The sequence below is a fragment of the Herbidospora galbida genome (assembly GCF_005233835.1).
In the GTDB taxonomy this organism is placed as follows: domain Bacteria; phylum Actinomycetota; class Actinomycetes; order Streptosporangiales; family Streptosporangiaceae; genus Herbidospora; species Herbidospora galbida.
Genome location: NZ_SZQA01000002.1, coordinates 109,604 through 219,378, shown reverse-complemented (window position 1 = coordinate 219,378; position 109,775 = coordinate 109,604). Strand labels below are relative to the sequence as shown.

Annotated in this window: 121 protein-coding genes, 2 tRNA genes and 2 pseudogenes (1 of these 125 cut by a window edge); 48 read left to right on the top strand and 77 right to left on the bottom strand. The window is 69.3% G+C overall.

The window, feature by feature from the left end:
• Positions 1–41 precede the first annotated feature (41 nt).
• The 4 genes from FDA94_RS03990 to FDA94_RS40995 are packed head-to-tail and all read left to right on the top strand — an operon-like array spanning position 42 to position 3,143.
• Entirely contained in the window at positions 42–1,187 is a 1,146-nt protein-coding gene (locus FDA94_RS03990) for an acyl-CoA dehydrogenase family protein (protein WP_137245657.1), read from the top strand.
• 39 nt (positions 1,188–1,226) lie between these two features.
• The gene (locus FDA94_RS38990) at positions 1,227–1,391 is read left to right on the top strand and encodes a hypothetical protein (protein WP_169806356.1); all 165 of its coding nucleotides are present in this window, start codon (positions 1,227–1,229) and stop codon (positions 1,389–1,391) included.
• The gene (locus FDA94_RS03985) at positions 1,388–2,302 is read left to right on the top strand and encodes a hypothetical protein (protein WP_137245656.1); all 915 of its coding nucleotides are present in this window, start codon (positions 1,388–1,390) and stop codon (positions 2,300–2,302) included. Before FDA94_RS38990 ends, FDA94_RS03985 begins: the two co-directional genes overlap by 4 nt.
• Position 2,303: 1 nt before the next feature.
• Complete coding sequence (locus tag FDA94_RS40995) at positions 2,304–3,143, top strand: hypothetical protein (protein ID WP_137245655.1); 840 nt, start codon at positions 2,304–2,306, stop codon at positions 3,141–3,143.
• On the opposite strand, the gene FDA94_RS03975 is transcribed toward FDA94_RS40995, so the two are convergent.
• The 5 genes from FDA94_RS03975 to pdxH all read right to left on the bottom strand — a co-directional run bounded on the left by FDA94_RS03975 (position 3,118) and on the right by pdxH (position 9,114).
• The gene (locus FDA94_RS03975) at positions 3,118–3,852 is read right to left on the bottom strand and encodes an alpha/beta fold hydrolase (RefSeq protein WP_137245654.1); all 735 of its coding nucleotides are present in this window, start codon (positions 3,850–3,852) and stop codon (positions 3,118–3,120) included. The two genes, FDA94_RS40995 and FDA94_RS03975, sit on opposite strands and share 26 nt — an antisense overlap.
• A 38-nt stretch (positions 3,853–3,890) precedes the next feature.
• A complete protein-coding gene (locus tag FDA94_RS03970) occupies positions 3,891–6,164 on the bottom strand; it encodes an ATP-binding SpoIIE family protein phosphatase (RefSeq protein WP_137245653.1) in 2,274 nt (757 codons plus the stop codon).
• Between the two features lie 42 nt (positions 6,165–6,206).
• A complete protein-coding gene (locus tag FDA94_RS03965; protein ID WP_137245652.1) occupies positions 6,207–6,905 on the bottom strand; it encodes an iron-dependent transcriptional repressor DtxR in 699 nt (232 codons plus the stop codon).
• A gap of 147 nt (positions 6,906–7,052) precedes the next feature.
• Positions 7,053–8,291 (bottom strand): MFS transporter, encoded by a 1,239-nt coding sequence (locus FDA94_RS03960; RefSeq protein ID WP_170990771.1) that lies wholly within the window; start codon positions 8,289–8,291, stop codon positions 7,053–7,055.
• A 184-nt stretch (positions 8,292–8,475) separates the two neighbouring features.
• Complete coding sequence (pdxH, locus tag FDA94_RS03955) at positions 8,476–9,114, bottom strand: pyridoxamine 5'-phosphate oxidase (protein ID WP_137245651.1); 639 nt, start codon at positions 9,112–9,114, stop codon at positions 8,476–8,478.
• 171 nt (positions 9,115–9,285) lie between these two features.
• On the opposite strand from pdxH, the gene FDA94_RS03950 reads away from it, so the two are divergent.
• Both FDA94_RS03950 and serC read left to right on the top strand, forming a co-directional pair.
• Complete coding sequence (locus FDA94_RS03950; protein ID WP_030451555.1) at positions 9,286–10,389, top strand: citrate synthase 2; 1,104 nt, start codon at positions 9,286–9,288, stop codon at positions 10,387–10,389.
• 164 nt (positions 10,390–10,553) lie between these two features.
• Positions 10,554–11,666, top strand: coding sequence for a phosphoserine transaminase (serC, locus tag FDA94_RS03945; RefSeq protein WP_137245650.1), 1,113 nt, complete (start codon positions 10,554–10,556; stop codon positions 11,664–11,666).
• Positions 11,667–11,907: 241 nt separating this feature from the next.
• On the opposite strand, the gene FDA94_RS03940 is transcribed toward serC, so the two are convergent.
• From FDA94_RS03940 to FDA94_RS03920, 5 genes are read right to left on the bottom strand one after another with little or no spacing between them, the layout of a single operon-like run.
• Complete coding sequence (locus tag FDA94_RS03940; RefSeq protein WP_212735174.1) at positions 11,908–12,318, bottom strand: BlaI/MecI/CopY family transcriptional regulator; 411 nt, start codon at positions 12,316–12,318, stop codon at positions 11,908–11,910.
• A gap of 60 nt (positions 12,319–12,378) precedes the next feature.
• Positions 12,379–13,011 carry a rhomboid family protein gene (locus tag FDA94_RS03935; RefSeq protein ID WP_137245648.1) on the bottom strand — a complete coding sequence of 211 codons (633 nt, stop codon included), beginning with the start codon at positions 13,009–13,011 and terminating at the stop codon, positions 12,379–12,381.
• 55 nt (positions 13,012–13,066) lie between these two features.
• Positions 13,067–13,831: a crotonase/enoyl-CoA hydratase family protein gene (locus tag FDA94_RS03930; protein ID WP_137245647.1), complete on the bottom strand. Its 765-nt coding sequence runs from the start codon at positions 13,829–13,831 to the stop codon at positions 13,067–13,069.
• A gap of 10 nt (positions 13,832–13,841) precedes the next feature.
• Complete coding sequence (locus FDA94_RS03925; protein WP_137245646.1) at positions 13,842–14,615, bottom strand: SDR family NAD(P)-dependent oxidoreductase; 774 nt, start codon at positions 14,613–14,615, stop codon at positions 13,842–13,844.
• Positions 14,616–14,648: 33 nt separating this feature from the next.
• Positions 14,649–14,993: an STAS domain-containing protein gene (locus tag FDA94_RS03920; RefSeq protein ID WP_030451563.1), complete on the bottom strand. Its 345-nt coding sequence runs from the start codon at positions 14,991–14,993 to the stop codon at positions 14,649–14,651.
• A gap of 76 nt (positions 14,994–15,069) precedes the next feature.
• Here FDA94_RS03920 and FDA94_RS03915 point away from each other — a divergent pair, with 76 nt between their 5' ends.
• On the top strand, positions 15,070–16,068 hold the full coding sequence (locus FDA94_RS03915) for a potassium channel family protein (RefSeq protein ID WP_137245645.1): 999 nt from the start codon (positions 15,070–15,072) through the stop codon (positions 16,066–16,068).
• Here FDA94_RS03915 and FDA94_RS03910 read toward each other — a convergent pair.
• The 6 genes from FDA94_RS03910 to sigJ form a co-directional block, all read right to left on the bottom strand.
• On the bottom strand, positions 16,046–16,789 hold the full coding sequence (locus FDA94_RS03910; protein WP_137245644.1) for an energy-coupling factor ABC transporter ATP-binding protein: 744 nt from the start codon (positions 16,787–16,789) through the stop codon (positions 16,046–16,048). The two genes, FDA94_RS03915 and FDA94_RS03910, sit on opposite strands and share 23 nt — an antisense overlap.
• Positions 16,786–17,523, bottom strand: coding sequence for a cobalt ECF transporter T component CbiQ (gene cbiQ, locus FDA94_RS03905; protein ID WP_170990770.1), 738 nt, complete (start codon positions 17,521–17,523; stop codon positions 16,786–16,788). The genes FDA94_RS03910 and cbiQ overlap by 4 nt, the downstream gene beginning before the upstream one ends.
• Positions 17,520–18,518, bottom strand: coding sequence for an energy-coupling factor ABC transporter permease (locus FDA94_RS03900; protein WP_137245642.1), 999 nt, complete (start codon positions 18,516–18,518; stop codon positions 17,520–17,522). The genes cbiQ and FDA94_RS03900 overlap by 4 nt, the downstream gene beginning before the upstream one ends.
• A 61-nt stretch (positions 18,519–18,579) precedes the next feature.
• Entirely contained in the window at positions 18,580–19,668 is a 1,089-nt protein-coding gene (locus tag FDA94_RS03895; protein ID WP_137245641.1) for a hypothetical protein, read from the bottom strand.
• A gap of 92 nt (positions 19,669–19,760) precedes the next feature.
• Positions 19,761–20,198: a carboxymuconolactone decarboxylase family protein gene (locus tag FDA94_RS03890; protein WP_137245640.1), complete on the bottom strand. Its 438-nt coding sequence runs from the start codon at positions 20,196–20,198 to the stop codon at positions 19,761–19,763.
• Positions 20,195–20,998 carry an RNA polymerase sigma factor SigJ gene (sigJ, locus tag FDA94_RS03885; RefSeq protein WP_281286530.1) on the bottom strand — a complete coding sequence of 268 codons (804 nt, stop codon included), beginning with the start codon at positions 20,996–20,998 and terminating at the stop codon, positions 20,195–20,197. Before sigJ ends, FDA94_RS03890 begins: the two co-directional genes overlap by 4 nt.
• Positions 20,999–21,045: 47 nt before the next feature.
• On the opposite strand from sigJ, the gene FDA94_RS03880 reads away from it, so the two are divergent.
• The gene (locus tag FDA94_RS03880; protein ID WP_137245638.1) at positions 21,046–21,396 is read left to right on the top strand and encodes a nuclear transport factor 2 family protein; all 351 of its coding nucleotides are present in this window, start codon (positions 21,046–21,048) and stop codon (positions 21,394–21,396) included.
• Here FDA94_RS03880 and FDA94_RS03875 read toward each other — a convergent pair.
• The gene (locus tag FDA94_RS03875) at positions 21,393–21,716 is read right to left on the bottom strand and encodes a hypothetical protein (protein WP_137245637.1); all 324 of its coding nucleotides are present in this window, start codon (positions 21,714–21,716) and stop codon (positions 21,393–21,395) included. The genes FDA94_RS03880 and FDA94_RS03875 overlap by 4 nt on opposite strands.
• Before the next feature lie 214 nt (positions 21,717–21,930).
• Here FDA94_RS03875 and FDA94_RS03870 point away from each other — a divergent pair, with 214 nt between their 5' ends.
• Together FDA94_RS03870 and FDA94_RS03865 are read left to right on the top strand one after the other, a co-directional pair.
• Positions 21,931–23,178, top strand: coding sequence for an FxsB family cyclophane-forming radical SAM/SPASM peptide maturase (locus tag FDA94_RS03870; protein WP_425460133.1), 1,248 nt, complete (start codon positions 21,931–21,933; stop codon positions 23,176–23,178).
• Positions 23,175–24,446 carry an aKG-HExxH-type peptide beta-hydroxylase gene (locus tag FDA94_RS03865; protein ID WP_137245636.1) on the top strand — a complete coding sequence of 424 codons (1,272 nt, stop codon included), beginning with the start codon at positions 23,175–23,177 and terminating at the stop codon, positions 24,444–24,446. The genes FDA94_RS03870 and FDA94_RS03865 overlap by 4 nt, the downstream gene beginning before the upstream one ends.
• Here the strand turns inward: FDA94_RS03865 and fxsT are convergent.
• The gene (gene fxsT / locus FDA94_RS03860; RefSeq protein WP_246059500.1) at positions 24,435–26,963 is read right to left on the bottom strand and encodes an FxSxx-COOH system tetratricopeptide repeat protein; all 2,529 of its coding nucleotides are present in this window, start codon (positions 26,961–26,963) and stop codon (positions 24,435–24,437) included. The genes FDA94_RS03865 and fxsT overlap by 12 nt on opposite strands.
• Positions 26,964–27,549: 586 nt before the next feature.
• Between fxsT and FDA94_RS03855 the strand changes: the two genes are divergently transcribed.
• Positions 27,550–28,302 (top strand): SIR2 family NAD-dependent protein deacylase, encoded by a 753-nt coding sequence (locus FDA94_RS03855; protein ID WP_170990769.1) that lies wholly within the window; start codon positions 27,550–27,552, stop codon positions 28,300–28,302.
• Positions 28,299–30,272, top strand: a complete 1,974-nt coding sequence (locus FDA94_RS03850; RefSeq protein WP_137245634.1) for a tetratricopeptide repeat protein — start codon at positions 28,299–28,301, stop codon at positions 30,270–30,272. Before FDA94_RS03855 ends, FDA94_RS03850 begins: the two co-directional genes overlap by 4 nt.
• Positions 30,273–30,671: 399 nt before the next feature.
• On the opposite strand, the pseudogene FDA94_RS41460 reads toward FDA94_RS03850, so the two are convergent.
• The 5 genes and pseudogenes from FDA94_RS41460 to FDA94_RS03825 all read right to left on the bottom strand — a co-directional run.
• Positions 30,672–31,508 (bottom strand): annotated as a pseudogene (locus FDA94_RS41460) (MFS transporter); the annotation flags it as partial.
• A 384-nt stretch (positions 31,509–31,892) separates the two neighbouring features.
• Positions 31,893–31,965: transfer RNA gene (locus FDA94_RS03840), tRNA-Thr, on the bottom strand.
• Positions 31,966–31,992: 27 nt separating this feature from the next.
• Entirely contained in the window at positions 31,993–32,937 is a 945-nt protein-coding gene (gene rlmB / locus FDA94_RS03835) for a 23S rRNA (guanosine(2251)-2'-O)-methyltransferase RlmB (protein ID WP_137245632.1), read from the bottom strand.
• Positions 32,938–32,974: 37 nt separating this feature from the next.
• Complete coding sequence (cysS, locus tag FDA94_RS03830; RefSeq protein ID WP_137245631.1) at positions 32,975–34,369, bottom strand: cysteine--tRNA ligase; 1,395 nt, start codon at positions 34,367–34,369, stop codon at positions 32,975–32,977.
• A 57-nt stretch (positions 34,370–34,426) separates the two neighbouring features.
• Positions 34,427–34,822: a PPOX class F420-dependent oxidoreductase gene (locus FDA94_RS03825; RefSeq protein ID WP_062431355.1), complete on the bottom strand. Its 396-nt coding sequence runs from the start codon at positions 34,820–34,822 to the stop codon at positions 34,427–34,429.
• A 72-nt stretch (positions 34,823–34,894) separates the two neighbouring features.
• Between FDA94_RS03825 and FDA94_RS03820 the strand changes: the two genes are divergently transcribed.
• Entirely contained in the window at positions 34,895–35,848 is a 954-nt protein-coding gene (locus tag FDA94_RS03820; protein ID WP_137245630.1) for a DUF2637 domain-containing protein, read from the top strand.
• A 152-nt stretch (positions 35,849–36,000) separates the two neighbouring features.
• Here the strand turns inward: FDA94_RS03820 and FDA94_RS03815 are convergent, their stop codons facing one another.
• The 4 genes from FDA94_RS03815 to FDA94_RS03800 form a co-directional block, all read right to left on the bottom strand.
• On the bottom strand, positions 36,001–36,270 hold the full coding sequence (locus FDA94_RS03815) for a GlsB/YeaQ/YmgE family stress response membrane protein (RefSeq protein WP_137245629.1): 270 nt from the start codon (positions 36,268–36,270) through the stop codon (positions 36,001–36,003).
• A gap of 87 nt (positions 36,271–36,357) precedes the next feature.
• Complete coding sequence (locus FDA94_RS03810; RefSeq protein WP_212735173.1) at positions 36,358–36,672, bottom strand: GlsB/YeaQ/YmgE family stress response membrane protein; 315 nt, start codon at positions 36,670–36,672, stop codon at positions 36,358–36,360.
• A 417-nt stretch (positions 36,673–37,089) separates the two neighbouring features.
• On the bottom strand, positions 37,090–37,548 hold the full coding sequence (ispF, locus tag FDA94_RS03805; RefSeq protein WP_137245628.1) for a 2-C-methyl-D-erythritol 2,4-cyclodiphosphate synthase: 459 nt from the start codon (positions 37,546–37,548) through the stop codon (positions 37,090–37,092).
• 17 nt (positions 37,549–37,565) lie between these two features.
• Positions 37,566–38,048, bottom strand: a complete 483-nt coding sequence (locus FDA94_RS03800) for a CarD family transcriptional regulator (RefSeq protein WP_030451583.1) — start codon at positions 38,046–38,048, stop codon at positions 37,566–37,568.
• Positions 38,049–38,302: 254 nt separating this feature from the next.
• Here FDA94_RS03800 and FDA94_RS03795 point away from each other — a divergent pair, with 254 nt between their 5' ends.
• The gene (locus tag FDA94_RS03795; protein WP_137245627.1) at positions 38,303–38,899 is read left to right on the top strand and encodes a copper chaperone PCu(A)C domain-containing protein; all 597 of its coding nucleotides are present in this window, start codon (positions 38,303–38,305) and stop codon (positions 38,897–38,899) included.
• A 155-nt stretch (positions 38,900–39,054) separates the two neighbouring features.
• Here the strand turns inward: FDA94_RS03795 and FDA94_RS03790 are convergent, their stop codons facing one another.
• On the bottom strand, positions 39,055–39,747 hold the full coding sequence (locus FDA94_RS03790) for a response regulator transcription factor (RefSeq protein ID WP_030451587.1): 693 nt from the start codon (positions 39,745–39,747) through the stop codon (positions 39,055–39,057).
• Entirely contained in the window at positions 39,744–40,889 is a 1,146-nt protein-coding gene (locus tag FDA94_RS03785; RefSeq protein ID WP_137245804.1) for a sensor histidine kinase, read from the bottom strand. Before FDA94_RS03785 ends, FDA94_RS03790 begins: the two co-directional genes overlap by 4 nt.
• Positions 40,890–41,043: 154 nt before the next feature.
• Between FDA94_RS03785 and phoU the strand changes: the two genes are divergently transcribed.
• The gene (gene phoU / locus FDA94_RS03780) at positions 41,044–41,691 is read left to right on the top strand and encodes a phosphate signaling complex protein PhoU (RefSeq protein ID WP_137245626.1); all 648 of its coding nucleotides are present in this window, start codon (positions 41,044–41,046) and stop codon (positions 41,689–41,691) included.
• An 87-nt stretch (positions 41,692–41,778) separates the two neighbouring features.
• Here the strand turns inward: phoU and FDA94_RS03775 are convergent, their stop codons facing one another.
• From FDA94_RS03775 to mshA, 3 genes are read right to left on the bottom strand one after another with little or no spacing between them, the layout of a single operon-like run.
• Complete coding sequence (locus FDA94_RS03775; protein WP_137245625.1) at positions 41,779–42,516, bottom strand: phosphoglyceromutase; 738 nt, start codon at positions 42,514–42,516, stop codon at positions 41,779–41,781.
• A 24-nt stretch (positions 42,517–42,540) separates the two neighbouring features.
• Positions 42,541–43,026, bottom strand: coding sequence for a YbjN domain-containing protein (locus FDA94_RS03770; protein ID WP_137245624.1), 486 nt, complete (start codon positions 43,024–43,026; stop codon positions 42,541–42,543).
• Entirely contained in the window at positions 43,023–44,255 is a 1,233-nt protein-coding gene (gene mshA / locus FDA94_RS03765; RefSeq protein WP_137245803.1) for a D-inositol-3-phosphate glycosyltransferase, read from the bottom strand. Before mshA ends, FDA94_RS03770 begins: the two co-directional genes overlap by 4 nt.
• 106 nt (positions 44,256–44,361) lie before the next feature.
• Here mshA and FDA94_RS03760 point away from each other — a divergent pair, with 106 nt between their 5' ends.
• The 7 genes from FDA94_RS03760 to FDA94_RS03730 all read left to right on the top strand — a co-directional run bounded on the left by FDA94_RS03760 (position 44,362) and on the right by FDA94_RS03730 (position 48,533).
• A complete protein-coding gene (locus FDA94_RS03760; RefSeq protein ID WP_137245623.1) occupies positions 44,362–45,099 on the top strand; it encodes an SDR family NAD(P)-dependent oxidoreductase in 738 nt (245 codons plus the stop codon).
• Positions 45,096–45,878, top strand: coding sequence for an O-methyltransferase (locus FDA94_RS03755; RefSeq protein ID WP_170990768.1), 783 nt, complete (start codon positions 45,096–45,098; stop codon positions 45,876–45,878). The genes FDA94_RS03760 and FDA94_RS03755 overlap by 4 nt, the downstream gene beginning before the upstream one ends.
• Before the next feature lie 57 nt (positions 45,879–45,935).
• The gene (locus FDA94_RS03750; RefSeq protein WP_137245622.1) at positions 45,936–46,292 is read left to right on the top strand and encodes a BlaI/MecI/CopY family transcriptional regulator; all 357 of its coding nucleotides are present in this window, start codon (positions 45,936–45,938) and stop codon (positions 46,290–46,292) included.
• A complete protein-coding gene (locus FDA94_RS03745; protein WP_137245621.1) occupies positions 46,289–47,188 on the top strand; it encodes a M56 family metallopeptidase in 900 nt (299 codons plus the stop codon). Before FDA94_RS03750 ends, FDA94_RS03745 begins: the two co-directional genes overlap by 4 nt.
• Positions 47,189–47,248: 60 nt before the next feature.
• Positions 47,249–47,689 (top strand): helix-turn-helix domain-containing protein, encoded by a 441-nt coding sequence (locus FDA94_RS03740; protein WP_062337940.1) that lies wholly within the window; start codon positions 47,249–47,251, stop codon positions 47,687–47,689.
• Positions 47,686–48,072, top strand: a complete 387-nt coding sequence (locus FDA94_RS03735; protein WP_137245620.1) for a hypothetical protein — start codon at positions 47,686–47,688, stop codon at positions 48,070–48,072. Before FDA94_RS03740 ends, FDA94_RS03735 begins: the two co-directional genes overlap by 4 nt.
• Before the next feature lie 125 nt (positions 48,073–48,197).
• Positions 48,198–48,533, top strand: a complete 336-nt coding sequence (locus FDA94_RS03730; RefSeq protein WP_137245619.1) for a DUF2516 family protein — start codon at positions 48,198–48,200, stop codon at positions 48,531–48,533.
• Here FDA94_RS03730 and FDA94_RS03725 read toward each other — a convergent pair whose 3' ends face one another.
• The gene (locus FDA94_RS03725; protein WP_137245618.1) at positions 48,534–49,505 is read right to left on the bottom strand and encodes a magnesium transporter CorA family protein; all 972 of its coding nucleotides are present in this window, start codon (positions 49,503–49,505) and stop codon (positions 48,534–48,536) included.
• Between the two features lie 38 nt (positions 49,506–49,543).
• Here FDA94_RS03725 and FDA94_RS03720 point away from each other — a divergent pair, with 38 nt between their 5' ends.
• A complete protein-coding gene (locus FDA94_RS03720; protein WP_246059498.1) occupies positions 49,544–51,118 on the top strand; it encodes a DUF2207 domain-containing protein in 1,575 nt (524 codons plus the stop codon).
• On the opposite strand, the gene FDA94_RS03715 is transcribed toward FDA94_RS03720, so the two are convergent.
• Positions 51,105–52,013, bottom strand: coding sequence for an asparaginase (locus tag FDA94_RS03715; protein WP_137245617.1), 909 nt, complete (start codon positions 52,011–52,013; stop codon positions 51,105–51,107). The two genes, FDA94_RS03720 and FDA94_RS03715, sit on opposite strands and share 14 nt — an antisense overlap.
• 33 nt (positions 52,014–52,046) lie before the next feature.
• On the opposite strand from FDA94_RS03715, the gene dtd reads away from it, so the two are divergent.
• Entirely contained in the window at positions 52,047–52,472 is a 426-nt protein-coding gene (gene dtd / locus FDA94_RS03710; RefSeq protein ID WP_137245616.1) for a D-aminoacyl-tRNA deacylase, read from the top strand.
• A 5-nt stretch (positions 52,473–52,477) separates the two neighbouring features.
• Here dtd and FDA94_RS03705 read toward each other — a convergent pair whose 3' ends face one another.
• The 5 genes from FDA94_RS03705 to FDA94_RS03685 all read right to left on the bottom strand — a co-directional run bounded on the left by FDA94_RS03705 (position 52,478) and on the right by FDA94_RS03685 (position 56,480).
• Positions 52,478–53,935 (bottom strand): M48 family metallopeptidase, encoded by a 1,458-nt coding sequence (locus tag FDA94_RS03705; RefSeq protein ID WP_137245615.1) that lies wholly within the window; start codon positions 53,933–53,935, stop codon positions 52,478–52,480.
• Between the two features lie 16 nt (positions 53,936–53,951).
• Positions 53,952–54,980 carry a CAF17-like 4Fe-4S cluster assembly/insertion protein YgfZ gene (ygfZ, locus tag FDA94_RS03700; protein ID WP_137245614.1) on the bottom strand — a complete coding sequence of 343 codons (1,029 nt, stop codon included), beginning with the start codon at positions 54,978–54,980 and terminating at the stop codon, positions 53,952–53,954.
• A 20-nt stretch (positions 54,981–55,000) separates the two neighbouring features.
• A complete protein-coding gene (locus tag FDA94_RS03695) occupies positions 55,001–55,411 on the bottom strand; it encodes a Fur family transcriptional regulator (protein WP_137245613.1) in 411 nt (136 codons plus the stop codon).
• A 284-nt stretch (positions 55,412–55,695) separates the two neighbouring features.
• Positions 55,696–55,986, bottom strand: coding sequence for a DUF2470 domain-containing protein (locus tag FDA94_RS03690; protein WP_137245612.1), 291 nt, complete (start codon positions 55,984–55,986; stop codon positions 55,696–55,698).
• Between the two features lie 11 nt (positions 55,987–55,997).
• On the bottom strand, positions 55,998–56,480 hold the full coding sequence (locus FDA94_RS03685) for a heme-binding beta-barrel domain-containing protein (RefSeq protein ID WP_137245611.1): 483 nt from the start codon (positions 56,478–56,480) through the stop codon (positions 55,998–56,000).
• Between the two features lie 34 nt (positions 56,481–56,514).
• Here FDA94_RS03685 and FDA94_RS03680 point away from each other — a divergent pair, with 34 nt between their 5' ends.
• The gene (locus FDA94_RS03680; RefSeq protein WP_137245610.1) at positions 56,515–56,877 is read left to right on the top strand and encodes a DsrE family protein; all 363 of its coding nucleotides are present in this window, start codon (positions 56,515–56,517) and stop codon (positions 56,875–56,877) included.
• A gap of 433 nt (positions 56,878–57,310) precedes the next feature.
• Here FDA94_RS03680 and FDA94_RS03675 read toward each other — a convergent pair whose 3' ends face one another.
• From FDA94_RS03675 to FDA94_RS03660, 4 genes are all read right to left on the bottom strand, one after another.
• Positions 57,311–58,018, bottom strand: a complete 708-nt coding sequence (locus FDA94_RS03675) for a type 1 glutamine amidotransferase (protein ID WP_062337965.1) — start codon at positions 58,016–58,018, stop codon at positions 57,311–57,313.
• Positions 58,008–59,249: a MurT ligase domain-containing protein gene (locus tag FDA94_RS03670; protein ID WP_137245609.1), complete on the bottom strand. Its 1,242-nt coding sequence runs from the start codon at positions 59,247–59,249 to the stop codon at positions 58,008–58,010. The genes FDA94_RS03675 and FDA94_RS03670 overlap by 11 nt, the downstream gene beginning before the upstream one ends.
• A gap of 9 nt (positions 59,250–59,258) precedes the next feature.
• On the bottom strand, positions 59,259–62,282 hold the full coding sequence (locus FDA94_RS03665) for an ATP-binding protein (RefSeq protein WP_137245608.1): 3,024 nt from the start codon (positions 62,280–62,282) through the stop codon (positions 59,259–59,261).
• Positions 62,283–62,367: 85 nt separating this feature from the next.
• Positions 62,368–64,281, bottom strand: a complete 1,914-nt coding sequence (locus tag FDA94_RS03660; RefSeq protein ID WP_246059496.1) for a hypothetical protein — start codon at positions 64,279–64,281, stop codon at positions 62,368–62,370.
• Between the two features lie 157 nt (positions 64,282–64,438).
• Between FDA94_RS03660 and FDA94_RS03655 the strand changes: the two genes are divergently transcribed.
• From FDA94_RS03655 to FDA94_RS03645, 3 genes are read left to right on the top strand one after another with little or no spacing between them, the layout of a single operon-like run.
• Positions 64,439–65,077 (top strand): hypothetical protein, encoded by a 639-nt coding sequence (locus tag FDA94_RS03655; RefSeq protein ID WP_137245607.1) that lies wholly within the window; start codon positions 64,439–64,441, stop codon positions 65,075–65,077.
• Positions 65,077–65,667: a DUF4352 domain-containing protein gene (locus FDA94_RS03650; protein ID WP_137245606.1), complete on the top strand. Its 591-nt coding sequence runs from the start codon at positions 65,077–65,079 to the stop codon at positions 65,665–65,667. The genes FDA94_RS03655 and FDA94_RS03650 overlap by 1 nt, the downstream gene beginning before the upstream one ends.
• Complete coding sequence (locus FDA94_RS03645; RefSeq protein ID WP_137245605.1) at positions 65,664–66,572, top strand: hypothetical protein; 909 nt, start codon at positions 65,664–65,666, stop codon at positions 66,570–66,572. The genes FDA94_RS03650 and FDA94_RS03645 overlap by 4 nt, the downstream gene beginning before the upstream one ends.
• Here the strand turns inward: FDA94_RS03645 and FDA94_RS03640 are convergent.
• Positions 66,534–67,778: a hypothetical protein gene (locus FDA94_RS03640; RefSeq protein ID WP_137245604.1), complete on the bottom strand. Its 1,245-nt coding sequence runs from the start codon at positions 67,776–67,778 to the stop codon at positions 66,534–66,536. The two genes, FDA94_RS03645 and FDA94_RS03640, sit on opposite strands and share 39 nt — an antisense overlap.
• Before the next feature lie 124 nt (positions 67,779–67,902).
• Between FDA94_RS03640 and FDA94_RS03635 the strand changes: the two genes are divergently transcribed.
• A complete protein-coding gene (locus FDA94_RS03635) occupies positions 67,903–68,343 on the top strand; it encodes a MarR family winged helix-turn-helix transcriptional regulator (RefSeq protein WP_246059494.1) in 441 nt (146 codons plus the stop codon).
• 43 nt (positions 68,344–68,386) lie between these two features.
• On the opposite strand, the gene FDA94_RS03630 is transcribed toward FDA94_RS03635, so the two are convergent.
• The 9 genes from FDA94_RS03630 to FDA94_RS03595 all read right to left on the bottom strand — a co-directional run bounded on the left by FDA94_RS03630 (position 68,387) and on the right by FDA94_RS03595 (position 73,026).
• Positions 68,387–68,689: a DUF1416 domain-containing protein gene (locus FDA94_RS03630; RefSeq protein WP_137245603.1), complete on the bottom strand. Its 303-nt coding sequence runs from the start codon at positions 68,687–68,689 to the stop codon at positions 68,387–68,389.
• On the bottom strand, positions 68,686–69,525 hold the full coding sequence (locus FDA94_RS03625; protein WP_137245602.1) for a sulfurtransferase: 840 nt from the start codon (positions 69,523–69,525) through the stop codon (positions 68,686–68,688). The genes FDA94_RS03630 and FDA94_RS03625 overlap by 4 nt, the downstream gene beginning before the upstream one ends.
• Entirely contained in the window at positions 69,522–69,932 is a 411-nt protein-coding gene (locus tag FDA94_RS03620; protein WP_137245601.1) for a DUF4395 domain-containing protein, read from the bottom strand. Before FDA94_RS03620 ends, FDA94_RS03625 begins: the two co-directional genes overlap by 4 nt.
• Positions 69,933–69,991: 59 nt before the next feature.
• A complete protein-coding gene (locus FDA94_RS41455) occupies positions 69,992–70,075 on the bottom strand; it encodes a putative leader peptide (RefSeq protein ID WP_369408764.1) in 84 nt (27 codons plus the stop codon).
• 47 nt (positions 70,076–70,122) lie between these two features.
• Positions 70,123–70,428, bottom strand: coding sequence for a TlpA family protein disulfide reductase (locus FDA94_RS03615; RefSeq protein WP_246059526.1), 306 nt, complete (start codon positions 70,426–70,428; stop codon positions 70,123–70,125).
• A 145-nt stretch (positions 70,429–70,573) separates the two neighbouring features.
• Positions 70,574–71,518, bottom strand: coding sequence for an anti-sigma factor family protein (locus tag FDA94_RS03610; RefSeq protein ID WP_137245599.1), 945 nt, complete (start codon positions 71,516–71,518; stop codon positions 70,574–70,576).
• Entirely contained in the window at positions 71,515–72,021 is a 507-nt protein-coding gene (locus FDA94_RS03605) for a sigma-70 family RNA polymerase sigma factor (RefSeq protein ID WP_281286526.1), read from the bottom strand. Before FDA94_RS03605 ends, FDA94_RS03610 begins: the two co-directional genes overlap by 4 nt.
• Positions 72,022–72,052: 31 nt before the next feature.
• Positions 72,053–72,742, bottom strand: a complete 690-nt coding sequence (locus FDA94_RS03600) for an LmeA family phospholipid-binding protein (RefSeq protein ID WP_137245597.1) — start codon at positions 72,740–72,742, stop codon at positions 72,053–72,055.
• Positions 72,743–72,777: 35 nt separating this feature from the next.
• Positions 72,778–73,026, bottom strand: coding sequence for a MoaD/ThiS family protein (locus FDA94_RS03595; RefSeq protein WP_062345258.1), 249 nt, complete (start codon positions 73,024–73,026; stop codon positions 72,778–72,780).
• A gap of 269 nt (positions 73,027–73,295) precedes the next feature.
• On the opposite strand from FDA94_RS03595, the gene FDA94_RS03590 reads away from it, so the two are divergent.
• A complete protein-coding gene (locus tag FDA94_RS03590; RefSeq protein ID WP_137245596.1) occupies positions 73,296–74,009 on the top strand; it encodes a winged helix-turn-helix transcriptional regulator in 714 nt (237 codons plus the stop codon).
• Between the two features lie 117 nt (positions 74,010–74,126).
• Here the strand turns inward: FDA94_RS03590 and FDA94_RS40990 are convergent, their stop codons facing one another.
• Positions 74,127–75,866, bottom strand: a complete 1,740-nt coding sequence (locus FDA94_RS40990; protein ID WP_137245595.1) for a bifunctional metallophosphatase/5'-nucleotidase — start codon at positions 75,864–75,866, stop codon at positions 74,127–74,129.
• 110 nt (positions 75,867–75,976) lie between these two features.
• Between FDA94_RS40990 and mshD the strand changes: the two genes are divergently transcribed.
• Positions 75,977–76,885 carry a mycothiol synthase gene (gene mshD, locus FDA94_RS03580; RefSeq protein WP_137245594.1) on the top strand — a complete coding sequence of 303 codons (909 nt, stop codon included), beginning with the start codon at positions 75,977–75,979 and terminating at the stop codon, positions 76,883–76,885.
• Positions 76,886–77,092: 207 nt separating this feature from the next.
• Here the strand turns inward: mshD and FDA94_RS03575 are convergent, their stop codons facing one another.
• The 3 genes from FDA94_RS03575 to dcd all read right to left on the bottom strand — a co-directional run bounded on the left by FDA94_RS03575 (position 77,093) and on the right by dcd (position 79,420).
• Positions 77,093–78,091, bottom strand: a complete 999-nt coding sequence (locus FDA94_RS03575; RefSeq protein ID WP_137245593.1) for an inorganic phosphate transporter — start codon at positions 78,089–78,091, stop codon at positions 77,093–77,095.
• Complete coding sequence (locus tag FDA94_RS03570) at positions 78,092–78,709, bottom strand: DUF47 domain-containing protein (RefSeq protein ID WP_030451631.1); 618 nt, start codon at positions 78,707–78,709, stop codon at positions 78,092–78,094.
• Between the two features lie 135 nt (positions 78,710–78,844).
• Entirely contained in the window at positions 78,845–79,420 is a 576-nt protein-coding gene (gene dcd, locus FDA94_RS03565; protein WP_137245592.1) for a dCTP deaminase, read from the bottom strand.
• A 67-nt stretch (positions 79,421–79,487) separates the two neighbouring features.
• Between dcd and FDA94_RS03560 the strand changes: the two genes are divergently transcribed.
• Positions 79,488–79,558, top strand: a tRNA-Gly gene (locus tag FDA94_RS03560).
• Between the two features lie 1,471 nt (positions 79,559–81,029).
• Complete coding sequence (locus tag FDA94_RS03545; RefSeq protein ID WP_137245590.1) at positions 81,030–81,602, top strand: hypothetical protein; 573 nt, start codon at positions 81,030–81,032, stop codon at positions 81,600–81,602.
• A gap of 113 nt (positions 81,603–81,715) precedes the next feature.
• On the opposite strand, the gene FDA94_RS03540 is transcribed toward FDA94_RS03545, so the two are convergent.
• The 3 genes from FDA94_RS03540 to FDA94_RS03530 all read right to left on the bottom strand — a co-directional run bounded on the left by FDA94_RS03540 (position 81,716) and on the right by FDA94_RS03530 (position 84,363).
• Entirely contained in the window at positions 81,716–82,117 is a 402-nt protein-coding gene (locus FDA94_RS03540; RefSeq protein WP_137245589.1) for a hypothetical protein, read from the bottom strand.
• Positions 82,118–82,784: 667 nt separating this feature from the next.
• Positions 82,785–83,174, bottom strand: coding sequence for a hypothetical protein (locus tag FDA94_RS03535; RefSeq protein WP_137245588.1), 390 nt, complete (start codon positions 83,172–83,174; stop codon positions 82,785–82,787).
• A gap of 316 nt (positions 83,175–83,490) precedes the next feature.
• Entirely contained in the window at positions 83,491–84,363 is an 873-nt protein-coding gene (locus FDA94_RS03530) for a YwqG family protein (protein WP_137245587.1), read from the bottom strand.
• Positions 84,364–84,855: 492 nt separating this feature from the next.
• Here FDA94_RS03530 and FDA94_RS03525 point away from each other — a divergent pair, with 492 nt between their 5' ends.
• Positions 84,856–85,353 (top strand): SRPBCC family protein, encoded by a 498-nt coding sequence (locus FDA94_RS03525; RefSeq protein WP_137245586.1) that lies wholly within the window; start codon positions 84,856–84,858, stop codon positions 85,351–85,353.
• 427 nt (positions 85,354–85,780) lie between these two features.
• Here FDA94_RS03525 and FDA94_RS03520 read toward each other — a convergent pair whose 3' ends face one another.
• From FDA94_RS03520 to FDA94_RS03505, 4 genes are all read right to left on the bottom strand, one after another.
• Positions 85,781–86,653, bottom strand: a complete 873-nt coding sequence (locus tag FDA94_RS03520; RefSeq protein WP_137245585.1) for an IS3 family transposase — start codon at positions 86,651–86,653, stop codon at positions 85,781–85,783.
• Complete coding sequence (locus tag FDA94_RS03515) at positions 86,650–86,946, bottom strand: transposase (RefSeq protein WP_137245584.1); 297 nt, start codon at positions 86,944–86,946, stop codon at positions 86,650–86,652. Before FDA94_RS03515 ends, FDA94_RS03520 begins: the two co-directional genes overlap by 4 nt.
• A 99-nt stretch (positions 86,947–87,045) precedes the next feature.
• Positions 87,046–87,342: a transposase gene (locus tag FDA94_RS03510; protein WP_137245584.1), complete on the bottom strand. Its 297-nt coding sequence runs from the start codon at positions 87,340–87,342 to the stop codon at positions 87,046–87,048.
• Between the two features lie 64 nt (positions 87,343–87,406).
• Positions 87,407–87,805, bottom strand: coding sequence for a SigE family RNA polymerase sigma factor (locus tag FDA94_RS03505; protein ID WP_137245583.1), 399 nt, complete (start codon positions 87,803–87,805; stop codon positions 87,407–87,409).
• 671 nt (positions 87,806–88,476) lie between these two features.
• Between FDA94_RS03505 and FDA94_RS03500 the strand changes: the two genes are divergently transcribed.
• On the top strand, positions 88,477–88,791 hold the full coding sequence (locus tag FDA94_RS03500) for a hypothetical protein (RefSeq protein ID WP_137245582.1): 315 nt from the start codon (positions 88,477–88,479) through the stop codon (positions 88,789–88,791).
• 153 nt (positions 88,792–88,944) lie between these two features.
• Here the strand turns inward: FDA94_RS03500 and FDA94_RS03495 are convergent, their stop codons facing one another.
• From FDA94_RS03495 to FDA94_RS03470, 6 genes are all read right to left on the bottom strand, one after another.
• Entirely contained in the window at positions 88,945–89,325 is a 381-nt protein-coding gene (locus tag FDA94_RS03495; RefSeq protein ID WP_137245581.1) for a hypothetical protein, read from the bottom strand.
• A gap of 459 nt (positions 89,326–89,784) precedes the next feature.
• Positions 89,785–90,063, bottom strand: a complete 279-nt coding sequence (locus FDA94_RS03490; protein ID WP_137245580.1) for a hypothetical protein — start codon at positions 90,061–90,063, stop codon at positions 89,785–89,787.
• A gap of 303 nt (positions 90,064–90,366) precedes the next feature.
• Entirely contained in the window at positions 90,367–90,663 is a 297-nt protein-coding gene (locus tag FDA94_RS03485; protein WP_137245579.1) for a hypothetical protein, read from the bottom strand.
• Positions 90,664–90,844: 181 nt separating this feature from the next.
• Complete coding sequence (locus FDA94_RS03480) at positions 90,845–91,228, bottom strand: VOC family protein (protein WP_137245578.1); 384 nt, start codon at positions 91,226–91,228, stop codon at positions 90,845–90,847.
• Between the two features lie 150 nt (positions 91,229–91,378).
• Positions 91,379–91,777: a ChaB family protein gene (locus FDA94_RS03475; protein ID WP_137245577.1), complete on the bottom strand. Its 399-nt coding sequence runs from the start codon at positions 91,775–91,777 to the stop codon at positions 91,379–91,381.
• 65 nt (positions 91,778–91,842) lie between these two features.
• The gene (locus FDA94_RS03470) at positions 91,843–92,286 is read right to left on the bottom strand and encodes a hemerythrin domain-containing protein (protein ID WP_137245576.1); all 444 of its coding nucleotides are present in this window, start codon (positions 92,284–92,286) and stop codon (positions 91,843–91,845) included.
• A 92-nt stretch (positions 92,287–92,378) separates the two neighbouring features.
• Here FDA94_RS03470 and FDA94_RS03465 point away from each other — a divergent pair, with 92 nt between their 5' ends.
• From FDA94_RS03465 to FDA94_RS03455, 3 genes are all read left to right on the top strand, one after another.
• Positions 92,379–93,242 (top strand): SDR family oxidoreductase, encoded by an 864-nt coding sequence (locus FDA94_RS03465; RefSeq protein ID WP_137245575.1) that lies wholly within the window; start codon positions 92,379–92,381, stop codon positions 93,240–93,242.
• A 57-nt stretch (positions 93,243–93,299) separates the two neighbouring features.
• Positions 93,300–94,445 (top strand): alcohol dehydrogenase catalytic domain-containing protein, encoded by a 1,146-nt coding sequence (locus tag FDA94_RS03460; RefSeq protein WP_137245574.1) that lies wholly within the window; start codon positions 93,300–93,302, stop codon positions 94,443–94,445.
• A gap of 322 nt (positions 94,446–94,767) precedes the next feature.
• On the top strand, positions 94,768–94,968 hold the full coding sequence (locus tag FDA94_RS03455) for an Orn/Lys/Arg family decarboxylase (protein ID WP_212735172.1): 201 nt from the start codon (positions 94,768–94,770) through the stop codon (positions 94,966–94,968).
• Positions 94,969–95,210: 242 nt separating this feature from the next.
• On the opposite strand, the gene FDA94_RS03445 is transcribed toward FDA94_RS03455, so the two are convergent.
• Together FDA94_RS03445 and FDA94_RS03440 are read right to left on the bottom strand one after the other, a co-directional pair.
• Positions 95,211–95,627, bottom strand: a complete 417-nt coding sequence (locus tag FDA94_RS03445) for a CBS domain-containing protein (protein WP_137245573.1) — start codon at positions 95,625–95,627, stop codon at positions 95,211–95,213.
• Positions 95,628–95,701: 74 nt separating this feature from the next.
• A complete protein-coding gene (locus FDA94_RS03440) occupies positions 95,702–96,211 on the bottom strand; it encodes a D-glycero-alpha-D-manno-heptose-1,7-bisphosphate 7-phosphatase (RefSeq protein WP_137245572.1) in 510 nt (169 codons plus the stop codon).
• Positions 96,212–96,339: 128 nt separating this feature from the next.
• Between FDA94_RS03440 and FDA94_RS03435 the strand changes: the two genes are divergently transcribed.
• The 7 genes from FDA94_RS03435 to FDA94_RS03405 are packed head-to-tail and all read left to right on the top strand — an operon-like array spanning position 96,340 to position 103,299.
• Entirely contained in the window at positions 96,340–97,968 is a 1,629-nt protein-coding gene (locus FDA94_RS03435) for a carbamoyltransferase family protein (RefSeq protein WP_137245571.1), read from the top strand.
• The gene (locus FDA94_RS39815) at positions 97,965–98,930 is read left to right on the top strand and encodes a glycosyltransferase family 2 protein (RefSeq protein WP_137245570.1); all 966 of its coding nucleotides are present in this window, start codon (positions 97,965–97,967) and stop codon (positions 98,928–98,930) included. The genes FDA94_RS03435 and FDA94_RS39815 overlap by 4 nt, the downstream gene beginning before the upstream one ends.
• Positions 98,915–99,466, top strand: coding sequence for a D-sedoheptulose-7-phosphate isomerase (locus FDA94_RS39810; protein WP_212735171.1), 552 nt, complete (start codon positions 98,915–98,917; stop codon positions 99,464–99,466). The genes FDA94_RS39815 and FDA94_RS39810 overlap by 16 nt, the downstream gene beginning before the upstream one ends.
• On the top strand, positions 99,463–100,806 hold the full coding sequence (locus tag FDA94_RS03420) for a PfkB family carbohydrate kinase (protein ID WP_137245568.1): 1,344 nt from the start codon (positions 99,463–99,465) through the stop codon (positions 100,804–100,806). The genes FDA94_RS39810 and FDA94_RS03420 overlap by 4 nt, the downstream gene beginning before the upstream one ends.
• 11 nt (positions 100,807–100,817) lie before the next feature.
• The gene (locus FDA94_RS03415; RefSeq protein WP_137245567.1) at positions 100,818–101,498 is read left to right on the top strand and encodes an SDR family oxidoreductase; all 681 of its coding nucleotides are present in this window, start codon (positions 100,818–100,820) and stop codon (positions 101,496–101,498) included.
• A complete protein-coding gene (locus FDA94_RS03410) occupies positions 101,489–102,358 on the top strand; it encodes a glycosyltransferase family 9 protein (protein WP_137245566.1) in 870 nt (289 codons plus the stop codon). Before FDA94_RS03415 ends, FDA94_RS03410 begins: the two co-directional genes overlap by 10 nt.
• Positions 102,355–103,299, top strand: a complete 945-nt coding sequence (locus FDA94_RS03405) for a UDP-glucuronic acid decarboxylase family protein (RefSeq protein ID WP_137245565.1) — start codon at positions 102,355–102,357, stop codon at positions 103,297–103,299. Before FDA94_RS03410 ends, FDA94_RS03405 begins: the two co-directional genes overlap by 4 nt.
• 1 nt (position 103,300) lies before the next feature.
• Here FDA94_RS03405 and FDA94_RS03400 read toward each other — a convergent pair whose 3' ends face one another.
• Positions 103,301–103,837, bottom strand: a complete 537-nt coding sequence (locus FDA94_RS03400; RefSeq protein WP_246059492.1) for a cysteine hydrolase family protein — start codon at positions 103,835–103,837, stop codon at positions 103,301–103,303.
• 187 nt (positions 103,838–104,024) lie between these two features.
• Here FDA94_RS03400 and FDA94_RS03395 point away from each other — a divergent pair, with 187 nt between their 5' ends.
• Genes FDA94_RS03395 through FDA94_RS03385 form a run of 3 tightly spaced genes read left to right on the top strand, consistent with a single transcriptional unit; the run spans position 104,025 to position 107,112 of the window.
• Positions 104,025–105,011, top strand: a complete 987-nt coding sequence (locus FDA94_RS03395; RefSeq protein ID WP_212735170.1) for a glycosyltransferase family 9 protein — start codon at positions 104,025–104,027, stop codon at positions 105,009–105,011.
• Complete coding sequence (locus tag FDA94_RS03390) at positions 105,008–105,913, top strand: glycosyltransferase (protein ID WP_137245564.1); 906 nt, start codon at positions 105,008–105,010, stop codon at positions 105,911–105,913. Before FDA94_RS03395 ends, FDA94_RS03390 begins: the two co-directional genes overlap by 4 nt.
• Complete coding sequence (locus FDA94_RS03385; RefSeq protein WP_137245563.1) at positions 105,910–107,112, top strand: glycosyltransferase; 1,203 nt, start codon at positions 105,910–105,912, stop codon at positions 107,110–107,112. The genes FDA94_RS03390 and FDA94_RS03385 overlap by 4 nt, the downstream gene beginning before the upstream one ends.
• A gap of 34 nt (positions 107,113–107,146) precedes the next feature.
• Here FDA94_RS03385 and FDA94_RS03380 read toward each other — a convergent pair whose 3' ends face one another.
• The 4 genes and pseudogenes from FDA94_RS03380 to FDA94_RS03365 form a co-directional block, all read right to left on the bottom strand.
• Complete coding sequence (locus FDA94_RS03380) at positions 107,147–107,626, bottom strand: hypothetical protein (protein WP_137245562.1); 480 nt, start codon at positions 107,624–107,626, stop codon at positions 107,147–107,149.
• A pseudogene (locus FDA94_RS03375) lies at positions 107,616–108,599 on the bottom strand (ABC transporter ATP-binding protein); the annotation flags it as partial. The gene FDA94_RS03380 and the pseudogene FDA94_RS03375, both read right to left, overlap by 11 nt.
• Positions 108,600–108,652: 53 nt before the next feature.
• The gene (locus FDA94_RS03370; protein WP_137245560.1) at positions 108,653–109,354 is read right to left on the bottom strand and encodes an ABC transporter permease; all 702 of its coding nucleotides are present in this window, start codon (positions 109,352–109,354) and stop codon (positions 108,653–108,655) included.
• Between the two features lies 1 nt (position 109,355).
• Positions 109,356–109,775, bottom strand: the 3' portion of a protein-coding gene (locus FDA94_RS03365; protein WP_137245559.1) for an ABC transporter substrate-binding protein. The gene runs 432 nt beyond the window's last position; the window shows 420 of its 852 coding nt (coding positions 433–852); its start codon lies beyond the right edge, outside the window; the stop codon is at positions 109,356–109,358.

Here is a 109,775-nt window from a genome sequence, read left to right as displayed (position 1 = left end):
CAGCATGTTCTGAGGAGTAACAGAATCGTATTCTGTTAGTCATGGAGCGAACCCTCTTCGAGGAGGAGCACGAGCTCTTCCGTGAGACCGTGCGCGATTTCATGAGCCGCGAAGTCATCCCGAACCACGGGCAGTGGGAGAAGGACGGCATCGTCCCTCGCGAGATCTGGAAGAAGGCCGGCGACCTGGGCATGTTCGCCATGTCGGTCCCCGAGGAACACGGCGGCATCGGGATCACCGACTTCCGGTTCAACGTGGTGGTCATCGAGGAGATCATCCGCGCGGGCGCCAGCGGCCTGGGCTTCGGCCTGCACAACGACGTGATGGCCCCCTACTTCGTCGACCTGACGAACGACGAGCAGAAGGCCCGCTGGCTGCCCGGCTTCGTGAGCGGCGAGCTGATCACCGCCATCGCGATGACCGAGCCGGGGGCCGGCAGCGACCTCCAGGGCATCCGGACCACCGCCGAGAAGGACGGCGACGACTACGTCCTGAACGGTCAGAAGACCTTCATCACCAACGGCATCAACTCCGACCTGGTGGTCGTGGTGGCCAAGACCGACCCGGCGGCCGGGGCGCGCGGCACCACCCTGTTCGTGGTCGAGCGCGGCATGCCCGGCTTCCAGCGGGGCCGCAACCTCGACAAGGTCGGCCTCAAGGCGCAGGACACCGCCGAGCTGTTCTTCGAGAACGTCCGGGTCCCGGCCGCCAACCGCCTCGGGCCCGACGACGGCCAGGGGTTCTTCCAGCTGATGGGCAACCTGCCGCAGGAGCGCCTGTCGATCGCGGTGGTCGCGGTCGCCGCCGCCGAGGCCGTGCTGGCCACGACGATCGACTACTGCCGCAGCCGTCAGGCGTTCGGCCGGAACCTGGGCAGCTTCCAGAACACCCGGTTCGTGCTGGCCGAGCTGACCACCGAGGTCGAGATCGCCCGCCTGTACGTCGACACCTGCGTGACCGCGCTCAACGCCGGGACCCTGACCCCGGTCGACGCCGCCAAGGCCAAGTGGTGGACCACCGAGCTGCAGAACAAGGTCATCGACCGCTGCCTGCAGCTGCACGGCGGCTACGGCTACATGACCGAGTACCCGGTGGCCAAGGCCTGGCTCGATGCCCGCGTCCAGACCATCTACGGCGGCACCACCGAGATCATGAAGGAGATCATCGGCAGATCATTCGGGTTCTGAACCAATCCAAAAGCGGCGGTAAAGCTTCATACTGGCCCCATGGAAATCACCGGGCTGATCCTGCTGGTCTTCCTGGCGTTCCTGGCGGCCTGGCTGCTGAACAAGGTGCGCCGGTTCTTCCGGCTGGGCGCCGTCGCCTACGGAGGCGTGATGATCGTCTTCATCATCGCCATGCTCCTGATCTGGGGTCAGACCATCCGATGAGACCTGCGTTCGATCCGGCTCTGCCGCCCGCCGAGCGGGCGCTCATGGCCGCCTCCCCCGAGTTCCTCCACCCGGTCCCGGGCCGCCCCCGTTGGGGCGGCCGGATCGGCGCCGACGCCTGGGCCGCGCTGCTGTCGGCCTCGCTGTGGGGGTTCCTGCCCGTCGTGATCGGCCGCCTCCACGGCCGGTGGTGGTTCCCGCTCGGCGCGACCCTGCAGGTCGTCCAGCTGATGATCTGGTTCTTTTACGGCTTCGCCCCCGCCTTCACCATGAGCCTCGCGGTCGAGGCGGTGGCATTCCTCGCCCTGCTGGCCCTGTCGGGCGAGTCGCCCGTCGCCAAGCTGGCCCGCAAGCACCAGGGCCGCTACATCGCCGACCTGCATCTCCGCGACGCCGAGTTGCTGGAGCGCACCCAGAAGGCGGTCGCCGCCGTGCTCGAATCGAGCGTCAACCGGGCCGGCCTGCTCGACGACATCGCCAACACCGTCACCCTCCCCCGCCAGGAGTGGGAGATCGCCGAGACCCTCGCCGAGATGACCCGGCTGCGCCGCGAACAGCGGGCGGCCCGCAAGGGCAAGGTCACCGACCGCATCAGAGACATGCTCGACGCCCACGAGAGCGCCCTGAGGGTGGCCACCGACTCCCTGACCGAACGGGTCGAGGCGCTGGAGGACTACGCCCTGCGGGTGATGGCCGCCGACGACGCCTACCAGGAGTGGAAGACCCTCCAGGACCTGGCCGACGACGGCGACGCCTACACCGAACTCCTGGCCCGGACGGTCCGCGACCGCCTGGCCACCGAGGAGATCGACGCCCTGACCGAGAAGGCCGCCAGGGTCGAGGCCGCGCTGCGCGAGAGCGTGCGCGACGCCCGCAAGGCCGGCCTGGTCCTGCTCCCGAAGGCGGGCTGACATGCCCAAGGTCTCCCCCAAGGCCCGCCGCCTCTACGTCCGCGTCCCGGTGTGGGCCAACCTGCTCGGCGGCGCCCTCCTGGTCACCCAGGTGATCACCGGCATCTCCCTGGCCGCCAACTCGGGCGCCACCCCGACCGCGCTACCTCGCCCCGACCGCCCCGCGCCCCCGAGGCCGGTCACCGCGACCACCCCCACGCCGGAGCCGACCCCGACCCCGACGGAGGAGCCGACCCCGTCGCCCTCCCCCACGCTGGAGGTCGACCGCATCGCCGAGGGCACCGTCGTCCGCCTCAAGAAGTACTCCGGCACCCCCTCGCAGGTGATCGGCGAGGTCCGCGACCGCAAGGCCCGCCTCCGCTACGCCGAACTCGGCAAGCCCTGGAAACCCGCCAAGGGCCAGCCGGAAGGCCTGTTCTCCGACGGCCGCTACTCCACCCGCCAGAGTTTCGTCACCGAGGAGTACGGCCCGGACCTCGACAGCGAGTGGTTCGCCGACATCGACGCCCAGCGCCTGTGGAGCGACGTCGACGGAGGCGACAGCCCTTACGACGCCGCCGTCGCGATGCTCGACTACAAGCAGGAGAACAACTTCCCGCGCGGCACCAAGGGCAAGGACGTCGCCTCGCAGCGCGTTCCCAACGGCTGGCTGGTGGCCCGCGAGATGCGCATGCCGCCCAGCGAACTGGGGCGCAAGGCACGGCTGGAGCTGGCCGTCGCCGTCGCGGTGGAGACCGGCGCCGACCGCCCGTCGGTCATCTGGATCACCATCCCGGACACCCACAAGCGTTTGTGGCCCGACATCGCGACGGTCGTCAGTTCGCTGCGCGTGCTCCGCTGAGGAGCACCCGCGCCACCAGCTCGGGATCGTCGGTCATCGGGACATGCCCGCAGTCGGGCAGCAGGTGCACCCGCTTCTGCGCCCACCGCCCGGCCCTGACCGCCTGCCGTTTGGGCAGCAGCCGGTCTTTCTCGCCCCAGGCGATCGTGACCGGCACCTTCGGCGGCGCGGGCGGCGGCATCCAGTAGAAGGCGTCGAGCGTCTCGTAGAAGCCGGGCGCCTCCTTGAGCGCCAGCCACCCGGCGTGGAGCACCTCGTCGGACACCCGTTCGGGATGGGCGACGACCAGCCCCAGGCCCTTCCGGGTGATCGGCCCCATCCGCATCACCTTGAGCACGCTGCGGAGCCAGAGCAGCTCGGTCCGTGACCAGTATCCGGCCGGGGAGATCGCGGTGGCCGTACGGCAGACCCCGCGCGAGGCCATGTCGAGGGCGAGGTAGCCGCCGAGGGAGTTGCCCGCGACGTGGGGTTCCTCGATGCCGAGGTCGTGCCAGAAGGCCTCGACGGCGTAGGCCAGCGACTCGGCGGTGGAGATCGTGCCCGGGGGCAGGGGCGGGGAGGCGCCGAACCCGGGCAGGTCGACGGCGATCACGTCATGGTGCCGGGCGAGCAGGTCGATGACCGGCTGCCAGGCCTGCCAGTGGTGCCCGATCCCGTGCATCAGCACCAGGGGCGGGCCGGCTCCCGTGCGGCGGTACACCAGCTCCATGGGTTCGAGTCAAACACCGAACCCACGGGAAAGCCAGCTCAGCGACCGCCGACCGGAATCTCGAACCAGACGGCCTTCCCGTCGGGGGTGGGCCGGGAGCCCCAACGCCGAGCCAGTTGGTCGACCAGGTAAAGCCCTCGCCCGCCTTCGTCGTTCTCCCCGGCGCTGCGGATGCGGGGCAGCCGGAGGTCTTGGTCGAAGACCTCGACCCAGATCGACTCGCCGCCGCGGCGGAGCCGGAGCGTGAACTTCTTCTCGGGGTCGGCGGCGGCGTTGAGCGCCGCGATGCCCTCACGGCCAAGGTCGAGATCGAGGTCGACCTCGAGCTCGGGGAAGTCCCACGACTCGTCGAACGGCAGCGGCGGCCCGTCGAGCACGAGCTCGCGGCGCGGCGCGCTGGCCGACGCGGCGTGCAGCACGACGTTGGTGACCACCTCGGAGACGAGCAGGCAGGCCAGCTCGCCCTTCTCCTCGGGGATGTTCCAGCGCTCGAAGGCGTTGCGGGCCATCCGCCGCGCCTCGCCGACCATGATCGGCTGGGCGGGATAGTCGGACTCCTCGAACTCCAGCTCGCCGCCGCCCGACCGGACGACCAGGATCGCCATGTCGTCGTCGATCTCACCGGGCACCGCGCTGGTGGCGACGTCGGCGATGCGCTCGACCGGCTCGTCGGCGATCTTGGAGATCTCGTCGCACAGCACCCGCACGGCCTCTTCGAGGTCGCGCGAGGGCACCCCCGACTCGCGCAGCGGACGCCGGTCGACCAGGCCGTCGGTGTAGAGGAGCAGGGTCGCGCCCGGGGGCAGCACCCGCGTCTCCTCCTTGTAGACCAGGTCGGCGTGGACGCCGGTGGCCCGCACGCCCAGCGGCTTGCCGACGTCGCCGATGTCGAGCTCGGTGACCGAACCGTCGACGATCAGCAGGGGCGGCGAATGACCGGCGTTGGCGAACGACAACTCGCGCGACCAGGCGTCGTAGACCATGTATTGGCAGGTGACGATCGGCGGGCTGGTGACGTCGGCGCCGAAGTCGTCTTCCTCGGGAGAGGCCAGTATGCGGGTCCACTCGTCGAGGCGGGCCAGGATGTCGGCCGGAGGCTTGTCGTCCTGTGCGAAGGCCCGCAGGGCGGCGCGGAGCTGGCCCATCACGGCGGCGGCCTTGGCGCCGCGGCCCTCGACGTCGCCGATCACGATGCCGACCCGACCGGCCGACAGCGGGATCACGTCGTACCAGTCGCCGCCGACCTGGGTCTGGATGCCCTGGCCGTGGCTGGACAGCGGGGCGGCCGGGAGGTAGCGGACGGCGATCTCGAGCCCGTCGAGCTTGGGCAGCTCACGCGGCAGCAGGTGCTTCTGGAACGACTCGGCCGTGTGGCGCTCCTCTTCGAACAGGAGGGCGTTGTCGACGGCGATGGCGACCCGGGTGGCGATGGCCCCGACGAAGTCGCGGTCGAAGGCGTCGTAGTGGGGCGAGCGCCGGTCGGTCAGGTTGGACATCGACAGGTACATCAGCCCGAGGGACTCGCCGCGGGCGCACAGCGGCGCCACGATCGCCGAGGTGACCCCGACCTCGCCGTCGACCCGGGCCGCGCCCTCGCTGATGGAGGGGTAGCTGACCTGGGAGAAGTCTTCGACCAGGATGGTCTCCTGGCGGCGCATCGCGCTGTCGGCGTAGTGGCCGATGGGATAGCGGATCTCGGCGCCGACGGGCTTCCAGGTGTCGGCCGGGGGCTGCCAGCCGCCGACGTGGGTGGAGACCTTGCGGACCAGCCGCTCGCCCTCCATCAGCTCGATGAAGCAGTGGTCGGCGAACTGCGGGACGAGCATCTCGGCGACCCGGTTGAGGGTCTCCTCGACGTAGAGGGAGCCGGCCAGCCGCTCGCCGATGCGCTCGAGCAGGCCGAAGCGGTCTTTCTCCCGCTCGTTGCTCTTCATCGCCTCGCGGGCGGTGATCACGATGCCGGTGACCGACCCCGACGTGTGCCGCATGGGCACCGCCTGCGCCCGCACGTAGATCAGCGTGCCGTCGTGGCGGACGACGTCGAAGGTCCCCTCCCACACGTTGCCCTTGAGCACGTGTTTGGCGAGCTCGACGCCCAGCGGGTGGTCACGCTCCATGATGCTGATGGAGATCGTGTCATCACGCCCGTGGGCGTAGCCCGGCCGGCCGAACAGCTGCTCGGCGAAGGGGTTCCAGTAAAGGACGTTGCTGAACCTGTCGGTGACGACGACGGCCAACTCCGCCTGGTCGAGCACCGCGCCCGCGGAGAGGTGGTCGGTCGTGTCCTGCGACAGGTCCCCCCAACGCTTCATCCGACGACCACTCCTAGGAGAACAGAGCTGGACCCGTGGGGATCAGCGCTTGGAGACGAAAACGTGTGCTGCGACGTCGCGCGGGAGCTCCGCGAGGTTGTTGTCAGCCTGTTCGTCACCAGTCACCCGCACACCGTCGTCGCTCGCCGCGAGCGTCACCTCGCGTCCGGGTTGTATCCCAACTTGCTTGAGTTTAAGCATCAGAGCGGGATCGCTTTGCACTTGTTCGCTAATTCGGCGCACGACAACGGGTATATCTCTTGGCCCCGCGACGTCGGCCATAGGCGAGACCTGCTCAATTTCCGTCAAACCGGACGCGCCCAGCTCTTCGAGCCCCGGGATGGGGTTCCCATGAGGGCAGACGGTCGGGTTGCCGAGGAGGGCCACCAGCCGCACCTCGACCTGTTCCGACATGACGTGTTCCCAGCGGCACGCCTCGACGTGGACATCTTCCCAGGGCATGCCGATCACCTGGGTCAGCAGGCACTCGGCGAGGCGGTGCTTGCGCATGACGCGGATCGCCTGCTTGCGGCCCGCCTCACTCAGGGTCAGGTGGCGGTCGCCCTCCACCTTGACGAGCCCGTCGCGCTCCATGCGGGCGACGGTCTGGCTCACGGTGGGACCGCTCTGCTGCAGCCTCTCGGCGATCCGGGCGCGCAGCGGGACGATCCCTTCCTCTTCGAGCTCGAAGATCGTGCGGAGATACATCTCCGTCGTGTCGATCAGGCCGTGTGCGGTCAACGGTCATCCTCCCGGTCCTGTTCGATGCTACGACCCGCAAGCGCGTTCCCGCCGACCTTACTGGTCCGGGAAAGCACCTTGGGCAACAGCGAGAGGCCCGAAAAGCTTCCGGTGTCCGGACCCGCACGTGGGCGGCCCGCGGCCCAGCTAGGAACCCACCCGGTAGTTACGGAACGATTTCACCGACAGCCCGACCGCGAAGACGCTCACCGCGCACAGCAGGCCGCCCCCGACCCAGGCCGGGACCAGCCCGAACGCCGAGGCCGTGGCCCCCGCCCTCAGGTCGCCCAGGCGCGGCCCGCCGGCCACCACGACGAAGAAGACGCCCTGGAGGCGTCCGCGCATCTCGTCCGGCGCGTACGTCTGCAGGATGGTCTGCCGCCAGACCGCCGAGACCAGGTCGGCGAACCCGCCCACGGCCAGCAGGGCGACGCACAGCCACAGGGGCTCGGCCAGGCCCGCCAGAGCCACGCTGAGGCCCCACAGGGCGATCACGACGGTGAGGGCCACCCCCTGGCGGCGTACGCGCCCCACCCAGCCGGAGAAGACGCCGCCGACGACCGAGCCGAGGGCGATCGAGGCCGACAGCGCGCCGAAGGCGAACTCCGAGCCGTCGAAGCGTTCGGCGGCCATCTGGGGGAACAGCGCCCTCGGCAGGGCGAAGGCCATCGCCACGATGTCGACGGCGAAGCTCATCAGCACGATCGGGCTGGTCATGATGTAGCGCAGGCCGTCGGCCACGGCCCGGGGGCCGGGGGCGGTCACCTCGCCGAGGGGCTCCAGCTTGGGGAGCCGGTAGGAGGCGTACAGGGTGGCGGTGAAGAGGACGGCGTCGATGGCGTAGGCGGCCGAGAAGTCGGTGGTGGCCAGGATCACGCCGCCGAGCAGCGGCCCGAGCACCGAGCCGAGGCTGGAGAACAGGAAGCTCAGGGTGTTCGCGGCCGGCACCAGGTCGGTCGGCACCAGCCTCGGGACGATCGCCTGCCGGGTGGGTGAGCTGACCGCGAAGCCGCTCGACTGCACGAACACCGCCGCCATGATCACCCACACACTCTTGGCGGTGAGCGCGTTGACGAGCAGCGCGATCGTGGCGCCCCAGGTGAACAGGGAGCTGATCAGCAGCAGCTTGCGCCGGTCCATGGCGTCGGCGACCGCGCCGCCCCACAGGCCGAAGACGACGAGCGGGACGAGGGCGACCGGCCCCATCATGCCGACCCAGAACGACGACTTGGTGATCGAGTAGATCTCGGCCGCGACGGCGACTCCGGTGAGCTGGAACCCGATGAACCCGACGGCCTGGCCGGCCAGGAGCCTGCGGTACTCGGGGATGGCCACCGGCCGGGTGTCCGCGAAATGCCGTTCGAGTGCCGCCCTCACCTTGCTCACGGGGGGACACCCTACTCATGGGGGAAATATCACATATTTCCGGGTTCGTCCTGGTGACGGGCCCACCCACGAGGGCGGGCCGATTCTCCCGCCCCGGACCGACGACTTCGCCACCGCCCACCCAGGCCTGTGGACAACGTCGAGCCCACCGGCCGCGCCGTCCACAGCCTGTGGACGGCCCGCCTCAAGGCGCCAGGCGTTCGACCGTCCAGTCCTGGCCCGTCCTCCGGTAGCGCAGCCGGTCGTGCATGCGGTCGCCGCGGCCCTGCCAGAACTCGATCTCGCTCGGCACGACCACGTAGCCGCCCCAGAAGTCGGGCACCGGTGGATCTTCCGGCCATCTCTCCGCGAGTTCGTTGTAGCGGTTTTCCAGGTCCTCTCTATTGCGGACCACCGCCGACTGCCGGGAGGCCCAGGCGCCGATGCGGGAGCCGTACGGGCGCGATTGGAAATAGGCCGCGGTGTCCTCGCGGGACAGGCGCCGGACGCGGCCCTCCACGCGTACCTGGCGGCTGATGACATGCCACGGGAAGACCAGGGCGGCACGGGGGTTCTCGGCCAAGTCGCGGCCCTTGCGGGACTCGTAGTTGGTGAAGAACGTGAAACCTTGCTCGTCGGCGCCTTTCAACAGAACTGTCCGCGCCGAGGGTCTTCCCCCGGCCGACGCCGTCGCGAGCACCATGGCATTGGGTTCCGGAACTTCGGCGCTCACCGCGTCGTCGAACCAGACGGCGAACTGCGTCATCGGATCGTCGGCCACGTCGAGCAGAGGTTCGCCCTGGTAGTTGCGCCGGAGCCCGGCGAGGTGCGATGCGCTGTCCACGAAACGGTATTCTTGCGCGCTTGACAGACGTCTGGCGCACAGGCCCTAACCAGGGACGACGGCGTTTGGGAGGGACCGGAGGCGACCCGCCACAACCCTGGGGGTTAAATTGACCCGCCGGTATCTCGACATCAAGGCTTTGGACTTCACAAGAGAGGGAGGCGGCCGGGAATGTCCGACTTCAAACCCGGGCTCGAAGGCGTCGTAGCTTTCGAGACGGAGATCGCGGAACCGGACAAAGAAGGGGGCGCCCTGCGGTATCGGGGCGTCGACATCGAAGAACTCGTGGGCCGCGTCCCCTTTGGGAACGTGTGGGGCCTGCTGGTCGACAACGAGTTTTTGCCGGGGCTGCCCCCGGCTGAGCCGTACCCCGTTCCAGTCCACAGCGGCGACATCCGGGTCGACGTCCAGAGCGCGCTGGCCATGCTGGCCCCGGCTCTCGGCTTCCGCCCGCTGCTCGACATCTCCGACACGCAGGCCCGCGACGACCTCGCGCGCGCGTCGGTGACCGCACTGTCGTTCGTGGCCCAGTCGGCCCGTGGCCTCGGCAAGCCGATGGTGCCGCAGGCGCAGGTCGACCAGGCCGAGAGCATCGTCGAACGGTTCATGATCCGCTGGCGCGGTGAGCCCGACCCCAAGCACGTCAAGGCCATCGACGCCTACTGGACCTCGGCCGCCGAGCACGGCATGAACGCCTCGACGTTCACCGCCCGCGTCATCGCCTCCACGGGCGCCGACGTGGCCGCGTCGCTCTCGGGCGCCGTCGGCGCCATGTCGGGTCCGCTGCACGGCGGCGCCCCGGCCCGCGTGCTGCACATGATCGAAGGCGTGGAGAAGCTCGGTGACGCACGCAAGTGGGTGCAGAACGAGCTCGACTCGGGTCAGCGCCTGATGGGCTTCGGCCACCGTGTCTACCGGGCGGAAGACCCGCGCGCGCGGGTGCTCCGCCGTACCGCCAAGGAGCTGGGCGCGCCCCGCTACGAGGTCGCGGCCGCACTTGAGACGGCCGCGCTCGAGGAGCTGCACGCCCGCAAGCCCGACCGGGTGCTCGCCACCAACGTCGAATACTGGGCCGCGGTGATCCTCGACTTCGCCGAGGTGCCCGCGTCGATGTTCACCTCGATGTTCACCTGCGCCCGCACCGCCGGGTGGGCGGCGCACATCCTGGAGCAGAAGCGCACGGGCAGGCTGGTCCGCCCCAGCGCCACCTACACCGGGCCGGCCTCGCGCTCGATCAACGAGGTGCCGGGCGCCTCGGAGATCACGCCGGTCTGACCCTTCTTGTCGTGAGGCTCGCGTCCCGTCCGGGACGCGGGCCTTTTCGTTTCTTTGCCCGGGGCCCGCGTCCCCGATGGGACAGGGTGTTTCGCGTCTCATTTTCCATCTCAAAGGCTGGACCGGCGCGTACACCGTTTCGTGACCTCACTAATGTGGGACACGTGGCTGACATCGTGATCCCCAATGACATCAAGCCCGCCGACGGCCGCTTCGGCTGCGGGCCCTCCAAGGTCCGCACCGAGCAGCTGGCCGCCCTGGCGGCCTCCGGAGCGAGCCTCATGGGCACCTCCCACCGGCAGAAGCCGGTCAAGAACCTCGTCGGCAGGGTCCGTGCGGGCCTGTCCGAGCTGTTCTCGCTGCCGGAGGGCTACCAGGTCGTCCTGGGCAACGGCGGCACCACCGCGTTCTGGGACATCGCGTCCTTCGGCCTGATCCGCGAGAAGTCGCAGCACCTGCACTTCGGTGAGTTCTCCTCGAAGTTCGGCGCCGTCGTCAAGAAGGCCCCGTGGCTGGCCGACCCGTCGGTGATCAAGTCCGACCCGGGCACCCACCCGCTGCCGGTCGCCGAAGAGGGCGTCGACGTCTACGCGCTCACCCACAACGAGACCTCGACCGGCGTCGCGATGCCGATCGAGCGGGTGGGCTCGGACGGCCAGCTCGTGCTGGTCGACGCGACCTCGGGCGCGGGCGGCCTGCCGGTCGACGTGTCGCAGACCGACGTCTACTACTTCGCGCCGCAGAAGAGCTTCGCCTCCGACGGCGGCCTGTGGATCGGCCTGTTCTCCCCGGCCGCGCTCGCCCGGGTCGAGGAGATCGCGGCGACCGACCGGTTCGTGCCGGAGTTCTTCAGCCTTCCGGTGGCGATCGACAACTCGTCCAAGGACCAGACGTACAACACCCCCGCGGTGGCGACGCTGTTCCTGCTGGCCGACCAGCTCGACTGGATGAACGGCAACGGCGGTCTCGCCTGGACGACCGCCCGCACCGCCGACTCGGCCAACCGGCTCTACCAGTGGGCCGAGAAGACGTCCTACACGAGCCCGTTCGTGGCCGACCCGGCGCAGCGCTCCAGCGTCGTCGGCACGATCGACTTCGACGACTCGGTCGACGCCGCCAAGGTCGCGGCGACGCTGCGCGCCAACGGCATCGTCGACACCGAGCCCTACCGCAAGCTGGGCCGCAACCAGCTGCGCATCGCGATGTTCCCGGCGATCGACCCGGCCGACATCGAGGCCCTGACGGTCTGCGTCGACTACGTGGTCGAGCGCCTCTAGTTCCGCGAAGGCCGCGAGGGTGCCCGGCGCCCTCGCGGCCTCATTCGTCCAGCGCCGCCGCGCGGTGGCGCCGCCTTCTGCCCTCGTCGGGCGGACCGCCGAGATCGCGGATCTTGGGCGGCGTGATGCTCCACGCCTGAGCCGTGGCCAGGACGATCATCAGAACGTCCGTCCCGCGCTCCGCACCGACCCCGAGGGCCGCCGCGAGCTCAAGGCCGGATCAGGTCGGCCGACACCGGGCCTAGTCGACGGAAGGCGGCGGGACCCAGCCGGGCGGCTGCTCCGCCGGAGCCCGCCCGGCCCGCCGCGCCAGTTCGTCGAGCAGCCGCAGGGCGTCGTCGAGGTCGACACTCTGCGCGAACCTGGACAGCACCGGAGAGCGGTCAGGGCTCTCCGCGAGGGCCGTCAGCATCAGCTCGGTCAGGTGTTCCTCACGCGACTTCGTGGCGCCGTAGCGGAACGCCTTGCGTTCGGCGGTCCGGAACAGCAGCCGTTTTCGTACCAGCCGTTCGGCGACCGTCTGGATGGTCGTGTACGCCCACGGCTTCTCGGCCCGCTGGTTCAGCAGTGCCTGCACTTCGCGGATGAGCAGCGATTCCTTGGCGTCCCACAGAACGTCCATGATCGCGCGCTCCAGGGGCCCCAAGTTCACGAAATCGATTCTGTCAGGCTCTTCGCAGGTCGCGCCATGCGAACAGTGATCCGATCGTGCTCATTCGATGCTCGCGGTCGAGACTCGTGTAACGGGCGGCTTCCTGCGGCGCAGCACCCACGCCGCCAACACGCCGCCGATCAACCCGAACAGGTGGCCCTGCCACGAGATGCCCGTCTCGCCCGGCAGCGCGCCCCACAGGATCGACCAGTAGAGCGCGGCGACGATCACTCCGAGCACGATGTCGAGCAGCCGGCGGTCGAACAGGCCGCGCGCCACGACATAGCCGAAGTAGCCGAACACCAGGCCGCTGGCGCCCAGCGTGACCGTGTCGGGCGGGCTGGTCACCCAGACTCCGACGCCGCTGACCACGATGACGATGAGGCTGGCCGCCAGGAACTTCCCGAGACCCCGGACCGCGGCCAGGAAGCCCAGGATCAGCAGGGGCAGCGAGTTGGCCATCAGGTGCGGGAACCCGGCGTGCAGGAACGGCGCGAAGAAGATGCCGGGCAGGCCGTCGGGTTCGTGGGCCACGATGCCGTAGCGGTCGAGATAGCCGTCGCCGAGATAGTCGACGACCTCCAGGACCCACATCACGCACACGAGGAACACGACCAGCAGACCACTGCCGATCGCCCCGGCGAGAAGGCCGTGCACCTTCTGCCGGGAGGTGGGGGGAATGCCGTCGCTCATGCCATAACGGTACGCAGTTCTCGTCATGAACGCGGAGTTCCCCCCACGGGGACGATCATTCACCGCGCCACACGGGCGCTCTCTTCTCGGCGAAGGCGGCGGCGCCCTCCATGGCGTCCTTGGAGCCGAAGATCGGGTTCATGATCTCGGACTGGCGGGCGAACATCTCGTCGAGGGGCCAGTCGACCGACTCGACGACGATCTTCTTGGTGCCCGCGAGCGACAGCGGCGCGTTCTGCGCGATCTTCCCGGCCAGCTCCTTGGCCGCCGCGACCGCCTCGCCCTCGGCCACGACCCGGTTGACCAGGCCCAGCTCGTAGAGGCGCTGCGCCGGGTAGAAGTCGCCGGTCAGGGCGATCTCCATGGCCACGTGGTAGGGGATGCGGCGCGGCAGCCGCATCACGCCGCCCGCGCCGGCGATCAGGCCGCGCTTGGGCTCGGGCAGCCCGAACTTGGCCGACTCGGCGGCCACGATCAGGTCGCACGACAGGGCCAGCTCGAACCCGCCCGCCAGGGCGTAGCCCTCGACGGCCGCGATCAGCGGCTTCTTCGGCGGCGATTCGGCCAGGCCGCCGAACCCGCGGTCGGGCACGAACGGCATGTCGCCGGTCAGGAAACCCTTCAGGTCCATGCCGGCGCAGAAGGTGCCGCCCGCGCCCGCCAGGACCAGGACCGACACGTCGGGGCGGGCGTCGAGCTCGTCGACGGCCGCCGCGATGCCCTGGGCGACCGCGCCGTTGACCGCGTTCTTCGCCTTCGGCCGGTTGATCGTCAGGACGGCGACGTTGCCGTCGACCTCGACCAGAACCTCGTCAGACATGGCAAGTCTCCTATTTGGGCTGGAAGCGAATGCCGCCGTCGAAGCGGATGACCTCGCCGTTCATGTAGTCGTTCTCGATCAGCGAGCGGACCAGGTGGGCGAACTCGGCGGCGGTGCCCATGCGCTTCGGGAACGGCACCGGCGCGGCCAGGTGGGCCTTGAACGCCTCGGACTCGGGCCCGGAGCCGTAGATCGGGGTGTCGATGATGCCGGGGCAGATCGTCAGCACCCGCACCCCGATGGCGGCCAGGTCGCGGGCCGCCGGGAGGGTCATGCCGATGATGCCGCCCTTGGACGCCGAGTAGGCCACCTGCCCGGTCTGCCCCTCGATGCCGGCCACCGACGCGGTGTTGATCACCACGCCGCGCGCGTTGTCGGCGTCGGCGGGCTCGGTCTTGGCCATCGCCGCCGCGCCGATGCGCATGAGGTTGAAGGTGCCGATGAGGTTGACGTCGATCACCTTCCGGTACGACGCCAGGTCGTGCGGCGAGCCGTCACGGTTGACCGTGCGGGCGGCCCAGCCGATGCCGGCGCTGTTGACCACGGCCCGCAGCGGCCTGCCCAGGGCGACCGCGGCGTCGACGGCAGCCTGCACGGAGGCCTCGTCGGCGACGTCGGTGCGGACGAAGAGCCCGCCCAGCTCGTCGGCCAGGGCCTTGCCGCGCTCTTCGTTGAGGTCGGCGATGACGACGGTCGCGCCGATTCCGGCCAGCTCGCGGGCGGTGCCCTCACCGAGCCCGCTCGCCCCGCCGGAGATGATCGCTACACAGTTCCTCAGGTCCATACGCGGACCATAACCAAAGAACCGAATGAAGTTCTACTCGGGGTGGCCCAAAATCGCGGTGTCGACATCGGGATAGACCTTGATCCGCCGGTCGAGCCCGGTCGTCCGGAGAATTCGCGCCACCGGCGCCTGCGGCGCGGCGAGGGTCACCCCCCCGCCCTCGCTGGTGGCCAGCCGCCACGCCTCGATGAGCACGCTCAGGCCGCTGGAGTCCATGAACGACAGCGACGTGAGGTCGAGCACCAGCACGGCGCCGTCCTGTTTGATCGCGTCGCGCACCTCGTCGCGCAGGAAGGGGGCGGTGAACAGGTCGAGTTCGCCCTCGACGGCCACCACCACGGCACCGGAGAGTGATCTCCGGGCAAGCCGCAGTTTCATTGTCGAACCTCCTCCGCGAGGCCCACTTTACTGGTGCATCACCGTGAGTGAGGTGCTTGAACCGTAAGATCGCCTTGTGACAGATGCCGGGATTCGGCTCCCCCAGGAACAGGTCAGCCCGCTCAGGGCCGTTCTGCGCCGGCTCTGGTACGCCCTCGCCGCCCTCGGCGCCGTGTTTCTGCTGGTCGCGTCCGACCTCGACGGATACAAGGACAGCTACGACGGCAAGGTGTCCCTGCTCGACGCGCTCTACTACGCCACGGTCACCGTCTCGACGACCGGCTACGGCGACATCACCCCGACCTCCGATCTGGCGCGGTTGATCAACATCGTGCTGGTGACCCCGCTCCGGATCGTCTTCCTCGTCATCCTGGTGGGGACCACGCTCGAAGTGCTCACCCGGCGGACCAGGGAAGATTTCCTCACCAACCGCTGGAGGTCCAAGTTGACCGGGCACACCGTCGTGGTCGGCTACGGCACCAAGGGCCGGGCCGCCGTGCGCACCCTCCTCGACAACGACCGCAGCCGCGACTCGATCGTGGTGATCGATCCCAACGGCGGCGTCGTCCACGAGGCCAACGAGGACGGCTTCGCCGGCGTCGTCGGCGACGGCACCCGCAGCAGCGTGCTCAGAAGGGCCCGGATCGAGACCGCCAGCGAGGTGATCATCTCGACCCAGCGCGACGACACGACCGCCCTGGTCGTGCTGACCGCCCGCAGCCTCAACCCGAAGGCCACGATCGTCGCGGCGGTCAGGGAGTCGGAGAACGACCCGCTCGTGCGCAGCAGCGGCGCCGACGTCGTGATCACCTCGTCGGAGGCGGCCGGACGCATGCTCGGCGTGGCCACCCAGAGCCCCGCCGTCAGCACGATCATCGACGACTTCCTCATGTACGGCACCGGCCTCGACCTCTACGAGCGCCCGGTCAAGCCGGGCGAGGTCGGCGGCAGCTGCGACCAGGCCGAGGGCATGGTCGTGGCGGTCGTCCGCGACGGCAGGGTCATCCCCTACGCGAAGGTCCCCACGTTGATGGCCACCGACCGGCTGGTCGTCATCCACGTGCCGGAGGAGTAGGCACGGCGAAGCCGTAGGGCAGCTCCAGGCGGTGCTCGGCGAGCAGGTCGCCGTCGGCCAGGATCTCGTGGGTCGGCCCGTCGGCGGCGATCACCCCGCCCGAGAGGATCACCGAGCGGTCGCAGAGCTCCAGGGCGTACGGCAGGTCGTGGGTGACCATCAGAACGGTGACGTCGAGCCCGCGCAGGATCTCGGCGAGCTCGCGGCGGCTGGCCGGGTCGAGGTTCGACGAGGGTTCGTCCAAGACCAGGATCTCGGGGTCCATGGCCAGCACGGTCGCCACCGCGACCCGGCGGCGCTGGCCGAACGAGAGGTGGTGGGGCGGCCGGTCGATCACGTCGGCCATGCCGACCTTCTCCAGGGCCGTGACGACCGCGTGCTCGAGGTCGGCGCCGCGCAGGCCCATGTTGGCCGGGCCGAAGGCGACGTCCTCGCGCACGGTGGGCATGAAGAGCTGGTCGTCGGGGTCCTGGAAGACCAGGCCGACCCGCCGCCTGATCTCCTTGAGGGTGTCCTTCCGGACCGGCAGACCGGCCACGCTGACCTCGCCGTGCCCGGCGGTCAGGATCCCGTTCAGGTGCATGACCAGCGTGGTCTTGCCGGCGCCGTTGGGCCCCAGCAGGGCCACCCGCTCGCCCTTGGCGATCGAGAGGGTGACCCCGAAGAGGGCCTGCGTGCCGTCGGGGTAGGCATAGGCCAGGTCGCGGACGTCGAGGGTCATGACACGAACAGTACGGCCGAGGCCACCACGGGCAGCACGGCGGCCATGGCCCACTGCGCCTTCGGCGCCCGGCCGTCGGCCAGCGTGGGCATGACGCCGGTGTATCCCCTGCTCAGCATGGCCAGATGCACCCGCTCGCCGCGTTCGTACGACCGGATGAACATCGCCCCCGCCGACTTGGCCAGCACGGGGGCCTGCCGGAAGTCCCGGGCGGCGAAGCCCCGGGACTCGCGGGCGACCCGCATGCGGCGCATCTCGTCGAGGATGACCTCCAGGTAGCGCAGCATGAACGTGGCGATCTGGATCAGCAACTGGGGCACCCGCAGCCGCTGCGCGCCCAGCAGCAGGGCGCGCGGCTCGGTGGTGGCGGCCAGCACGATCGAGGCCGCCACGCCCAGGGTGGCCTTGGCCAGGATGTTCCAGCTCGCCCAGAGCCCGGCGACGCTGAGCGGCACGCCCAGGACGTCGACCCGCTCCCCCATGCCGATGAACGGGATGGCCACGGCGAACAGCACGAAGGGAAGCTCGACCGCCAGGCGCTTCAGCACGTATCCCGGCGGGATCCTGGCGAGGAGGACGACGACCGCGAGGCTCAGGGCGTACAGGAGGAAGGCCAGGAACCGTTCTCGCGGCGTCGCGACCACCACCACGGCGAAGAGCACGACGGCGAGCAGTTTGCACTGCGGCGCGAGCCGGTGGATCGGGGAGTCGCCCGGCCGGTAGAGCCCTTTCACGCCGCGGTCTTCTGCCGGACCGACCAGAGGATGGCCCCGCCGACCAGCAGGGTGATCACGACGCCGATGATCCCGGCCACCCCGACGGGGATGCCGCCGACGTCGCCGTAGTCGGCCAGGGCGAACCCGCCGAACGAGTGGTCGGTGGCCGCGCCGATGAAGCCCTCGTCCTCGGCGACCCGCTCCAGGCCGTCGGGTGAGGAGGAGGCGAAGAAGCTGACGACGCCCGCGAGGAACAGGGCCACGACGCCGCCGCCGACGAGGAAGGGCCGGACCGGCTTGGGCGCGCTCTCGGGCCGGGCCGGCTCGACGATCCGCTCGCCCGTGGCGGTCTTCAGGACGAGGGGCTTGGTGAGGAAGCGGGCGCCGTACACGAGATCGGGACGGACCGCCAGCACGCTGCTGACGGTGACCGCGGTGATCAGCCCCTCACCGATGCCCACCAGCACGTGGACGCCGCCCATGGCGGCGAACACGGCGCCGGTCTCGATCGGCGCCGTTCCGCCGATCGTGAAGAGCACCGCGAAGGTCAGCGCGGCGATCGGCACCGAGATCAGCGCCGCCACGAACGACCCGGCGACGACCGCGGCCCGGTTCTTGGCCACCCGCGTGACCAGCTGGAAGATCCCCCAGCCGACCGCCGAGGGGATGATCGCCATCAGCACGATGTTGATCCCGAGCGCGGTCAGCCCGCCGTCGGCGAAGAAGAAGCCCTGCACGAGGAGCACGACCGACACACAGAGGACGGCCGTGTACGGCCCGACGAGTATCGCCGCGAGCGCGCCTCCGAGGAGGTGTCCGGACGTGCCCGCCGCGATGGGGAAGTTGAGCATCTGGACCGCGAAGATGAACGCCGCGACCAGGCCCGCCATCGGGGCGGTGCGGTCGTCGAGTTCGGTCTTGGCCCGCCTGAGGGCCACGGCGACTCCGGCCACCGCCACGACACCGGCGCCGATGGCGACCGGAGCGGTGAAGAAGCCATCTGGAACGTGCACGGCGTTCCTCCACTTTTGTACGAATTTTCCACAACAGTAGAGCAGTTGCGAGTCATTCGCATTAAGAGGAGGTGTGGATCAGGCGACGCTCTTTCCGCAGGCTGAGTGTGCCCGTCCGGGTCAGGTAGGGCAGCGCGACGAGGTCGTCGGTGAAGCGGGCCGGCAGTGCGATGTCGCGGGCTCCTTCGAGCCGCGCCTGCCGCACGATCCCGTCGCATTCGGCGGTGACGTAGACGTCCCAGACGTCCTGTGGATCGCCGTCCTTGAGCAGCAGCCCTATCTCGGCCTCGGGGAACCCTTCGAGGGCCGCGGTGAACTCGATGCGGAGCCGGTCGCCCTCCCAGGCGACGTTCGTGAGCGCCCGGTGCAGGGGCGCCTCGGAGATGCGCGCGAGCCGTTCGAGCCGCCGGTGGTCCTGCAGCGAGGCGAGCCGCGCCTGGTCGGCGGCGTCGAGCTGGGCCCGCACCCCCGGCGTCACCCAGGCGGCGCACCGGTGCGCGACCCCCCTGACGATCGCGTCCCTGGCCTCGTCGTCGGCCTCCAGGAAGGGCTCGGCGAGATCGGGCAGGACGTCGCGGGTGATGTGCCGCGCGATCAGATGGTCGCGCAGCAGCCCGTTGGGAAGGTGGCTCTGCACCCTGCGGACCAGCCGGTCGGGGTGGTGCCGCCGCTTCTGCTGCCGCCCCCGCACGGTCGCGATGCGCTCGGCGTGACAGTAGGCGTGGACGACGAAGTCGGCCGGGTCGGTGAAGGGGATCCGGTCGCGGAAGGCGGTCCGGAACAGCTTGGCCAGCGACAGGTCGTCGTAGATGTCGCCGAGCAGCGCGTCGTCACTGGCCTCGGACGCGATGGCGACCAGGTCGGCGCCGGTCCGATCGGCCGCCTCGATCATGAGATCGAGCGGTGGCAGGGGATGGTCGCCGGCGAAATAGGTGTACCGGCCCCGGGTGGGGGCGTTCTCCGGACGGTCGACGATGTGGACGTTGCGGTGGAGCCTCGCGTAGAGCCGGGCGAGCCGCGAGTCGGCCACGAAAATCTCTTTGGAGGCCCGCAGAGCCAGCGCGTGCGTCAGCCACCTGTCCAGGTGCACGGAACCGGCGGCCGAGACGACGACGCTGACGTCATATGGGTGGTGACGTTGCGCGTTCATCGGTGGACATTATGTGAGCGCCGCGTGGCTTCACGGGTGAGGACATGGCGATATGGCCCGAGGTCTAGTCCCGGGCCACACCACCTGGGTGATCAGGCCTCTGGTTCCTTGTGGGTCGTGACCGCGATGCGGTTCCAGGCGTTGATCGTGGAGATGGCCACCACCAGCGCCGCGAGCTGCGTGTCGTCGAAGTACTTGGCCGCCTCCCCCCACGCCTCGTCGCTGACGCCGGCGGAGTCGGCGAGCCGGGTCGCCTCCTCGGTCAGCGCGAGGGCGGCCCGCTCGGCCGGGCTGAACGACGGCGTCTCCCGCCAGGCCGCCACCCCCCAGATGCGTTCGTCGGGCTCCCCGGCCTTCTTCATGTCGGAGCTGTGCATGTGCACGCAGTAGGCGCACCCGTTGATCTGGCTGGCCCGCAGCTTGACCAGCTCGACGACCTGCGTCGGCAGCCCGCTCGACCGCAGGTAGCGCTCCAGCCCCAGCATCGCCTTGTACGCCTCGGGCGCCAGGGCGGCGACGTCGATTCTCATCTCAGACTCCTCAGTTTCTCTGGATTGCGGACGATGTCGACCTCGACGATTCGTCCCTGTCGGACCGCCAGCCCGTAGACCGCCGGCGGATCATCGCGGACCAGCCCGGGCGAGCCGTTGACCAAGGCCGGCCGGAACCCCGGCTTGGAGGTCGCGACCAGGAACCGCGCGACCTTCCCGGCCCCTTCGATCGGCCGCAGCGCCGCCTTGACCAGCCCGCCCCCGTCACTGCGCAGGACCACATCGGGATCGAGCACCACGAGCAGCCCGTCGATATCCCTCCCCGCGCAGGCCGCCGCGAACGCGTCCACGACCCGCTTGTGGTCTTCGACGCTGACGTCGAACCTCGGGGCCTTCTCCTGGACATGCCTGCGCGCCCTGGCGGCCAGCTGCCGGCAGGCGGCCGGGGTCCGCCCCACGGCCCGGCCGATCTCGTCGAAGGGGACCCCGAAGACGTCGTGCAGCACGAAAGCCGTGCGCTCGGCCGGGCTGAGGCTTTCGAGCACCACGAACATGGCGAGGCTGAGCGACTCGTCGAGGGTCACCCGGTCGGCCGGGTCGGCGTCGACGACGGGCTCGGGGAGCCAGGGGCCGACGTACTCCTCCCGGCGCTTCCTGGCCGACTTCAGGACGTCCAGGGCCAGCCGGGAGACGGTGACCACGAGCCAGCCCTCGACGTCTTCCGGGACCTCCTCGGCCCGGTTGAGGCGCAGCCAGGCGTCCTGGACGACGTCCTCAGACTCGGCCAGATCACCCAGGAGGCCGTAGGCCAAGCGGACAAGTCTTGGCCGGATCGCCACATACGGTTCCACGCATAGAAGAACGACACAGGGCTAGAGGATGTGACATGGACTTCATCGAACTGACCGAACGCGCGTGGAAGGCGAACCGTGAGGGGGACGCCTCTTTCTACGACGCATACCTGACGGACGACCCGGTGGCGATCTCCCCGTGGGGGGTGGAGACCGACCGGGCCGCCATCCTGCGGACGTTCGCGGAGAACGAGAACCCGTACACGCGGACGGACCAGTCGGAGCACCGGGTGGTCCGGCTGAGTGACACCTCGGTCGTCCACACCGCCCGGGTGGAGATCGACTCCGAGCGGGGGACGATGGTCGTTCACGCGACCACGACGATGGTTCTCGACTCTTCCGGGGCCTGGCGGGCTGCCGTCTTTCAGATCACGCCGGTGGCCTAGCGGACGGCCTGGCAGCTGAGGCCGTCACCGGCGATCCTCGTGGCGCCTGCGATGACGTCTGTCGTGAGGTGTTTGCAGGCGAGGTAGGGGTCGCCCTGGCCTCGGTAGATCAGGCCCGATCCCTGCGGGGTGTAGCACCGCAGGCCTGAGGCCTCGTAGAGGCCCAGCCAGGCCTGCGGGTGGATCTTCGCGGCGCAGTATTCGCCGATGCTGAGAGGGCCGAAGTTGAGATTCACGATGACGGCTTGAGCCGGGGCGGTGAGGACTGTCGTCGCGGTGAGGGTGGCGGCGGCTAGGAGGGTCAGGGCGCGGCGGAGCATGAGGCCTCCTGGGGGTTGGTGTCGTCATGCGGAGTATTTATTAGGAAACTTTCCTATGCAAGATGCCACCGACGTGGGGAAATAGCCGCCTCCTCATCACCCGGTGATCCGATCGGCCGAAAGTGGCGAGTTGCGGTGCCCGGGTCGTCACGGAGCGAAGCGAATATTGACTATCAGTTGAAAATAGGGCGAAATAGGGTTGGCGCAAAGAAGGGTGTGCCGGTTGGCGAACAACCACGAACTCACGACCCCGCTGCCCGAAAACGTATTTCCGGCAAACCTCGACGTCGCGGAATTGCTGGCCACGGGATGGCGGCCGTCCCCCTTTCGGCAGTTCATCCTCAAGGTGCACAGCCGATGCGATCTCGCCTGCCCGGGCTGCTACGTGTATGAAATGGCCGACCAGGGCTGGCGCGATCAGCCGCGCCAAATGTCGCCCGACATCGTGAAGCACACGGCATTCCGCATAGCGGAACACGCCCGCACCCACCGGCTCGCCGATATCGACGTCATCCTGCACGGAGGGGAACCGCTCCTCGCCGGGCCGGAATCCCTCGCCCATATCGTGCGGACGATCCGCGGGGAATGCTCGGAGATCGGCACCCGCGTACGGGTGAGCATGCAGACCAACGGAGTCCGCCTGAACGAGGCGTATCTGAGACTCTTCGATGAACTGGACATACGCATCGGAGTCAGCCTCGACGGAACCGCGGCGGCGCACGACAGGACTCGGCTCTTCGCGAACGGCAGGGGCAGCCACCGGCAGGTGAGCCGGGCGCTGCGCTCGCTGACCGACGGGCCGTTCCACCATTTGTTCGCCGGCATCCTGTGCACGATCGACCTGAGAAACGACCCTCTGGAGACCTATCACGCATTGCTGGAATTCGACCCGCCGAGCGTCGATTTCCTGCTGCCCCACGGCAACTGGGCGGCGCCGCCCCCGGAACGCGAGCCCCATTCGCCGTTGACGCCTTATGCCGACTGGCTCATCGAGATATTCGACGAGTGGCGGGGGGCGGTGACGTTCCGTACTGAGATCCGGCTGTTCCACGAGATTCAGCGGTTGCTTTCCGGCTTCCCGTCGCGGACCGAGGCGGTGGGCCTGTCGCCCTCATTGATGATGGTCGTGGAGACCAACGGCGACATCGAGCAGTCCGACATCCTGAAATCGGCCTATGAAGGCGCCTCGGCGACCGGCCTCCACGTGCGGGACCACCCGTTCGACGCGGCCCTCGGCTTCCCCGCGATCGTCGCGCGGCAACTCGGCGCGGCCGCGCTCGGCCCGGAGTGCACCGCCTGCGACCTGATGGAGGTCTGCGGCGGCGGCCTCTACGCCCATCGCTTCCGGCCGGGCGCCGGCTTCCGCGGCCCTTCGGTCTACTGCCCCGACCTCTATCGGCTGATCTCGTACATCAGCGATCGGCACGCCCGTGACACCGCCCGATTGAAGGGACGTGTATGACTACGGTCTCTGACAAGACCTTCCGCGCGCTGGCCGAGGAACCCGCCAACGCGGAAGCGGCCGAAGAGCTCAACGGCATACAGGTCCGCCGCCGCATCGGGCTGCTCCGGGGGGTCGTCGAGGAATCCCGATTGTCCGGCCACCCCGACGCTGCCCTGGCCGACGCGGCCCATGCCACCCTGCTCGCCCTGGAGGCGGACGCTCCCGCCGCGGTGGGCCGGATCCTGCAGCACCCCGCCGTCGGCGCCTGGGCCTGGCGGACGTTCCGCTCACTCCGGGCACGCGGCCAGGAACGGCCTGCCCGCCTGGCGGCCGTCGCCCTCGCGGCGGCCGTCGCCTCGGGTGCGTCGTGCCGCGTGAAGGCGCTCCTCGACGACGACGGCGGCCTGATGCTGCCCGGCCTCGGCCGGCTGGCCCCCGCCGGGACCTCAGGAGAGATCGAGGTGGCCGGCGGCGTCCTCGATGCGGGCGACTGGAGCGCCGAAGCCGATCCGGCCGCCGACGGGCCCGCCTGGCAGGTGCTGCACCGGATCCGTATCGACGACGGCTTCTCGGTCACCCTCGACGACCTCGACCCCTACCGCTGGCCGGAGCCCAACCGCGTGACCCCCCGGCTCGCCTCCGAAGACCTGCCCGCCTGGCGGTCCCTGCTCCCCGAAGCCTGGCACGTCCTGCGCGAGAACCATCCGGGCGTCGCCGAGGAGGTCGTGGCGATCGTGCGGGCCCTCACCCCCATCGCGGCACCGCCGGAAGGCGTCAGCAGTTCGTCGGCCAGGGAGACCTTCGGCACCATCGCCATGTCCGCCCCGAAGGGCTCCCCCGCCTGGCTCGCCGAGACGTTCGCCCACGAGATCCAGCACGCCAAACTCGACGCGCTCATGCACTTGGTCCCGCTGGTGCGCTACGAGCGGACCGAAACCTACTACGCCCCCTGGCGGCCCGACCCCAGACCCGCTCACGGCCTTCTCCAGGGCGCCTACGCCTACCTGGGGGTCACCGAGTTCTGGCAGCGCCAGCATCCGTACGAAGGCATCCGCGGCCGCGTCGAACTCGCGCGGTGGCGGGAGGGCGTGCGGCTCGTCCTCGACACCCTGGAGAACGAGCGTCTCCTCACCTCCGCCGGGATCACCTTCGTCGAGGGCATGCGCGTCCGCCTCGGCACGGTGCTGGCTGAGGCTCTCGACGAAGAGGCGCTGACCGCCGGCAGGAAGGCGGCCGACGGGCACCGGGCCTCCTGGGAGGCCCGGCACGGGTCGTCAGATCGGTAGCGGGTCGAAGTCGCAGTCGATGCGGTTGCCCGACGCGGCGGTCACCGCGTCTGGCTGGCCGAGGTCGAGCCGCTCCAGGTAGAGGTCGGCCGCCTCCGCCTTCAGTTTGTCCGCGTCGGGCGCGCCGACCGCCTCCCGGTCGAGAGCCAGGTTGGCGGCGCAGGCCATGGCCAGGAAGTGGTCGCGGCCGAACAGGCGCGTGAGCTGGTCGAGCGTGGCCTCGCCGTGCTGCCGCGCCTCCTCGCGACGGCCCAGGGCGGCCAGGTCACTGGCCAGGTTCACCGCGCACGAAAGGACGTAGTGGTGGTCGGGGCCGAGCCGTTCGGTCAGGCCGTCGCGGGCGGTCTCATTGAGGACGCGCGCCTCTTCGGGCTTGCCGAGCAGGCGGTGCAGGATCGCCAGGTTGGTCATGCAGGCGAGCGTGAACGGGTGCTCGTCGCCGTACACCAGCGGATAGGTTCTGGTCATCTCCGCGGCCAGTTCGTACGCCTCGGCGAGGTCTCCGCGCACCCGCAGGACGTTGGAGACGTTCACGGCGGCCGCGATCGTGTCGGGATGGCGGGCGCCGAAGAGCCGGGTAAGCCGGGTGTGAGTGTCTCGCGCGATGTCGATGGCCTCGTTGAGGGCGCCCGCGCGCCGTTGGGCGATCGACAGGTCCTTCGCGGTGATCAGGGTGGCCCAGTGGTCGCGGCCGAGCTTCTGCACCCCGAACGCCATGGCGGCCTCACCGGTGTCGCAGGCCTCCTCGAAACCGTTGGTGAGCCGCACGGCCCGGGCCATGCTGTTGCGCGAGAGCAGCACGATCTCGGCGCTGGCCGGGTTGAGTGCCTCACTCTGTGCCAGGTAGACCTCGGTGTGGAGCTTTCTGGCCTGTTCGTAGCGGCTGTTGAGGCCGTAGTCGAGGGCGAGGCTGTTCTTGGCCCGGAGGGTGAGCACGTGGTCTTCGCCGAGCAGGCGCTCATGCTGGCGGACCGACTCTTCGTCGAGTTCGAGCGCGGTCCGGAAATCGCCGCGGGCGCGCATGCTGCCGCCGAGACCGTTGGTCGCGATCAGGGTCTCGGGGTGCTCCGCACCGAACTCGGCGATCACCATGTCGAGGGTGGCGCGGTCGAGATCGTAGACCGTGCTGTACTCACCCATGCGGCGCAGGATGTTGGCCTGGTGGCGGCGGGCCCGCAGTACGTCGGGGTGGTTCTCCCGGGACTTGCCCCAGTCGTTGATGAAGGTGTCGACCAGTTCCAGCGCCGACGGGTAGTTACCTGAGGAGTAGAGGTAGCGCACCACGTTGAGGGCGAACTCACGGACTTCGGGCTCGGACGACCCCAGCAGTTGCGAAGGCCCGACATGGGGCACCAGATCGGCGAAGTCACCCCATTTGGAGTTGTCGTCGGGCACTTGCGGCGCGCTTCCCGCGAGCAGGCGGTGGACCTCCGCGCGGTGCTGCGTCTGCCGTTCCTCGTCGAGGTCGGCCCGCAGCAGCGCCTGGATCAGCCGGTGCACCTGGATCGTCCGGTTGTCGGGGTCGCTCCGGATGAGCGCGTAGCGGCTGAGCTCCTTCACCGACTTGTCGAACATGATCGGGTCGGCCAGCAGTTTCTCCAGGCTCGGCGCGTTGGCCTTGTTGCCGCGCCGGTACACGTCGAGGGGGATCGGGTCGGGCCCGAAGAAGGCGCAGCATCGCAGCAGGTTGAGCGCGATCGGGAGGCGTTCTTCCAGCAGCGACATCGACACCCGCCAGGCTGCCGTCATCGTCAGGGGGTAGTCCTTGGCCCGGTCGGTGTCGAGGAGCCGCGCGGTCTGCTTGTCGAGCAACTCGATGTAGTCGTCGACCGTCATGGTGCTGCGCCGCTGCAACGCGCCGACCTGTTCGAGGGCCAGCGGCAGGTCACCCAGTTTGTCGGCCAGCCGGAACGCCTCTTCTCTGGTGATGCGCGACCCCAGTCTCTTCGTGAGGAACTCGATGCTCTCCTCCCGGGAGAACACGTCGACCTGCAGGGACCGGAACTGGTCGTCCCAGTTCGGGTCGCGCGAGGTGATGATCACGTGGCCGGGACCGCGCGGGATGAACTTCTCGATCCGCGCGTCTTCCGCGTTGTCGAAGATCAGTAGCCAGTTGTTGTACGGAGCACCCTGTTCCAGCGCTTCACGCACGGCGTCGGCCGCCTCCTCCACGCCCACGACCGATGCGGGGGTCAGCCCGAGATGGGGCGCCATCGCCGCCAGGGCGGAGGAGACCAGGTAGTACTGGTCGGCCGGGATCCACCAGATCAGGTCGTAATGGGAGCGGTAGCGGTAGGCGTATTCGATGGCCAGGTGGGTCTTGCCGACACCGCCGTATCCCTGCAGCGCCTGCGGCAGCGGGATGACAGCGGTCACCGAGCGGGTGCCCTCACGTAGCTGATGCAGCAGGCTCTCCCGTCCGGTGAAGTTCCGGTTCCGGGGTGGGACCCGCTCGAAGATCTCCGGTTGCTTGTCCCCGAGTGAGTGCGTCGCTAGCGAGGAGGGTTCGGCGACCATCAGACCTCCGCTGCTTCCATGAAAAGATTACTTGCTTCGCGCCAGAGCCTGTTCAAAACTCATCTATACAGCAAGTTCGTCAATGGCGCCCGGGCCGCGAAAGGCGGCCAACCGTAACTCCCATTTCGGCTGCCGCTGAAGGCGAGGACTTAATGATCGATGCTGCGCGTGGTACTGCGGCGAGCGGGGAACCACTCCTGAACGCCGCCAGCGAAGTGCCCTACGCAACCCTCCGTGGGCTGCTGGAACACTTCGTCGAAGCCCCTGCCACGACGAGTTCGGGGTTCCAGAACTTCATCTGACACAACGGCGGGAGGGTCGTGTACCGATGATGATCCGCGCCCTCCCGGCCGCCTGCCCGCAGGGCCGAAAAAATACCACCGGTCATCTCGCCGTGACTGGCTCTACAGTCAGGAACGAACATCCGGCCGATGAGGTGGAGCAATGCATGGGCGAAATGCGCGACGAGGATTGGGAACGGCTCATTTATCAATTGAGGGCCGGCCACTGCACTCCTTTCGTGGGCGCCGGCGCCTCAGCGAGCGTTCTCCCGTCGGGCGCCGAGCTCAGTGAGAAACTCGCGGCCATGTGCGGTTACCCAGGGCCGAACGGCACCGAACTCCTCCGGGTGGCCCAATACGCTGGCGTGAAGTACGGCGATCTCCACTACGTCAAGAACCGGGTCCGGGACGTGCTGACCGAGGACGCCAAGACACCCGACTTCACCAACCCGAACGAGCCGCACGCCCTGCTGGCCGACTTCCCGTTGCCGGTCTACCTGACCACCAATTACGACGACTTCATCGTCCAGGCGCTCGCGACGCGTACGAAGTCGGCCATCGCGGCCATCTGCCCGTGGACCGAAACCATCGCCCCCGACCCGTTGTTCGCCGAGACCCCCGGCTTCAACCCCAGCCCGGCGACCCCGCTCGTCTACCACCTGCACGGCGCGATGCGCGATCCGGCCAGCTTCGTGCTGGCCGAAGACGACTACATGGTGTTCCTGCGCAATTTCATCATCGAGCGCACCAACGGCACGACCCGGATGTTCCCTCCGTCGATCCTCGCCGCGCTGACCACCCGCCCGCTGCTGTTCGTCGGATACAGCCTGCAGGACTCGACGTTCCGGATGCTGTTCCAGGAACTCGGCCGGTCGATCCCGGCGATCAGCAGGCGTCGCCATGTGAGCATCCAGCTCGCCCCCACCTCGGGCTACACCATCGAGGACATGGAGGGCCTGCTGAACTGGTATTACGCCGAGTGGCAGATCTCGGTCTACTGGGGGGGCATCGACGAGTTCTGCAAGGAGTTACGCGAGCGGATGGGAGCCATGCCGTGACCGGCCGAGATCAGCGGACCCTCGAACCCTACGTCGGCCTGCGCGCGTTCCGCCGTCAGGACAGCGGCAAGTTCTTCGGCCGGGCCCGTGAGGCGCACGAGGTCTGCGATCTCTGGCGGTCCAACCAGATCACGGTGCTGTCCGGCCCGTCGGGCGCGGGGAAGACCTCCCTGCTCAACGCGGGCGTCATGCCCCTGCTCGATCCGTCGCAGAACGACATCCTGCCGGTGGGACGGGTCTCGGTCACCTCCACGTCTCCCCGGGAAGCGCTGCCCGAGCACAATCCCCATGTCTACGCGCTCCTCTCGTCGTGGTCCCCGGGGGAGCGCCCGTCCCGGCTGGCCAGCCTCACCCTTGAGCGGTTCTTCCTGCGCCGCCCGCCCAGGCAGGACCGCTATGGCGATCCGGTGCTCCGCCTGGCCTCGATCGACCAGGCGGAAGAGCTGTTCCTGGGGAACCACCGGCGGACGCCGTATCACGAGTGGTTCCTCGACCAGCTCTTCGCCGCCCTCAGCAAGGATCCCGACCTGCGGGTGCTGATCTCGATCAGGAACGACCAGGCCGGCGCCATACTCAGGGACGAACGCCTCCACGACGTCATGACCAAAGGGCGTTTCACGCTCGGCGCCCTGGAACCACCGGCCGCCACCCAGGCCATCACGGGTCCGCTCACCGGCACCGGCTACTCCTTCGACGACGCCGCCGCCCAGCGCCTGATCGACGACCTGAGCGGAGACGGCACCGCGCGGGAGTCGAAGGCCATCGAACCCGTCCAGCTCCAGGTCGTCTGCACGGTTCTCTGGGACTCGCTGCCTCCGGACGTCACTCACATCACGACCGACCACGTCATCCGGTACGCCAACGTGCGCAAGTCGCTGGAGAAGTTCGTCGACCAGACGATCGCCGAGGTCGCCCGCGACCACCTCGACGACGACACGACCCGTCTGCGCGCCTGGCTGCTCGACAACTTCGTCGCCGACTCGGCCAAGACGCCGGTCTATCGGGGCGAGACCATGACGGCCGGAATCCCGAACGATGTGGTCGCCGCCCTGGTCGACCACCACATCCTGACCCCGCGCCCGGGCGTCACGGGAGACGACTCCCAGTGGTACGAGCTGTCGCACGAGAGCCTCGTCCGCCTCATCCGTGCGGAGGCCGGCGACGTCGTGGTCGACAAGCGAACCGCCCAGCAGCTTCTCCACACCGCTCAGCACGCCCTCCGCGAGGGCGACTTCGCCCGTGCCCGCCGCGATGCCAGAGACGCGCTCGACCGCACCGACTCCTCCCGCCTCAAGGCCGAGATCGAGTCGTTCCTAGGGGACGTCGCCTTCCAGGACGGCCGGTACGCCACGGCCATCGACCATTACCGCGAGGCCGCCGCCCTCTTCGACGTCCACGGGCGTACGGAGAGTGTGGGCCGTCTGCTGGCCGCAAGCGGCCGGGCCCGTCGCGCGCTCGGCCAGACGCGGCGCGCCATTCAGGACATCAAGTCCGCCATCCAACGGGTTCCGGACGATCAGGGCATCCGCATCGAGCTCGCGTGGACCTATTGGTACGGGGGTCATGAGGACAACGCGCTCGGGACGCTCGACCGCGTGCTCGACGACGACGCCAACTCCTGGCCCGCCCTGCGCACCCGCGCCGAGATCCTTCTTCACCTTGACCGTACCGACGAGGCTCTGATCGACTTCGGGCGACTCGGCTCGATACGTGAGCCATGGGTCCGCGCCGCCTATGCGTACGCCCTGGCAAGCCGCGGGGATATCGACGAAGCGCGGAATGAGATCACCGCCGTACGCGCGACCACGGCGGAACACGGTCCCGCCCTCCTTTACGCGGCTCTGGTCGAGCAGAAGGCCGGAAATCTCACAGGAGCTGCCGATCTCGCCGCAGCCGCGATGTCGGCGAAGGCACCACCACTCCCGGCACATCTCCACCGCCTGGCCGAACGGGTGGCCGATGGCCAGTGAGGCCATCCGCAGGCCCACCACGCCCACCATCGCCTCGAATCGCGGCGCGTCGAAAATTCCGTAGACGCCGTACTTCGCGTACCGGCTCACGACCGTGATCGTCCACGAGACCACTCTCCACAGCAGCAGCGACCCCGCCACGAACGCGAACCCCCAGGCCAGCAGGGAAGCGGCCTGATCGACTCCGGAGACGGTCACCAGCGCACCGCCCAGCGGGGCCGCGACCGTCACGGCGGTGTGGCTGAGAAGACGGGAGACACTGGCGACCCGCGCCCGTTTGCGGCGCCTGACGTAGACGCCCTCATAACTGCGCATGGCGATGTTGGTGGCGGTGCCCCATCCGGTCAGCAGCAGGCCCAGCGCGAACGACGCCGGACTGGGGCGCAGGGCGATGGCCAGCATGGCGACGGCTGCGACGGCGAGCTGCACGTAGAGCACCCAGTTCTCCGGGCGGATGGTCCTGGCCAAGAACGTGCCCACGGTCCCGCCGATGCTCCCGAACATGAGGTAGAACCCGATGTCGGCGGCGTCGAGTTCGCTCGCGTACCCGGCGATGAAGACGACGATCAAGGCATTGATCATCAAGTTCGTCGTGCTCGTCAGGATGACGGCGACCATGAGGAACCGATGCCGGGCCAGCTCTCGCAGCCCTTCTCCCATCGACGCCCACAGCGGTTCCCGCCGACCACGGACTTCCGTCCGTCGCACTCGCGCCGAAGGCACGGTGAGCGCCGAGACGAGCAGGAAGAGCGGTGCGACCAGGAAGGGCACGGTGTGCTGCAGGCCGTAGAGGAATCCGGCCAGCGGCCGGGCGATCAGGGAGCCCACTTGGGTGCTGCGCTCGCTGGAGGCGAGGAACCGGGTCAGCCGGTCGCTGCGAACCATCGGGATCAGGGCCGCTTCGGCAAGGGAATAGGCGATCCACATCGCACCCTCGATGAAGGCCGCGGCCAGAATCACCGGAAGGGACAGAAAGTCGTAGACCAGCAGACCACCGACAAGTAGCAACATAAGTGCACGAACAACTTCGACCAACCTCATAAGCTGAGAAGGGTCGATTCTGTCTATGATCGCACCGAAAGGCAGATAAAACAGGAATCCCGGTAGTGCGAGCATGAAACTCGCCCAACCGACCGCCATGGGGGAGCCCGAATGGTCGAGAGCAAGGAGTGGATACGTCAGAGACAACGTTCGCGCCACGACCGTTGTGCTGGTGAGACCTATCCAGAAACCCATCAGCGACTGCCGCCGATCCACCCGCGGACCACCTTTCAGCGTTCAGCCCGCGGTCGGCCCATCTTCGTCGCAACGCTCTGATCACCAGCGACGCGAGGCAGAGACCCGGGCACCGCGGGGCTTCTCTGCCTAAAATTTCTTACTTTAGCGTCATATTTCTAACGCTTAAAGCACGATGCCAAATAGATTGTCAGGCACAGGAAATCGACCCCAAAACGGAGATTCGGCCTGCTTGTGGACCGTCTCGTATGGGAGGATTACCCATATTTATCTCCTCCCAATTGGAACGTTCCATCGAAACTTGGCAAAAACGCGACACAAGCTTCTTGCGGGAGGAAGCCATAACTAATTTCGGCCTCCCGCAACGAGAGGCCGAACAATCAGAGCCGCCTTGGGGAATCGAACCCCAGACCTTCTGTTTACAAGACAGATGCTCTGCCGATTGAGCTAAGGCGGCCGGAACCATGGCTAGTCTAGTACACACCTACCCTCGGCGCAGGCGACTCACCTCGTAGAGAGCGATGCCGGCCGCGACACCCGCGTTCAGCGATTCGGCCGCAGCCCCCATGGGAATCCGAACCACCTGGTCACAGGCCTCCCGCACAAGGCGAGACAGCCCCTTCCCTTCGGACCCCACCACGACAACCAGCGGCTCAGCAGCCAGCGTCATGTCCCCGATGTCAGTCCGAGACTCCCCGTCCAGCCCGACAACGAAGAGCCCGTCCTCGCGATACCCCTGCAACGCCTGCGTGAGGTTGGCCCCCCGAGCAACAGGAAGCGATGCCAGCGTCCCAGCGGAAGTCTTCCAAGCCCCCGCGGTAACCCCAGCAGACCGCCGCCCAGGCACCAACAAGCCGTGAGCCCCGAACGCAGCCGCAGACCGCGCGATAGCCCCCAGGTTCCGAGGATCGGTAACCCCGTCGAGAGCCACGATCAGCGGCACCTCAGCAGCTTCCTGAGCGAACCGCACCAGATCGATCGGATGCGCATACTCATAAGCCGGAATCTGCAGGGCCACCCCTTGGTGCACCCCACCCTCGGTCAACCGGTCAAGCTTCCCCCGGTCGACCTCGAGCAGCGCGATCCCCTTGTCAGCCGCGATCTTGATCGACTCCCGAACCCGGTCATCGTTCTCGATCCGCGCCGCGATATAGAGAGCCGAAGCAGGCACCCCGGCCCGCAGAGCCTCGACCACGGGATTCCGCCCGCCGATGTACTCAGGAGCGTCCTCGGACTTCCGAGCCCGCACAGGAGCCTTCCGAGGCGAAGCCCCGCCGCGCTCCTCGCGCGTGATCCGCTCGGCCCGAGCCTTGTCCTTGTACCAGTGCCGAGCCTCAGCGGGCGGCGTAGGCCCCTTGCCCTCAAGAGATCGCCGAACCTTGCCCCCGGTTCCCCGAGTGGCGCCCTGCCTTTTACGTCCCGCTGCCATAACTGAAAAGCCTATCCGTGAATTCGAGCAGCCCAGATCAGCGGGCCAGCTCCCAGCGGGGCCCCTGCGGCGTGTCCTCGACGACGACCCCTGCGGCCGCGAGCGACTCCCTGATGGCGTCGGCGGCCGCGTAATCCTTCCGGGCGCGGGCGGCCTGACGCTGCTCCAGGGCCACGGCCACCAGGGCGTCGACGACCTCGTGCAGGCCCGACTCCCCGGACGAGCGCCACTGCGGAGACCGGGGGTCGAGCCCCAGCACGCCCAGCATGGTCTGCGTCTCGGCGAGAAGCCTGGCCACCGCCTCCTTGTTGCCCTGCGAGAGGGCCACGTTCCCCTCGCGCACCACTTCGTGGATGACCGCCAGCGCCTGCGACACGTTCAGGTCGTCGTTGAGCGCGTCGACGAAGGCCTGCGGCAGCGGCGCGGTGGCGTCGACGTCGTGGATGACCTCGGCCGCGCGGGAGACGAAGCCCTCCAGCCGCCGGTAGCCGGCCGCCGACTCCTGCAGCGCCTCTTCGGAGTAGTCGATCGCCGACCCGTAGTGGGCCGAGACCAGGTAGTAGCGCAGCTCGACGGCGCGGACCTTGGTCAGCATCTCGGGGATCAGCAGCGAGTTCCCCAGGGACTTGCTCATCTTGGTGCCGCCGAGCTGCAGCATGCCGTTGTGCAGCCAGAAGCGGGCGAAGCCGTCGCCGGCCGCCTGCGACTGGGCGATCTCGTTCTCGTGGTGCGGGAAGATCAGGTCGACGCCGCCGCCGTGGATGTCGAAGGTGCCGCCGAGGTATTTCGTCGCCATCGCCGAGCACTCGAGGTGCCAGCCCGGACGCCCGCGGCCCCACGGAGTCGGCCAGGTCGGCTCGCCCTCCTTGGCGCCCTTCCAGAGCGCGAAGTCGCGCGGGTCGCGCTTCAGGGAGTCGGTGTCGGTGTCGCCGGCGGCCCGCATGTTCTCGAGCTTCTGGTTCGACAGCTTGCCGTAGCGGTCGGCGTAGGAGACCACGTCGAAGTAGACGTCGCCGGCCGAGGCGTAGGCGTGGCCCTTGTCGATCAGCCGGTGCATCAGCTCGATCATCTCGGGCACGTGGCCCATCGCCCGCGGCTCGACCGTGGGCGGAAGGCAGCCCAGCTGGTCGTACGCCCACGTGAAGGCCCGCTGGTTCCGCTCGGAGACCACGAACCACGGCACGCCCTCGTTGGCGGCGACGCGGATGATCTTGTCGTCGAGGTCGGTCACGTTGCGGCAGAACGTGACGTCGTATCCCGAATGGGTCAGCCAGCGGCGCAGCACGTCGAAGTTGACGCCCGAACGGATGTGACCGATGTGCGGCGGAGCCTGGACGGTCGCACCACACAGGTACATCGTGACCCGGCCGGGCTCAACCGGGGCGAATTCACGGACCGTTCGGGTGCTGGTGTCATAGAGTCTCAGGCTCACAAAGGCAAGGCTAACGCCTTCCCGGCCAGCACAGGCCGAGTTAAGAAACCGTGAGCGTCAGCCTCGGAGATACACCTTCTCCGGGGCGATCCGCACGATCACGCGCTCGTTGTCGGGAGAGCCCTCGACGAACGGTTTCCCTGCGTATTTGTGCGAAAGCTCTTGGATGAGGTCGCCGTGGGGGTCGTCGAATAGCGTCACCGAGCCCCTGACCTCGGCGTACACGTAGGGATCGGCCGGGTCGACGATCAGAATGGAGACGCGCGGGTCGCGTTCCATGTTGCGGTGCTTTCGGCGTCCCTTGACCGTCGAGAAGAGAATCGCGTCGCCGTCCGTGCGCACCCACACCACCGAGGCCTGCGGGCTTCCGTCGGGGTTGACGCTGGAGACGGTGGCGAAATTCGCCCCGTCGAACAAGGAACGAACGCCGTCAGGCAAGGTCTGCTCTCCCATAGGAGCGATCATGCCATTTCGTACGTGTCATAAAACGGCCGGGGGCGCCCGAGTCGCTAGGCTCGACACGCCATGGACGCGATTCCCCCCGCGACGGCAGGCCCGGCCTCCCGTCCGTCTTCCTCCGGATCCCGCCTGCTGAGCCGCGTGGCCGTGATCGCCGCGAGTCTCGCGGTCGCGGTGCTCGCCGGAGCCGCCTGCGTGCTCTCCTTCGACGACCTGCGGGCCCTCGCGCTCCAGGGCCAGGCCGACCCCGAGTTCGCCTACCTCTACCCCGCCGGCTTCGACGCCCTGCTGGTGGTCGCCCTGCTGGCGGTGCCGGTGGTGCGCCCCGGACGGCTGGTCATCCGCCTGCAGGCCGCCCTCATCCTCATCCTGCTGCTGATCGCCGCCGCCGCGGCCGACGTCGTGGTGGCCTCGGGCGCGGTCATCGCCGTCCGTCCGGCCGCCGTGGTGGTGGCCCTGGTGCCCTGGATCATGCTGGTCGTGGGCCTGTGGCTGTTACTTCTGATCGTCCGGTACGCCCAGACGAAGAGCGCCGACCTCGACGACGACCCCGACGACGACGTGATCCCGTTCGTCCGCACCGCCCACGTGACCACGCCCCCCGACTACACCCCGCCGACCCCGGTGAGCCCGGTGACCGAAACGGTCGCTCCCCCGGAGCTGGCGCCCCCGCTCACCCCCTCCCCGCCGCCGCGCCCCGCCCGCTGGGGCGACCTGATCCGGCCCAACGTCGGCGACGTCCTCGTCCACCCGCTCCCCGAGCCCGACGACGAGACCGACAAGAAGTACGGCGAGGCCGCCGCCCAGGCCGCCGAGAAGCTGAGCCGCCGCGACGAGTCCGAGGTCGACACCCAGCCGATGCGCAGCCTCCCGGTCGACCCCGACCCGGAACACGGCCCGGAATCCGCCGACCCGGAGGAGTTCGAGTCCGCCGCAAGGCGCGAGCCCTACGACGACGAGGTCCCCGCCCCTCCCTCGGGCCACCTCCGCAGCACCCCGACCCCCCCGAGCGACTCCTGACCCCGGAAAGCAGAAGGCCCGCCGCAGCTCCTATCGAGGAGCCACAGCGGGCGCTTCGTGCGGGTTTCGGTGTCAGGTTCGGCGACGTCTCTCGGAAAAGGCCGGTGCCCGGCGGCCGGTGCGGCCGTCGGGCATCAACCTCTGCGGGCAGGTCAGACCCTGGTCCGGCCTCGCAGCGCGGCGACGGCGCCGACTCCGATGACGGCCAGGACGACCTGCATGACCAGTTCGATCCAGTCGATCCCATCGGTCGTCGCGACACCCAGAGACTGGGCGATCGCCGTGCCGATGAGGGCGGCGACGATGCCGACGACGATGGTCAGGATCCAACCGATCGGCTGACGGCCGGGCAGAACCAGTCGGCCCAGCACACCGATGACGGCACCGATGACGATGGCGCCGAGAATGGTCTCGATGGTCATTATTCGACCTCCCCTTGAGGGTGACACCTTCACGCTCAAGCGGTCGAATACCCTGTAACGGCAAAATATGCCTGGCGCCGGAATTTTTTAGATCCCGCTGTGCCCAGGCCGGCCGGTGGCCCCGCCGTGCCCACGCCCGCGACCTGCGGTGATGCCCCGCCCCGCGACGAAGCCGACGCCGATCACGGCCAGCACGAGCTGGAGGATGTGCTCCCACCAGTCGAACCCCCGCGTGTTGGCGAACCCGAACAGCGCCGCGATGAGCGACCCGATGAGCGCGGCGACGATTCCCACCAGGATCGTCATCCCGATGCTGATGTTCTGCCGCCCCGGCAGGATCAGGCGCGCCAGCGCCCCAATCACCACACCGATGATGATGGCGCCAAGGATCGAAGCGATCATGACATTCCCCCCGACGAGGTGACATCTGCACCTCTAGGGGATGAAGTACCCAAAAAGGGACGGCGATCCACGCACCGCGCCTGGTTACGGAATCGCCGCCCCAACCGCATATGAGACGCCGCATCCCGGACACCGGTTGCCATCCACTTTGGAACGAACCAAAGCGTTATCTCCGCCGGCCATCTCCTGCGACAAAACGAACTCCAAGAGCCTGATGTGACAGACGCGGCAAACAGAACCCCGCGCCGTTACGGCTCCGCCCACCCCGGCACCGCCAGCCGCCCGAGCGACGGCCGCTAACCGGCGCTCCTCGCCCGCTCATACAAAGCCCCGCAACGCCGAAACGGGCAGCCCAAGTCGCAATCAGCCGCGACAGCGAACCGAAAGAAACCCAAGCCACACCGAGGTTCGCGAAGTCTAAAGGGCGACGATCAACGCATTGGCGATCGCCGCGATCCCCTCGCCGCGACCCGTCAGCCCCAGCCCGTCGGTCGTGGTCGCGCTGACGCTCACGTCAGCCCCCACCGCCGCACCGAGCGCCTTCTCCGCCTCACCGCGACGCGGAGAAAGTTTGGGCCGGTTCCCGATGATCTGCACCGCGACGTTGCCGATCTCGAAGCCGGCCTCACGCACCAGCCGCGCCGTCTCGGTCAGCAACGTCACCCCGGACGCCCCCGACCAGCGGGGATCCGACGTGCCGAAGACCTTGCCCAGGTCTCCCAGCCCGGCCGCCGACAGCAGCGCGTCGCAGCACGCGTGCGCCGCCGCGTCGCCGTCGGAGTGACCGGCCAGACCGGTCTCCCCGGGCCAGAACAACCCCGCCAGGTGAAGGTCACGCCCAGAAGCGAAAGGGTGGACGTCGACACCGACGCCCACCCTCGGAAGTTTTGCGCTCAGGAGTTCAGCACCTCGTCGAGCAAGGCTTCCGCTTTGTCCTCGTTGGTCTTCTCAGCCAGAGCGAGTTCGCTGACCAGAATCTGCCGAGCCTTCGCGAGCATCCGCTTCTCACCTGCGGAGAGTCCACGCTCGCGGTCGCGGCGCCAGAGGTCCCGAACCACTTCGGCCACCTTGTTGACGTCACCCGACGCGAGCTTCTCAAGGTTCGCCTTGTAACGGCGCGACCAGTTGGTGGGCTCTTCGGTGTGAGGCATGCGCAGGACGTCGAAGACCCTCTCGAGGCCCTCCTGACCGACCACATCGCGCACGCCGACGAGCTCCGCGTTCTCCGCAGGCACCTGGACGGTGAGGTCGCCCTTGTCGACCTTCAGTACCAGGTAGGTCTTTTCCTCACCCTTAATCGTCCGAGTGGTGATGGCTTCGATCCGAGCAGCCCCGTGATGGGGGTAGACGACCGTGTCGCCGACCTGGAAAGTCATGTGACAAGTACCCCTTCCGCTGTACTCCAGGGTACCACGCGCCAACACTCTCCCGGAACAGTGAAATCACCATAACTGCAGGTCAAAGCCTCATTTTGGGACTTGACAAGAGCTCTACTGTGTGAATCGCGCCGTCCGACAAGCGGGATGACCTGCGTCTCGAGTGTTCCCGGGGCGGTTATCGGACGGGCATGCCACGCCGATATGGTGATCCCCGCATACGATCGCGCGCGTTAGCAAGGAGATTCTCGACCGTGACCACGACCAGCCGCAGGGTGATCGCCATCGCCGCGTTTCTGGCCGCCGCCCCCGCGCTGGCCGCGTGTGGCGCCGGGACCGACGCGAACACCAACAAGCCCTACGCGCCGACCGAGTCCCAGGTTCTCATCCGCGACGGACAGTACGGCGTGAACGGCATGAAGGTCAGCCAGGCATACATGCTCGGCCCCGACCCGGGCGGCCAGATCCCCGCCGGCGGCACCGTGCCGCTCTACCTGTCGCTCACCAACGACGGCACCGCGCCCGACGTCCTGACAGGCGTCACCCCCGACCCCAACGCCGCCACGGCGGCCCAGGGCGGCGGCGTGCAGCTGCCGGTGGGCACCCTCGTCCACACGGGCACCGGCCCGAACCCGCAGATCCAGATCCAGGGCGTGAAGGCGGCCCTGCGCGGCGGCGAGAGCATCCCCCTGACCCTCAAGTTCCAGAACGCGGGCGAGGTGACCATGGTCGTCCCGGTCATCACCCGCAACCGCGAATACGCGACCCTCCCCCCGGTCCCGGGCGCCATCCCCGCCCCGCCGAAGCCGTCACCCGCCGCCACCCCGGCCGGCGAGTCCTCCGGCCACTGAGCCACCGAAAACGACCGGCCGCTCTCAGCGGCCGGTCGTTTTCGCGTTTCCAGACAGGCAAAAGCTCCTGCTCCGTAACGGAGCGGAGTTTTGGAAGCAGGCGTATGGCCGACCCGCGCGTCTTTGTTGCACGGGCCGGCGGAGCCGAGGGGGGTCTAGTCTTCGATCACCGGGTCGAACTTGTAGCCCAGCCCACGGACCGTCAGGATGCAGCGCGGGTTGGCCGGGTCGGACTCGACCTTGGCCCGTAGGCGCTTCACGTGGACGTCGAGGGTCTTGGTGTCGCCCACGTAGTCGGCGCCCCAGACGCGGTCGATGAGCTGGCCGCGGGTCAGCACCCGGCCGGCGTTGCGGAGGAGGACCTCCAGGAGTTCGAACTCCTTCAGCGGGAGCTGCACCTGGCGGCCTCTGACGGCCACGATGTGGCGGTCGACGTCCATGCGGACCGGGCCGGCGGCCAGGACGGCCGACTCGACCTCCTCCACGTCGCCCTGGCGGCGCAGGACGGCGCGGATGCGGGCTACGAGTTCGCGGGAGCTGAAGGGCTTGGTGACGTAGTCGTCGGCGCCGAGTTCCAGGCCGACGACCTTGTCGATCTCGCTGTCCTTGGCGGTGAGCATGATCACGGGGACCTTGGACCGCTGCCGGAGGGAACGGCAGACCTCGGTGCCCGGCAGGCCCGGGAGCATCAGGTCGAGCAGCACGAGGTCGGCGCCGTTGCGGTCGAAGGTTTCCAGCGCCTCGGGGCCGGTGGCCGCGACCGCGACCTCGAAGCCCTCTTTGCGCAGCATGTAGGAAAGGGCGTCGGAGAACGACTCCTCGTCTTCCACGACGAGTACCCGGGTCATGTGGCCGCCTCCAGGGGAGTTGACGTTGTGCGGGGTGTGGCGACCGCGACCCCGCCGAACGCGGGGAGGCGGAGAGTGAAGGTCGAGCCGGAGCCTTCCTTGCTCCAGACCGACACCTCGCCGCCGTGGGCGACGGCGACGTGTTTGACGATGGCCAGGCCCAGGCCGGTGCCGCCGGTCGAGCGCGAGCGGGCCGCGTCGACCCGGAAGAAGCGTTCGAAGATGCGTTCCTGGGCGCTCTCGGGGATGCCGATGCCCTGGTCGCTGATGCTGATCTCGACCGAGTCGCCGGCCGGGCGGGCGCTCACCACGACGCGGGTGTGCTCGGGGCTGTAGGCGACCGCGTTGTCGATCAGGTTGCGCAGGGCGGTGACGAGCAGTTCGTCGTCGCCCCAGATGTTGAGGCCGCCGGTGCCGCCCGCGACCAGCGTGATGTCCTTCGACGCGGCCTTGGTGCTGCACCGGTCGATGGCCTCGTGGACGGCCTCGTCGACCGGGACCGGCTCCGGGGTCGGGATCTCCTCGGCGCCCTGGATGCGGGACAGTGTGATCAGGTCCTGGATGAGGTAGGTGAGCCGGGCCGCCTCGTGCTGCATGCGGCCGGCGAAGCGGGTGACCGCCTCGGGGTCGTCGGCGGCGTCCTGGATCGTCTCGGCGAGCAGGCTGAGCGCGCCGACCGGGGTCTTGAGCTCGTGGCTGACGTTGGCGACGAAGTCGCGGCGGACCGCCTCGACGCGGAGCCGGTCGGTCTGGTCTTCGGCCAGGACCAGCACCTGACCCGTGGAGCCCAGCGGGGCCACGCGGACCGCGAACGAGGTCGACTCCTGGCCGAACTTCCGGCCGGACGTCTCGATCTCGCCCTCGCGGATCTCGCCGTCGCGGCGGACCTTGCGGGCCAGCGCGAGCAGTTCGGCCGAGATGAGCGTGTCGCCGCGGACCAGTCCGTAGGCGCGGGCCGCCGAGCTGGCCCGCAGGACGCGGTCCTCCCTGTCGAGTACGACCGCCGATGACGGCAGCACCGCCAGGAGCGAGGCCACGCCCGGAGACAGGGTCTCCTCCGGCGGGGAATCCGGCACTGAGGACGGTTCGGACTGCCGCCGGATCGCCAGCATGACGAGGGTGCCCACCAGGAACCCACCCATCGCGGCAAGACTCGCCAGCAACTCATTCACGCTTCGATGCTAGGTGGGAATACCCATGTTCCTCACGGCCGGATGCCTACTGACCATGGCCTTTCCGAAAGAGTTCACTTTCCGGTCGGAGATCGTTCACGAAGCGACGATTACCGTGACGGGCATGCGCGACGCCTATCATGACGAGCTGGACAAACTCACGATCAAGCTGGTCGAGATGACCCGCCTGGTTCGCTCGGCCATGTCCCGGGCCACCACGGCCCTGCTTGACGCCGATCTTCACCTCTCCGAGAGTGTGATCTCTCAGGATGAGGAGGTCAACCGGCTGTACGCCGAGGTGGAGACCTCCATCTACGAGCTGATGGCCACCCAGCAGCCCGTCGCGGTCGACCTCCGTACGGTCATCACCGCGCTGCGCATGGCCGCCGACCTTGAGCGCATGGGCGACCTGGCCGAGCACATCGCCAAGATCGCCCGGATGCGCCACCCCGAGTCGGCCATCCCGGCCGAGCTCCGCGACACCATCGTCGAGATGGACCAGATCGCCGAGCGCCTGATCACCAAGACCGGCACCTGCATCGCGACCCGCGACGTCGAGCTCTCCAAGGAGCTCGAGGCCGACGACGACGCGATGGACCTGCTGCACCGCCGCCTGTTCCGCGTTCTGCTCTCGCCGAACTGGAACCACGGCATCGAGGCCGCGATCGACATCACCCTGGCGGGCCGCTACTACGAGCGCTACGCCGACCACGCCGTCCGCGTGGCCCGTGACGTCGTCTACCTGGTCACCGGCTCCCGCGACGAGGAATAGGCGCGTGCTCCGCAGGCAAAGCACAAGTTGACCCGAATAAGCGAAATCCCCGGCCCTCGGGGGGCCGGGGATTTTTCATGCCCGGGATTACTTGCCCTGGTTGGCCACTGCTTCGATGGCTGCTGCCGCGGCCTCGGGGTCGAGGTAGCCGGAGCTGGTCGGCTTGTAGTCAGAGTCGAGTTCGTAGCGCAGGGGGATGCCGGTGGGGATGTTCAGGCCGGCGATGTCGGCGTCGCTGATGTTGTCGAGGTGCTTGACCAGGGCGCGCAGGGAGTTGCCGTGGGCGGCCACGAGGACGGTCTTGCCGGCGGCGAGCTGCGGGACGATCGAGTCGTACCAGTAGGGCAGCATGCGGTCGACGACGTCTTTGAGGCACTCGGTCTTGGGGCGGAGTTCCTTCGGCAGGCCCGCGTAGCGCGCGTCGGCGAACTGGGAGAACTCGTCGTCGTCGGCGATGGGGGGCGGCGGGGTGTCGTAGGAGCGGCGCCAGAGCATGAACTGCTCGTCGCCGAACTCGGCGCGGGTCTGCGCCTTGTCCTTGCCCTGGAGGGCGCCGTAGTGGCGCTCGTTGAGCCGCCACGACCGCTCGACCGGGAGCCAGAGCAGGTCGGCCGCCTCCAGCGCGAGCTGGGCGGTGCGGATCGCGCGGGTCAGCAGGGACGTGTGCACCACGTCGGGGCGCACGCCCGCCTCAAGCAGCAGCCGGCCGCCGCGCGCGGCCTCCTCCTCACCGGCAGCCGAGAGGTTGACGTCGACCCAGCCCGTGAACAGGCCCTTGACGTTCCATTCGCTCTCGCCGTGCCGGAGCAGTACCAAAGTCGCCATGACCGGCATCTTAGTGGTGGACGGTTAACGCTCCGGGTCGGCGAAACGGGCGAAAGCCTGCAAATTGGCAGTCGACTCGCCGCGTTCGAGCCGCCACTCCCACTCGCGCCTGATCGAGGTCGCGAAGCCGATCTCCAGGGCCGGGTCGAACAGCTCGTCGGCGTAGGTGAGCACGCAGCCGAGCAGCCGGTCGACCTCGGCCTCGGTGACCCCTTCATGGGGGATCCGGCCGACGAGGTGGACGTCGCCCCGGTGGTCGAGGGCGAAGTGGACGCCGTACATCGACCCGTTCTTGGACAGCAGCCAGCGGTAGAACTCCTGGTGGTTCTCGTCGGGGCCGCGGCAGAAGAACGCCTCGATGTTGAGGGCCTGCTCGTCGACGACCAGCCAGGTCATCGTCTGGAGCTTGTGGGTGCCGGGGAGCTTCACCAGGTAGGAGCCGCTGCGGGGGCTCTCGTAGCTCAGCTCCATCGACGTCAGGGCGGCTTCGATCACGGCGGCGAGGCTCATCGGGCGGCCGCCACGGGCAGGAGCTGGCTCATTGCTCCGGTATACACCTCCACGAGCCGCCCGGCCGTGGCCTGCCAGCCGAACGCGGCGGCGTGGCGGATGGCGCCCTCGGCGAGGAAGCCGCGCCAGGCGGGCCGGTCGAGCAGGCCCGACAGGGCGGTCGCCCATTCGGCGGGGTCGTGACTATCGACCAGCAAACCCGAGACGCCGTCCTCGACGGCGGTGCGCAGCCCACCCACCGACGCCGCCACGACCGGGGTGCCGCACGCCTGCGACTCCAGGGCGACGAGGCCGAAGGACTCGTTGTGGGAGGGCACGACCGTGACGTCGGCGGCCCGGTACCAGTCGGCCAGTTCGGGCTGCGGGCACGGCGGGGCGAGGTGGACCAGATCGGTGAGCCCCAGTTCGGCGGCCACGTCGGTGAGCAGGGACGGGCGGGCCAGTCCGTTGCCGCTCGGGCCGCCGACGCAGGCCACCACCAGGCGGTCTCTTAAGGAGGGGTCGTCGGCGATCATCTTCGCGGCCGCCCGGAGCAGCACGTCGGGGGCCTTCAGCGGCTGGATGCGGCCGACGAACAGCAGCACGTGGGCGTCCTGCGACAGGCCCAGCCGGTGGCGGGCGGCGCCCTTGGACGCGGGCTGGAACACCTGGAGGTTGACCCCGGGGTTCACCACGCTCACGCGGGCGGGCGGGGCGGCGTACAGGGAGATGAGCTCTTCGGCCTCGGCGGCGGTGTTGGCGACCAGGCGGTCGGCCACGTCGACGACCTGTTCCTCGCCGAAGACGCGGGCCGGGGGTTCGGGGCGGTCGCCCTCGGCCAGGAGCAGGTTCTTGACCTTGGCCATGGTGTGCATGGTGTGCACGAGCGGCACGCCCCAGCGCTCCTTGGCCAGCCAGCCGACCTGGCCCGACAGCCAGTAGTGGGAGTGGATGACGTCGTAGCGGCCGGGTTCGTAGATCGCCTCGGTACGCAGCACGCCCGACAGGAACGCGCACATCTGGCCCGGCAGGTCGGAGCGGTCGAGCTCCTCGTAGGGGCCGGCGGTGACGTGGCGTACGGAGACGCCCGGCACGAGTTGCACGATCGGGGGCAGGTCGCGCGACGTCTGCCTGGTGAAGATCTCGACCTCGACCCCGAGGTCGGCCAGCCGTTTGGCCGTCTCCACGATGTAGACGTTCATCCCGCCCGCGTCGCCGGTCCCCGGCTGGTCGAGCGGTGACGTGTGCATGCTGATCGTCGCGACCCGGTTCACCCGTCGCACCCGCAACCACCTCCAAACAACGACTAACCATGACACTCAGCCCGAGATTCCCGCTCTCACTAGGATTGCGACCATGACGAAAACAGCCGTGGTCACGGGGGCCAGCAGCGGAATCGGTGCCGCGACGGCCCGCAGGCTGGCGAAAGAGGGGTTCCAGGTTGTGGCGGCCGCCCGCCGCCGCGAACGGCTCGACGAACTGGCCGCCGAGCACCCGGGAATCGTCCCGATGACCCTCGACGTCACCTCCCAGGAGTCCGTCGACGCCTTCAACGCCGCCGTCCCGACGGTCGACGTGCTGGTCAACAACGCGGGCGGCGCGGTCGGCCTCGAACCGGTCGCCTACGGCCTGCTCGACGACTGGCGCACGATGTACGAGGTCAACGTCCTGGGCGCCCTCCGGATGACCCAGGCGCTGCTGCCGAAGCTGGTCTCCAGCGGCGACGGCGTGCTGGTCATGCTGACCTCGGTGGCCGGGCTGGTCTCCTACGAGGGCGGCGGCGGTTACTGCGCGGCCAAGCACGGCCAGACCTCCATGACCGAGACGCTCCGCCTCGAACTCGTCGGCGAGCCGGTCCGGATCATCGAGATCGCGCCCGGGATGGTGGAGACCGAGGAGTTCTCGCTCAACCGCTTCCGGGGCGACGCCGACAAGGCCAAGAAGGTGTACGAAGGCGTCCCCGACCCCCTGACCGCCGACGACGTGGCCGACGTGATCGCGTTCGCGGTGACCCGTCCGGCCCATGTCAACATCGACCGCCTGGTGATCCGCCCCCGCGCCCAGGCCGCCCAGCACAAGGTGCACCGCGTGTGAGACCGGTCGGGGCCATCACGAGGGGCACCACCGGCCACAACCGGCTCCGGCGGGCCGACCGGTGGCTGGCCGCCGTCCACGAGGGCCTGCTGCGGTCGGCCGCCGACCCGCTGGTGGTCGACCTCGGGTACGGCGCCTCCCCCGTCACCACCCTGGAGCTGTTCGCCCGGCTGCGGATGGTCCGGCGCGACCTGGAGGTGGTGGGGGTCGAGATCGACCCCGAGCGGGTGGCGGCGGCGTCGGCGTACCGGAAACCCGGCCTGGACTTCCGCCGGGGCGGCTTCGAGATCCCCGGCCGGCCGCCGCTGGTGATCCGGGCCTTCAACGTGCTGCGGCAGTATCCCGAGGCCGAGGCCTGGCGGTACTGGGAGCTGATGGCCTCCCGGCTGCAGCCCGGCGGGCTGATCGTCGAGGGCACCTGCTCGGAGATCGGCCACCGGGCGGTCTGGGTCGGCCTCGACCCCGCCGGCCCCCGCACGCTGACCTTCGCGGCCCGCTTCGGCGGCATCGACAAGCCCTCGGACCTGGCCGAACGGCTGCCCAAGACGCTCATCCACCGGAACGTGCCCGGCGAGCGGGTGCACGCCTTCCTCACCGACTGGGACCGCGCCTGGGCCGTGTCCGCCCCTTTCGGGGCGTACGGGGCGCGGCAGCGCTGGATCCGGGCGGCGCTCCTGCTGAGCGACTCATGGCCTCTCCACACCTCCGCCCCCTACGGGGGAACAGCCCGGTGGCGCCTCGGCGAGCTGTCCCTGCCCTGGTCGGCGCTTGTAAGCTGAGGTTGTACCCCACCCTCCTCTACGAGACGTAGTACTACGCCGGGTAGGCTGAATGTCGTGAAGGGTCTTGGCGAGCTTGAGCGCAGCATCATGGACGTTCTGTGGGCGGAGGGTGGTCCGTTGACCGCCCGCGAGGTGGGGCGGCTGATCGCCGATCGCGATCTGGCGCCGACGACCGTCATGACCGTGCTCGACCGGCTCACCCGGAAGGGCTTCCTGACGCGGGTCCGCGACGGCCGTGCGTGGCGCTACGAACCGGCCGCGAGCCGTGACGCCTACATCGCCGAGCTGATGCTGGAGGCCCTCGAGATGACCGGAGACCGTTCCGCCGCGCTGACCAGGTTCGCGCAGGCCGTGTCCGGCACCGAGGCCGACGTGCTCCGAAAAGCTCTCACGGAGCTGGAGGAGGAGTGATCGCGGCCGTCGCGCTCGCCGCGCTCGCCGCCGTCTGCGCGGTGTCCGCGTGGCGGATGACGTCCGTCCGCTGGACGTGGCGCGCTCCCCGGGCCGCGATCGCCCTGTGGCAGGCCCTCGGCCTGACCTGGGGGCTGGCCTCCGTCGGCGCGCTGCTGGCGTACGCCCTCGAACCGTGGGGGCGCGGGGTGATCCACGGGCTGGTCTATCTGGTCACCCACTGGCGTGAGCCCGCCGGGCTGCAGCGGGTGGGCGCGCTGGCCGCCGGGCTGGCGCTGCTGACCGTGCTGCTGGCCGTGGTCGTGGTGGCCATGGCGCAGACCACCCAGGCCCGCCGCCGCCACCGGCTGCTGCTGTCACTGGTGGCCCGCGACGAGCCGGCCGTGCCCGGCGTACGGGTCGTCGACCACCCCGGGGCCGCGGCCTACTGCGTACCCGGGCTGAAGTCGCAGGTCGTGATCAGCGAGGGCACCCTGAGCCTGCTCTCACGCGACGAGCTCGCCGCGGTGCTCGCCCACGAAGACGCCCACGCGCGCGAGCGCCACGATCTGGTGCTGCTGCCGTTCGCCGCGCTGCGCTGGGTGCTGCCCTGGTCGAAGGTGGTGCGCGACGCCCACGCGTCGGTCGCGCTGCTGGTCGAGATGGCCGCCGACGACCACGCCAGGCTGCGGGTGCCGCCGAAGCGGCTGGCCACGGCGCTGCTGCGGTTCGGCACGGCCGGCGCGTTCGCCACTCCCCACGGGGCGCTCGGCATGGGCGCCGAGAACGTGATGGCCCGGGTGAACCGGCTGGTCAAGCCTGGTCCGGCCATGCGCAGGCGCTACCGCTACGGCATCGTCGCCGGGGCTGCCCTACTAACCACGTCGGCGCCCCTTTTGTGGTTCTTGCCCCAGTGAGTTAGCTATCGTTAACCAGTGCGTTTGCAAATGCATACACGCTCTGGCAGTCTGGGAGACATGGAACTCCCGAAGGTCGGCTCGATCGGTGAATACATCCGCGAGCAGCGCACGCAGGCGAAGATCTCGCTGCGTCAGCTCGCGGCCCAGGCCGGGGTGTCCTTTCCTTACCTCAGCCAGGTCGAGCGGGGAGTACGCAAGCCGAGTGCCGAGATCCTCAACCAGATCGCCAAAGGGCTGCGGATCTCGTCCCAGGCGCTCTATGTGCAGGCCGGTCTGATCGACGAGCGCGAGCCCGACAGCGACGTATTGGCCGCCATCCGGGCCGACGTCACGATCACCGGACGGCAGCGCCAGGTTCTGGTCGACATATACGAGTCGTTCCGCAAGGAGAACAAGGCCGCGGAGAACGAAGGGGCCCAGCCGACGCAACCGGCCGAGCCCCTGGATGCGGCTTCACTTAACGGTCACGCCACGTCAGAAGGGTACAACCTGCCATGACCCTCGCCACCGAGGTCAAGAAGATCACTGAGTCCAAGCCGTTCTACGCCCTGACCGGCGCCGGCGACTTCGCGGTGGAGAAGCTGCGCGAGCTCCCCGACCGGGTCATCCAGCTGCAGGCCCGCCGCGAGGAGGCCTTCGCCTACGCCGGTCGCGTGCAGGGCAAGGCCGAAGACTACGCCAACACCGTCGCCGAGCGGCTGAACGCCCTCTACGAGGAGATGGCCAAGCGCGGCCGCAAGGTCGTCAGCCAGGCCAGCGGCGAGGCCGCGCTGGAGCTCACCGAGGTCTCCGAGGCCGCCGAGCCCGCCGTCGCCGCCAAGGCCACCACCTCGACGAAGCGCCCGGCCGCCCGCCGGTCCACCGCGTCGAAGGTCTCGTAACACCACAGTTCGCGGCCCCGGTGGGAGATTCCCCACCGGGGCCGCGGCTTTCTCGGCCTGCACACCACGGAAACCAGACACTAGGCTGGTGGACATTCCGACATTGACCCCGCGGGAGTGACGAGATGCTCTACGGCGTACTGGACCTCATCTTCCTGGGCCTCGCCATCGCGGCGTTCGGGATGTCGGTGTGGGCCCTGATCCACGCGATCCGCACCCCCGCCCGCGCCTTCCAGGCCGCCGGCAAGCTCAACAAGAACCTGTGGATGCTCTTCACCGGCCTCGCCACGATCTTCACGCTCGCCTCCGCCGCCGGATACATGGGCGGCGGGCTGAACATGCTGAACATCTTCACCATCGCCTCGGTGATCGCGTCGGGCATCTACCTGGCCGACGTGAAGCCGGCCGTCAGCGAATACAAGGGCGGCGGCGGCAACCAGGGCCCCTACGGCCCCTGGTGATCAGAGCCAATCGCGCTTCTTGAACTGGGTGTAGAGGACGACGGCGGCGACCACCCACAGGCCCGTCGACGTCCAGAACCCCCATGGCTGGCCTGAGCCCGGATAGGGCACGTTCTGGCCGTAGAAGCCGGTGATCATGGTGGGCACGGCGATGATCGCCGCCCAGCTGGTCACCCGCTTCATGATCAGGTTCATCTTGTTGTTCGCCATGGTCATGTGGGCCTCGCGGATGTTGCCCACCAGGTCGCGCAGCGAGTCGGTCCATTCGGCGGCGCGCACGGCGTGGTCGTAGACGTCCTGGAAGTAGGGCGCCAGCGTGCTGTCGCGGATGATCTCGTTGCGGCGGAACAGGGTGTTGACCACCTCCCGCATCGGGGCGACCACCCGCCGCAGGTTGACCAGGCTCTTGCGCAGCTCGAAGGTCCGGCGCTGCTCGTCGGGGCCCGGCAGGGTCTCGTGGAAGAGTCCCTCCTCCAGCTTCTCGATCTGGTCGTCCATGGCCTCGACGACCTCGAAGTGGGTGTCGACGACGTAGTCGAGCAGGCCGTGGAGCAGGAACGCCACCCCGTGCTCGGCCAGGGCGCCGCCGGAGTCCCATCGCCGCTGCACCTGGTCGATCGAGAACGACTCGCTGGTCCGCACGGTGACCAGGGCCCGTTCGGTGACGAACGCCGACGCCTCGACCGACTCGAGGCGGCCGGTGTCGCCGTCGAAGTGGGTGGCGTAGACGTTCAGGAACATGTGGCTGTCGTAGACGTCGAGCTTGGGGCGCTGGCTCGCGTGCAGGGCGTCTTCGATGGCCAGCGGGTGGAGGCCCAGCTCCTCGCTGATCGCGTCGAGGTCGGCGCGGGTCGGCGTGCACAGGTCGAACCAGACGACCGCGTCGGGCTCGCCCAGGTGGTCGGAGACGTCGGCGATGGGGAAGCCCTCGGCTTCGAGCTTCCCCTTGCGGTAAAGCCTGGTACGTGCCATCGGCTCAGCGTACTCCGATGGCACTATCGTGACGGGTCATGACATCTCTGGCACGCCCGTTAGGGCTGGCCCTCTTGTTGATCGTCCTGTTCGCCGCTCCGGCCCGTGCCGCCGGGACGAGCGAGGTGACCATGCAGTTGCGTCCCGACGGGGTGCTGCACGTGGTCGAGAGGGCCGACGGGCCGCTGAGCCGTACCGTGACCACCCGGACCCGCCATGACGACGGCTCCGACCGGGTCTACCGCATCACCAACGTCAAGGGCGCAACCCTCGACGGCGACACGCTGACCGTCCCGGCCGCCGGGACCGTCGGGTACGACGTCACCGGCGCGGTCACGCCGATGCCCGACGGCACCGAGGAACTGCGCTGGTTCGCGGCCGGCGGGCCGCTCGACGCCGTGACGGTGTCGGTGCGCGGCCCCGGCCAGATCCAGAGCCTCGCCTGCTTCGCCGGACCGGCCGCCTCGGCGGTCGGCTGCACCGCCGCGAGCATGGACGAGTCGGCCGAGAACGCCGCCTTCGAGCAGACCGGCCTCGCCGAGGGCGAGCAGCTCACGGTCGTGGTCGCCTACCCCGCCGGGTCGACCGGCGCCCAGCCGATCCTGGAGCGCCGCTTCGACCTGGCCACCGCCTTCACCGTCGACGTGTGGACCGGCGGCTCGCTGGTCGTCCTGCTGGTGCTGCTGCTCGGCGGCCTCTACGGCCTCTACCGCTCGCGCGGCCGCGACGCCCGGGTGGTCGAGTCGGAGTCGGGGCTGTACGCCCCCATCGAAGACGGCCGCTTCGCCCCGCCCGACGGGGTGCGCCCCGGCCAGATCGGCACCCTGATCGACGAACAGGCCGACGTGATCGACGTGACGGCCACCATCGTGGACCTGGCGGTACGCGGCTACCTGCGCATCGACGAACAGCCGCGCGGCGCCTACGACGCCCCCGACTGGCTCCTGGTGAAGCTGCCCAAGGCCCCCGTGCAGGCCCTGCTCCCCTACGAGCGCGCCCTGTACGACGCCATGTTCGACCTCCGCGACGACATCCTGCTGTCCCAGCTCCACGGCGGCTTCTCGGCCGGCCTGGCCCGGGTCCGCGACGCCCTCTACCGCGACGTCGTCAAGCAGGGCTGGTTCGCCCGGCGGCCCGACTCGGTGCGGTCGCGGTGGACCGTCCTCGGCGTCCTGCTGACCGTGCTCGGCCTGGCCGGGACGGTCGTGCTGGCCTGGCAGACCACCTACGGCCTGGTCGGGCTGGCGGTGATCATCGCCGGTGCGGCCCTGACGGTCGGCGGGCAGCACATGCCGGCCAAGACCGCCAAGGGCGCCGCGGCGCTCGCCCACACGCTGGGCTTCCGCCAGTTCCTCATCTCGGGCGACGTGAACGGGCTGCCGGAGGGCCAGCGGGTCGAGCTGTTCTCCCGCTACCTGCCGTACGCGGTGATCTTCGACAGCGTCGACCGGTGGGCCCGCGTGGTGTCGTCGATCACGACCGAGGGCGACAACCTGTACTGGTACCACGGGCCCGCCGAGTGGGACCTGTCGAAGTTCGCCGACTCGATGCGCACGTTCGTGATGACCACGTCGGGTGCGATCTCGGCGGCCCGCCAGTTCAGATCGTTCTGACCCGGAGCTCGCCCACGGGCCGGCCGCCGCCCTTGATCGGCGGCACCAGGTCGTCGGGGACGTCCTCGCCCAGGGCCTTCAGGGCGTGGGCGGTGACCGCGACCCTGGCCCGCTGGCCGCCGTCGACGATCTTCACGGCGGCGGCCCGGCCGTCGGCCAGCGCGAACGCGTCGAACGCCTCGGCCCCCGCCTTCAGCATCAGCCCGGGGACGGCACGCATCAGGGCCGCCTCGGGCCGGGTCGTGCCGCTCGTGTATTCGGGGTGGGCGCGCATCGCGTCGGCGATCCGGCGCTCCTTGGAGCCTTCGGGAGCGGTGACGATCCGCCGGAAGGCCCGCACGACCCCCACCATCGACACGTAGAACAGCGGCGCGCCGCAGCCGTCGACGCCCGTGGCGGCGATCCGCTCGGAGGTGAGCTCCTCGACGGTGGTGCGGATCGACTTCTGCAGCGGGTGGGTGGGGTCGAGGTAGCCCTCGGTCGGCCAGTCGTTGACCGCGCAGGTCGCGAGCATGGCCGAGTGCTTGCCGGAGCAGTTCATGTAGACGCGGCCGAAGTCGAGGGAGGTCCGGTCGTCGGGGTAGTCCTCGGGGCACCGCAGAGCGCTCTCGTCGAGCCCGGCCTCGCGCAGGATCCGGCGGGCGCCCTCGACGTGGATGGGCTCGCCCGCGTGGCTGCCGCAGGCCAGCGCCAGCAGCTCGCCGTCGAGGTCGAGCCCGGCGTGCAGCATGCCGGCCGCCTGCAGCGGCTTCATCGACGAACGGGGTGAGGAGGGGGCCTGGACGTCGCCGTGGACCAGGACGGGGGAACCTTCGGCGTCGACGGCGACGACCCGGGCGCGGTGGACCGACTCCACGAACCCGGAGCGGACCACCTCGACCAGCAATTCGGACATGCCGTCGACTGTAGGGCATGGCAGAATCCCGCCATGCGCGCGGTGGTCCAGAGGGTGAGCCAGGCATCGGTGACGGTCGACGGGACGGTGGTCGGCGCCATCGACGAGCCCGGCCTGATGGTCCTGGTGGGGGTGACCCACACCGACGGCCCGGCCGAGGCCGCGAAACTGGCCGCGAAGTTGTGGGGGCTGCGCATCCTCGACGGCGAGAAGTCGTGCTCCGACGTCGGGGCACCGCTCCTGGTGATCAGCCAGTTCACCCTCTACGCCGACACCAGGAAGGGCCGCCGCCCCACGTGGCAGGCCGCGGCCCCGGGCCCGGTGGCAGAACCGCTGGTGATCGCGGTGCAGGAGGAACTGCGCAGGCTGGGCGCGCGGGTGGAGACCGGCCGCTTCGGCGCCGACATGAAGGTCGCCCTGATCAACGACGGCCCGATCACGCTGGTCATCGACGTCTGACGCGGTCAGGCCCGCCAGATCCCGATGCCCAGCTCGGCCAGTTCGGCGGTGGCCCCACGCGGGTCGCTGATCGCGCGTTCGGCCGCCTTGGTCAGGTCGAGGGGGCTGCCGTCGGAGGCGACCAGTTCGGCCGGTTCGCTCCACGAATGCCGGAAGACGGCCTGGCCCGCGCGGACGGCGGCCAGGTTCAGCAGCACCTCCAGCGGGGTCAGGAACAGCTCCGGCAGCTCCTCGGGGGCGGCGTCCGGGAACAGCGGCCGGGCGACCTCGTCGAGGTCGCCGTCCTCCAGCATCTGCAACACCTGGGGCAGCCCCGGCCCGGTGAGCCCGATGGTGTGCAGAATGCCGTCGGCCTCGCGCTCGAGCTGCGCGGTGGTGGCCGCGTGGGTGAACTCGGGCCAGGCGAGCACCATGTCGTCTTCCATCTCCCGTCCGAGGGCGTGCAACGCCGCCCGGGTGGCCTCCAGTTCGACGGCCCGCAGCGCCGCCTGGGCGGCGGCCAGGTCGAGGATCAGCGACGTGGCGGGCCTTCCGTCAGACACGGCGAGGGACTCGGGGAAACGCGCGGCGCGGGTGGCCGACGACGGAAACGGGTCCCACCGTGACGGGTTGGCCGGGAGCGGTTTGGCCCGCAGGGCGTCGAGCTCGTCCTTGCGCGCGGCCACGAATTCGGCGAAGCCGCCGTACAAGTCATCGGGCAGGTGCCCCGCCTCAGAGCCCGGCAGCAGGTGGAAGTCATAGAAGGAGTTCCACGCTTCAATGACCGCCCAGATCTCGTGCATCGCGCCGACCGCGTCGGCCGACCCGGCCACCCGCACGCCGACGGCGTCGGCGCGGAACTCCCAGCGGCGGCAGACGGCGTTGTCGATCAGCCGGTACACCCATCTGTACCCGCGGAACGCCCACGCGGCCGGGTTGGTCGGCCGGAGGGCCTCGGCGGTGGTGACGATGGCCGTGTCGGCCCGGATGGCGAACCCGACCCAGCGGGTGTGCCCTGCGGCGAAGTGCGCCATGAAATGCGCCAGCCCGAACCGGGCCTGGCCGACCGTCATCGTCTGGAGGAGCGGCAGGCCGACGTACAGGACGCGGCGGCCCCGCAGGAAGGCGTGGGTGTACCGGACATTGGGCTCCGACATGAGCCGGACCTCGTGGGGAGGGCGGGTGCCTGCCTCCTCGGCCACCTCCCGCACCAGCTGCCACAACCCCGGAGCCTGATCGGCGTCGAGGGCCGGGCCGGTCGACCGCTCGTCGCGCTGCCGCAGCGCCCGCCACGATCCGCGCCCCAGCGCGTAGACCAGGCAGCCGGCCCAGCCGAACATGACCAGGACGAGCGTCACGAAGCCGACGGGCGCGACCCTCCCCGGGGGTATCGCCCGTAACAGCACGACGAACCCGGTGAGCTGCGCGGCAGCCACGCCCACCAGGCCGCACAACATCACCATCGACACCAGCGCGCGTCCCACGCGAGCAGGCTAGTGCCTACATCAGATTCGGGCGCTTCCGGTCACGGGCCATCATCGCGGCCTGCCGGCGCAGTTCCGGGTCGACCTGGACGTTGCGGCCGGCGTCCTGCGGAACGATGACCTCCTGCGTGGCCGCCACGTGGCCGGCCACCAGGTCGATGTCGACCGGGACGGTCCGCTTGACCACCGCGAGGGCGATCGGGCCGAGTTCGTAATGGCGGGCCGACGAGCCCACGAAGCCGATCTGGCCCGGGGTCGCCGAGCCCTCGACGGCCGCCTCGGGGTCGGCCTCCAGCGGGGTGCTCACGCCCAGCGTCACCGGGGTGCCGTGGGGCGGCAGCTCGTCGACGCTGCCGTCGAGGTGCAGGAAGACCAGACGGCGGGGCGGGTGGCCCAGGTTGTGGACGCGGGCGACCGTCTCCTGGCCCCGGTAGCAGCCCTTCTTCAGGTGCACGGCCGTCTCGATCAGCCCCAGCTCGTGGGGGATCGTCTTGTGGTCGGTGTCGAAGCCGTAGCGGGGGATGTGCGCCTCGATGCGCAGCGCCTCGTAGGCCCAGAGCCCCGCCAGCGGCCCCTGCGCGGCCAGCTCCGAGCGCGGGATCAGCCGGTCGTCACCCGGGACGCCGGAGACCACGGCCCAGTCGGCCGACACGTCGGTGATCTCGACGCGGAGCATGAACCGCATCTTCTCGAGCCACGTGATCAGCTCTTCGGACGTGCCCGGCTCGACGTGGATCCAGGTCGTCTCGCCGTCGTCGCGCAGGTGGAGGTGGTGTTCGAGCCGCCCCTGCGGGTCGAGGAACAGCGTCTGCGTCCAGACGCCGGGGGGCAGGTCGTCGAGCTTCTGGGAGCTCAGGCTGTTGAGCCAGCTCAACCGGTCGGGCCCGGACACGGTGATCACGGGACGGTTGCTCCGGTCGACCACGGCCCGGCCGGCCGCGAGGGCGCGCTGTTCGGCGTAGGGGTCGCCGTAGTGGGCCGCGACGGTGTCGTCGGGCGACGCGCCGGGAACCGCCCCGGGGACGTCGAGCAAAGGGCTGCGCATACCCCTCAGGCTATGCCCGCTCAGCGGCAGTCGCGGCACCGCCCGAAGATCGTCAGATGGTGGACGTCGGTCTGGAAGCCCATGTCCTGGTCGAGCCGGGCCACCATGTCGCCGACCAGCTCGGGAGGCGCCTCGATGATCTGGCCGCAACTCCGGCAGACCAGGTGGACGTGGTCGGCGTCGGCGGCCAGATGGTAGGTCGGGGCGCCGTGCCCGAGATGGGTGTGGGTGACCAGGCCGAGCTCTTCGAGCAGTTCGAGCGTGCGGTAGACGGTCGAGATGTTCACCCCGCGCGCGGTCTCCTGGACCTTGGCGCAGATCTCCTCGGGAGTGGCGTGGGTGAGCGCGCTGACCGCCTCGAGGACGAGCTGGCGCTGCGGAGTGACCCGGTAGCCGCGGGCCCGGAGCTCGTCGTGCCAGGTGTCGGTCATGACGAGATCCTACGGCCCGATATTGACTTGCCCACCCCGGAGAAGAGCGCCTAGCGTACGAAGCACGCAGAGAGGAGGTGGTCCGAATAATGATTAGTCATGATTGGGCTAGCGAGGTGGCTGTCCGCTAGGACAACCCGATCCGGACCGACTCCGGGTCGGCGCGTCAGAGCGCAGATCCAGGCAGACACCGGAACCCCGGGCAGCCGGCGGGTGCAGGGCGCAGACCCTCTCCCATTGGTCCAGCCGGCCCGCTCAACCGAGCGGAACGCGCCCGGGGTTTCTCAATGCCCTCGTGCTTCCACGCCCAGGATCTCGCACGCCTGCCGGTAGAGCACGACGACCTCTTTGCGCACCTGCGCCCGCTCCACGATGGGCGCGGGCCATTTCACCGTGACCGGCTCGCCGTCGGCCTCGAAGTGGATCGCCTCGGTGTCGACGTCGGTCGTGCGGGCCGACGTGGCGTCAGGCTTGCCGCCGAGGGCCCGCACGATCAGCAGCGCGTCGGCCGCATGGTCGTCGTTCATGTGCTTCTTGATCGCCTCGACCGCGTCCGGGGTCAGCGGGGTGCTCATGGCGCCCGATCCTAGTCGGCGACCTTCTTGAGCTCCGCCGAGGCGTGGTCCTGCAGCGGGTGGCCCACGGCGGCCATCTCGTAGGCGTACATGAGATTGCCGTTGACCAGGCCGTAGAGGCGCTTGCCCGCCGAATAGTCCTTCGAGGTGACGGTGCGGGCCACGACGTCGGTGATCAGTTCGATCTTGTGGAAGACGACCTCGCCCACGTAGATCTCGATGATGCCGGTCGGGTGGGCCAGCATGACCTCGATCTGGCGCTCGGGCTGGACCCGCCAGAAACCCGACTCGCTGGCGAGGGGGCGGACCTTCTGGCCCTGCTGGTCGAGCAGCCAGGTGCGGCTGCGGTAGCTGAGGAACGGCTTGCCGTTGTGCTCGAAGATGATCTCCTGGCCGAAGTTGGCGCTCTCCATCGTCGGGTAGCCGATGACCCCGGCACCCTCCCAGTGGCCCAGCAGGAACGCGATCGGCTCAAGATCGGGATGTACGTCCATGCCGATAAGGCTAGTGCGGGTTTAGGCTGCGGGCATGGCACGCCAACTGGTGATCAAAGTGACCGCGGGCGCCGAGGCCCCCGAACGGTGCAACCAGGCCTTCAACGTCGCCGGGGCGGCGATCGTCAGCGGGGTCGGGGTGTCGCTGTGGCTGACCGGCGAATCGTCGTGGTTCGCCCTGCCCGGCCGGGCCGCGGAGTTCGAGCTGGCCGAGGCGGCCCCCCTCGAAGACCTGCTGGCGGCGGTGCTGGCCGGCGGCCGGGTGACGCTGTGCACCCAGTGCGCGGCCCGGCGAGGCATCACCGTCGACGACGTGCTCGACGGAATCCGCATCGCCGGGGCGCCCACGTTCGTGGAGGAGATCACCCAGGAAGGCGTTCAGGCGCTGGTCTACTGACGCGGCGCACAGCCGATCGCGGTCGCCGGGATCGGTTCACCGCGAGCCCCGACTAGAACCCTCCCGCCCTGCAGGAATTGTCCCAGAGGGCCCGGAGCTGGTTGTCGGGGAGCGAGGCGTAACCCCTGAAAGGAGGCCAGCTTCTCAGCATCGAACGCAACGATTCGAGTTCGCTGGCGTTGAGTGGCCGCAGGTCGCAGTAATACTGCATCGTCCCGTAGTCCACCAGAATGGGTCCCGCCTGGGCCGGAGCCGCCGACACGGCCGCTACCAAGGCAACGCCACCGATGAATGCCGACACTCTTTTGAGAGCTCGCAAGAATACGTCTCCTGTCGCATGTCGATTGTTGCTTACCGGCGACATTACGCACCCATACAAATTCAAGTCAATAGAAATAAATGCTTAAGAAAACGCAAAGGCCATTAGGCCTGTTCAGGGCTTGAGGACCGCGCCGAGCCGTTCGTTGCGGAGGCGTTCGTACCAGCTGTCGTCGATGGCGGGCAGCGGGCCGGCGGCCCAGCGGAGCAGGAGGTCGGCCAGGGCCGGGTTGCGGGCGAGGGCCGGGCCGTGGAGGTACGTGCCGATGATCTTGCCGGCGAAGCAGCCCTCGGTGCCGTCGCCGTTGCCGGTGCCGACGAGGGTGCGCGACAGCGGGGTGACCCCCGGGCCCAGCCTGGTGACGCCCATGTGGTTCTCGAAGCCGGTCAGGGTCGGCAGGCCCAGCGACGGGTCGACCTCGGCGGCCAGTTCGCCGACCGAGCGGCGCTCGCCGCGGCCCGAGCTGATGTCGAGCAGGCCGATGCCGGGCACCGGCTGGCCCTCCTCGCCGCCGAAGACCGAGCCCATGATCTGGTAGCCGGCGCACACCGCGAGCAGCGACGCGCCCCGCTGGATGGCCCGGTGGAGGCCGCCGTCACGGCGCAGGCGCTCGGCGCCGAGGATCTGGGGGCGGTCTTCGCCGCCGCCGATCAGGTAGATGTCGCCCTGCTCGGGGACCGGGTCGGAGGAGCGTACGTGGACGACCTCGACGGGGATGCCCCGGCGGCGGGCGCGCTGTTCGAGCACGAGCACGTTGCCCTGGTCGCCGTAGGTCGACAGCAGGTCGGGGTAGATCCAGACGATGCGGAGACTAGACTGCACGGCCGAACTCCGTCCGGATCGACTGGAACGCGGTGTAGTTGGCGATGACGTCGATGTCGCCCGGCGGGAGCGCGGTCACCGCCTGGCCGAAGGTGTCGACCAGGGTGAAGCCGACTCCGGCGACGTCGAGCCGCAGGGCCAGGTCGAGGCGGCGCTCGCCGGTCACGTAGACGTGGCGGCCGGTGAGGATGCGGTAGTCGACGTCCCACAGCCATGAGGTGTCGCGGCCGTCGGGGCCCTGCGCGTTGACCGACAGCACGATCGGGCGGTCGGGGCGGGTGACGTCGAAGGCCTCGAGCCAGCCGGCCGGGTTCTTGGCCAGCAGCAGCTTCATCACGCGGCCGTCGCGCTCGACGGTGGTGTAGCGGCCGGCCACCGACTTGACCTCGCGCAGCCTCGGCAGGGCGCGCTGCGGCTCCAGGCCGAAGGCGGCGGCGGTGGCCAGGGCGATGACGGCGTTGGAGCGGTTGGCGGTGCCGGGGAGCTGGAGGTTGAGCCGCCAGCGGTCGCCGCGCGGGTCGACCGCGTCTTCGCCGTCGAGGATCCAGTTGGGCTCGGGACGGCTGAAGGTGCACTCGCGGCAGGCCCAGTCGGCGTTGACGATGCCCTCGGCGCGGTCGAGCGGGCCGCCGCACTCGGGGCAGCACCACGAGTCCTCGTGCCAGCGCTGGCCGCCCGCGACCCAGGTCACCCGGGCGGCCGTGGAGGCGCCCCAGGTGACCAGCGGGTCGTCGCAGTTGGCGATCACGTGGGCGGGCTTGCCGGCCAGGGCGCGGCGCCACTTCTGGGCCAGCAGCCAGATCTCGGCCGCGCGGTCCATCTGGTCGCGGCTGAGGTTCATCAGCGTGACGACCCCGGCCTCGGTGGTGCTCAGCACCTCGGGGAGGTACTTCTCGTCGACCTCCAGCACGCCGTAGGGGGCGGCCTTGTTGGACGAGAGGGCCGAGACGTGACCGGCGGGCATGTTGGCGCCGAACGCGTTGGTGGCCACCTCTCCGAGCTCCTGGAGCGCCGAGGCGATCAGGCGGGTCGTCGTGGTCTTGCCGTTGGTGGCGCTGACCAGTGCGAGCTTCTTCTCGTGGGCGAGTTTGCGCAGGAGGTCGGGCTCCAGCAGCAGGCCCACCCGCCCGCCGATCACGGACCCGTCGCCGCGCCCGGTCGCCCGGGAGAGCGTCGCGGCGGTTCGTCCGAGCGCGCTGGCGAGCTGGGCGCGCAACGGCAACTGACTCATGCAGTGATCCTAAGGGTCGGTGAAGGACAGCTCGGCAGGGGCGTCGCCGTCGAACGGGAGAACGAACCGGCGCGGCCAGGAGAGTACCGTCTCCAGCCACGCCGCTCCCATCGTGTGGGCGACATGCCGGATGCGCTCCCGTGGTTCGACGCCGACCGCGACGGTCGCGATGTCGCGCTGGATGCCCTCGTGCTCGTCGTCGCCGAGGATCACCCGCCAGGCCAGCGGGCGGTTGCGGTCGACCTCCATCGACAGCGGGTGGTGGCGCAGCGCCTTGGCGCGGTGGCCGAGCAGCTCGGTCCTGGTCTCCACGGCGACCCCGCCGCCGCTGACCCCGGCGTGCAGGTAGGGGCGGCCGGAGGGGTCCGTACCGAAGAGGGCGTATTCCATCGCCGGGGCCGGGCTGCGCAGGTTGGGCGCCGGGTGGCCGTAGGGGAACAGCCGGTCGACCTCGTGGAGCCAGCGGATCTGCGGGATCACCCACGCCGGGCCGGGCTTGTCGCCGGCGGGCGAGCCGGCCAGCAGCCCGGCCGCGACCTCCGCGGCCTTCTCGGTCAGCAGGGTCGGGTCGAACCAGGTGCGCAGCGACCAGGCGCGGCGGGCGACGCTGCGCTCCACGAGCGTGGCCAGCAGGCACTCGCGACGGCGCGGCGGCAGCTCCGACCAGATGTCGGACAGGATGCGCGGCACCCCCGGCAGCGACCGGTTGGCGACGAACGACAGGATGACGGTGTCGGTCCAGATCCGCAGCCACGCCCACTCGGGCGCGACGGCGAGCAGGTCCGCTTCGCGGACCTCGAAGAGCGTGCAGGCTTTTCCGGTACGGCATTCGCGCCCGCAGGCGGCCGACCGGCGCCCCTTGATCGGCGGGGCCGGACTCTGGAGCACGTGCTCCCGGTCCTCCCCCAGCGGCACCTGGATCCGCAGCGGCCGGTCCATGCCGTCGGCGAAGACGGCCGCGAACCCCGGCTGCAGCGAGACCACCTGACGCGACTGCTCCTCCGACAGGTTCATCGCCGCCCCGACCAGCAGCCGGTCGTCTTCGGCCGGCAGCCGGTGCACCACCTTGAGTGCGGTGTTCTTCACGACGTCCGAGACGAGCTTGGTGGGGATCTGCTCGGCCACCACGATGCCCTCGCCGTAGGCGCGGATCTCGGCCAGCATGCCCGCGAGCAGCTCGACCGCGTGGGTGGAGGCCCGCTGGGCGCCACGGTCGCGCAGCAGCCGGTGGGCCTCCTCGATCACGATGACGTGCTGGAGCCCGGTCGACTTCTGCTGGCGGGCGCGCATCCGCAGGTGCTCGACGATGCGGATGATGAGGGTGCCCATGAGGAACGCCTTGTCCTCGTCGTTGGCGACGTCCTCGATCGCGAGCACCACGTTGCGCTGGAGCAGGCCGCCGATGTCGGCGGGGTGGCCGCCCTCGAAGAACCGGCCGGCCGAGCCGACCCGCAGCGACCGCAGGCGCAGCGAGATGAAGCCCTCGACGTCGGCCTGGACCTCGTTGCCGTAGCCGATCTCCTCGATGACCTCCAGGGCGTGCTGCTGGAGCTGTTCGAGGGTCGGCACCTGCGGCTGGACGGCCGCGCCGGGGATGCCGCCGCCGGTGACGACGTCCCAGCCGTTGGCCTCGTAGACCCGCTGGAGGGCCAGGGACATGATCTGCGGGAACGGCTCTTCGGCGTCGAAGGCGGCCATGAACAGGGCCCGGACCATGTCGATGTGGGCCTGCACCGGATAGCCGGGCTCGGGGGCCAGCGGGTTGACGCTGAACGGCACGGCGTCGGGGGCCGACGGGTTGATCACCGTCAGCGGGGCCAGGCTCTCGACCCGGCCGGCCATGGCGGCGTACTCGGACTTGGCCGGTTCGATGGCCAGCCAAGGGATGCCCGCCTTGGTGAGCTGTTCGAGCAGGTGGCGGACGGTCTGCGACTTGCCCGACCCGGTCGCGCCGGTGACGAAGGCGTGCCGGTTCAGGGTGGCCAGCGGGACGCGGAAGGTGCCGACCGCCCGGTCTTGGCCGTCGACGATGGCGCCCAGGTCGAGCATGTCGCCGCCGGTCGAGTCGGCCTCGCTGGTGACGTCGAAGAAGCCGGTGTCGAGGACGCGTACCCCCGGGACCTCGCGCCGGGGCAGCCCGGCCAGGGCCGCGAGCGCGCCCGCCGTCGCGGCGAAGGGGGCGGCGGCGCTGTCGGTCGGGTCCTGGAAGTTGACGTTGAGGGCCTCGGTGAAGCTGTAGACGGGTTCCTGGGCGCTCGGCCGGGCCGGGCCGGCCATCGCGCTGCGCAACCGGTAGGGGTGGTGGCTCATCTCCACCGAGCCCACCAGGACGGGCGCGATCTGGCGCAGCTCCTCCGGGCCCGCCGCGCCCGCCAGGACCCGGACGTTCCACAGCCCCGCCTCGCGGAAGGCGTCGAGTTCCTGCATGCGGCGCTCGGCGCGTTCGGCGTCGTAGCGGGAGCGCTCGGAGGCGTCGCCGTACTGGCGGAGCACGTTGAGCTGGGTGCGGAGGTGGCTGACCTCCTGGTCGAGCAGGTCGGTCGGCTCGGCGACGACGACCCAGCCGAACGGGCGCGACATCAGCGTCGTCAGGGTCGACTCGAACAGGGTCGGCTGCTTCGGCTCGTCGGGCTCCGGCTCGCGCCGCCCGTTCAGCGGCGGGGCCTGGCGGCCCGGGCACGGCGTCCAGACCAGATCGGCGAGGTCGGCGAGCCAGTCGTCGCCGATCTCGACGCCCCGCGCGCCACCGGGGAACAGCAGCGGCTGCGGCCCGGTCGGCACCACCTCGATCGCCGCGACGGCCGCCCGGCGCGGGGCCCGCGGCGGGGTCAGCGGCCCGGCGTTGGTGATCAGTTCGAGCGGCGCCCCGGACCCCCGGGACAGCCAGCCGATGACGAAGGGCCGGTCGCGCTGCGCGGCGGACAGCACGGCGGGCAGCACGTTCACGAAGTCCCACTCGGCCGACGACGTGCGGGACGGAGCGGTGATCGCCTGGATCCGATACCACGGCCCGCTCAGGGGGAACGGTTGCATGAGACCCCTCTCTGCCAGGCTTTCACGGTCCTTTGCCGATCATGCTCACACATCCCCGTTGACGAACCTCTTACCCAGCTGAGCTTCAGGGTTTGCGCCAGTCGAGTCGGGGCGGCGGCGGACCGAGGTTCGGCGGAGGGGCCGACTCATCGGTTTCGGGGGCCACCACCGGCGGGGTCACCGCCAGCGACTTGACCTCCTCCAGCGTGGTCTTGGGAAAGGTCAGGATGGCCGGGTTGGCGTCGGCGAGCCGCACCTCGCGGCCGTCGGCGGTGGCGTGGGTGACGATCACCGAGGTGGTCGGGAGCTGCTGCAGCTGATGGGGCTCGACCAGGAACTCCCGTGACCGCTGCATGACCCCCTCGGCGACCCTCCCGGCGCTGCGGCCCCACTCGGTCGACTCGGTGATGCCCTCTTTCAGGTCGCTCTCGGCGAGGGCCTCCATCTCGGTACGCCCCTCGCCCACCGTCGAGGTATAACTGCCCCCGGCCCCGTTCACCACGGAACTGACCGACTCGGTGAGCTGGGCCAGTTCGAGCCGGTGCTCGGTGCCGACGTGCTCGCTGGCGACCCGGGCGTCTTCGGCGTTGCCCAGGCGCATGAACGCGACGGCCGCGTGGCCCCGGCCCAGCCGCTCCCTGACGGTCGGGGTGAGGGAACGGTAGGTGAGGACCAGACCGGTGCGCGACGTCTCGCAGGCGTCCATGAGCCGGTCGAGGACGTCGCCGCGTAACTTGTCGGCCCCGGCCACGATGATCGTGTGATACCAGGGCCGTTCGCTGGCCGGCGACTGCCGCAGGATGTGGGTCAGCGCGGTCGCCACGTAGGTGCCGAGCACCCGGTTGCCGAACACCCCGGCCTGGCGGTCCATGCTGACCACGCGCAGGCGCGCCGGGGGCAGCCGCACGGCGTCGGATCCGAGGGTCTCCAGCTTGCGCAGCTGCGACTCCAGCGCCCAGGCCCGTTCGATGACGACGCGGTCGGCCACGCCCCGGCCGAAGAGGGTGCCGATGCGTTCCAGCTGGATCGCGGTCAGCCGCCCCGACTTGAGGTCTTCGCGCGGGTCGCCGACCTGGGCGAGGGCCCGCAGCGCGGCGGTGACCTGGCTGATCGTGGCGGTCTCGCCGAGCACTTCCAGGACGCGTTCGAGGATCGCGTTGTCGAACCCTATGTCGCGGCTGGTCTCCTCGCTGACGCTGACCACATGGGCCAGCACGTCGGCGAACGCCTCGGGCTTCAGCGTCGCCCCGAGGTCGAGTTTGGGCAGGTCGGAGGGGAGCACCCAGACGAGCGGGTCGTCGCCGCCCCGTTTCGCGAGCTGGATCAGGTCGTTGGCGATCACGCCCTCGGACAGGTCGAGCACGGTGAGGTGGCCGCCGCTGTAGAGGCGGGTGGCGCCGATCAGGGTGATCAGGGCCGACCAGCCGGGCAGGGTGCCCCCGGCCACGTCGACGCGGTCGATGTCGTCGGGGACGGCGACGGCGTACCAGCTGATCTGCTTGTCGTAGACGGCCTTGCGCTCGGCCCAGTCGCGGTAGCGGGCGGCGTGCTCCTCCTGGGCGCGGATGTGCTCGCGCTCGCGCTTGGCCCGGTCGCGCTCGGTCTGGGCGAGGCGTTCCTGTACGCGGAAGCGGACCGCCCGGTTGCCCTGGTGGATCGCGAACGAGCAGACCCCGGTGACCCCGGCGGCGGCCAGCACGCCCATGCCCACGAACGGCCAGCCGATCACCCCGGCGAACCCGAGGAGGGCGACCACCACGGCGAGCCCGGCCACCACGTTGCGGAACAACTTGACCGGACGGTTCAGGAGGTCTTCCTGTAGCCGTTCGTTGCGTAACAGTTCGGGACCGGGATCGGGCGGGAGCTCGGCGTCGGCGCGCGGCGGGCGTTTCGGAGGCGGGCCGGGGTCGGGGTGCAGCAGAAGGTACTGCCACCCCAGGTAGATGCGGTCGGCGCGCAGCTCCGCGTGCTCGGGGTGCGCGTCGGTCAACCTCGCCATGGTCGCGCCTGGCCCCTCCGTATTCGTCGTAAGGTCAAAGCGTAGGAGCTAGGTACCCCGTCAGGGCAGGGTTCTCGGCATTCGGACGGGTTTCCCACCAAAGATAGGGACGATTGCGGCGGATGGGTCACGTGTGGGCGTACTACCATCCATTGCCATGAGTCGGCGACCGGTGCTCGTGCCCGTGGTGGCGCTGCTGTCCGTGTCCGGCCTCGGGGTCACGGCCGGGACCGGCGGTCTCGACACCGAACCCGACTCGCCTCCGAAGCAGTACCAGGCCGGCGCGACGATCGATCAGAAGCTCTTCAAGACCCAGTTCGTCAAGGCGGTCGACATTGCCGAGGGCGACCGCCACGCGGTGGAATTAGTTCTCAAGGTCACCAACGAGGGCGACACGACCGAGAGCGTCGGCGGGATGGCGACCGGCCCCATGGTCAGCCGGTACGGACGCATCGGCTCGACGATCCTCAAGACCACCCCGCAGCTCGGCAAGCCCGACACCTACCCGGACATCGGCGTGTGGAGCCACGGCGTCCGCAGCGCGCAGCTCCATCCGGGCATCACCCACACCGTCGTCATCCGCTACGACATGCCGGCGGGCGCCACTCCCCCGGAGAAGGTGACGATCGACGTCGGCGGCTTCGTCAAGGAGCCGATCAGCCGCCGGGACCCCGTGGAGTACTGGCAGGTCGAGCCCGAGAAGGACCTGCCCACCGGCGCCGGCGACGAGATGGCCCCCATCAAGCCCAAGGTCATCGCCCAGGTCACCCTGCCCATCCGGCCCGAGGAGGCCTGATGGCGGCCCCCCGACGCGGATTCCTCCGCCGCTTAGGCGCGTCGGCGCTCGGTCTGAGCCTCGCCGCCGCCGCCGTTTACGCACAGACCCTGGCGCTGGACCCCGAGGAGAAGAGCGCCAACCTCACGACCTCGGGAGCGCTCGGGGAGGAGGTCGTCACGAGCCGGTTCTCGGTCAAGGTGACCAAGACGGCGCTGGCGACCAGCGTCGACCTGCCCGACGCCACCATCGAGACGGGGAACCTGTTCCTCGTCGTGCACGTCTCGGCGACCTCTCCGGCTGAGCCCTTCCGGTTCCGGCCGCACACCGCCTGGCTGCTGACCGAAGCCGACAAGACATACAAGGCCACCGACAAGGTGGCCGAAGACGCCACGCTCCTGGGCAAGTGGGTGCAGGCCGGTTGGTGGATCGATGCACCGCTCGTGTTCGAGGTGCCCAAGGAGGCGCTTCGGGGATCCGAGCTGGTGCTCTTCTCGGCCAGCGACGCCCTCGTCGTCGACGTCCTCGCCCCGGAAGCGCAGATCGATCTCGGGCTGACCGGCGGCGAGTCGCCGGTCGAGCACTACTCGCTGGCCCCGGAGGGCACGTGAACCAGCAAGAGCCACCCCGCGACTGGTTTTCCCCGCCGCCGTCGCAGCCGACCGAGATCGACGACACGACCTATTCGGGACCGCTCCCGCCGATGATCCCGGCCTACATCCCGCCGCTGGCGCCGCCCAGCGACGTGCTGGTGTGGCCGCCCCCGCCGCCTCCCCCGGCGCCCGAGGAGGACGACGAGGGCTTCTCGACCCAGCCCTTCCCGGCCATCGCGGCGGGCCGGCCGCTGCCGCGCCCCCGGCCGTCGTTCCAGGACCCGGAGCCCTATCCGCCGTTCCCCGATCCGCCGCCCGTCCGGGAGGAGCCCCCGCCCGCTTCGCCCGAGGCGAGCGAGCCGGAGCCCGAGCGGAAGAAGAAGGGCTGGGGCCGGTTCTTCGCCGGGGCCGCCGGGTCGGTGGTGCTCGCCGTCGGCGCGCCCGCCGCCGCCAACTGGTCGACCTATGTGTACGGCACCGGCGAGCCCGACATCGTCCACGTCATACCGGCGGGCGAGACCTACGAGTTCGAGCACGTCGCCTGGCGGTCGACGATGGAGCGCATCGCCAACCCGGCGGGTGCGGCCGAGAAGCCCGGCCGCCAGTGGATGAAGATCGTGCTGACCCGCACCGCCCTCGACCGCGACGGCACCTTCCTGACCGGCGTCCCCGACGTGGAGATCCGCGACGCCGCCGGGCGCAAGTGGCGGACCGAGGTGCTCGAGAACGCCACCCCGCTCGACCCGTCGGACGACCAGATCGGCAAGGCCTTCCCGATCGAGATCTACGCCGTCGTGCCGACCGACGTGGCCGACACGGCCGAGCTGTTCATCCGCCCCCTGAACTACCGCTCCGACACCCCGACCGAGGACCTGACCGACGACCTAAGCGCCGACCTCGACGTCCTCCGGTTCCTCCGTTAGCCGCTTGCGGGTCGCGGCCTGGTCGTAGGTGGCCGCGATCAGGCACATCGACAGCACGGTCACCAGCAGGTCGACGACGAACGTCGTCGGCACGGTGGTGACGATCCACAGGTAGGGGCCGCCGGCGGTGGCGTAGTCGAGGAGTCTGCCCAGGTAGTCGCCGCCGACGTGAATGCCGACGTAGAGCAGGGCGTACAGGCCGAAGAGGGCGGGGCCCGCCTTGGCGGTCAGGCGCAGGGAGTTGAGCAGCGGGATCCAGCGGGAGGTGAACCCGCCGGTCAGCTTGGCCAGGGTGAGCTGGGTCCAGTTGTGGCTGCGCTCGACGCGGGCGCCGACGCCCTCCAGGCGGGTACCCCTGATCGTGGTCTGGGTGTCCTCCGCGTAGGCGCCGTACACGAGGATGCCGACGGTCAGCCAGGCCAGCGGAAGCACCAGCGCGTCGACGAGCAGCGGCCACACGTCGCCGAGCCACTCGAAGAACGGCGACTCGCGCACGTCCTCGGTGGCGTCGCTCACGCCCATGATGAGCGCCCGGTGCTCGATCCAGTCTTCGCGGAGCTTCAGGGCGGCGACGGTGGCGGTCAGGCCGTAGAAGACGAAGGCCAGTTCCCCGAAGGTGGTCAGCAGGCCGGTGAACTTCCCGGGCTTGTTCTCGTGGCGGCGGCCGGCGAACCACTTGATCGCGAAGGCGACGACCATGGCGGCGATCGAGATCCGCACGTCGAGGCCGGTCAGACCGTCGCCGATGGTGCTCTGCACCCCCTGCACCTGGTCGACGATCTGCTGGTCGGGGTTGAGGGTGCGGTCGATGTTCTCGAAGTCGCGCATGTCCTGGTCGACCAGGCCCCAGGTCATGTAGAGACCGGCGAACGTCAGAGCGGTGCGGTTGAGCGCCCCGAAGATCGTCTCCTGCGCCTCGTCGCCCGCGCGGCGGGCCCGCGTCTCGGCCAGCGCCTCCCGGACGGTGTAGAGCATCCCGACCACGGTCGCCAGCGACACCATGACGACCAGGGTGAAGATGAACAGCACGCCGACGATCCGGAGCTGGTACCACGAGCCGTGGGACAGGTGCGCGGCGGCGTAGAGCAGCGCCCAGCGCACGAACCGGCCGAGCGAGAACCACATGATCAGCGGCAGGGCGCACGACCCGGCGATCCGTAACGCGTCGAGGGGCAGGCGCGCGGTCTTGATGGACGTACCGGACATCTTGCGCATGCTAGCGGTCAAGGAGCCGGAAAGGTCAAAGATCGGCCGTCCAGGCTGGTCAACGACGGATATGCGGGAGGCGAGGTGGGACACTCCCTGAAGTCGTAGATCGGGGAATCAGACAGTGAGCGCGGAACGGGACGCCGGTCCAGGCCGGAGCCCGGGTTTCCTGCTGTGGCGGGCGACCCTTCGATGGCAGCGGGAGATCACCACGGCGCTGAAGACGATGGGCCTGACCCACGTGCAGTTCGCCCTGCTCGTCGACCTGTGGTGGTTCGACAGTCAGGGCGTCCGCCCCAGCCAGCGCGAACTGGCCGAACACGCCACCGTCGACGTGATGATGACCAGCCAGGTGGTCAGGGTGCTGGAGGTCAAGGGTCTGCTCGGCCGCGAGGACGACCCCGCCGACATGCGCAAGAAGGTGCTGGTGATCACCGACGAGGGCCGCCGGCTGGCCGAGCGCGCCGCCGGGGTCGTCGAGAAGGTCGACCGCGAGTTCTTCAAGGTCGCCGGCGAGCACAACGCGCTCATCGACGTGCTGGAGCAACTGGCCGGGGTGAACTGAGAAAGCCCGGCCTCCGAAGAGGCCGGGCTCGGTGTCTCGGGCGTCAGACGGCGACGGCGAGCTGGGAGACCTCGCCCAGCTTGGCCTCGACCGCGACGTCCTTGGTCCGGCCGCCGCCCGCGATGATGCGGACGGTCCAGGAGCCGGGAGCGGCGAAGAAGCGGAAGATGCCCTCGTCGGAGACGACGACCTCGCCGGTGAACTCACCGGAGTGGTCGAGGAGGCGGGCGTAGGCGGTGCCGGCGCCGGTGACGACGCCCTGGATCACAGCCTGCTTGGACAGATCGATTCCGGTCGGCAGCGCCACGGTCTGCTCGGGCGCGGCGCACCCCTGAGTGGTCGTCATCGGGCCTCTCCCAGTTCCACCGGCACGCCCACGAGCGAGCCGTATTCGGTCCACGAACCGTCGTAGTTCTTGACGTTGGCCTGGCCGAGCAGCTCGTGCAGCACGAACCAGGTGTGCGCCGAGCGCTCCCCGATACGGCAGTAGGCGATGGTGTCCTTGCCGAAATCGACCCCCGCGTCGGCGTAGAGGGTCTTGAGCTCGTCGTCGGAACGGAAGGTGCCGTCGTCGTTGGCGGCCTTGCTCCACGGGATGTTGCGGGCGGTCGGGATGTGCCCCGCGCGCTGCGCCTGCTCCTGCGGAAGGTGGGCCGGGGCGAGCAGCTTGCCGGTGAACTCGTCGGGCGACCGGACGTCGACCAGGTTGAGCTTGCCGATCGCGGCCACGGCCTCGTCGCGGAACGCGCGGATCGACAGGTCCTGCTCCTGGGCGGTGTAGGTGGTGGCCTCGCGGCTCGGCACGTCCTTCACCAGTTCACGGGAGTCGAGCTCCCACTTCTTGCGACCGCCGTCGAGCAGCTTGACGTTCTCGTGGCCGTAGAGCTTGAAGTACCAGTAGGCGTAGGCGGCGAACCAGTTGTTGTTGCCACCGTAGAGGACCACGGTGTCGTCGTTGCCGATGCCGCGCGACGAGAGCAGCGCCTCGAAACCGGCCTTGTCGACGAAGTCACGGCGGACCGGGTCCTGCAGATCGTCGCGCCAGTCGACCTTGACGGCACCGCGGATGTGACCCTTGTCGTAGGCGCTGGCGTCTTCGTCGACCTCGACCAGGACGACACCGGGCGTGTCGAGGTTGGCCTCGACCCAGTCGGCGTCGACCAGTGCGGCGGAGCGACTCATGAAATTCTCCCAGGTTGTAGACGGCGGATGAGCAGATACATGTCGCAACCCAGGCAGACGCCGAAGGCTGCGTTGAGGAAGGCGGCCAGCAGTGCCGCTGCTGTCGCACCCAGGGCCAGAGGGACGATTCCGGTGGCGAACCCGATCAGGGCGACGATGGCGAAGGCCATGCCTACGCCCTGCGCGAACCGGGGCGGCCGTGCGTCTTCCAGTTCTTTCGGCGGCCCGAGACGTGGCTTCAGGAACTTCTTGAAGACCAGTCCGTAGGGCGGGTGCCCGTAGGCGCCGAACGCGAACACGATCGCCTGGAGTGCGAGCAGCCAGACGGCGCCCGTGACGAGCACGATCGCGAGAACCAGAGTTGTGACGGCCGCGCCGAAGCGAGGACCTCGGGGATCAACCTGCATCGGTGATGCTCCCTAAAGGGGTTCGATCATTGCGGCGGTGAATGCCGCTGGAATCACCCTCAGGCCATGCGACAGAGAGCCGTCGCGACGCGGCAGAAGTCAACCGCCCGCCGCTTCGTCAGCTTCTCTGTCGTGGGAGTCATGAGCACGACAGTACCTTTCGTCTCGCCATCTGTCACATGCCGTCCGGTTACTGAGACGGAGTGTCCACGGCCAGCGCGAGCGCCGCGATGACGTCGGCTTTCCTGGGCTGGCCAGAGGCCTTTTTGACGATTTTCCCGGATTTGTCGAGAACGAAAACGGTCGGCGTACGCATCACGTCGTGCGCCCGCACGAGGTCCAGCCGCGACTCGGCGTCGATCTCCACATGGCGTACGCCGGGCACCATCTCCGCCACCTCCGCGAGCACCCGCCGGGTCGCCCGGCACGGCTGGCAGAAGGCCGTCGAGAACTGGACGAGCGTGGCCCGCTCGCCCAGCGGCTCACCAAGATCCATTCTGGCCCCGTCTTTCGCACGGAACGCGCCCGCGCGCCGCTTCAGCAGGAACCCCGCCAGGGCCCCCGCCGCGAGCGTCACCGCGAGCACGACGAAACCGGTCATCGACGGGGGCAACCACGGCGCGTCTCCGGTAATTCCCCACTCAGCCGACGGGGATCGTGATGAGCCGCTGCCCGTTGGCGGCGCGCAGCTCGAACCGGGCGATCTCGGCGACCGGCAGGCTCGTCGAGCCCCGGAAGGTGGCCGTGCCCTCCTGGTATTCGCCGCCGGCCTGGACGTCCCAGCTCGCCACCGGCGTCTCCGGGCCCTGACGCGGGATCGCGAACAGCTCGCACTTGGTGTCGACGGGCACGCCGGTCATGGTCGCCGCCACCTCGGTGCCGCCCTCGCCCGCGGTCAGGTCGAGCCGCAGCGTGACCTTCCCGCGCGAGCCCTCGACCGTCGTGCTCTCGGGGGCCAGCTTGGTGGTCGCCGGCTCGTCGGCCGCGGAGGCGTCGGCGGCCGGTGCGCTCTCTTCGGGCTGCGGAGGCTCGGTGGCGGGCGGCCTGCGGTTCGACGGGGCCGTCGCCGACGCGCTGGACGGGGCGACGTCGATCTCGGACGGGCCCGTGCCCGCCGCCGCGCCCTCGGGCGAGGGCTCCTCGGTCATCAGCGGCCGGGCCTCGGCGGCGGAGTAGCCCTCGGTCCGGTCTTGGGCGGCGGGGATCTGGGCCGATTCGGGGGCGCCCCCGGCGGCCGTGGACGTCCCCATCTCGGGGGCGCTGTCGATGAGGACCGCGCCGCCCCAGCCGACGATCGCCACGCCGGCGGCCAGGCCCAGCATCGTGCGGGTGATCCGGCCGCGCCTGCGGCGCCTGGCCGAGTCGGCCAGCAGCCGGTCGAGCACCGCCCGGGGCGGGGCCGCGGCGTGCTCGACGTCGGCGGCCGACACTCGGGCCAGCATCGGCGGCAGGCCGGACAACTCGGCGAGTTCGGCCGTGCACTCGTCGCAGGTGTCGAGGTGGGCCTCGACCATGGCGGTCTCCCGGGCGTCGAGGGCGCCCAGGGCGTACACCCCAAGAGAGATCTTGACGTCGTCGTGGTTCACGGCGCGAGCCCCCGCTCCTCCAGCGCCAGCTTGAGCGCGCGCAGCGCGTAGTAGGTGCGCGACTTGACGGTGCCCGGCGGGATGCCGAGCGACTCGGAGGCCTCCTTGACCGACTGGCCGCCGTAGTAGACGGCCAGCAGGACCTCACGGTGGTCGGGCCGGAGCGAGGCCAGCGCGTCGGCGATGGCCCATGACTCGACGGCCTTGTCGAGCTCGTCGTCGGCCGGGAGGATCGCCAGCGCCTCGTCGCCGGTCTCCTGCGGGCGGGACTTGCGCGCCCTGGCCTGGTCGACGACCAGGTTGCGGGCCACGGTGAACAACCACGCCCGGACCGGGCGGTCGGCGATCGGGTTCTTCCAGGCCCGGAGGATGGTCTCCTGCACGATGTCCTCCGCCCTCCCCGGGTCACCGGTCAATCGCAGCACGTAACCGTAGAGCGGCCCGGCATGGTCGTCGAAAAGGGCCCTGACGAGCTCCTCGTCGGCCGTACCGGCTCTGCTCACATCCTCAGAACGCAACCGGCGGCGCTTCGGTTCACCGCGAAAGAGGGACATCGGTCGCCGTCGCGTCGATGGCCAGGCCACCCCCGGGGGCGGACCGGACCTCGGTGATCTTCAGATCGAGCGGGAGGCCCTGCACGGGCACGGTGAAGGTGACCAGGCGCTCGGCGTTGGGCACGGTGAACCCGCCCGCGATCGTCACCTTGGCCGGGGTGAGCCGCAGCACCCCGTCTTTGACCTCGACCTTCATGTCGGCGGTCACCGGCACCTTGTTGCCCATCGCGGTCACCTCGCCGGAGACGCGGACCGTGCCGTCGCCGCCGCCGCCCTCGATCTTGATGCCGCGCGGGGCGCGGGAGTTGAGGGTCTCCTCGGAGATGGTCACCGTGCCGGTGACGCGCTCGGCGACGATCTTGGTGCCTGTGGCGTTCTGAATCAGGTCCATCAGCGGCGCCTCGACCCCGAAGAGGGTCGCCTGTACGTCGCTGAGCCGGATCCCCTCGCGCTGGATGTCACCGATGTCGATGGCGATCTCCTCGTAGCGCCCGCCGATCGCCTGGGTCAGGAACGGCACGCCCCTGACCTGCACGGTCGGCGGGGCGTCGAGATCGGCACTGGCCTGGACCTGCTTGGCGATCTCCCGCTGCACGCCGGCGACGGCCACGCGGTCGAGCACCACGGCCAGCACGACGAGCACGAGCAGCGCCACCACCAGCTTGCGCACCGCATCCTCCGTTGGCCGGGGGGTTTCGGATCAGCCTATCCGCCGGCAAACGGCGGCAAAACCTCAACCGTGGCGCCTTCGGGCAGCTCCACGGTGTGGGGATCACGGGTGCCGGCCGGATTCCCGTCGACCAGGAACGAGCAGCGCGGAAGCACCCTGGCCAGCGCGTCGTTCCTTGTGATTTTGGTAACAAGCTCTCCAAGGGTTTCCGCGTCGAAAGTCTCCTCGGCGACTCCGGCCGCTTCCTTCGCCGCGGCCCAAAAGCGCACCGTTCCCGTAGCCATACGCCTCTCCAGCCCCAGATCCTTACACTCACAGTGAGCGTTCGGATACGGTGATTCTCCACGTGAAGTGCTGTTCACACGGTGGACGCACATTGGACGCAAAGTTGCTGTGGGCTAATCTACGAGCAACGGGACCTGGGCGACGTAGCCCCCGGGTCCTTACGTGTTTCTACGGCCCTGCCGTTGACGCGGATCGAAGGAGGCGAGCCTGTGATCGTGCACAGCGCGGTGCTCTCCCGGCACGCCCGCCCGTTTGGCGAGGAGGCCTCATGAGCAATCTGCTTCTGCTGACCAACGCACTGGAACCATCCGCCGAAGTCCTGCCGGCGCTCGGGCTGCTGCTTCACTCGGTCCGGGTCGCACCCGCCGAGGGGACGGCGCTGCTCGACGCCCCACCCGCCGACGCCATCATGGTCGACGCGCGGCGTGAGCTCGTGCAGGCCAAGAGCCTGTGCCGGCTGCTGCGGACCACGGGGATCGACTGCCCGCTCCTGGTCATCGTGACCGAGGGCGGCCTCGCGGCGATGACCGCCGAGTGGGGTGCGGACGACGTGATCCTCGACACCGCAGGCCCGGCCGAGGTCGAGGCGCGCCTGCGCATGGCGATCGGCAAGCTGTCGCTGGCCGCCGCCGAAGAGGTGCCCGACGAGATCCGCAGCGGCGATCTGGCGATCGACGAGGCGACCTACACGGCCCGCCTGCGCGGCCGGGCGCTCGACCTCACCTTCAAGGAGTTCGAGCTGCTCAAGTACCTGGCCCAGCACCCGGGCCGGGTGTTCACCCGGGCCCAGCTCCTCCAGGAGGTCTGGGGCTACGACTACTTCGGCGGCACCCGGACGGTCGACGTCCACGTGCGGCGGCTGCGCGCCAAGCTGGGCGCCGAGTACGAGGCGCTGATCGGCACGGTCCGCAACGTCGGCTACCGCTTCGTGCCCGACCGCGGCAACGAGATGGCCCAGGAACTGGAGACCGCCCGCCGCTAGGTCCCTCCATGCATGGGAAAGCCCCCGGTCTCCGTTGACCGGGGGCTTCCTGCTGTGTCTTTGGGCAGATTCCAAGCACACGAGCCACGACCGGCCTCCGGCCGGCCGCGTCTCGCTTTACGGCAGCACAGTGATGTGGTTGGGGACCGGGGGGGCCACCGGGGAGTTGGCGGTCAGATAGTCCTCGAACGCGTCGATGTCGAGCGGGCCGCTCCACAGGTCGGCGCCCTGGGTGAAGGCCGCGAAGGCGTCACCGCCGCCGACGAGGAAGTTGTTGGCCGCGACGCGGATCGACTGGGTCGGGGTCACCGGCACACCGTCGATCTTGATGTCGGACACCTTCGAGCCCCACGCCGCGCTGTTGCTGTAGGAGTAGGTGAGGTTCGACGACGGCTGCAGGATCTTGGTGAAGGCCTGGTTGTTCGGGCCGCCCACCCACTGCTGCTCCAGCACCAGCTTGAGCTGGGCGCCGGTCAGCGTGACGACCTGCACGAGGTTGTTGAACGGCTGGACCGCGAAGATCTCGCCGTAGGTGGTCACGCCGGGGCCCTCGCCGGCCGGCGAGCTGGCGTAGGTGAGGGTGGTGCGGATGCCGCCCGGGTTCATCAGGGCGATCTGGGCGTTGCCGCCGGTCTTGGCGGCCTCCAGCTGCGAGTCGGCGATCAGGTTGCCCAGCGGGGACTCGCCCGACGGGACCGCGACGTTGGTGATGTCGGCGGTGATGTCGCCGACCTTCTTGTTGGCGACGGTCGCGACGCGGGCCTTCCAGTCGTTGATGAACGACACGGTGGCCGGGTCGGGCGTGACGGTGCGGCGCACGACGGTGTTGTCGGCGACGACCGACGAGCGGACGATGTCGCCGGTGCCCTTGTCGATCGTGAAGTCGATCTGGGTCAGCACGCGGCCGAACGACGAGCCCTGCGTGTAGACGCGCTGCTGGCCGGCCGGGTCGGTGGCCTTGCAGATGTAGGCCTGGTGCGAGTGGCCGCTGATGACGATGTCGATCTCGGGGTCGATGCCCTCGGCGATGCGCGAGCCGGCGCCCTTGGTGATCGGGCAGGCGTCGGGGCTCTGGTTCGGGGTGACCTGGTCACCCTCGTGCACCAGGACGACCTGGGCCTTGATGCCCTTGACGTCGCGGAGGTACTCGGAGGTCTCGTTGGCGGCGGCGACCTCGTCGGTGAACTCGAGGCCGGCGATGCCGGAGGCGGTCACGATCGACGGGGTGGTCTTGGTGACCAGGCCGATGAAGGCGACCTTCTCGCCGTTGATGCGTTCCACATAGTAGGGCGCGAGGGCCGGCTTGTCCTTCTTCGTGTCGATCACGTTGGCCACGATGAACTCGAAGTCGGTGCCCTTCCACTTGCCGGCGGGTGAGCACCCGTCGACCGGGTGGCACTTGCCCTCCATGACGCGCTTGAGCTCGGCGTAGCCCTCGTCGAACTCGTGGTTGCCGGCGCTGGAGGTGGCCAGCTCCAGCGAGTCGAGGAACGCGACCGTGGGCTCGTCGTGGAAGGCGGCCGACAGCAGCGGGGAGGCGCCGATCAGGTCGCCGGCCGCGACCAGGACGGTGTCGCGGTTGCGCTGCTGCTTGACGTAGGTGGCCAGGTAGGCCGCGCCGCCGGCGCCGTCGACGATGGTGCCGCTCTCGTCGGCGATCCGGCCGCTGGACCCCGTCGGGGGCTCCAGGTTGCCGTGAAGGTCGTTGATCGAGAGGATCCGGACCGGGATCAGCTCGTCGTCTTTCTTCTTCTCCGAGCCGCTCGCGCTGGCCCCGGCGGGGCCGATGGCGAGAGCGATGACACCCGCCGTGGCGACCGTGGCCACGGCGAGTCTCTTGAGGGATGCAGGGGTCATGGTAAATGAGCCTAGAGTGACCACCTGGCCGTCCAATGGCGCAAAGGTAACGATTCCCCTCGGTGACACCTGGCGGGATTTGCCAGTCGGGGGTACGTAGAGTGCCTTCCATGAACGCGCACGTGGAGATCAGGGAACGACTCGATGACGACACGGTTGCCGAGGTCAGGCGGCTCGTCCAGGCCGCGACCGACGCCGACGGCGTCCGCCCGCTGAACGAGCACGTCATGCTCCATCTGCGGTACGGAGGCGACCCGGGAGCCAAGACGGCACTTTTGTATGAATCGGGCGTTTTGTCAGGATTTGCTCATGTGGACCCGACCGACGAGGTCGAAGGGCCCAGCGGCGAACTCGTGATCGACCCCGCCGCCCGCCGCCGGGGATACGGCCGGATGCTCCTCGACGCGATCCTCATAGAGACCGGCGGACGGCTGCGCCTGTGGGCCCACGGCGACCACCCCGGGGCCGGGCGGCTGGCCTCCTCGTCCGGGTTCGAGCGGGTGCGCTCGCTGTGGCAGATGCGGCGCAGCCTGTTCGCGCCGTTCCCGGCCGCGCGGGTGCCGGAGGGCGTGCGGATCACCACGTTCGAGACCGGACGCGACGAGAAGGAGTGGGTCGCGCTCAACGCCCGCGCGTTCGCCCACCACCCCGAGCAGGGTGCCTGGACCGTCGACGACGTGCGGCGCCGGGAACGGGAGCCCTGGTTCGACCCCGCGGGCTTCTTCCTGGCCTTCCGCGACGGGACCATGACGGGCTTCCACTGGACGAAGGTCCACGGCGACGGCGGCCACGGGCACGAGCCCATCGGCGAGGTGTACGTCGTCGGCGTCGACCCCGCGGAGCAGGGTTCGGGCCTGGGGAAGGCGCTGACCCTGACGGGGCTCGCGCACCTGCGGTCGCTGGGGCTGTCGCAGGTGATGCTCTACGTGGACGAGGAGAACCGGGCCGCGATCCGGCTGTACGAGGGCCTGGGCTTCAGCCGGTGGGACGTCGACGTGATGTACGCGCCGTCCCGGTGAGCCGACCTGGTGAGGCGTGGCCCTGAGGCTTTTCGTGGCGTCTCAGTTGCTCGTGACGGCGCGGTGCCGGGAGCGCGGGCCTGGCGCCGGATGCCGGGGAGCACCGTTGGGCGGCGGGCGGTGCCGGGGTGGGCGGAGCCGTAACGGAGCAGAAAAGGAAACAGGCGCGTGATCGTGGGATCGCGCGCCTGTTCTTTCGGCAGAGGGTTACTCGATGATCGCGTGGGCGATCCAGTAGGTGATCGCCGCGACGATGCCCGCCGCCGGGATCGTGAGGACCCAGGCGGTGACGATGTTGCCCGCGACGCCCCAGCGGACGGCCGACAGGCGCTTGGTCGCGCCGACGCCCATGATCGCGCTGGTGATGGTGTGGGTGGTGGAGATCGGGGCCTGGAAGCCGATCGCCGCCACGTAGAGGACCGTCGCGGCGGCGCTCTCCGCGGCGAAGCCCTGGGGTGGGTTGAGGGCGATGATGCGCCGGCCGAGGGTCCGCATGATGCGCCAGCCGCCCGCGTAGGTGCCCAGGGAGATCGCCGCCGCGGCGGCCAGGATGACCCACTGCGGGATGCTGTCGCCGGGCTGGTTGTAGCCGCCGACGACCAGCGCGAGGAAGATCACGCCCATGGTCTTCTGCGCGTCCTGCAGCCCGTGGCCGAGGGCCATGGCGGCGGCCGACACCGTCTGGGCGTAGCGGAAACCGCGGCCGGTGGTGTGCGGGTTCGATTTGCGGAAGATCCACAAAATGGCGATCATGATGCCACCCGCGAGGGAGAACCCCACGAGCGGCGACAGGATCATCGGCACCACGACCTTCTCCAGCACCCCGTCCCAGTGGACGGTCGTGCTGGCCGCCAGCGCCGCCCCCACGAGCCCGCCGATGAGCGCGTGGGACGATGACGAGGGCAGACCGAAGTACCACGTGATCAGGTTCCACGTGATCGCGCCGACCAGCCCGGCCCCCACGATGACCAGACCGTGAGTGCCTTCGGGCGGCTCGATGATGCCGCTGCCGACCGTCTTGGCGACCTGCTCCCCCAGGTGGGCGCCGATGAAGTTCATGACGGCGGCCATCAGCAGGGCGGCCCTGGGCGTCAGCGCGCGCGTCGAGACCGAGGTCGCGATCGCGTTCGCGGCGTCATGGAAGCCGTTCGTGTAGTCAAACACCAGTGCGATGACGACCACACTGATGACGAGCGCAAGCTCCACTTAACTTTCCTTGACCGCAATCGACTCGACCGTGTTGGCGACATGCTCGAACGCGTCAGCGGCGGACTCGAGCTGGTCGATGACCTCTTTCATCTTGAGGACGGTCAGGGCGTCGTACTCGCCGGAGAACAGCTTGGCCAGCAACCGCCGGTAGACCTGGTCGGCCTGGTTCTCGAGACGGTTGATCTCGATCCAGTACTCGTTCATGTTGTTGAGCGACCGCAGCCGCGGCATCGCCTCGGCGGTCAGCTCGGCCGCGCGTTCGAGCACCTCGACCTGCCGCACGACTTCCTTCGGCAGGTGGTCGATCTGGTAGAGCACGATCAGATCGGCCGCCGCCTCCATGAAGTCCATGACGTCATCGAGGTTGGAGGCGAGCTTGTAGATGTCTTCCCGGTCGAACGGTGTGATGAAGCTCTCGTTCAACCGGTTCAGGATGGCGTGAGTACGCTCGTCGCCCGCGTGCTCACACGCGCGCATCTTCTCAGCGAGAGCCTCACGGTCGGAACCGTCACTGATGATCTCGACCAGCAGCCGTGACGCTGTGACGAGGTTGTTCGCCGAGTCGGCGAACAAGTCGTAGTAACTGTCCTCACGGGGCGTGAGACGCAGACGCACGTGGATCTCCAGATGTGCGGGGACTGTCCGCAGAGAAGAGTAGAGGCAACCAGGCAGAACGTGAACTTAAGGCAGATGTCACCTAATGGTTGCCCAACGGTCTTCCCCTGACACATAAGGTGCTTTGCTCGTTTTTTAGATCTTGGTGCGGTGGAAGTTGAGGAAAGACCGCGACGGCGTGGGCCCACGCTGCCCCTGGTACCTCGAACCGTACGCGGCCGAGCCGTACGGGTGCTCGGCGGGGCTGCTCAGCCGGAACAGACAGAGCTGACCGATCTTCATGCCGGGCCACAGCTTGATGGGGAGCGTGGCGACGTTGCTGAGCTCCAGAGTGACGTGGCCCTCGAAACCGGGGTCGATGAAGCCGGCCGTCGAGTGGGTGAGAAGCCCCAGCCTGCCCAGGCTCGACTTGCCCTCCAGGCGGCTGGCGATGTCGTCGGGGAGCTTGATGACCTCGTAGGTGCTGGCCAGGACGAACTCCCCCGGGTGGAGGATGAACGGTTCGTCCTTGTCCGGCTCGACGAGCCTCGTCAGGTCGGGCTGCTCGCAGGACGGGTCGATGTGCGGGTAGCGGTGGTTCTCGAAGACCCGGAACATCCGGTCGAGCCGGACGTCGATGCTGGACGGTTGGATCATGTCGGGGTCGTAGGGGGTGAGCCGGACTCTGCCCCTGTCCACCTCGGCTTTGATGTCGCGATCTGAAAGCAGCACGACGACAGGGTAGTGGGAATGGGGACGTGGGCTTGGCGTGGATCATGTAGAGTAGGCGGAGCACCTCGCGGGTGTAGTTCAATGGCAGAACATCAGCTTCCCAAGCTGACAGCGCGGGTTCGATTCCCGTCACCCGCTCTCGGCGAGCCCTGCTCGGTGGCCTTCGGACCACCTTCGCGGGACTTTCGTATTTCTGGGGGGGCGACCCCCAGACCCCCGATGCGAAGGGACTCCGTCCCCTCGCGCTCCCTGGCAAGGCCTCGCTTCGCTCGGGATGCTGCTCGCTTCGCTCGTTAGAACATTCTTCTGTTACGGCTTCGCCTAGCCTGCAACCCGCTAACTCCGGCTGACTGGTCGTAACTATGAAGAATCCGGTCGGATCTGCTCATACCTCTTGGCGACTCGGCGAGCAGCTGTCACGTAGTCGCCGACAGGGCGAAAGGGGTAGACCGGCCGACCCGACTTTGATCTCCGGCCGGATTGCCAGCGGTACCAGTGACCGTTCGTCCACACCACCAGGCCGTATCAGACTGGCAGGGATCACGAGTCCGACCAGCGCCGCAGCGTTCCTGAACGAGGCCGGTCACTCACAGGGGATTGTTCTGGGCCGCGCTCGTCGCGGACCTTCTAGACCTTCATGACGATGACGCGTCCGCCACAGAGCGGCCAAGTCGCCCGGGTCGGAAGTGAGAACCGTCACGGGGCCAGGGGCAGCGAGAGCAGTGGCACAGAGCATGGCATCAATGGCGTACTTATGTCCGTGCAGGCCTGCGTCAGACAGAAGTCTGGCGGAGTGGCGGGCGATCAGTTCGGTGACCGGTTCCACGACAAGGCGCGACAGTATCCACTCCAAGGCCGGCCGGTTGACACGGGGGCGCACTACCTCAACAAGGGTGGCGGCAGAGGTGATCACGCGGAGGTCGTCGGCGCGAGCGAGGGCGAGCCATGCCATGACAGCACGATCACGCAGGACCGCCTTGGCCAGTCCCTCACTGTCGAGCACCAAGGTGCCGTCAGGGATGACGGAGAAGGCGGCTCCCCCCGCCACGAGGCTCCGCCCTTTCATGGCGTGCAGGCTGACCGAGTCGATCGCACTCAGCGCCCAGTCAACTCCCCGCGCGAGCCGACCTCGTCCAGCAAGATCCGGTACAGCTCGGCCCACACCCACCCGCCGCTCCACTCGGCGAAGCGGGGGTGCACGGTCTGCCCGGAGGCCCCGAACACCGGCGGGAGCTGCCGCCAGGTGGAGCCGGAGGCACCACGAACACGATCGCCGCCAGAATCAGGCAGCCATCCGCTCGCCGCCGGCCGCCTCCCTGGTGCCGAGTGCGACGGGGGGACCACCCGCTGGAATAAGTCCCGCAGTTCACCAGGAACCAGCCGGTCCAAGAACGTCGTAACAACCGGTCTAACGACTGATCAGTAAACGAGACATGGTCGGGACCGTCACCGCCATACCGATCCTTGTTCCTCGACCTCTCCGATCTCGGTGCTCGGTCATGGTGAGAGACACCGGCCGGACCCTCGCTGATGCCGGGGCCGGCGTGGCCCGCCGCTTCGTGCGGGTCGATCGGCCTTCGGCGTAGGCTCACGGGCGCACCGTCGAGCGATGGCGAGCCGAGAGGAAACACTGTCCGTGCATGACTCCGACAACCTGACCTGGGGGCCGCTTCCCGTCCGCCCGGGGGCACTGCGCTGGCTGCTGCTTCTCCCTCTGACCTTGGTGTTTCTGCCGCTGTGGTGGGTGGTGTGGGTCGTCCTCGCGATCTGCTTACACTGCGTAGCGCCGGTGGTCCAGCTGATCGTCGACATGGCACCGCGTGCCGAGAACGGCGCGATACGAATGCTGGACGCCACATTGGGCCGAATACCGTTCGTCCCGCTCTGGTGCGTGACCCCGGTGGCGCTGGTGCGGGAGGGCGACACGGCGTACTACCAAGCGCGCGTGGACCGGCGCATCGAGAAGCAGACCCGACGCGTGGAGACCTCCCAGTACCGTCGCGAGTACCACCGCGACCTGGAACTCGGCGCACACTACTTCCGGGGCGCCGGGGCCGGTTACGCCCTGCGCATCGCCTCGGAGCAGGGCTGGAACCTCCACCCGGTGCTGCGCTCGCACCCCCGGCGTCGGCTCCGGCTGCGTCACAACGGCCGACCACGGCCGGACCTCAGGGCAGGATGACCTGCCCGCCTTCATCGATCGGCTCTTCGAGCCGGTGAGGTACAGGCTCGGTATTCCGCCGAGACGGTGACCGTCGGCGTGCCCTGACATCGTCCAGGCAGCAAGCCTCGGCCTCAGCTGCGCGCGCGGATCAGCATGACCAGCCCGGCAATGAACGACCCGAGCAGGACCGGCGACAGGACCGCGAGGCCGCCCCACACGACGAGGCCGAAATAGCCGAGCGCGGACGAACTGTGCGTCGGGTCGGCATCAGCGGCTGCGAACAGCCCCAAGCCGAGGATGACACCGATCACCGTGATCGCGATCGGCGTCCACAGGAGCACGTGGGCCCACACACGGTACGTCCGGCTGTAGACCCGCCGAACCGGCCGCACGTTCGGCCGTGGAGGATAGCCGGCGAGATCGTTCATGACGTATTTGTACCAGCCCGCGTGGAGCCTGATCGCAGGGTCGGCCATGGCGTCCAGGGGTTCGGCGTGCGGCGATCCAGGCAGCAAGGAGGAGAAGGTGTTCACGCGGGAGGACATCCGCGCCCTCGACAGCCGCCACCCCGGTGCCGAGGGCGTCGTCAGCCCTATGCTCATCTCTCCGATCATCAGGGAGAACGTCGTGATGGCACACCGTAGGGCAGAGGTCCGACAGCACGGAACGCTCTGCTCAGAACTGTGATCGTCGTGCCATTAGCGTGCCATTAACCGGGGTAACGAGGGGGCAACCACGGTCACCTACGACCGCCCCCAGTCGCAGGTCACCGCCCCTACGTCGCATGATCCATGCGATTCCCAAGCTGACAGCGCGGGTTCGATTCCCGTCACCCGCTCTCGGCGAGCCCTGCTCGGTGGCCTTCGGACCACCTTCGCGGGGCTCTTTTCGTTTCCGGGGGCGACCCCCAGACCCCCGATGCGAGAGGGCTTGCGCCCCCTCGCGCTCCCCCTGGCCGCTGTCGCGTCCCGGCGTCGCTCTCGCTCCGGGTCGCTGCGCTCCTGGCGAAGGGCTCCGCCCCTCGCGCTCCCTGGACAGGCCTCGCTTCGCTCGGACTGCTGCTCGCTTCGCTCGTTCAAGCTTTCTTCCGTTACGGCTTCGCCTCGCCGGCCACACGACCAACTCCGGCGACCCGACTACTGCGGCCGACAAGGCCATGCCTGAGGAGGTTCTTCCCGGATTTGCTTGTGTCTGCAGGTGTCAGAAAGCCGCAGTGTCGTTAAGTCTGCACAGGAACAGCACCATGTCGGCGTTCGCCTTCTCGCAAAATAGCTGATCCGAACGCTTCAGATCGCCCAATACTCCGGTATACGGATTTCCTGCGTGGCGGGCGTACTCCTGGCGCAGTCTCGACGGCAGTATCGTCCAGTTCTTTCCAGACGTGTCGACATCCCAGTCGACAGAGCTCAGCAGGCCCGAGACGGCGCCGTGAATCAACTCCCGGACATGGTCGGCCGGCGAGGAGTAGCGCCACACGATCAACGGCGGCCGGTGAAGTCCGTCCCGCGGATCGGTGCCGATGGAGATGCGATACCATTCGACCACTCCGAACCGGCTTAGCGCTTCTTTCACTTCTATGGAACTGATCACGAGAAGAGGCCTAAGAATCGCGGACTGTTCTTCGGCGTTAATTCCGACCACATACACTGCGCGGGTCCCAACTTGCCTCCGACGGGGTCCTCAGGCTGCGGGATGACCGTCGTGCGGGGAGATCATCTCGTCCACCGTCGCACTCGGAACAAGCTCTGACGTCATCGTGGCCCATCCTCGTCACGAGGTCTCCGAGGCCCAGGGCCGGAGGACTCGGCAGCGAGCCACGTCGCCCGTGTGACAGAGGTCGTGGACATGGGGGCCGGACGTGACTACCCCCTTCACGACGTCCACCCAGCGGGTTCGGGCCTTAACCTCATGACCCCTGGCTGTAAGAGTCGACCGGGCGTTCAGGGCACTCCTGACAGACGAACAGATAGAGTGATCCAGCGTCCTGAATCATGAGATCAGTTGGATTTTGAATTTCGGGAGGGGCGTGCGGAGTGAGCAGAGAACGCTCCTCGATGGGAGGCCAACGCTTTCCACTCTTAATGTCAAATTCCCAGCTGGCAATCGTCAACAAATGCGCCATTATGTGGCCTTCACCGCATTCGATTTCCACCGGATCCTGGATCCAGCGCACCCAGCCTCCGACCTTGCTGCCTGGGGCACTCGAAAGGTGCGAGAAGTATCTCCAATTGTCAGGATTCGGGAATTCATCCTCCCAGGCCCAGATCCGATTTCTGAGCTCAGCCGGAAGACCCCAGCCCGCCGGATACTCCTCCACACGCTCCGGCGACAGCACACAAGCCATAGGGAGATAAGACTCGTCGCTGTCGGGATCTGGTGTAGGGGCCTCAATGAGGACGCTCCCGGCCGCTTCCGCCTTCCGCCAGCGCGCAGTCGTGTGAGGCTGAAAGTAGGGTTCATGATCGAGCGGGCACCACAACACCTGGAGAGCGTCGGCGCCCTCGGGGAAGGGCACTTCCGGAACATCGCAGGCGAAGAGCTGAAGGACCGGAACCAGCGGAAGCGGATCCCACCCCTCCGACGGATGATGAGTCAGGGGCTCCGGGCAGATGGGCCAGGGTTCATCAGCAGGCCACAACAGCGGGCCGCCGATAGAACTGTCCGTGATGGCCGGCTCACCTCGGCGCGGGTGCAGCCGAACGGTGGTCCTGCTTTGGCCTGCCAGCTCAGGAAAGACAGCCGCTATATCGAACGGCGCCGAGGGCGTCGTCAGCCCCATGCTCATCACTCCCATCACCAAGGACAGTCGTGATGGCACACCGTAGATCAGAGGTCCGACAGCACGGAACGCCCTGTCTGGGACTGTGATCCATGCGATTCCCAAGCGGACAGCGCGGGTTCGATTCCCGTCACCCGCTCTCATGCTAAAGGCCCAGGTCCGGGACATGATCTCGAACATGGGCCCTGATCGCTCTCAGCTCAGATCGCCACATGGTTGGCGCGAGAGCACCACCCTCCTCATCCGCTTGGAGGAGCGCGTTCAGCCCATCCGCATCATCAACTTCGGGGCGAGATGCTTAGGCGGCGACAAGGGTGATACCCGTGTGCCGCAGGTCATGGAGTGAAGCGATCCGGTTCTGATGGAGGCTCTGGTGTTCCCCTGCGGCTTCATGCCGGTTGGGGCTCGTACGTGTTCAGGCGTTGTCATACCCCCGGTGTAGCGTTCAGCCCGGAGTCAGGCTCATGCTCTGCGATTGACGGAGGCGCGCGGATGACGAGCACGACAGGCGAGGCCGTGGTGGTGGTGTCCCGGCGCATCAAGGTCCCGGCGGAGGACATCTTCCGGATCCTGACCGACCCCCAACGGCACCCGGACCTCGACGGATCGGGGATGCTGCGAGGCTGCGTCCGCGACGCCGCGGTCTCGGGCGTCGGGGATGTCTTCGTGATGCGGATGCACTACGAGCGCTATGGCGACTACGAAATGAACAACCACGTCGTCGAGTTCGAGCGGGACCGCCGCATCGGCTGGGAGCCGAGACCCGGTCGAGGGCACCCGGACGCCACCGAGCCCGGGACCGCATGGGGTCACCGGTGGATCTTCGACCTGCGACCTGACGGGGCTGGGGCGACGGCCGTGACCGAGATCTTCGACGGCTCTCGCATACCGGAGGACAAACGCGCGGAAGTGGACAGTGGGCGCGCATGGTGGCAGACGCAGATGGCGAGCACTCTGGAACGCCTCGCCGAACTGTGCATCGCGCGGTGAACGCCGAAGCCACCCCAATGGCTGTGTTGCCCGGTACCAATGTGAACATCGGTGTCCCCCGACCACGTGCGGGTCAACTCCCTCCGCGCATATGCGGCAACGCTACGGGCCGGGTGGGGGCGTGAATACTGAGTGGGTTCCGATCCGCCGCCACACCACATGGGGTTCACCCATAGCAGGGGGCCGGTGAAGTCCGTCAAACGGATCGGTGGCGGTGGAGATGGGCAACCGCTCCACCATCCGATGGGCTTGAACGCTTCCTTCACCTCTGCGGATGGCCAGACTTGATTCCGCCCAGACATGAGACGTTTGAAGTCACCTCGGGGAACCGGCCCGGGGCTGAGTCATAGGTCATAGGGGTGGTGTTCGGAGTCCACAATCGATCTCTGAGCTTGTTCCGCTTTGACGGACACCGTTGTTGTGGTGGTCAGGCCGCGCGAGCTTCTTCGTAGGCAGCGGGGCTAACGTAGCCGAGGCTGCTGTGCAGACGATGCAGGTTGTACCAGCTCTCGATGAACTCGAAGATCGCGCTGCGGGCGGCGGCTCGCGTGGGCCAGCGGCGCTCGTCCAGCAGTTCGCCCTTGATCGTGGCGAAGAACGACTCGGCCAGGGCGTTGTCCCAGCATTGGCCTGTGCGGCCGACCGACAGCCGGACGTCGAGCCGCTCGGCCAGGCGGGCGTAGGCGGCGCTGGTGTATTGACAGCCACGGTCGGAATGGAAGATCACCGGCTGGGTGGGGCGGCGGTTGCGCCAGGCCTGCCGCAGGGCGTCGGTGACCAGTTTGGTGCGCAGATGGTCGGCGGTCGCCCACCCGACCACGCGGCGGGAGGCGATATCGATGACGGTCGCCAGATACAACCAGCCCTCATCGGTTCTGACATACGTGATGTCGCCGCACCAGCGCGTGTCCAGCCCGCCGGGGTCGGGCTCGAAGGTTCGGCCGATCAGATCGGGCCGCCCGGCGGCGGCCGGATCGGGGATCGTGGTGATCTGCCGGCGCCGCCGATGCCTGCCCTGTAATCCCAGCCCGCGCATCAGCCGGGCCACCCGCCGACGCCCGCACCGCTCACCCTCCTCCCGCAGAGCGGCGTGGATACGTGGCGCGCCGTAGGTTCCCCGCGACTCGCGGTGCACACCGCCGATCCGCTCACTCAGTTCCCCATCGCGGACGGCACGAGGCCCAGGAACGGCGGCGCGACGCGCGTAGAAGGCGGTTCGGGAGACCTCCAGCAGCTCACACGCCCGTTTGACGTTGTGACCGTTTTGCTTCTCCGCCTCGATGAACGGGTCCACGTTCACCGGGTCTCCCGCACGAAGAAAGCCGTGGCCCGCTTGAGGACGTCGACGTCCTCGCGCAACCGGCGGTTCTCCCGCCGCAGGGCGGCCAGTTCCTCCCGCTCGGCGCTGGTCAGCCCATCGCGCTGCCCGGTGTCGATCTCGGCCTGGCGGACCCAGTCCCGCACCGCGGTCTCGGTCAGATCGAAGTCCCTGGCCACCTGCCCAACCGAACGCTCACCCCGCCGGCACAGCTCGACGATCTCGGCTTTGAACTCCGGGGTGAACGACCGTCGTGGACGTCTCTTCTTGCCCATGGTCTCCATGATGGACACCCTTTCCGGGGACGAACCCCTGATCTCAGGTGTCCGTCAAACCGGATCAAGCCCACTCCGCCTCGATGAACGGGTCCACGTTCACCGGGTCTCCCGCACGAAGAAAGCCGTGGCCCGCTTGAGGACGTCGACGTCCTCGCGCAACCGGCGGTTCTCCCGCCGCAGGGCGGCCAGTTCCTCCCGCTCGGCGCTGGTCAGCCCATCGCGCTGCCCGGTGTCGATCTCGGCCTGGCGGACCCAGTCCCGCACCGCGGTCTCGGTCAGATCGAAGTCCCTGGCCACCTGCCCAACCGAACGCTCACCCCGCCGGCACAGCTCGACGATCTCGGCTTTGAACTCCGGGGTGAACGACCGTCGTGGACGTCTCTTCTTGCCCATGGTCTCCATGATGGACACCCTTTCCGGGGACGAACCCCTGATCTCAGGTGTCCGTCAAACCGGATCAAGCCCAGTCCGCGACCTGGGTGAGCGTCCGTCCCTCGAAGTAGTGCAGAACGATCACCGCACGTTGGCGCGGGGAAAGTGCGCCGATCGCGCTCCACAGTGCGGCCTGATCGGCTACCTCGGCGGACGCGTCGCGTGGATCGGCGGCCTCAGGTATGTGCGCGGCCGGCACCTCACCGCGCCAGCGCCTGCGCCACCACGAGGCATGGGTGTTCACGATAATCCGATAGACGTAGGGGTCGGGATTGCCCTCGACCCGCCGCCAGGCGAGCCATGCCTTCGACAGCGCGGTTTGCACCAAATCCTCGGCCGTGCCCCAATCCCGGGTGAGGAGATAGGCCATCCGGCACAGCCGTAAGTGCCGGTGCGCCACATACTCGGCGAACCCGTCGTCCATCCACCATCTCCGATCGTTGTCTCCGGCGATGATTACCGTCTGGGAGGCGCATTCGGATGACAGGTGTCCAGAACCGAGATGGGCTCCGCTCCGCCTCAGACCCCTGCCGGGGAGATGGGGGGGAACCGCACCCCTTGTTCCCAGCTCGCAGAGGGTAGATCACTTGTGGATTCCCAAGCTGACAGCGCGGGTTCGATCCCCGTCACCCGCTCTTTGGTTACTCTGCGGGACGACCCCCAGACCCCCGCTGTCAGGGAGCTTCGCCCCCTCACGCTCCCCCGCTCCGCTGTTCGCTTCGCTCGTCAAGACTTTCTTTTCTTTACGGCTTCGCCTAGTCCCCGGCCAATCGACTTCGGCCGCCCAATCGCTGTGGGCCGACGAGGTCATGTCTGGTGGCGCCCCCGCGAGCAGCGGTTATTCAGTCGCCGACAAAACTTAAGGCGTAGACCCCGCCAGCCCTGGTAATCAGTGTTCGTCCACACCGCCAGGCCCATAACCTTGAGGACCTTGCGCAGTCAGAGTCGCAGCGGCGGAGGCAGCCTTGGCCGTGTGGCAACGTCCACACATGTTCGAGAGGCGGCCATCAAGTGGCGGAAAGCGGTTTGACCTTCCGATGTTGGCGCGAGGAGGGCCTCGTCACCCTCGCAGGTCTCCTTACATCTCTGGGTCCGATGGTCGAGGGATACCGGTGGCGGTTGGAGATAGACGAACTGTTCAGCCCCCGCTACCGGGAGATCACCGAAACTGCAGAAAGCTTCCTCATGAGTACTCAGCAGCTTGTCGCAATGTTCGGAGACGATGCTCAGCTCATTGACGGTGAGTTGACTGCTCACGATGCGGATGGGTCGACTGTGGATCTCACGATTCGCGCCCTGGACAGCACGTGGTGGGACGTGGAGACGACCATGCAGGAAGTTCTGGACGAGATATCGCGGCTCTATTCCGATGCGAAGGCATTACCCTGGCGATCAACGGGAAGCCTCTGATCTCGATGTTCACCACAACAAGTCAAGATCATTCTCTTCATCACTGGCTTCCAGCGCAGGTCAGCGATGCCACGAGATATGTTCCCTACACTTCTCAAGCTGACAGCGCGGATTCGATTCCCGGCACCCGCTCCAACGGTGCCGAAGTTCGCCTCAGCTCCTCCTGATTTCGATCTCCTCGTCGTCCCCGTCAAGAGGGTCGAGGAGACCACAGGCTCCTTCGATGTCTCCCGAGGAGATCAGGTCCCGGATCACCGCCGCCATGCTTTCGAACCCGACATCCCTGATGATGATCAAGTCTGAGCACCAGAAGTACCGGCCGCCGAGAGACTCACCCGTGCGCACGTCCTTGTCCATGATCCGTCTTACTACGTCCAAGGTCATGAAAGTCGCATATCGCCGGGAGCCGTCGGGAAACACGATCGTCGCATCGGCCTCCTCGGCGGTCTCAGGTTCATACCCTTCCCACCGAGGGATCAGCATCTCGAAACCGGACTCGCTCACACGGTAGAAGGGACCGTCGATCTCGATCATGCAGTCCACTCTGTTCCTGGCCTCCAATTCGGGAAGAGCAGTGCAGCCCGGCTCGTCTTCGACGTGATCCCTACAGGTTTCCGTAGCGCCTGCTGCCCACGGCCTGACAGCCGCAACGATGTCGGAGGCAGACGGGACGATCAGGGATGTGCGCGGTGCGCGCGAGACCGCTGACGTGATCACCGTGGATCTCAGTCCAGATGACGCTCTCATCTCCATCCTCGGATGGGTGTCGAGCCCGACCATGCGCGTGCTGTCCTGCGAGCCATCGGCGACTCCGTCAGCACGATGAAGAGCAAACGCCTGGCCGAGGGCAAGGAGTGGTAGAGCCGCAGGCCGTGGCTTGATCATATTGACATCAGCGTGCCAGTGCCGCGGAGACGAAGATCTGGGTCTGGTAGGGCTATTTGATCTCCGTGTGGTTATTTTAAAATGCGTGGCGAAATCGGCACCCCGAGCTCAGCCATCTTCGTCAATCAGTCCGCTGGTCGCCGCGAAGGTCACCAGGAACGCACGGAACTCGGGCTCGGTCTCGGACTGCGCCCTCTCTCGGATGATGGTGATCAGTCTGAGCCGGTCCTCAGTCGGCAACGCGCCGAGCTTATGACTTATCCACTCCAACTGCTTCACAGCATCATCCGGATTGACGACCGTGTCATCACACGATTCCAAGAACCAGGTCAGGTCCACAATCAGCTCGGCCAGTGTCCGGACCAGCGCATCACTATCCCTCCGCACGCGGCGATCATGCCCTATAACGCCTGGATGGACAGCGCGTCTCCCGCTTCGAGGACTCCCGAGTTCCGGCCTGGTGAGCAGGATTTCCAGCGGGACCAGCCTGCCAGGCCGACTCCACGGAAGCCGGTAACGCCAGCGCCTCCGCCGAACGCGGCGCGCTTCAGAAAGGGCGCCGCCCTCGCGGTTCTGGCGGGGCGTCGCCTCGCTCCCTTTTGGCTCCTTATCCGGGGTTCAATACCGGCGGGCATGGACCGGATGCGTCTACGTGGGCCAGCGAGACTTCAGTAGGGCGCCTCTGTTACCTCACTGGGCGGACGGGCGACGCCGGCGTACCAGAACGATCAGCCCCAGCTGGATAACGAGCAATACCAGCGCGATCAGTCCCGATGCGGCGGACATCATCTCCTCCGAAAGGCCGCCACCGCATTCGGTGATGTTGCCGCCCTCGTACGGCAGGACGCAGCCGCGCCCCAGGATGGAGGCGACGATGAACCAATTGGCAAGCAGAAGAGGGACCGTGGCGAGAGCCGGCGTGACGTACTTCGACTTGCCGATTGCCGGGCTCATCTTCACCGCGTCACGTCCAGAATGTCTGTCCATACGCGCAAACATAAGCGAGTGTCACACCAGACAAACAGCATGCCCGCTGACCTGCATTGAACTGTTCAGAACAGCGCAAGATCCGCGAATCCCCGGCGCCCCATCACCTATGACCCGGGTGGTTGCCCATAGGCCCAGGCGGAGCCGCTGGTGAGCTGACACCGATAAGGACGAAAGGCCTCTACTCGGATCCCTGGGGATGCCTCCGGTGAAGCAGGCAGAACTCGTTGCCTTCAGGGTCGGCCAGCACGACGAACCCCTCATCCCCCTTCTGCCCGACGTCGACCCGGCGGGCCCCCAGCCCGATCAACCGCTCCACCTCGGCGTCCACCTCTCCACCAGCCGGTACGTACAGGTCGGGGTGGTTACGGTTCTTGCCGCGCTTGGGCTCGCCCGTCTCCTGAAGCCAGACCGTCAGAGAACCGGGCGGCGCGTCCCGGGGCGGCCACAAGTGGGGGCTGGGGCCGTCGTGCTCGATCTCGTAGCCCAGTGTCTGAGACCAGAAGGCCGCCATTTTCCGGCTGTCGATCACGTCAAGCGTCCACTGCGCGAATCGGCTCGTCACGATCCGCGGTGCTACCCCGCCCGCCGATCGTGACACCGGGCGTCCGGATGGTCCGTATCCTTGGCCCCGGCTACCTCAACGACGAACGCGGCCACCCATGATCAGACGATGACCGCCCGGCCTGGTCGCGGTAGCACACTCGCCGGCGTGTCATTGGGAACGGGCTTTGGCGGACGCCCGCCTATTCGCCTTCTTGATCGCCTCCACCAGCTCCTTCTTGCTCATGGACGATCTTCCCGGTACGTCGAGACGCTTCGCGATGTCATAGAGGTGCTGTTTGGAGGCGTTGGCGTCGACGCCTTCCGCGGTCTTGCCGGGCTTGGGGGTGCTCTTCGCCGCCTGGGCGTCCGAGGGGCCCTTCTCGGCCTTGGGCTCCCAGTGGTCGCCGACCTTCTCGAAGGAGTGCTTGAGGGCGGAGTTCGCGGTGCGGTGGGCCCGCTCGCCTTCGCCGTACTGCTCGACAGCGGCGTCGTGTGCTTTGATCCACGTCCGCTGGGCCTTCTTGGGGGAGCGCTTCAGGGTGTCCGGGAGCTCCTGGCGGGCCGGCATGATCGTCACTCTCCTCTGTCGTGTTCGGCTCGATACGAGATTCGGTGCCCGGATCGGCGGCGATGTCACGCGTTCTCGCCGACGGCTGCTCGACTGGTGGTAGCCGTCAGGGCGATGATCATCGATGTCCGGGCCTGCTCTTCCAGCGTCGCCAGGCAGGAGAACTCATAGCGTTCCTCGGCCCGGGCGTGGGCCAGGACCTCGATGCGCAACGACTCCAGCTGCGCCGGGAAGTCGGGATGGCCGGTGCCCATCTCGTCCAGGGCCGACAGTTGCCGCTTGATCTCGTGCTCTTCGCGCAGCCGGTCGTCGATCATCGAGTCCCGGCCGCCGCCTTGGCGCCGGACGTGGGGGTGGACGACCTCCTGCTCCGCCGCCTCGTGCGCGGTGAGCAGGCGCGCCAGTCGGCGAAAGGCCTGCTCGCTCTCCGCGGCCTGAGGGAAGAGGGCGATGATCTCCTCGTGCTGTCCGGTAAGTAAGGCCACGACGTCGGTCTCGCGTGCGTTCATGATGGGTCTCTCTCGCGCTCGCTCCAAAACGGCCCCATCACTACCCACTGACGGAGCTGTTAGGCGATCGACGTCACGGGCACGGGAAGAAGATGCCTGAGGAACGCAACCAGACTCCACCTGGCCAGACCCAGACCTACCCGGGCACCAGCGGGGAGATGACTCCGGAGCCGCGGGACGAGATGCGCGACTACCAGGGCCGTGACCTGCTCAAGGGCAAGCGTGCCCTGATCACCGGCGGCGACTCGGGGATCGGCAGGGCCGTCGCGGTGGCCTTCGCCAAAGAAGGCGCCGACGTCGCGATCGCCTACCTGTCCGAGAGCGAGGACGCCGAGCACACCCGCAAACTGGTCGAGCAGGAGGGGCGGCGCTGCCTGCTGCTGCCGGGCGACCTGAGCCGGGCCGACCAGTGCGTCCACGTGGTCGAGCAGACCGTGGGCGAGCTGGGCGGTCTCGACGTGCTGGTCAACAACGTCGCCTACCAGCAGCCGGTCGACTCGCTCGACGAACTGGACGACGAGCAGTGGCAGCACACCTTCGCGGTCAACATCCACAGCTACTTCCGGGTGACCAAGGCCGCCCTGCGGCACATGGGCGACGGGGCGGCGATCGTCAACACCTCCTCGATCAACGGGCTGCGCGGAAACAAGACCCTGATCGACTACTCGGCGACCAAGGGCGCGATCAACGCCTTCACCCAGGCGATGGCGCAGAACCTCGTCGACAAGGGCATCCGCGTCAACGCGGTCGCGCCGGGGCCGGTCTGGACGCCGCTCATCCCGGCCACGTTCCCGCCCGAGAAGGTGGACGAGTTCGGCAAGCAGACCCCGATGAAACGGGCCGCCGACCCCGACGAGATCGCGCCCTCCTACGTCTTCTTCGCCTCCGGGCGCCTCTCGTCCTACTACACGGGCGAGGTCCTGGCCCCGATCGGCGGCGAGACCCTCCCCGGCTGATGACGGAACCGCGTCCGGCGGCGGCCCGGACGCCTACCGCGATGAAGGAGGAGAACCATGAAGGCAGTCGTCTGGCACGACACCGGAAAGATCTCGCTGGACCAGGTCCCCGACCCGGAGATCCAGGATCCCGAGGACGCGGTCATCCGCATCACGACCAGCGCCATCTGCGGCACCGACCTGCACATGGTGCGCGGCACCATGCCGGGCATGCGGCCCGGCACGATCCTGGGTCACGAGGCGGTCGGGGTCGTCGAGGCGACCGGCTCGAAGGTCCGCAACTTCAACCCCGGCGACCGCGTGCTCGTCTGTTCCACGATCAGCTGCGGACGCTGCGTCTACTGCCGCGCGGGCTACCACGCCCAGTGTGACGTCGCCAACCCCAACGGCCCGGCGGCCGGGACCGCGTTCTTCGGCGGTCCCGAGGCGACCGGTCCCTTCGACGGGCTCCAGGCCGAGTACGCCCGCGTCCCCTACGCCCACACCGGTCTGGTCGCCATCCCGCCGGGGGTCGGCGACGAGCAGGCCATCACGGTCAGCGACATCTTCCCGACCGCCTGGTTCGGTGCCCGCCTGGCCGAGGTCGGCCCCGGGGACGTGGTCGTCGTCCTGGGCGCGGGCCCGGTCGGTCAGCTCGCCGCCCTGTCGGCGCGCATGCAGGGAGCAGGCCGCGTCATCATCGTGGACGGCAACGCCGACCGCCTGGAGACCGCCCGGCTCCAGAACGCCGAGACCGTCGACTTCAACGCCGAAGACCCGGTCGCGGCGGTCAAGGACCTGACCGGCGGCGTGGGCGCCGACCGGGTGATCGACGCAGTGGGCATCGACGCCGAACCGCCCGCCGGTGAACGTGAGCGGTCCGAGCACGAGCTGTGGCAGCCCAGGGAGGCGCCCGACCAGGCGTTGCGCTGGGCCGTCGAGATGGTCGACAAGGCCGGGACGATCGGCATCGTCGGCGTCTACCCGCAGGGCTTCGACAGGTTTCCGCTGGGTACGGCCATGAACCGCAATCTCACGATCAAGATGGGCAACTGCCACCACCGCCGCTACGCGCCCGGCCTGCTCAGCAAGATCGCGGCCGGTGCCGCCGATCCGACCACCATCCTCACCCGGCAGGAGACGATGCCCGGCGTGCTGGAGGCGTACCAGGCCTTCGACCGGCGTGAGCCCGGCTGGACCAAGGTCGCCATCGAATTGGGCTGATCGGGGGAAGCGGCAGCTCCTTGTCGGTGAAGACGGCCATCATGGGCGGCGGCCGGTCCGGGCGAGAAGCTGCTGATCGGCCGCGACGCCCACAACGCCGTCGGATCGGCGTCCCGCTCCAGATCATCATCGACGTGCGTGCGTCCGGCGCGTCGGGCTACGCCGCGCCAACGACGAGTCGGCGCAGGTGCTGCTGGACGCGCTGACAGCCTGGCCGCGCACGTGGCCGACATCCCCGCCGCCGACGTGCGGGGGCCCGAGGTCATGCGCCGGGAACAGGCCATGCCGCCCCGGGAGGCGTTCTTCGCCGCCAACCGAGCAGGTGCCCGTCGACAAGGCGGCGGGGCGGATCGCCGCCGAGATGCTGACGCCCTGTCCGCCGGGCGTTCCGGCGGCACTGCCGGGTGAACGCCTCACCGAGGACGTGCCGGCCTACCTCCACAGCGGGGTCGCCGCCGGGATGGTAGTACCGGACGCCATGGACGCGTCATTGCGCAGCATGCGCGTGGTCCGGGCCGACTGACAACGTCGCGCCCCCGGGCGGGGCACGTCGCCACGCCAGGCGCCGGTCTCGCCGCCCCGCTTCTCGATGAACTCCGCGCAGCGCTTCATGTCGCCCTTGGCGCGGCCCACCAGGACGCCCGCCACGCCACCGGCCGCCATCGCCGCCTTCGGCGAACCGGTCATCCCGTCGGCGGCCACCGGGGCTCGTCCGGCGCTCTCCGGACCCCGGTCGAATGCGGCTCGGAGGCGACTGGCGAACGGTCAGTCGGTGGTCAGCGCGTCCATCAGCTCGCCCACCGGGGTGTCGGGCAGCGCCTTGGCCACGTCGGCCAGGGCCACCATGCCCACCAGCGTGTGATCGTCGATCACCGGCAGTCGGCGGATCTTGTGGGAGCCCATCGTGTGCAGGATCTCCCTGGCGTCGTCGTCGGCCCCGATGGTCACGACCTCGTCGCCGCCCAGTTCGCCGGCGAGGCACGACTTCGGGTCCTTTCCCTGGGCGATCACCTTCACCACGATGTCTCGGTCGGTGATCATGCCCTTGAGCCGGTTGTCCTCCCCGCAGATCGGCAGGGAGCCGACGTCGAGACCGCGCATCTTCGCGGCGGCGTCGGCGATGGTCTGGCCTGCGTTCACGCACTCGGCGTTCGGGGTCATGATCTCGCGTGCGGTTGTCATCTTCGCTCCCTTCCCTCAAGCATCCGCTGCCCCGCTTCCGGTGGTGCGCCTCCCAGCGGCCGTCAAAGGTTCGGTCATCCGGACAGCGCCGCCTCGACCGCGGCGGCCAGGTCGGGGGCGGTCTCCCTGGCCGCGCGGACCTCCTCGGCCCTCGTCACCGGTGTGGGCACGAGGATGCCGCGCGCTCCGGCGGCCTCGGCGGCCTCCATGTCGCGGCCGATGTCGCCGATCACCACACAGTCCCCCGGCGGCACGCCCAGTCGCCGTGCCGCCGACAGCACCATGCCCGGGGCCGGCTTACGGCACGGGCACCCGTCGGCCTCGCCGTGTACGCAGACCTCCCACACGTCGAAGGGCCCCAGCAGCTCCTCCACGCGCGCGTTGACCGCCGCCAGTTCACGCAGGGTGATCAGCCCTCTGGCCACTCCCGACTGGTTGGTGATCACTCCGATCGGGATCCCCGCCGCCCGCAGGCGATCGAGCGCGGCCCGCGCGCCGGGCTTCGGGCGCACGCGTTTGGCGTCGTTGTTGTAGGGGATGTCGTCGACGAGGGTCCCGTCCCGGTCGAACAGAATCGCGAGCATGATCTCGCGCTACCCGGGGGCCCGGTCGCCGATGCGAACTCCGCCGAACAGGGCGCGGACGTTCGAGAAGCGCTTCTCTCAGTAGCGCTTCGCCCGAGTCATGCTGTACCACGCGAAAGCGGGGTCCCGTGAAGTTTCTGGGAATCAACGCCATATTCCATGATCCTTCGGCGGCGCTGGTCGTCGACGGACGTATCGTCGCCGCCGCCGAGGAAGAGCGCTTCAGCCGGAGGAAGCACGGCAAACGCCCGGTCGCCTTCTCCGCCTGGGAACTGCCCGAGATGGCCGCCGCGTGGTGCCTGGAGGAAGCCGGTCTGCGGCCCGAGGACCTCGACGGAGTGGCCTACTCCTACGACCCGGCCCTGGTCGTGCCGGGCGGTCCGGGCCAGGACCGGGGCTGGGAGTCTTTGCGCACCACCTATGCCCAGCGCGCGCCGAACTTCCTGGCCAGCGCGCTGCCGGGGCTCGACCCGGCCCAGGTCGGCTACGTACCGCATCACGTCGCCCACGCGGCGTCGGCCGGGCTCGCCGCGCCCTTCGGCGACTGCGCGGTCCTGGTGTGCGACGGGCGGGGCGAGGCGGTCTCCCATCTGTCCGGCGTCTATGTGGACGGCGAGCTGACCGTCCTGGCCGCGCAGGAACTGCCGCACTCTCTCGGGCTCATGTACGAGGAGGTCACCGAGCACCTCGGCTTCCTGCGGTCGAGCGACGAGTACAAGGTCATGGCGATGGCGTCGTACGGCACGCCGAAGCATCTGCCGGTCTTCCGTGATCTGGTGGGCGCGACCGGTGACGGCGGCTTCCACGTCGGCCCGATCGACTGGAACGTGTTCGCCAAGCAGCTGCGGCGCGGCGACCCCTGGTCGGCCGAGCACGCCGACCTGGCGGCGAGCGTCCAGGCCCGGCTGGAAGAGGTGCTGCTCGAGCTGGCCTGCTGGTTGCACGAGCGCACCGGCATGGACCGGCTCGCCCTGGCCGGCGGCGTCGCGCTGAACTGCGTGGCCAACACCCGGCTTTTCGAGCAGGGGCCGTTCCGGGAGGTGTGGGCGCAACCTGCCGCCGGCGATTCGGGGACGGCGCTGGGAGGCGCGCTCCACCTGGCCAGGGCCCACGGCGAACCGGTGGCGGCGATGCCGGGGGCCGATCTCGGCAGGGGGTTCGGCGAGGCCGAACTCGCCGCGTGGCTCGACATCGCCCAGGTGCCGTACACGCGCCCGCCCGACATCGCGGTCGCGGTGGCCGACGCGCTGGCGCAGGACCGGATCGTGGCCTGGTTCCAGGGTCGCAGCGAGTACGGGCCCCGCGCCCTGGGCCGCCGTTCTCTGCTGGCCCACCCGGGCAACCCGCGCAACACCGAGCGGCTCAACGACGTGAAGGGCCGGGAACAGTTCCGGCCGGTGGCGCCCATGGTGCTGGAGCATCGAGCCGCCGAGCTCTTCTCCCGGGGGCCGGTGCCCAGTCCGTACATGCTGTTCGTGCACGACGTCGCCCCGGCCTGGCGGGGGCGGATCCCCGCCGTCGTCCACGTGGACGGGACCGCCCGCATCCAGACGGTCTCGGCCGGACGGGATCGGCTGCTCGCCGCGATGCTGAACGCCTTCGAGTCGCTGACCGGGCTGCCCGTGGTCGTCAACACCTCGCTGAACACGGCCGGGCGGCCCATGGTCGACGACCCGCGCGACGCCCTGGAGTGCTTCGGGTCGGCGCCGGTCGACGTGCTGGCCCTGGGGCCCTATCTGGTGCGGCGGTCGGTATGACGGATCTCTCGATCACGGTGGTGATCCCCACCGTGGGGCGGGACAGCCTGGGTGCCGTCCTGGCGGCGATGCCCGAGGGCATGCGGGTGATCGTCGTGGACGACCGTCCCGGCGCGGCTCCCCTGCCGATGGGTGACCTGGCGGCCGACGTCACGGTGATCGCCTCCGGCGGGCGCGGACCGGCGGCCGCCAGGAACCGGGGATGGCGCGCGGCCTCCGCGGAGTGGGTGGTGTTCCTCGACGACGACGTGGTCCCCGCACCGGGCTGGGCCGACGCGCTCGACGGCGATCTCCGTGAGCTGCCGCCTGAAGTGGCGGGGTCGCAGGGGCGGATCGTCGTCCCCCTCGACCCGGGCCGGCGGCCGAGCGACGCCGAGCGCAACACGGCCGGACTGGCCACCGCCGAATGGATCACCGCCGACATGGCCTACCGGCGGTCGGCCCTGGCCGGCGCGGGCGGCTTCGACGAGCGGTTTCCCCGCGCCTACCGGGAGGACGCCGACCTGGCGCTGCGCCTGACGGCGGCCGGTCACCGCCTCGTGAGGGGAGAGCGGACGACCGTCCATCCGGTGCGGGACGACGGGTTCTGGGCGAGCGTGCGGCGGCAGCGGGGCAACGCCGACGACGCGCTGATGCGCCGGGTCCACGGCCCCGGGTGGCGGTCCCGGGTGGGCGGCTCCGGCCGGTTGGGCCGTCACGTGCTCACCACGGCGTTCGGGGTCGCCGCGATCGGGTCGGCCGTGCTGGCCCGGCGCGCCTGGTGGGTGCCCGCCGTGGCTTTCGCGGGGTGGGCCGGGCTCACCGCCGAATTCGCCTGGACGCGGATCGCGCCGGGGCCGCGTACCGCGCAGGAGGTGATCCGCATGGTGGCGACCAGCGTGCTCATCCCGCCCGCCGCGTGCCTCCACCGCCTGCGCGGCGAACTACTGCTGAGGGGAGACCGCCTGTGCATCCGCACCTGATCGACCTGAGCGACGTGCTGACCCGGCTGGCCGACGAGACGATCCGGATCCGGATGTGGGGCCGCAAGCTGGCCGGGGTCCTCGACGACGGCGGGCGGCTGCTGGCCTGCGGCAACGGCGGATCGGCGGCCGAGGCGCAGCACCTGACGGCCGAACTCGTCGGGCGGTTCCGCACCGACCGCCGCGCCTACGCCGCCATCCCGCTGCACGCCGACACCTCCTCGGTGACGGCGATCGTCAACGACTACGGCCCGGACGAGGTGTTCGCCCGCCAGGTCGAGGCCCACGGACGGCCCGGCGACGTGCTGATCTGCCTGTCCACCAGCGGCGCCAGCCCGAACGTACTGGCCGCCGCCCGCGCCGCCCGCGACCACGGCCTGATGACCTGGGCGTTCACCGGCCCACCGCCCAACGACCTGGCCTGCCTGAGCGACGACGCGATCATGATCCCGTCGGCCAGCCCGGCCGTGGTGCAGGAAGTGCATCTGGTGATGGTGCATCTGCTCTGCGAGGCGATCGAGGAGGCGCTGCCATGACCGGTCCCCTCGTCGTGATCGGCGACACCCTGCTCGACTGCGATCTCGACGGGCGCAGCGAGCGGGTCGCGCCCGACTCCGGCGCGCCCGTCGTCGAGGACGTCTTCGAACGCGTAAGGCCGGGCGGGGCCGGGCTGGCGGCGCTCCTGGCGGCGGCCGACGGCGCGGAGGTCGTGCTGATCACGCCGATCGGCGACGACCCGGACGGCCGCCTGCTGCACCGGATGCTGAGCCGCCACCTGTTCGTCGTCCCGCTTCCGATGCGCGGCACGACCGTGCGCAAGACCCGCATCAGAGCCGGTGGCGCCACGCTGACCCGCGTCGACTCCGGCGACGGCGTGGCCGCCGGACTGACCGAAGGCGCGGTGGCGGCCCTGGGCCAGGCCGGGACGATCCTGGTCTCCGACTACGGGCGCGGCACCGCCGACCTGGTGACCGGCCTGCTGCCCGCGCTCCGCCGGTCGACGGGCACCCCCGTGGTGTGGGATCCCCATCCGCGCGGCCCGCTGCCGCCGCCGGGGTGCACGCTGGTGACGCCCAACCTCACCGAGACGGCCGCGATGACCGGGGCCGGCGAACCGGCGACGGCCGCCTACCGCCTGCTCACCATGCTGGACGGCGAGGCGGTCGCGATCACGCTGGGAGCCGGAGGGGCCTTCTTCCGCTCCCCAGAGCAGGCGTTCCCGGTGCCGGTGGTGCGGCCGGTCACCGGCGGCGACACCTGCGGCGCCGGCGACCGGTTCGCCGCGTCCGCCGCCACCGGCCTGCTCGGCGGGGCCGTCGCCGCCGAGGCCGTCCGGACCGCGACCGAGGCGGCCTCCCGGTTCGTCGCCGGAGGAGGCGCCTCGTCCGTCCGGACCGGCGGCGCCGACGAGGGCGTGAACGCCTTCCGCCTCGCCGACCGGGTCCGCCGCTCCGGCGGCCGGGTGGTCGCCACCGGCGGCTGCTTCGACCTGCTGCACGCCGGGCACGTCAGCCTCCTGCGCCGGGCCAGGCGACTGGGCGACCTGCTGATCGTGTGTCTCAACTCCGACCTGTCGGTACGCCGGCTCAAAGGAGCCGGCCGGCCCGTCTGCGGCCAGAGCGACCGGATGGCGGTGCTGGCCGCGCTCGAGGACGTGGACGGCGTCGTGATCTTCGACGAGGACACGCCGGCCGACGCCATCAGGGCCCTGCGCCCGCACATCTGGGTCAAGGGCTCCGACTACGGCGGCCGGGAGTTGCCGGAATCGGCGGTGCTCGCCGAACTCGGAGCCGAGTCGGTGCTGCTGGAGACGGTGCCCGGCCGCTCCACCACCCGACTGATCACCGCAGCCCGTACCACGGGCGTGACCGCCTGAAAGGACCGACGATGCTGGGAAACATCCTGATCACCGGAGGCGCGTCGGGTCTCGGCCTGGCGACCGCCAAGGCCGTGGCCAAAGCGGGCGGCCGGCCGCTCGTCATCGACCGTGCCGCGCCCGACGACGACCTTGAGCACATCAGGGCCGATCTGGCCGACGGCGCGGCGACCGCCGCCGCCGTGCGGTCGCTGGCCGACCGGGCCGGTGGGCTCGACGGGGTCTTCACCGCGGCCGGCACCGACTCCTGCGGCGCTCTCGCCGACGTCCCCGCCGAAGACTGGGAGCGGGTCGTCAAGGTCAACCTCTTCGGCACGGCCGCCGTGGTGCGGGCCGCGCTGCCCTACCTGACGGAGAGCCGGGGAAGGGTGGTGACCTGCGCGTCCACGCTCGGAATCAAGGCCGTCGGCGACGCCACGGCCTACTGCGCCAGCAAGTTCGGCGTGGTCGGCTTCACCCGCGCGCTCGCGGCCGAGCTGGCCGGGAAGGTGGGCGTGACGATGCTGATCCCCGGCGGCATGAGCACCCACTTCTTCGACGACCGGCCCGAGCAGTACAGACCGGGACCCGACGCCCAGTTGAACCGGGCCGAGGACGTCGCCGAGACCGTCGTCTTCGCGCTGTCCCAGCCCCCCGGGTGTGAGATCAGGGAACTGGTGGTCGCCCACTCGATGGAGACCTCGTGGCCCTAGACCTGCTGGTGCTCCGGGGACTCGGGCTCGGCGACCTGCTGACGGGACTTCCCGCGCTGCGCGCCCTGCGGAGGGCCTTCCCGGGGCACCGTCTGGTCCTGGCCGCGCCCACGACGTACCGGGAGATCCTGGGCGGCGAGGTGGACGCGTGGCTCGACGTCTCCGGACCGGGACCGGTGCCGCTCGACACCTGTGACATCGCCGTCAACCTGCACGGGCGGGGGCCCCAGAGCGTCGCGGCGCTGCGGGCCGTCGGGCCGCGCCTGCTGATGAGCCACACGACCGGCCCACCTTGGGATCCCGGCGTCCACGAGGTCACCCGGTGGTGCGACCTGCTCCGCTGGTACGGCCTCGACGCCGATCCCGCGGACCTCCGGCTGGGGTCGGGCGGCCGGACCGGGCCCGTCGTCATCCATCCCGGCGCGGCTTCGGCGGCCCGGCGCTGGCCGCCGGACCGCTTCGCCGAGGTGGCGACGTGGCTGCACGGCGCGGGATGGCCCGTGGTGGTGACGGCCGGCCCGGGAGAGGGCGCGCTGGCGGAGCAGGCCGCCGGGCCCGAGGGCGTGGCGCTCGCACCGACCCTTCGTGAGCTGGCCGGGCTCGTTCGCGGCGCACGGCTGCTGATCTGCGGCGACACGGGGGTGGCCCACCTGGCCAGTGCGTTCGGGACGCCGTCCGTGGTGCTGTTCGGGCCCACCCCGCCCGTTCTGTGGGGGCCGCCGCCGGGGCCCCACCACGTGCTGTGGCACGGCCGCACCGGCGACCCGCACGGCCGGGCACCCGACCCCGGGCTCCTGGAGATCACGATCGACGAGGTGCTGGGCGCGGCCCGGGACCTGCTGGAAGTGAGGGTGACATGAGGGTCGTGGTGACCGGCGGGGCCGGATTCCTGGGGTCGTATCTGTGCGAGCGGCTGATCGGCCGGGGTGACGAGGTGATCTGCCTGGACAACCTGCTCACCGGAAACCCCGACAACGTCGCCCACCTCATGGAACACCCGGGATTCCGGCTCGTCGACTGTGACGTCACGGGCTTCGTGCACGTGTCGGGTCCCGTCGACCTCGTCCTGCACTTCGCCTCGGCGGCCTCCCCCGCCGACTACCTCGCCTACCCCGTCGAGACGCTCAAGGTCGGCAGCCTCGGCACCCACCGCGCGCTCGGCCTGGCCAGGGAGAAGGGCGCCCGGTTCCTGCTGGCCTCCACCAGCGAGGTCTACGGCGACCCCTTCGAACATCCCCAGCGCGAGGACTACTGGGGCAACGTCAACCCCGTCGGCCCCCGCAGCGTGTACGACGAGGCCAAGCGCTTCGCCGAATCGCTCACGACGGCCTACCGGCAGTCCCAGGGCGTCGACACGGCGATCGTCCGGATCTTCAACACCTACGGGCCCCGGATGCGGCCGTTCGACGGGCGGGCGATCCCCACGTTCATCCGCCAGGCCCTCACCGGAGAGGCCATCACCGTCACGGGCGACGGCGACCAGACCCGGTCGATCTGCTACGTCCAGGACACGGTCGACGGCATCCTCGCGCTGGCCGACAGCGACTTCCCCGGCCCGGTCAACATCGGCAACCCGGCCGAGCTGACCATGATCGAACTGGCCCGCCTGATCCGCGACCTGGCCGGCTCCACCTCTGCCGTCAGCTACATCGGCCGCCCGGTCGACGACCCGCGTCGACGCTGCCCGGACACCTCGCTGGCCGCCGACCGGCTGGGCTGGCGGCCACGCGTCCCCGCCACCGAGGGCCTGCGCCGCACGATCAGATGGTTCGCCGAGGAGCTGGCGCCGCTGAAGGGCTGACTCACAGGCAGTCGGCCGCCGGGACGAGTTCGGCCCGCATGTTCCGCTCCATCATCCGCAACGCCGCAGCCCCGAGGTCTTCATGGATCGCAGCCACGCCGTCGACCGCCACCCGTACCGAGAAGTCGCGCACGTAGGCGTCGAGGGCGCTGTAGAGCACGCACTGCTCGGTGACCTGACCGGCCAGCACCACCGTCTCGATGCGCTCGCGATGCAGGGCGTATTCCAGCGCCGTGCCGTAGAAGACGCTGTGCCGCACCTTCTGCAGGAAGGCACAGCCGTCCGGCGGCAGGAGCGGTTCGACCAGGTCGGGACGCTTCCCGGCCAACGCACGCCGCACCAGGTCGTCGCGGGTGGCGTTGAAGTCGCCCTGGTTGTCGTTGACGAAGAACAACTCCGCGTCGGTCCGGACGGCCTTCTCGATCAGCCCGGCGAGAGGCTCGACCACCCGCTCCACGTTCGCCACGAGCGCATCGGCGTCGTCGTGATCGTAGGCGTTCAGCATGTCCATCACGACGACCGCGACAGAACCGCTCACGATGCCTCCTTAGGGTCAGTCAGCCATTCTTCTCCTTTTTCAGCGCCAATCAGCGTGAAACGCCGACAAAGGAATGACCTGCTGCCATGAAATTCAGAGCAATAGAACAGATATTCCCGATGTTTCACACTAAATACGCCGGATATGGCCCTATGTAATTCGACCACTCACACTCCGGGGGGCTCAGGTGCGATCTGATCATGTACTGCTGGCCCGTCTCGACAGCGTGGGAGACGTCCTGCTCACCGGTCCCGCCGTACGGGCCGTCGCGGCGGGCGCGGCACGGGTGACCCTGCTGGCGGGTCCACGGGGGCGGGCCGCCGCCGAGCTGCTGCCGGGGGTCGACCGCGTGCTCGAGTGGCCGGCGCCCTGGATCGAGCCCGACCCCGGCCCCGTCGACCCTGACCAGCTGAACCTGCTGGTCAAGATGGTGGAGGACGTCGACCGGGCACTGATCTTCACCTCCTTCCACCAGTCGCCGCTCCCGCTGGCGCTGTTGCTGCGGATGGCGCGGATCCCATGGATCGGCGCGATCAGCGTCGACTACCCCGGCTCGCTCCTGGATCTGCGGCACCAGGTGCCCGACGACATCCCCGAGCCCGAGCGCGCCCTCAGCCTGACCACCGCCGCCGGCTATCCGCCGGTCGGTTCGTCTCTGTCCGTACGGGGCCCGCTCCCCGAGCCGGATCTGCCCTCCGGCTATCTCGTCGTCCATCCGGGCACGTCGGTGCCCGCCCGCGCCTGGCCGCCGGGCCACTGCGCCGCCCTCGTCGAGCTGCTCACCGGGCACGGCCACCGGGTCGTGGTCACGGGCTCCCCCGGCGAGCGGGAACTGACCGCCCGGGTGGCCGGGCGGCACGGGATCGATCTGGGCGGCCGGACCACCCTGGCCGAACTGGCCGGAGCGCTGGCGGGGGCGCGGGTCGTCGTGGCGGGCAACACCGGCCCGGCCCACCTCGCCGCCGCCGTGGGAACCCCGGTGGTGTCGCTGTTCGCGCCGACCGTGCCCGCCGTGCGCTGGGCTCCCTATGGAGTACGCCGCCGGGTGCTCGGCGACCAGCGGGCGGCCTGCGCCGACACCCGGGCCACGGTCTGCCCGTTGCTGGGGCATCCGTGCCTGAGCTCGGTCACTCCCGACCAGGTCCATCAGGCGATCATGGAGGTCATGCGGTGAGAATCCTGGTCTGGCACGTGCACGGCTCGTGGATGACCGCCTTCGTCCACGGCCCTCACGACTACCTGGTCCCGGTGACGCCGGACCGGGGCCCCGACGGCCGGGGCCGCGCCCTCACCTACGCCTGGCCGGACAACGCCCGCGAGGTCACTCCCGACCGGCTCCGCGACGAGGACGTGGACGTCGTGGTGCTGCAGCGCCCTCAGGACGCCGACCTGGCCCGCCGGTGGCTGGGCCGCGACGTCCCGGCGGTCTACGTCGAGCACAACACCCCGCCCGACGTGCGCACGCGCCATCCCATGGCCGAGAGCGGCGTGCCGATCGTGCACGTCACCCACTTCAACCGGCTCTTCTGGGACAACGGCCGGGCCGCCACCACGGTGATCGAGCACGGGATCCCGGACCCCGGCCACCGCTACACCGGCGAACTGCCCCGCGCCGCCGCCGTGATCAACGAGCCCGTGCGGAGGACCAGGGTGGCCGGAACCGACCTGCTGTCCCTGTTCGCCCCCGTCGACCTCTTCGGCATCGGCACCGACGACTTGGAGAACGGCCAGGGCGACCTCCCCCACGACCGCATGCTGACCGAACTGGCCCGGCGGCGGGTCTACGTCCACCCCTATCGCTGGACGTCATTGGGACTGTCCCTGCTGGAGGCGATGACCATGGGGATGCCGGTGGTGACGGTGGCCTCCACCGAGGCGGTCGAGGCCGTGCCGCCGGACGCCGGAGCACTGTCCACCGATCCCGCCCGGCTCGCAAGGGCGGCGCGGGCGCTGCTCGACGACCCGGAACTCGCCCGTCAGACCGGGAAGGCGGCCCGCGCGGCGGCGCTCGAACGGTACGGCCTGGCCCGGTTCCTCGCGGACTGGGACCGGCTGCTGAAGGAGGTCGCGCGATGAGGATCGCCATGGTCTCCGAGCACGCCAGCCCGCTCGCCGCCCTGGGCAGCCCGGACGCGGGAGGTCAGAACGTCCATGTGGCGGCCCTGGCGACCGCCGTGGCCGCACTCGGTCACGAGGTGACCGTCTACACCCGGCGCGACGATCCCCGGACGCCGCAGCGGGTGCCGTTCGCGCCGGGGGTGACGGTGGCGCACGTCCCGGCCGGGCCGCCGGCGCCGATCCCGAAGGACGACATCCTGCCCTGGGTGCCGAGGTTCGCCGAATGGCTGCGGGAACAGTGGACCTTCGACCGCCCGGACGTGGCCCACAGCCACTTCTGGATGAGCGGGCTCGCCACCCTCGACGCCGCCCGGCGGCTGGGCATCCCGTTCGCCCACACCTACCACGCCCTCGGCACGGTCAAGCGCCGCCACCAGGGCGCCGTGGACACCAGCCCGGCCGGCCGCATCGCCGCCGAGACGGCCATCGGCCACCGCGCCGACGTGATCGTCTCGACCTGTCCCGACGAGGTGGACGAGCTGGTCAGAATGGGCATCGCCCGGCACCGCACCCAGGTGGTGCCGTGCGGCGTGGACCTGGACCGTTTCCATCCCGGCGTACCGCCCGCCGAACGGCCCGACCGACCCCGCTTGCTGTCGATCGGACGGCTGGTGCCCCGCAAGGGCGTGGACACGATCATCGCGGCCCTGCCGTACCTGCCCGGCGTGGAGCTCGTGGTGGGCGGCGGGCTGCCCCTCGCCGACCTGCACCGCGACGAGGAGGCGACCCGCCTGCGCGCGACGGCCGACCGGCTGGGCGTGGCCGACCGGGTGATCTTCACCGGCCAGGTGGCCAGGGACGACGTACCGGGCCTGATGCGCTCGGCCACCGCAGTGGTGTGCGTGCCCTGGTACGAGCCCTTCGGCATGGTCGTCCTGGAGGCGATGGCCTGCGGGGTGCCGGTGATCGCCTCCGCCGTGGGAGGCCAGCAGGACACCGTGGTGGACGGGGTCACCGGCCTGCTGGTCGCCCCCCGCCGTCCGGAGTCACTGGCCGAGGCGGTCGGCCGGCTGCTGGACGACCCGGCCCGATCCGCGGCCTACGGCATCGCGGGGGCCGACCGGGCGAGCGCACGTTACAGCTGGGACCGCGTCGCCCGCGAAACCGTCGCCGCCTACCGGCAGGCCATGCGCCGAAGGGAGAGAACCGCTTCATGACACGGAACCGGGCGCCCCTACCCCCGGTGCCGCCTCAATCCCAGTAGTTGAACAGCAGCTGCCCAAGGATCGCGGGCTTCCAGTAGGCGATCTCCCTGCGTTCCGCCGCGTCGAGATCTGAGGTATCGATCAAGCCGATGGGGGTCTCCAACTCGTCCCTGGTCAGGAGCCGGAAGGTCCCCGACGCCCTCAGCGCTTTCTCAAGGCCATGAGGGCTGTCGACGAAGACGACATCACCTGTCGGCACCTCGGCGATCGCGACAACCGGTAGGTGCACGCGACCCAGCACCCCGACGGTCGACTCTCCGCACTTCATCACAGCGGTGTGGAAGTTGGGCGTGACGACGGGTGGCGTGATCTCCAGAACTTTGCCGCGCACGAGCCGAGCGGCCTCGTAGCAGGCCGAGGCGAAGGCTCGCGCATCCGTCACCTGCAGTGGCTCCGTCCCGTGATCTCGGAACCCCGTCGCACCTCGCGGCAGGCGAGTGACGTCGGAGCTTCTCTCATTCGCCATCGGCACTCCTGAAGGGACCGGGTGCCACGAGGTCAGATGTGGCCAGCGACCGCGCCTGCCGGACTCTGACCCGGACCTCGCCGCCCACAGCGGGAAGCTCGGTGGCGAGCAGGTCACCAGGGTGCAGGCAGGTCAGCGGGCCCGCAGACGTGTCGACGTCGACGCGGGTGGCGACGCCGAGCGCGACCGTCCGGCGCAGGGTTCCGGTCACCGTCCACGCGTCATCGCTTTCGACCACGCCGTGGAGGGCGAGCTGGGTGTGCTCGGGTCGGGCCACGACGGTGTGCGGGCCGCCGGTGAGAGTCGGGGGGAGGAGGTTGGTGTAGCCGAGCAGCCGGGCGGTGTCGGGGTCGCCGGGGCGGTCGAGCACCTCGGCGGTCGGGCCGTGCTGGCGGATGCGGCCGTCGATCAGCAGGGCGGTGTCCTCGGCCAGGGCGAGGGCCTCGTGGCGGTCGTGGGTGACCAGGATCGTAGCGGTCGGCTGCCCTGTCAGTGCGGCGCGCAGGTCGGCCAGCAGGTCGGCGCGGGTGGTGCTGTCGAGTCCGCTGAACGGCTCGTCGAGCAGCAGCACGCGGGGGGCGACCGCCAGTGCGCGGGTGATGCTGACCCGCTGGGCCTCGCCTATGGACAGGCTGCGGGCGTCTCGGTCGACGAGGGGTTCGAGGCCGAGCGCTTCGATCCACGGCCGGGCGCGGGTGCGGGCCTCGCGGTGGCTCATGCCGCGGAAGCGCAGGCCGGTGATGACGTTGGCGGCCACGGTGCCGCGGCGCATGATCGGGCGTTGCAGGACGGCCACGACCGCGTCGCGCATCTGCGACCGCGTCGCGGGGCGGCCGTCGAGCAGGATCTCTCCGCTGACGCGGTGGCTGCTGACGTGGCCCAGTGCGCGCAGCAGGGTGGACTTGCCGGCGCCGTTGGGGCCCAGCACGGCCAGTGTGCGTCCCGACGCCACGTCCAGCTCCGGCACGTTGAGCAACTCCCTGCGGGCGGCGTACACGCGCAGGTTCCGGCAGCCGATTCCGGTGCTCATCGCGGGACCGTCTGCCGTTGCTGGATCAGGGTCAGTGACAGGTTCACGCAGAACGCGATCAGCAGCAGGATCAGGCCGAACGCGATCGCGAGCGAGAACTGGCCCCGGCTGGTGGCCAGCACGGCGGCGGTGGTCAGCACGCGGGTCTGTCCGGCCAGGTTGCCGCCGACCATCTGCGCGGCGCCGACTTCGCTCACCACCGCGCCGAACGCGGCCATCGCGGCGGCCAGCAGCGGCAACCTGGCTTCGCCCAGGAGCGCGGCGAAGGCGCGGATCGGGGTTGCTCCGAGAGCCTGCATCTGTACTCGGAAGTCGGGGTCGACCTGTTGCAGGGCGGCCGCGACCAGGGCGATCACGATGGGGGTGGCGATCGCGGACTGGGCGATGATCATCGCGGTCGGGGTGTAGAGCAGCCCGAGACCGCCGACCGGTCCGCTGCGCCACAGCAGGACGGTGACGAACAGGCCGACCACCACCGGCGGCATGCCCATCCCGGTGTTCACCGCCGCCAGGGCGAGCCGCCGGCCCGGGAAACGGGCCAGTGCGACGGTCGCCCCCAGCGGCAGTCCCACCAGCAGGGCGATCGCGGTCGCGGTCAGCGAGACGCGCAGGGTCAGCGCGGTGATCGACCAGCTGTCCTGGTCGCCGGTGAGCAACAGCCTGACGGCGTCGACGAGCCCGTTGAACAGCACGTCCATGTCACTGGCCCAGGGTCGACTCGTCCTTGCCGGCGTCGGGGGTGAACAACGGCTGGCCGAACTTCGCCCGTCCGAACTCGCCGATGAGCCGCTGCGCCGGCGGGGCGACGATCCAGTCGGCGAACGCCTTCGCGCCGTCGGGCTGCACCAGGTCTCCGGCCTTCTTCGTCATCTCGATGACGTGGTAGACGTTCAGCAGGCCCGGATCGCCCTCGCTGAGCACCTCCAGCGACAGGGTGCCGCGCTGGGCGAGATAGGTGGCGCGGTCAGACAGGGTGTAACCGGCCTTCTCGCTGGCGACCCGCAGGGTCTCGCCCATGCCCTGCCCGGTCGACTGATACCAGGAGCCGCCCGGGGTCACCCCGGCCTTGGGCCAGAGGCCCTTCTCCTTGGCGTGCGTGCCCGACTCATCGCCCCGGGA

Bases quoted from the DNA above. Each gene is read 5' to 3' on its own strand.
- FDA94_RS03895 (WP_137245641.1), bottom strand. From the start codon at position 19,668: ATGAACGCGCAACGTCACCACCCATATGACGTCAGCGTCGTCGTCTCG.
- FDA94_RS03740 (WP_062337940.1), top strand. From the start codon at position 47,249: ATGGAACTCCCGAAGGTCGGCTCGATCGGTGAATACATCCGCGAGCAG.
- FDA94_RS03730 (WP_137245619.1), top strand. From the start codon at position 48,198: ATGCTCTACGGCGTACTGGACCTCATCTTCCTGGGCCTCGCCATCGCG.
- FDA94_RS03630 (WP_137245603.1), bottom strand. From the start codon at position 68,689: ATGACGACCACTCAGGGGTGCGCCGCGCCCGAGCAGACCGTGGCGCTG.
- FDA94_RS03525 (WP_137245586.1), top strand. From the start codon at position 84,856: ATGACGAGCACGACAGGCGAGGCCGTGGTGGTGGTGTCCCGGCGCATC.
- FDA94_RS03640 (WP_137245604.1), bottom strand. From the start codon at position 67,778: ATGTCCGGTACGTCCATCAAGACCGCGCGCCTGCCCCTCGACGCGTTA.
- FDA94_RS03760 (WP_137245623.1), top strand. From the start codon at position 44,362: ATGACGAAAACAGCCGTGGTCACGGGGGCCAGCAGCGGAATCGGTGCC.
- FDA94_RS03810 (WP_212735173.1), bottom strand. From the start codon at position 36,672: ATGATCGCTTCGATCCTTGGCGCCATCATCATCGGTGTGGTGATTGGG.
- FDA94_RS03890 (WP_137245640.1), bottom strand. From the start codon at position 20,198: ATGAGAATCGACGTCGCCGCCCTGGCGCCCGAGGCGTACAAGGCGATG.
- FDA94_RS03690 (WP_137245612.1), bottom strand. From the start codon at position 55,986: ATGAGCACCCCGCTGACCCCGGACGCGGTCGAGGCGATCAAGAAGCAC.
- FDA94_RS03595 (WP_062345258.1), bottom strand. From the start codon at position 73,026: ATGGCTACGGGAACGGTGCGCTTTTGGGCCGCGGCGAAGGAAGCGGCC.
- rlmB (WP_137245632.1), bottom strand. From the start codon at position 32,937: ATGGCAGCGGGACGTAAAAGGCAGGGCGCCACTCGGGGAACCGGGGGC.
- FDA94_RS03495 (WP_137245581.1), bottom strand. From the start codon at position 89,325: ATGATCGAGATCGACGGTCCCTTCTACCGTGTGAGCGAGTCCGGTTTC.
- FDA94_RS03800 (WP_030451583.1), bottom strand. From the start codon at position 38,048: ATGACTTTCCAGGTCGGCGACACGGTCGTCTACCCCCATCACGGGGCT.
- FDA94_RS03620 (WP_137245601.1), bottom strand. From the start codon at position 69,932: ATGCAGGTTGATCCCCGAGGTCCTCGCTTCGGCGCGGCCGTCACAACT.
- FDA94_RS03460 (WP_137245574.1), top strand. From the start codon at position 93,300: ATGAAGGCAGTCGTCTGGCACGACACCGGAAAGATCTCGCTGGACCAG.
- FDA94_RS03625 (WP_137245602.1), bottom strand. From the start codon at position 69,525: ATGAGTCGCTCCGCCGCACTGGTCGACGCCGACTGGGTCGAGGCCAAC.
- FDA94_RS03415 (WP_137245567.1), top strand. From the start codon at position 100,818: ATGCTGGGAAACATCCTGATCACCGGAGGCGCGTCGGGTCTCGGCCTG.
- phoU (WP_137245626.1), top strand. From the start codon at position 41,044: ATGCGCGACGCCTATCATGACGAGCTGGACAAACTCACGATCAAGCTG.
- FDA94_RS03985 (WP_137245656.1), top strand. From the start codon at position 1,388: ATGAGACCTGCGTTCGATCCGGCTCTGCCGCCCGCCGAGCGGGCGCTC.
- FDA94_RS03820 (WP_137245630.1), top strand. From the start codon at position 34,895: ATGGACGCGATTCCCCCCGCGACGGCAGGCCCGGCCTCCCGTCCGTCT.
- FDA94_RS03695 (WP_137245613.1), bottom strand. From the start codon at position 55,411: ATGACCGACACCTGGCACGACGAGCTCCGGGCCCGCGGCTACCGGGTC.
- FDA94_RS03615 (WP_246059526.1), bottom strand. From the start codon at position 70,428: ATGGATCTTGGTGAGCCGCTGGGCGAGCGGGCCACGCTCGTCCAGTTC.
- FDA94_RS03590 (WP_137245596.1), top strand. From the start codon at position 73,296: ATGAGCAATCTGCTTCTGCTGACCAACGCACTGGAACCATCCGCCGAA.
- FDA94_RS03445 (WP_137245573.1), bottom strand. From the start codon at position 95,627: ATGACAACCGCACGCGAGATCATGACCCCGAACGCCGAGTGCGTGAAC.
- FDA94_RS03930 (WP_137245647.1), bottom strand. From the start codon at position 13,831: ATGTCTGACGAGGTTCTGGTCGAGGTCGACGGCAACGTCGCCGTCCTG.
- FDA94_RS03970 (WP_137245653.1), bottom strand. From the start codon at position 6,164: ATGAAGCGTTGGGGGGACCTGTCGCAGGACACGACCGACCACCTCTCC.
- FDA94_RS03935 (WP_137245648.1), bottom strand. From the start codon at position 13,011: ATGAGCGACGGCATTCCCCCCACCTCCCGGCAGAAGGTGCACGGCCTT.
- FDA94_RS03660 (WP_246059496.1), bottom strand. From the start codon at position 64,281: ATGGCGAGGTTGACCGACGCGCACCCCGAGCACGCGGAGCTGCGCGCC.
- FDA94_RS03385 (WP_137245563.1), top strand. From the start codon at position 105,910: ATGAGGATCGCCATGGTCTCCGAGCACGCCAGCCCGCTCGCCGCCCTG.
- FDA94_RS03500 (WP_137245582.1), top strand. From the start codon at position 88,477: ATGGTCGAGGGATACCGGTGGCGGTTGGAGATAGACGAACTGTTCAGC.
- FDA94_RS39815 (WP_137245570.1), top strand. From the start codon at position 97,965: ATGACGGATCTCTCGATCACGGTGGTGATCCCCACCGTGGGGCGGGAC.
- FDA94_RS03790 (WP_030451587.1), bottom strand. From the start codon at position 39,747: ATGACCCGGGTACTCGTCGTGGAAGACGAGGAGTCGTTCTCCGACGCC.
- FDA94_RS03720 (WP_246059498.1), top strand. From the start codon at position 49,544: ATGACATCTCTGGCACGCCCGTTAGGGCTGGCCCTCTTGTTGATCGTC.
- FDA94_RS03665 (WP_137245608.1), bottom strand. From the start codon at position 62,282: ATGCAACCGTTCCCCCTGAGCGGGCCGTGGTATCGGATCCAGGCGATC.
- FDA94_RS03510 (WP_137245584.1), bottom strand. From the start codon at position 87,342: ATGGGCAAGAAGAGACGTCCACGACGGTCGTTCACCCCGGAGTTCAAA.
- FDA94_RS03670 (WP_137245609.1), bottom strand. From the start codon at position 59,249: ATGAGTCAGTTGCCGTTGCGCGCCCAGCTCGCCAGCGCGCTCGGACGA.
- FDA94_RS03990 (WP_137245657.1), top strand. From the start codon at position 42: ATGGAGCGAACCCTCTTCGAGGAGGAGCACGAGCTCTTCCGTGAGACC.
- FDA94_RS03875 (WP_137245637.1), bottom strand. From the start codon at position 21,716: ATGCTCCGCCGCGCCCTGACCCTCCTAGCCGCCGCCACCCTCACCGCG.
- FDA94_RS03530 (WP_137245587.1), bottom strand. From the start codon at position 84,363: ATGGGGCTGACGACGCCCTCGGCGCCGTTCGATATAGCGGCTGTCTTT.
- mshA (WP_137245803.1), bottom strand. From the start codon at position 44,255: ATGCACACGTCACCGCTCGACCAGCCGGGGACCGGCGACGCGGGCGGG.
- FDA94_RS03485 (WP_137245579.1), bottom strand. From the start codon at position 90,663: ATGGACAGACATTCTGGACGTGACGCGGTGAAGATGAGCCCGGCAATC.
- FDA94_RS03680 (WP_137245610.1), top strand. From the start codon at position 56,515: ATGGCACGCCAACTGGTGATCAAAGTGACCGCGGGCGCCGAGGCCCCC.
- FDA94_RS03910 (WP_137245644.1), bottom strand. From the start codon at position 16,789: ATGACCCTCGACGTCCGCGACCTGGCCTATGCCTACCCCGACGGCACG.
- FDA94_RS03380 (WP_137245562.1), bottom strand. From the start codon at position 107,626: ATGGCGAATGAGAGAAGCTCCGACGTCACTCGCCTGCCGCGAGGTGCG.
- FDA94_RS03975 (WP_137245654.1), bottom strand. From the start codon at position 3,852: ATGGAGCTGGTGTACCGCCGCACGGGAGCCGGCCCGCCCCTGGTGCTG.
- FDA94_RS03785 (WP_137245804.1), bottom strand. From the start codon at position 40,889: ATGGGTGGGTTCCTGGTGGGCACCCTCGTCATGCTGGCGATCCGGCGG.
- FDA94_RS03880 (WP_137245638.1), top strand. From the start codon at position 21,046: ATGGACTTCATCGAACTGACCGAACGCGCGTGGAAGGCGAACCGTGAG.
- FDA94_RS03865 (WP_137245636.1), top strand. From the start codon at position 23,175: ATGACTACGGTCTCTGACAAGACCTTCCGCGCGCTGGCCGAGGAACCC.
- FDA94_RS03770 (WP_137245624.1), bottom strand. From the start codon at position 43,026: ATGAGCCTCGCCGCCGTGATCGAAGCCGCCCTGACGTCGATGGAGCTG.
- dtd (WP_137245616.1), top strand. From the start codon at position 52,047: ATGCGCGCGGTGGTCCAGAGGGTGAGCCAGGCATCGGTGACGGTCGAC.
- FDA94_RS03735 (WP_137245620.1), top strand. From the start codon at position 47,686: ATGACCCTCGCCACCGAGGTCAAGAAGATCACTGAGTCCAAGCCGTTC.
- FDA94_RS38990 (WP_169806356.1), top strand. From the start codon at position 1,227: ATGGAAATCACCGGGCTGATCCTGCTGGTCTTCCTGGCGTTCCTGGCG.
- FDA94_RS03655 (WP_137245607.1), top strand. From the start codon at position 64,439: ATGAGTCGGCGACCGGTGCTCGTGCCCGTGGTGGCGCTGCTGTCCGTG.
- FDA94_RS03855 (WP_170990769.1), top strand. From the start codon at position 27,550: ATGTGCGGTTACCCAGGGCCGAACGGCACCGAACTCCTCCGGGTGGCC.
- FDA94_RS03685 (WP_137245611.1), bottom strand. From the start codon at position 56,480: ATGGACGTACATCCCGATCTTGAGCCGATCGCGTTCCTGCTGGGCCAC.
- FDA94_RS03440 (WP_137245572.1), bottom strand. From the start codon at position 96,211: ATGCTCGCGATTCTGTTCGACCGGGACGGGACCCTCGTCGACGACATC.
- FDA94_RS03420 (WP_137245568.1), top strand. From the start codon at position 99,463: ATGACCGGTCCCCTCGTCGTGATCGGCGACACCCTGCTCGACTGCGAT.
- FDA94_RS03715 (WP_137245617.1), bottom strand. From the start codon at position 52,013: ATGTCCGAATTGCTGGTCGAGGTGGTCCGCTCCGGGTTCGTGGAGTCG.
- FDA94_RS03920 (WP_030451563.1), bottom strand. From the start codon at position 14,993: ATGAAACTGCGGCTTGCCCGGAGATCACTCTCCGGTGCCGTGGTGGTG.
- FDA94_RS03950 (WP_030451555.1), top strand. From the start codon at position 9,286: ATGTCCGACTTCAAACCCGGGCTCGAAGGCGTCGTAGCTTTCGAGACG.
- FDA94_RS03515 (WP_137245584.1), bottom strand. From the start codon at position 86,946: ATGGGCAAGAAGAGACGTCCACGACGGTCGTTCACCCCGGAGTTCAAA.
- mshD (WP_137245594.1), top strand. From the start codon at position 75,977: ATGAACGCGCACGTGGAGATCAGGGAACGACTCGATGACGACACGGTT.
- FDA94_RS41455 (WP_369408764.1), bottom strand. From the start codon at position 70,075: ATGACTCCCACGACAGAGAAGCTGACGAAGCGGCGGGCGGTTGACTTC.
- FDA94_RS03370 (WP_137245560.1), bottom strand. From the start codon at position 109,354: ATGGACGTGCTGTTCAACGGGCTCGTCGACGCCGTCAGGCTGTTGCTC.
- FDA94_RS03650 (WP_137245606.1), top strand. From the start codon at position 65,077: ATGGCGGCCCCCCGACGCGGATTCCTCCGCCGCTTAGGCGCGTCGGCG.
- FDA94_RS03470 (WP_137245576.1), bottom strand. From the start codon at position 92,286: ATGAACGCACGCGAGACCGACGTCGTGGCCTTACTTACCGGACAGCAC.
- FDA94_RS03925 (WP_137245646.1), bottom strand. From the start codon at position 14,615: ATGGACCTGAGGAACTGTGTAGCGATCATCTCCGGCGGGGCGAGCGGG.
- FDA94_RS03725 (WP_137245618.1), bottom strand. From the start codon at position 49,505: ATGGCACGTACCAGGCTTTACCGCAAGGGGAAGCTCGAAGCCGAGGGC.
- FDA94_RS03505 (WP_137245583.1), bottom strand. From the start codon at position 87,805: ATGGACGACGGGTTCGCCGAGTATGTGGCGCACCGGCACTTACGGCTG.
- FDA94_RS03465 (WP_137245575.1), top strand. From the start codon at position 92,379: ATGCCTGAGGAACGCAACCAGACTCCACCTGGCCAGACCCAGACCTAC.
- FDA94_RS03475 (WP_137245577.1), bottom strand. From the start codon at position 91,777: ATGCCGGCCCGCCAGGAGCTCCCGGACACCCTGAAGCGCTCCCCCAAG.
- FDA94_RS03825 (WP_062431355.1), bottom strand. From the start codon at position 34,822: ATGGGAGAGCAGACCTTGCCTGACGGCGTTCGTTCCTTGTTCGACGGG.
- FDA94_RS03775 (WP_137245625.1), bottom strand. From the start codon at position 42,516: ATGGCGACTTTGGTACTGCTCCGGCACGGCGAGAGCGAATGGAACGTC.
- FDA94_RS03405 (WP_137245565.1), top strand. From the start codon at position 102,355: ATGAGGGTCGTGGTGACCGGCGGGGCCGGATTCCTGGGGTCGTATCTG.
- ygfZ (WP_137245614.1), bottom strand. From the start codon at position 54,980: ATGCGCAGCCCTTTGCTCGACGTCCCCGGGGCGGTTCCCGGCGCGTCG.
- FDA94_RS40990 (WP_137245595.1), bottom strand. From the start codon at position 75,866: ATGACCCCTGCATCCCTCAAGAGACTCGCCGTGGCCACGGTCGCCACG.
- FDA94_RS03545 (WP_137245590.1), top strand. From the start codon at position 81,030: ATGGCGAGCCGAGAGGAAACACTGTCCGTGCATGACTCCGACAACCTG.
- FDA94_RS03815 (WP_137245629.1), bottom strand. From the start codon at position 36,270: ATGACCATCGAGACCATTCTCGGCGCCATCGTCATCGGTGCCGTCATC.
- FDA94_RS40995 (WP_137245655.1), top strand. From the start codon at position 2,304: ATGCCCAAGGTCTCCCCCAAGGCCCGCCGCCTCTACGTCCGCGTCCCG.
- fxsT (WP_246059500.1), bottom strand. From the start codon at position 26,963: ATGGTCGCCGAACCCTCCTCGCTAGCGACGCACTCACTCGGGGACAAG.